Source organism: Candidatus Rhodoblastus alkanivorans (assembly GCF_022760755.1).
GTDB classification, from domain to species: Bacteria; Pseudomonadota; Alphaproteobacteria; order Rhizobiales; family Beijerinckiaceae; genus Rhodoblastus; species Rhodoblastus alkanivorans.
The window spans coordinates 1,098,218-1,210,286 of record NZ_JAIVFP010000001.1 but is presented as its reverse complement, the minus strand read 5'-3'; the positions used below and the strand labels follow the sequence as shown (position 1 = coordinate 1,210,286).

Genomic DNA, 112,069 nt, shown 5'->3' with positions numbered 1-112,069 from the left:
GCAGCGCGCCAGCGCCATGCCCGCGCTCCTGGAGGATGAAACCGGCGAAGCTCAGCGCTTCGGAAAAATCCGGATCGATCCGCAAAGCCGCGTCAACCGCCGCGATCCCTTCTTCCGCCCGCCCTGCCGCATGGGCGCGCACACCGGAATCCAATAGCGCGCGCGCGGCGGCCGAGCCGCCCCCGATCGTCTGCACTTAGAGCCCACCCAGTTTCAGGTTTTGCATGCTCATCAAAAGATTGACGCTGATGCTTGTCGAAGAACTCGACGACGCGTCGAACAAAGTCGTCACCAGCGAACTGGAGGGCGCGGCGGAGGCGTTGGGATTGTTGAAATCATATTGGGCGGTGAACCGCTCCAGGAAATTGAAGACCTTGGTCGGGTTCTGGAAATCGGAATATTTGAGCACGCGGTCGAATTGCTGCGCCTGGAGATCGATATTTTGCGCCGAGGTATAGGACGATATCCCGAGTGTAGTCTGCACGACAGTCAAAAGGTTTTTGTCGGCGAGAATCGAATAACCGTTCGTGATCTTCGAGGCGTTCTGCTGGAAATAGAGCGCGAGTTCCACGCCCGGATTCTGATTTCCCTCATTGGTTTCGAGCGTCTGCATGACATATTGATTGACGGCGTCGCTCGTCGCCGCCGTCGTCTGGGTGGTCTGGTCCCCGTAGAGCGAGAAATTGAAGGCCTGCGCCAACGCCAGGATTTTCGGATTGTTCAGCGTGTTGGCCAGCGCCGTCGACCGCGATGTCCCCTGTTCCAGCACCTGTTTGATCAGGCTCTTGGCGTAGGTCATGTCGCTGAGGCCGAAGGCCGTCATCACGTAATTGAAAATGCGCGTATTGTTGACGAAATCATCGGCCGTTTTGATATTGCCGATATTGGCCTGGAAATATTTCGTCGCCTGGGCGACCGTGGGGTCCGCCGCCGTCATCGTCTGATAGCGGCTCAGATTATTGGCGATCGTCATATAGTCGGTGAACGTGCTCATCGCCCCTCCTCGAGCATGATCCCGAAAAGTGGAAGTCGATTTTCGGAAAGGATCCTGCTCACTCAAAAAGCTCACGCCTGTTGCTATTTATCGAAACGCAACAGGCAGGAAGCGCCGCTCTCGCCGCGCTCGCATCAGCCAAGTCTGCCGGAAGCGCCTTGCGCGAAGCTGGCGCGTGCGCATCAATCCCGACGAACCAGCCGCGGCGCATTGGCGCCGCCGCGATCGCGCGCCACGCGCGCGGCGGCGGCGTGCAATTCGCGCAAGCAATCCAGCAGCGTCGCCGCGATCAGCTTCTCATGCGCCGTGGGCGACGGCGCGTCGAGCGCCGCACGGCAAAGCGATTCCAGGCGGATGATTTCGCGCTCCATGGAGACGCCCGTTCGATTTCGTCACGCCTCGAACCATCTCCTGCCCGCGTTAATTTGCGCTCAACCTGCTCCTAGCCGCCTGCCGCGCGAGCCAGCGGGGCGTAAGCGGCCCCGGCGCGCGCGCCATGGCGCTGGTCCATTTTGGCGGCGAGCGTTTCCGCGAAGGCGGAGGCGATCGCATTCGGGCGCGCAACCTGCGCCGCTTGTGGCGCTTCAATGACCTGCTCCGGCGCCGGGGCCACCTCGGCCGCAACTTCGGGAAGCGCCGGCGGAATGTCCCGCATGATCAGGCCGATTTCTTCGATCGAGCGATCCAGCGCGAGCAGAGCGCGATATTCCGGCGCCTGCATCAGGCGCTGCCGCATGTCTTCGCGCAGGGCGCCCATAGCTTTCAAAATTTCGTGCGACATCGAATCGCCTCCTTGAACAATGCCCGATCCTCGCCACAGGAACTGTCGCGAAGCTTGTGACGAAACAGCAAGTTTCGCAAAAGGCCGACGCGCTTGAATCAAGGGGTCACAGTCGGTTCGGTCGCCACGCGGCCTTTGTCGAAAGCGCCCCTGCCATGCTCTCGCACCCATCTTCCCTTGTGAATCTTGCTCCCAAAAACGTCGTCGGAAGCCCGGCGATTCTCCGGTTGCGGCTGCTTGAAGCCAAATTCGCGGCGACGCGACCCATGGCCGAGGACGTGCGCCGGTCGTCGGTCGCCCTGATTGAATCTCTCCGGCGCGCGATCGCGGAACGGCCCAGCCTGTCCTTCGCCGATGTCGTCGCCAAGCTCAAAACCTGCGACGAGCTTTCCGACGACGGTCCAGGCGTCAAAATCGGCGACTTGCAAAAAGCGTTGCTGAAAAGCGCCCTCGCCGATCTGACCCGCATCCAGCCGGACGCCTGACGCGCCCCGCACGGAGGTACAGAGGATTGATAAAAAAAGATTTATTAGCGCGGAAACGCCCGCCTGGGGCCGGCTTCTCCTGGCTCGGGCGACTGTGGCGCGAGCGAGACGAGGGGGCTGTCACCTATAACGCGGCGTCCTCGCCTGAACATCAAGACCACGACAAAAGACGCGAAAGCCGCCGCCGCACGCGCCTTCGTTCAGGAAAGATTCTCGATCGCGCCAATCGCTTTCTCGCCGACGCAACCATCATCGATCGCTCCTGCGGCGGGTTGAGGCTTCGCCTCGCGCGCGAAGTCGCGGTGCCGGAGCTCTTCCATTTTTTCGACGAGGAAAACGAGTCGATTTATGTCGCGCGACTCGTGTGGCGCCGGCGCCTTTTGCTCGGCGCCCACCGCGGACGCCTCGTCGTCGCGACGCCGCGGCGGATCGCCGCCTTGCGCGGAAAATTCTACGCCATCGAAGATTAAGCGGCGCCGCGTCCGGCAGGAAGTGCGACAAAGCAGGTTGTCCGAAAATGCATCGCCGTCTGCCGACGAAACCCCGCTCGATCGAAAAATTCAAGCGGGAATTCGGCGCGCCGAGGAACCCCCGCTCAGGGCCTCAGTTCACGGTCAGGCAATAGCCGAGATAGCGTTTGGAATCGATCGGATCGTAGCCAAGGCGATGACGCAGCTTCTTGCGCAACTTGCTGATGTGGCTTTCGACGACGTCCTCCTCGACCTCGTCGTCAAAGAGCCCGTAGATCGCGTTGAAAATCTGGCTCTTGGTCACCCGCTTCGCCTGGTTCATCACCAGATATTCCAGAATGCGGCGCTCGCGGCGCGGCAGCGGCAACGGCGCCCCTTTTACCTCGGGATCGCGCCCGTCCAAATGAACCCGCATCTCGCCGACGTCCTTGTAGTCCGCCCGCGCCTCCTTGCGACGGCGAATGGCGCCGACCCGCGCCATGATTTCGCGCACATGCACCGGCTTACGCACCACATCGTCCACGCCCGCCGCGAAGAGATCGAGCGTCAACTCCAGTGACGGCGAATCATTGAGCGCGATCACGGGGACGTGGCAGCGCTCGCGAATCATTCTGGGAAAAACTTCGCGCCTGGTGCAATCGCCAATAAGAATGGCCTCGACGGCCTGAAGATCGCGTTTTCCGGCGCCGACCACCCATTCCTCGAATTCGTCCGGGCGAAGGCCCGTCGAGGCCACGCCCTCGCGGCTGAAGCTCGAAGCATAGCCTGTCTTCACGATTTCACGGTCATCGACAATGACGAACATCATGTCCCCCAATCCGAAATTCTGCCCTGTCGCCGGCCTCAGCGTTCGGGTGCGTCGCGCTCAAGGCCAATCTGCAATCCTAGGTTGTATTTATATGGTTAATTTTTGGTTAACGCTTCAGGCCCTGTCCCGAATTGAGCCAGAAGACCGCGACATAGAACCTCTTAAGTTCTATTTGTATTGACGTTTTCAGGACAGCTTTGTCGGCGGCGCCCCCCGGACGCCGCGGCGCCAAATTCGTTCATGAGTTGTATCATGGCTGACAACCCGAGTTTCTCCGCGCCGAGCAGCGCGTTCGAAAGCCTGCTCGATCGAATGGAGGCGCGCGATGGCGCCGCTGCGCGAATCGCGCCGCCGATGGAGCAGGAAAGGTTCCAGCCCTGCCTCACGATCACGATGCGGCAGACGTTTCGTGTCTTCGCTGCGATCGCCGCCTATGGCGGGCAGGCGGATGACGGCGCCCCGCCGTCGAGACCAGACCGCGTTCCTCTCGAAACCCATTTCGCCCGCATCCGAAAGGAATTGGGCGCCGCCCGGAGCGTCGAGGACCTGCGGCGGCTGCGGCGAACCTGCGCCCTGCTCGTCCATCCCGACCGGCTGCCCACGGCCGAGCGCCCGGCGGCGGAAAAATTCATGGCCGAGATCAATGCGGCGATCGACCGCGCGATCATGAACAAATCCGCCGCGCGCCGTTCGCGTTAACGCCGGTCATGCAACTTCCAGGAGAACGCGTCCCAATCCGCGGAAAGGATCGGACGGAAACTCTTTTGGCCGAGGTGGATTTCCGTGCGAACGGAATGAGTTTCCGAAGGCCTCATGCGCAAACCATATCACGCGCCACCGGGCGCGCAGAATTTGCGGGCGTTTTCGGTCCAGGCGCCAAGGCCACTGCGCACCATATTGCCGATCACCGCGCAGACATATTTCCTCTGGCCGGCGTCATTGTTCGGCCCCGCGTTGTAGCGCGCGACGGCGAGTGTCCAGCTCGCTTCGCGCTGGCGCAGGATTTTGAGAAAATGCGCGGCGTAGGCGACATTGCGATGAGGGTCGAACATCGATTCGAGCGACGGAAAATCCGCCGCGTGCCAGCGATGGTTGATCTGCATGCAGCCGATGTCGATCAATTTGGCGCCGCGCCGCTGCGCCGCGCCGAAAATCCGCAGCGCCTCGGGCAGGCTGTTCGCGACCACCGCGACCCCGTCTATGTTCATGGCGTAGGGCTGCAGCCGTCCGCGCTGCCCGGTCTCCGTCAAACCGACCGAATAGAGCACGCTCAGGGGAATGTTCTCCGCGCTCGCCGCCCGCGCCATTTCGCGCTCGCATGGCCCCAGGGCCGCCGGCGCCCCCCCACGGGCGGCGGAAAGGCTAAAGATAAAGGCCGCGGTCGCCGCGAGGAGCGCGGGAATCATTCGCCCTGTCGCTGCTGTCATCCCTCATGCCCTCCTTGCCTCGGCCGGTGAATTGCGGACGCGGCGACGAGGCGCCCGGCTCGTGGCGTCCGCCCTGTTGCGACGTCCCGAAAGACGCCCCGCCGCCCGCGGCAGCGGACGGAAGAGTCACGTTCGGCTTCTCGGCGACATGTATGTCGACGCCGCCAAGGCCGAGGCCCGCGTCGCGCAGCTGACTTTGCAGATTGGCGCTCTTGTCGTCGATAAGCCGGGCCGTTTCTCCCTTTTCGGCGACGAAGGCGATCTCCAGACGATCGCCACGGCTCCTCATCCGGACGGAGAGGCCGCCGAGCTCTTTCGGCTCCAACGTCACCTCGATGTCACGGCGGGGTCCCGCGCGATAGGCGGCAGGACTGGCCGTCGGCGACGCCGCGCCTGCGCCTGAGGCCTGTTGAAACGGCGCGGCGCCCGGTGGAGCGCTGGCGACGGCCGAATTAAGCGACGGCGCCGCCGTCGGAACCGTAGCAAACGCCGTCGTCGCCGACGCAGTCGAAAAAGCAACGGGCGTCGATGTCGCCGGCGCCTTTGCCTCGGGCGGCTTTGCTTCGGACGGCGAGTTTTCGTGCGCTGCGGCAGCGCTTGTCGCGGGCTGGCGGACAAGCCCGGGGGCGCTCGATGTGTCTGGCGCCGTGGGCGCATGCCAGCTTTTCAGATCGACAACGTGAACGGGCGTCGACGCCGCATCCGCGGCGGAATCAGCCGCCAGATGAATCGTCGCCGCATCGCCAGCCGCCTGGGCGGCGGACGTCGAGTCAGCGCGGCTCGAACCCGTCGCTGTCGCGCTCCGAGCGGATCTGTCTGCGTCCTTCGTCGCGCCATGCGCGCCGCTAGCGACCTTTTCACCATTCGGCAGCAGCGGATCGACCGAGGACGCCACCGTCGCCGCAAGATTCAAATCCGGAACGGGCGTCGCGGCGGCCGGCGAGAGCGCCGGCGCGCGCGCCACATCGGGCGGCGCCGCCGCGTCATCGTCCGATTTCGTGTCCTTGCGATCATCGTGCGACGACGCCGCCGTTCCGTCCTTGGCCGCTGTCGCAGAGGGAAGCGCCACCGCCGTCGCCAAATCGCGCGCGACGAAATCTTTCGGCAGGGACTGCGCTGTCTCCCGGCGCGCATCCTTGGCGTGAATCGCGCTCGACGCCCTTTTCGCCATCGCGCTACTGGCGGCAGCTTCGTCGGGCAGCCGCGTTGGGATGGCCTGCGCGTCGCGCCCCGCAGCCTCCGCCAGGGCCTGCGCCATAGCGGCGCCGGTCGCGACAGCGCCCCGCACGAGGGCCGTCGTCGCGTCCGCAGCGCCGTCGTGGCCGAAAGCTGGACAGACCTTGTCGTCGGTCGCGACGGCGGCGCCCCGCACGAGGGCCGTCGTCATGTCCGTTGCTCCGTCCTGGCCCAAAGCTGGAGAGACCTTGCCGCCGGTCGCGACGGCGCCCCGCGTGACAGGCGTCGTTCCCGCCGCGACCGCCGTAATGACCTTCGTCGCGGACGAGATATTCAACAGATCGCGGAGGAGATCGTCTCCGCTAGCGCCCGACGCCACGCCATTCTTGTCCTCCGACGTCGTCGGCGATCTGGCGGGCGTTTCCGTCGCGGCTTCGATCTGCACGAGACGCGTTTTCTCAGTCTCGGGCGCCGCCGCGTCGCGGGCGCTTTCCGCGAGCGTGGCGTCGAACGCCTCGGCCGCGTCCCTGTCCTGGTCGCGATCGCGCCCCGATTTGGCGCCGGACAGCGCCCCCCCGATGGGCAGGTTGAGAATGGTCAGGCCGAAGGCGCTCATCGGCTCTTGCGCTCCATGCTTCTGCGGGCCGCCTCGACCGCCGCATTGGCCTCGCGCAGGCTGCTTTCGGCGCGCGCCAATTCGCCGCCGGGCAAATCCCCGGCGCCGGGCGGCGGCGTGACGAAACTCATCTCCGGCGCACGGAAAATGCGCGCCGACGTCATCGCGACTGCGTCATAGAGCGGGCGATCTCCCGCCATTAGCTTCCCCCGGTCGACGCCGCGCAGCAGATTGGCGTTCGCGGTCGCGTCAGGGCTCAAGACCTCGGCGGCGGCGCGATAGAGCAGAGCCCTTTCGCGCTCGACGCTGTCCGGCGCGGCCAGGGCAAGCGCCCGGCTCGCGGCGAGGTCGGCAAAAGCGGAATTGCCGGCGACAGCCGCCGTTCGCGCCATGACGAGATAAAAGCCGCGCCGCTTTTCGACGCCAAGGCTTTCCATGAACTCATCGAGCGGCGCCCATTGCTGGACCGTGATGCGGACACTGACGCGCTCGACCGCGACGCGGAACTGGCGCAGGAAATTGGCGGCATAGGGCGAACGGCGGAACCGCGACCGATATTGCCGCGCGAGTTCGGCGAATTTGTCGAAATTCTCTGTCTCGCTGAGCAGGCCCGCTTCCCGGCGCAAGGCGGCCTCCTCGACCAGTCCGCCGGGCGCCAGGAGCCGCGCGAGATCGAGTTTCCCGATCGCTTTGTCGCGATCGTAATTCGAAAGCAGAATCGACTGCACGAAGGCGACCTGCGCGCCGAGCGCCACGTCGAGTTGGCGTGGATCGACGTCGAGCAATGCGTCGCGCTCGGCGCAATCAATTCCCTCCAGATAGGCGACGGCGCCTTTCGCGAGGGGTTCCTCGGAGGGGGCCAGCGTGCGCTCATTCAAAATGCGCCGCCCGAGCGCGGAATTGCCGCCGCTCAGCAGATAAAGAACGAGGGCGCGGGCGTTGCGCTTCTCGGCCCAGGTCTGCGGCGGCAGCGCGATATAGCGCCTGGCGATGGCGCGAACGAGCTTCGGCGTTTCCTGGTAGGAAGCGGCGTCGCCGGCGGCCACGCGATTCTCGACGTCCTGCAACTGACGGACGAGCCGCTCCGCCTCGCTCGGCGGCGCTGGAGGCGCAGAAAGCGCCGCGATCGCCTGCGCCTTGCTCTCCTGCTCGTGCGGCGGGGCGGCGCTCGCCTGGGCCGCCGGCGATGCGGCAATCTTGGGTTCGGGCTTGGTTTCCTGCTTGGCTTCCGTCCTGGCTTCCGGCTCAGCCTCTGTCTTGGCCGGCGCTGCCGGGCCGGCTGCGTCCTTCGGCGGCGCCGCGACGGAAGCCTGCGGCCGCAGTCTTGGCCAGACCACGAACCAGCCGACCCCGCCAAGCGCAAGAACGCCGAGAGCGCCACCGGCGATCAAGAGATTGGTCCGTTTCGACTTTCCCGCTGGCAGCGCGAATTTCAGCCGTGGCGGCGATAATCCTCGCCATGCCGGCAGGCGCAGGCTCGGCGCCTTGAGTGTCATCCGCGGCAGTTTCGGCAAAGCGAATTTCATGACGGCGCCTTGCGCAATAGAATTTCGATGCGGCGGTTTTCGGCGGCTTCGGGCTTTTTCGGATTTTTCAACCGGCGGTCGGCGTAGCCCTCGACGCGCTCGATGCGCGATTCCGGCAGGCCGCCGCGCACGAGCATGTAGAGCGCCATTTGCGCGCGCGACGCCGACAGCCGCCAATTGTCGTAAGCGCCGTTGCGATAGCGCCGCGCATCGGTATAGCCGCGCAGCACGACGGCGCCCGGCTGGGCTTTTAGGGTCTTCGCAATCCGCTCCATCAGATGGACGAGCTTCGGGTTCGGCGCCGAGGAGCCGATTTGGAACATGCCGAAATTCTCGCTGTCGGTGAGGCTGATCAACAGGCCTTGGTCGGTGGCGCGCACCTCGACGCGGGGGCCGTTGGCGCCCGCGGCGGCCTTTTCCTCCCTGACGATTTCCTTTTGCAGGGCGGAGGCGCGGACAGCCTGCGCCGCCTCGGCGGCCTTGGTCGCGGTAAGTTCGACGTCGGGGGATTTCGCCCCGCCCCTTTTGGCGGCGGCGCTCGACGGCCGGGCAGGCGCCTCCGCCTGCTGAACCCCGGCTTTCGCTTGCGGCGGCGGCGCGCTCGGCGGCGCGGCGGATTGATCGGCGACGCCTGTCGCGCCGTCGGCGTCGTCGGTCTCCGCCGAAACGCCCGGCGCGCGGAACGGATCGTGAAAGGCGTCGAGTGAGCCCTGTTCACTGGAGGACGAGCCGGTCATTCCGTCGCGGGGCTGGGGCGCCCTGCCGGCGATCTGATCGAGCGCCGCGTAAGGATTCTGGAACAGGGTCTCTTCGTTCATCAGCGCCCGGGCCGCGACGTCCTTGTCCGGATCCTTGCCGCGTAGCTCCATCTTGCCCTCCTGCGGCCCCGCCGGCGGCGCCTTGTCGGGCAGGCCCTCGTTCGCGCCCGGCTTGACCTCCTTGTCCTGCTGGTCGCGTATGCCCTTCTTGTTCTTGGCGAAATCCTCCATCTTCACCGGATTGAAATAGCGCGCGATGATCGTCTGGGAGTCCTTGTTGGTCGAATTGAGAATCCACAGCACGAGGAAGAAGGCCATCATCGCGGTGACGAAATCGGCATAAGCGATTTTCCACGCACCGCCGTGATGGCCGTCCTCGCCTTCGACGCGGCGGCGGACGATGATGATTTCCGGCGACTGCTCTTCACTCATCGGCGCCGCTCCGCGGCAGGGCGCCGAGCGCCTGCAGCCAGGGCCCGAGCTGGGTCTCGATGATCGTGTCTTCGACCCGAACGCGGACGTCGATCGACTCGTCCGGAGTGAACGCGATCGTCGCCTTGTGCGCGGCGAATTTTTTCTCCAACGCCGCGAGCAGGTCGGCGGGACCGGAAATCTCGAACATCGACTGCACGCGCGCCGCAAAAAGCGCTTCCATATTTTCGACCAGGGCGTCAGTCACCCGAACGATGCTTTGCTGCACGAGAAACGGCCGAAGGATATTCGCGACCGCCTGAGCGCAGCGCTGCTCGAGGGCGTCGAAAGCCGCGCGATGCGCCTGCGCGAGGTGCGCGGCCTCTTCTTCCGCCCATTGCGCCCGCGCCTTGGCGATTTCGGCGTCCATCTCCTCGCGCAGCCGGCGCCGCTCCTGGTCCAGTTCCTTGCGGGCGGCCTCGCGCCCCTCGTCGAGCGCCTCGGAACGCCCCTGCTCCAACCGACGCGCGAATTCCGAATCCCGCTCCGCTCCCGGCTTTTCAACCTCGCGCAGCAAAGGCGACTTGCGCGGCGGCTCGGCCGGCGCGTCGGCCGCTTTCGCGCGCGGCGGCCAGCGCCGCGGCTCCGACGGCTCCGGCCCGGCCGCCTGCTGCTGGCGCGCGAGATATTGGGCAAATGGAACGGGCTTCATACGCGCTCCCCATGTCGAATCCATTGTTTCAGAATCGCGGCGGCCTGCGCCTCATCGAAATCGATCAATTGCTCCAGCCGCTTTTGCGGCGCGCGATTGCGATGCGGCGTCCAGTCCTCCAGCAGCGGCTGGTCCCCGCGCGGCGTTTCGCCGATCATCGGCGGATCGCCGGACGCCAGGTCACCGGCCAATTGGGCGGGCGCGGCGCCGGCGCCCCCGAGAGCGAGCGCGCCCTCGGCCCCCAGCGGCTCGCGCATGTCGATGAGGGCCCGCGTCGCCGGCCGCAGACCGACCCAGACCACCAGGAACGCCACGGCGAGCATGGCCAGCGCGCTGACGATACTGCCGAACTGGCGCATCAAAGCCTCGGTCAGCGAGATCGGCGGGACCGGCTCCATCTCCTTGCCGCTGTCGATGAAATCGACCGCGGCGACCTTGATGACGTCGCCGCGATCCTTGCGCAGGCCCGCGGCCGAGGAGACCAACTGCTCGATCTCGCCGACCTGTTTGTCGATCTGCGCCGGCGTCGCCTTGTCGCCGAGCGTCGCCGCAAGCCCCGGCCGGTTGATGAGAACCGCGACCGACAAATGCTCGATGGCGAAGCCGTTCGAAACCGTGGACATGGTCTTGGAGGAGATTTCGTAATTGGTCAGTTCCTCCTTCTTGTTGCTTTCCTCATTGGCCTGTTTGCCGTTGCCCTGCGAGGCGTTGGGCTGCGGCACGTTCTGGCCGACCGAGGTCGGCTGCTGGGTCGTGGAGTTCTGGGACGTCGACGTCTCCTTGTCAGTGCGCACGGAGCGCTCGACCTTGGAGTCCGGATCATAGGTCGTCTCGGTCGTTTCCTTCTTGTCGGTATTGAGCCGCACCGCGACGCTGATCTGGAAATTGCGCAGCGAGAGATAAGGCGCGAGCGTCCGGCGAACATTGCTCCGGATTTCGTCGCTCACGCTCTTCTCCAGCGTCAGCATCTTGCCCGGCCCGGAATCGCCGCCGTCCTCGCCCGAGGCCAGCAATTGGCCGTCCACATTGAGCACCGTCACCTGATCCACCTTCATGCCCGGCATGGCGGCGGCCACTAGGTGACGCACGGCCTGGGCGATGCGGGCGTCGTCCGCCCCCTCGGTGCGCAGCACGACCGAGGCCGAGGGCGGCGTCCGGGCGCGGCGGAACGAGCCTTCGTCGGGCATGACGAGATGGACGCGCGCGGCCTTCACGCTGCGCATGGTCTGGATGGTGCGCGCCAGCTCGCCTTCCAGCGCGCGCACGCGGGTGATCTGCTGCATGAAGGAGGTGAGACCGAGCGAGCCGACCTTGTCGAACAATTCATAGCCCGTGCCGCTGGCGCGCGGCAGGCCCTGCTCGGCCAGCAGCATGCGGGCGTGCGCGGTGTCGCCAAAAGCGACATAGACGGTAGCGCCGTCGGCGGAAACGTCGAAATTGACGCTCGCCTCGCGCAGCGCGGCGCCGATGCGCGAGACATCCTCCTTGTCGAGGCCGGAATAAAGAATTTCATTGGTCGGACGGCTGAGGAAATAGCCTGCCGCGCCAACCAAGGCGAAGACCGCGAGGCCGATCGCCGCGAGCAGCGCAAGCCGGCGCGGCCCGAGAGCGAGGAGATTGGAGACGAATCGTTCGAATTGTTCGCGGAAGGCCATTCCGAATTCCGGCGGGGGCGGTTGAATTCAGCTGGCATTTTCCGCTGGCAAACTTGCGCGGGGGTTTTCGTGTAAGATTTTGGAAAGGATTTTCCAACGCACGATTGGCGCAAGCTTGACGCGCTTGGATGAGCGAAGCGCGAAATGTCTCGCGCTGGATGGGCGCCGAGATGCGACGCCGCCACGAAGGCGGCGCGAAAACCGGCGCGAGGAACGCCATGCCGCCAGTCACCGTCGTCAGCGCCACGCGCTATAATGAAAGAGACTTTCTCGAGCGCTCCGCCCTGGGGCGGAGTCTGCGAACCTATGCCGCCTTCGGCGTCAAGGCGCGAATCTTTTTCGAGGACAAGAGAGGGCTTGGCGCATGTTACAATCAGGCGATCGACGAAATCGCCCATGAGGAGGAAATCCTCGTCTTCGTCCATGACGACGTTACGATTGCGGATTTCTTCTGGGTCGACAAGCTTATGCTCGGCTTGAGCAAATTTGACGTCGTCGGCCTCGCCGGCAACAAGCGCCGCGTCGCGCGCCAGCCAGCCTGGGCTTTCGTCGACGACAAATTCACCTGGGACGACCGCGCCAATTTAAGCGGCATCGTCGGTCATGGCGACGGCTTTCCCTGCGCGATCGACGTTTTCGGCGACGTCATGCAGCCGCTCAAACTGATGGACGGTGTGCTGCTCGCGATGCGCAAAGGCGCCCTGACGCGCAATGGAATACGCTTCGACGAGCAGTTCAAATTCCATTTCTACGATATGGACATCTGCCGCCAGTTCGAAGCGAAAAACGTCTCCATGGGCGCGGCGCCGCTGGGCGTCATTCACGCCAGCGGCGGTGCTTTCGGCTGCCCGGAATGGCGCGCCGGATACGAGACCTATCTGCAGAAATGGCGCGATTGACGCGCCGCAACTCACGAGAAGGCAGGCATGCAGCAGACCCCCGCGCATGATTTTTTCAACGGCGATCTTCTCAGCTTTATGCCCCCCGATTGCAACCGCGTCGTCGAAGTCGGCTGCAGCACCGGCGCGCTCGCCCGCGCCTATCTGAAAGTCAACTCGAATTGCCATTATGCCGGCGTGGAGATCGATCCCAATTACGCGGAGGCGGCGCGAAAAATCTGCGCGGAGGCCGTCGTCGGCGACGTCGAAACCATGCCCGGCGAAACCTTCGAACGGCTCTTCGCCTGCGATTGCGCCGTGTTCGGAGACACGCTCGAACATTTGCGCGATCCCTGGGACGTGTTGCGGCGCATCCGGCCGCTGCTGCGCCCGGGCGGCCGCGTCGTCGCCTGCATTCCCAACGCCCAGCACTGGAGCGTCCAGCTTCGCCTTGCCTGCGGCCTGTTCCGCTATGAGGACGCAGGCCTCCTCGACCGCACCCATCTGCGCTGGTTCACCCGGATCACCGCGCTGGAAATGTTCCAGTCCTGCGGCTATCGCGTGATCGACGGCAAGCCGCGTATTTTTCCCGAGGCCGAGCGCGAACGCTTCCTGCCCGCCATCCGCGCCATGGCGACGGCGGCCGGATTCGACCCCGACCAGGCGGTCGCCGACGCTTCACCGCTGCAATATGTGCTGGTGGCAGTTCCCGAGACGCAGGTCTGAACGGCGCCAACCACGCCACCCCAAAGGCGGAGCTTCTGTTCGCGCAGGATGCGTCGCGACGCATCCTGCCGCTTTTTTCGATCCTGCTCTATCCAAGCGCCGCGATGTCGAACGCGGCCGGCCGCTCGCCCGCGACATGGCGGCGCCACATCTGGCGGTAGGCGGCTTCGAGGGAGGCGGTGAATTTGGGGCCGTCGCAAAAGGGAGCCGATTCCATCGCCGAGCGCAATCCGGCGCGTAATTCCTTGAGCCGGACCGGGTCTTTCGCGAGCGCGACGGCGCGCGCTACATAATCCCGCGGCGAATCCGCCGCCAGCTCCTCATGTCCCATGTGATGCAGGAAGCCGAGCGTCTGGCGCGACGCCAGGCGATCGCCGGGCAGAGTGATGACCGGAACGCCCATCCACAATGCCTCGCAACTCGTCGTGGCGCCGCCGAAGGGGAAGGGATCGAGCGCGATGTCGATGTCGTTATATTCCCGCAGCATAAGCGCATAAGACGATTGGCCGCGAAATCCGATGCGATCGCGCGCGACGCCATGGCCCGCAAAGGAATCGAGGAGCCTTTCCCGCACGCTGGCCTCGCTGAGGCTCTTCCATTTGAGCAGGAGCCGCGAATCCGGCGCCGCGCGCAAAATCTCGGCCCAGAGCCGAATTGCGCCCGCGCTCAATTTCGCGACATTGTTGAAACAGCCGAACGTCACGACGCCCTTGCGCAAGCAGGGCGGCTCGGCGAGCGCAATGTCGAAGGCGGGCGGCTTGTAACAGAAGCGGCCATAAGGCAGGCGCACGACCGATTCCGTGTACCAGCGATCCGAACCCGGCGGGGCCGAGATCTGATCGAGAATGAGGTAATCCATCGCCGGCAGGCCGGTCGTACCGAAATAGCCGATCCAGCTCGCTTGAATGGGCGCCGGTTTCAGGCCGAAAAGCAACAGCCGCGTCTTGTTGGTATGGCCCGAAAGATCGACCAGAATGTCGATCTTGTCTTCACTTATCCGCTCGAAGGCTTCGCCGTCGGACTGCTTGTGAATGTCGCGCCAATGGCCGGCGAGGCCGCGCAATTCGGCGGTCATCTCGTCTTCGGCCGCCCAGTTGGAATAGCAGAAGGTTTCGAAACCGGCGCGATCATGCGCGGCGAGCGCCCGCGCGAAGAAGAATCCGACCGGGTGGTTGTTGAAATCGCCCGACACATAACCGATGCGCAGGCGCCGATCGGGCGCGAGATCGCAGTCGGGGAACGGCCGCGGGTCGGGCCGGTTGAACATCCGCCCGAATTGCCGCGCGGTTTCCAGAAGTTCGTCATTGCCGAAGCTTTCGACGTAATGCATCGCCATCAGCTTGTTGCAATAGGCGCCGGCATATTGCGGATCGACCTCGATTCCTCTGCCATAGGATTCGATGGCCTCATCGGGCAAGCCCTTGTTCTGCAAGGCGACGCCGAGATTGTTGTGGGCCGCGGCGTGTTCGGGGTCCTGCTCCACCGCCTTGCCGAGACAATAGATGGCGCGGTCGAGATTATTGCCGTCGATCAGCGTGGTGCCCAGATTGTAGTGGCCTTCGGCGCGGCTACCCTCTTCGGAGAGGGCGATCGCCTTTTCGAAAGCGGCGATGGCGTCGTCGGCGCGATCGAGCTGGAGCAACGTCGTGCCGAGATTATTATAGGCTTCGAGGCAATTGGGATCGAGCGCGACGGCGCGCTCGAAGTTCTGAACCGCCTCGTCGAATCTCCCCTGCGCGAACAAGGCCGAGCCATAGGTCGCCCAGGCCACGGAAAGTTTATCGTTGGTGGCGAGCGCGCAACGCGCGGCGACGACGGCGTCGTCGACCTTCCCCAGCATCAGCAAAGCGACGCCCCTGTTGTTGAAGGCTTCGGCGTAATGGGGCCGCGCCGCCAGGGCCAGATCAAAACAGGAAATCGCTTCGTCATATTCGCCGCGGGCGCGTAAGACATTGCCAAGAATGTTCCAGGCTTCGGCGCTCGCCGGCGCGAGCGCCGAAGCCTTGCGGGCCGACTCTTCGGCAGCCGCGAATTCACCCATCTCCAGCAGGACCTTGCCGAGATTGGCGTGGGCGTCGGCATAATCGGGCCGCAGCGCCACAGCCTTTCCGTAAGACGCCGCCGCCTCGTCGCGCCGGCCGAGCTTCTGCTGCACATTGCCCAGGGCGTTGAAAGCTTCCGGATAGACGCCGCGCAGCTCCAGCGCCCGATAGACCGCCGCCAGCGCCTCGTGAGGCCGGTCGAGCGCGAGCAGCACCAGGCCGAGATTGTTGTGGAAGGTGGGCTCGGCGCGTTGGTTCAGCGCCGCGCGCAGGAATTGCTCGGCGAGGTCGCTGCGCACGGCCTGATGCGCCAGGACGCCCATACCGTGCAGGGCGTCAGCGTGAAGCGGATCGACCGCCAGAATGGCGCGATAGAGCTGCTCCGCCTGCCTCAATTGTCCGGCCTGGTGCGACCGCGCGGCGAGCGCGATACTTTGCCGGATGATTTCCTGCGGCGGCAGCGGGATCTGCCCCTGCTTCTCCTGCTCAGCGATCGCCTTGGCCGTCATCGTCGTCCCCATCCGCTCCTTGCCGGGTCCTGAAGCCGGATTGCAACATGGCAAACTGGCGCGAGGCTGTCGCAAGGACCCGGAGCGCGAAACGACGAAGGCCGCGCCCAAAGGGCGCGGCCCGGATGAAGTCCCTGGATTTGTCTGTTACTGGAACAGCTTCAGGATCATCTGCGAGGACTGGTTGGCGATTGACAGCGACTGGACGCCCAGCTGCTGCTGCGTCTGGAGGGCCTGCAGGCGGGTCGAGACCTGGTTCATGTCGGCGTCCACCAGGGAGGCGACGCCATTGGTCAGATTGGTCTGCATCGCGGAGATGAAGGTCTGCTGGGTGGTGAGCTGCTCCTGCGCGGAGCCGATCGTCGCGGCGGCGGTCTCGAGCTGGGTGATGGTGTTATTGACCGAAGCGACCATGTTGGTCAGGTTGGAGACATTCGCGCCGGTCGCGCCGGTGACATTGATCGCCTGGCCGCCGAGGATCGCCGAGGAATAGCCGGCGCTGGTCGCGCCGAGGATGCCGCCGGAGGCGCTCGCAACCGAAGTCGCGGCGGAACCGTTGGTATAGAGGCTCGCGGCGCTCGCGGTGACGGAGATATACGAGACGCCGCCGCTGTTGGTATAGGCGCCGACCAGATTGACCGAGGACTGGAAACCGGCGGTAGAGCCGTTGACCGTGCCGTTCAGCCAGTTCTGGCCATTGAAGGCGGAGCCGCCGGCGATCTGTAGCAGCGAGTTCTGCTGGGCGGCGATGTCACTCTGGATCTGGGTCAGGTTGGCGCCCGGATTCTGCGCGGCGACCAGGTCGTTCTTGATGTTGTTGACCACCGAGATCGTCTGTTCAATCGCCGAGGTGAAGGTGGCGAGCATCGACGAGCTCTGTTTGAGCGCTGACGACACCGCGCCGAGCGCGCCATTGTCCGACGACATGGTCTGGGAGATCGACCAATAGGAAGTGTTGTCGGAAGCGTGCTGGATGGAGAGGCCGGTCGAGAGCTGGCTCTGCGTGTTCGCCAGCGATTGCTGGGTCATGGTCAAACTCTGGAGCGCGGTCAGGGCGGAAGCGTTGGTCAGCAGATAGGTCATGGTGAGGCGTTCCTCTGGGATGCATGAGAGATACGAGAAACATCCCGGGCGTTCCGGAACAACGGGAGCGGCCTCATGCCTTCGAGTCTCGACGACTCAACCCATCGTGCTTGATTACAACTTATGCGAGAAACCTTGCTCAATCTTTAACAGCCGCGCTTTTGCTGTCGCGCGCCTCAATTCACCGAGCGCACCAGGCTGCCGATCAGCAGGTTCCAGCCGTCGATCAGCACGAAGAACAGAAGTTTCATCGGCAGGGAAATCAGCGACGGCGGCAGCATCATCATGCCCATCGACATGGTGAGCGTCGCCACGATCATGTCGATGATGAGGAAGGGCAGGACGATCAGGAATCCCATTTCGAAGCCGCGCCGCAATTCCGAAATCATGAAGGCCGGAATGAGCACGCGCAGATCGACCGTCGACCGGTCCTTGATGTCGAAGGCGCCGCGCGAAAGATCCTCGAAGGTCTTCAGGTCCTTTTCCCGCGTCTGGGCGAGCATGAACCGGCGGAATGGTTCGACGATCTTGGGAAAAGCCTGCTCCTCGCTGAGCTGGTTGTCGATCATCGGCTTGATCCCGTCCTTCCATGATTTGTCGAAGGTCGGCGCCATGACGAAGAAGGTCATGAACAGCGCGAGGCTGATCAGCACCAGATTGGCCGGCGTGCTCTGCAGGCCGAGACCGGAGCGCAGGAAGGACAAAGCGATGACGAAGCGGGTAAAGCTCGTCACCATCATCAGCAGGCCCGGCGCGAGCGACAGGACCGTGAGCAGCGCCACCAGCTGCACGATGCGGCCGCTGGTCGAGGCGCCGGCGATATTGTTGAGCGCGGCGGCAAGATCGCCGCCTTGCGCATGCGCCGCGCCCGCGAACAGGATCGGCGCCAGGGGAGCAAGAAAAAACGCGCGCTTCATTGCACCACCAGCGATCGGATGATCAATGCGCGCACTTTGCCCTCCGACCGGATGGACGCACGGTCGTTGAGATCCTGGCGTAGATGCTCCAGACCGGCGACGCCCTGAATCTGGGCCAGGGTCTCGGTGCGCAAATAGGCGAGGATATCGCCGGCGATCTCGCCCGCCAGCGCCTCGCCATGCGGCAGCGTCTTGCCCTCGAACAACATGGTCGCCTCAAGACGAACCCAGACGTCGGCGGGCGACGCGAGATTGGTGACGACCGGAGCGAGATCCATCGAGCCCATTTCGACCATCGGCGGAACCTTGGCGCCGTCGCCCGTCTTTGCGACGCCGCCGCCTTGCGCCTTCACCACAGATGCGCCCGGATGCGCGGTCTGAAAGCCTGATGCGCCGCCGACGCCTGCCGCAATGAGGGCTGCGACGGCGAAAGCGATCGCGTTCTGCGCCAGACTCATCCCCCGCGAGGCCTTGGGCGGCGTTTCCGCCCTGCCCTCCATCTTTCCTGCCATCGCCCGTCTCCCGGATCAGAACGGCTTCAGAGCGTCGAAAACCTGCTGCCCCCACGCGGGCTGCTGCACCTCGCTGATGCGCCCTTGGCCTCCGTAAGAGATGCGCGCCTCGGCGATCTTGTCATAGCCGATCGTATTGTTGCTGTTGATGTCGCGCGGCCGCACGATGCCTGCGACATGGAGAACGCGCTTTTCGAAATTCACCCGCACTTCCTGCGTGCCGCTGATGACGAGATTGCCATTGGCCAGGACGCGGGTGACGACGGCGGCGATCGAAAGCTGCACCTTCTCGGAGCGGTCGATCGAACCCTGCCCGTTCGACGAGCTGGAGGAATTGAGATCGCCGAGCGCATTGACCTTGTTCTGATACATGTTCTGGTTGAAGATCCAGTCGAAGCCCATGCTTTCCTGGGCGGTCTGCGAGCGGCCGGTGGTGTTGCCGAAGCTCGCCTTGTCGTTGATCATGATGACGACGGTAATGACGTCGCCGACTTTCATGGCGCGCGAATCGGTGAAGAGATTGGCGGCGCCGTCCACGAACAGCGACGCGCCCGACGGATGGCGCCGGGGCGCCAATTCGTAAAGCGCGGGATCGGTATTGGCGACGAAGCCGCTGCCGACCGGCGACATCGCGGGCGCGACGAACAGCCGCGACCTTTCGTTGCATCCCGAAAGCGGCGCCGCGAGGAGGAGAGCCAGAATCTGGGCGGCGACGAGGCGAGAGCGGACGATCACGATTTCTTCCCCTCGGATTTGGCTGTCGCGCCGGTCAGAAGATCGCTCAGGCGCGCCGCGCGCGCGGCGTCCATTTCCCCCATCACCGCGCTCGCGACCGCCGGCTTCATTTTCAGGAGCAGCGCCGCGGCGGTGTCGTCGTCCATGTCCTGCAGCTGGGCCGACGCGGCGTCCGGCGTCATCTTGCTGTAGATCGCAATGAGATTCGCGCTGGCCTTGGCGAGCAGTTCCTCGCGCTTGGCGACCCATTGGCGGACCTCGCCGGTCTTGGCGTCGAGCTCGGCGATCTTGACCGTCAACTCCGCCTGCAAGGTCTTGATCCGCTGCTCCTGCCAGGCGAGCCGGGCGCTCGCGGCGGAATTCGCGATCGCCCCGCAATAATTGGCCACGCCCTTCATGCCCGTGACGGCAAGGGGCTTGATCGGCGACAATGCCGGCCTGCGAATCGGCACTTGGCGAATGGGCGGCATGTTCGGCGGATCGGCCTGAATGCTTTGTTTTCCGCCGCCCCCCTCATTTGCGAGAGCGGGCCCGAGCGCGGCAAGACAGATCAGCGGCGTGAGGATGGTGTGGAGACGGCGGATCATCGGCATGCTTCCTTTGCCGCACTTTCCGCCGGCAAGCTTGCGTTGGGCTGACGCTCAGGCGCCTGCCGGCCTCGCGCCTATTGCACCACGATATCGGCCTGGAGCGCGCCCGCCGCCTTGATCGCCTGCAGGATCGCGATGATCGTCGGCGGCTTGGCGCCGATACGATTCAGGCCATGCACCAATCCCCTCAGACTTCGGCCGCCGATCACCGCGACCCAACCGCCGCCTTCGTCCGCCTGAATCTGAGTCTGGGGCGTAACCACGGTGCGGCCGTGCGAGAAAGGCGCCGGCTGCGAGACCTGCGGCGTCTCGGTCACCCGCACGGTGAGCGTGCCCTGCGTCACGGCAACCGGAGAAATTTGAACGTCCAGCCCGATCACGACAGTTCCCGTGCGCGAATCGATCACCACCCGCGCCGGTGCGTCAGGCTCGACCATAAGCTCGCCGATTTCGGCGATGAAATGGGTCGCGCCGACGCCGGGCGGACGATGGAGCGCTACGGAATTGGGACTTTGTTCGAGGGCCGTGCGCCGGTGATAACCCGCCCAGGAATATCTGTTGATCGCATCGGCGATTCGCACGGCGGTGGCGAAATCGGGATTGTTCAATTCCAGATTCAGCGCGCCGTCCGATGGCATGCGGCTGGCGATCTCCCGCTCCACCGTCGCGCCGTTGGAAATATGGCCCGCCGTCGGCACGCCCTGAGTCAGCGTTTCAGCCTGGCCCTGAGTCGCAAAGCCAGTGACCGACACCGCGCCTTGCGCGACCGCGTAAACTTGACCGTTCGCGCCGCTCATCGTCGTCAGCAACAAAGTCCCGCCCATCAGCGAGCTCGCGTCGCCCATCGATGAGACGGTAACGTCGATGTGCGTCCCCCGCGCGGCGAAAGGCGGCAGATCCGCGGTGACCATCACCGCGGCGACATTTCTCGTCCGCAGATTGACGTTGCGCACATTCACGCCCATGCGGTCCAGCATCGCTTGGAGGGACTGCCCGGTGAATGGCGCGTTCTGCAGGGAATCGCCGGTGCCCTGAAGGCCGACGACGAGACCATAGCCGACGAGCTGGTTGTCGCGGACGCCCTTGACGGAGGTGATGTCCTTAATCCGTACCGCCGCCTCGGCATGAGCAAAGGCGAACACGGCCATAACCGCGAGCGCGCAGGCTCGGAAAAAGCGCATTTCAACCGCCCCGGACACGGATCGAACCATCCGCCTGAACGACGCCGGAGATCACCACGCCGCTGTCGAGATTGCGCGCCTGCACGACCTGGCCGACATAGCCGTTCTGCAGGGCCTGGGCGGTCGTGGCGATGTCGATGCCGTCCTGCTGGTAGTAGACGGAGACCAGGGCCCCCATGGACACGGCGCGCGGCGCCCCCACCGCAATCGCCGCGATCGGCCGGCCCGGCAGCAGGGTGCGCCGCGCGACCTTGCCGACGAGATCGGCGCGGTCCCAGACCACATCCCCCGGCTCGGCGGAAAAATCCCTGGAATCGACCAGCATAGCGCCGGTGATCCGGTCCCCGGGATAGATCACCCGCGCCGGAACCGGCAGCGCGCGCTGACCGGCCTGCGCCGCGCCGGCGACGAGGACGGCGGCGACGGCGAAAAGGAGCCGGCGGCCCGCGGTCATGACACCCTCAGGTTCGAGATCGTGCCGGCCATGGAGCTTGCCGCCTCGACCACTTTCGAATTCATCTCATAGGCGCGCTGCGCCGCGATCATGTTGGAGATTTCCGACACCGGATCGACATTGGAGGCTTCGAGATAGCCCTGGTTGATCGAGCCGAAACCAGGGTCGCCCGGCACGCCGACCACCGCCTGCCCCGAGGCCGCCGTCGGCTCGAACAGATTGCCGCCCATCGCCATCAGCCCGGCCTCGTTGACGAAATTGGCGATGGTCAGCTGGCCGATCTGCTGCGGAATGGTCTGGCCGCCGATGGTCGCGTCGACGACGCCGGTCTGGCTGATCGTGATCGCCGTCGTATTGTTGGGAACGACGATCGCAGGCTGAATCTGATAGCCGTCGCTGGTGACGATCTGGCCGTTGGCGTTGGTGCTGAAGGAGCCGGCGCGGGTATAGAGAATTTCGCCGGTGCTCGTCGTCACCTGGAACCAGCCGCGGCCGTTGATGGCGAGATCGAGCTGATTGCCGGTATTGGTCAGAGAGCCCTGAATATTCAGCGGGCGGATGGCGGCGGTGCGCACGCCGAGGCCGATCTGCGCACCCTCGGGAACCACCGCATTCTGCCCGCGCGTCGAGACGCCCTGCAGACGCTCGGCCTGATAGATCAGATCGGTGAATTCCGCGCGCGAACGCTTGAACGCCGTTGTGTTGATATTGGCAATGTTATTGGCGATCACTTCGAGATTCTTGGTCTGGGCGTTCATGCCCGTCGCGGCGATGGCGAGCGCTCTCATCGACTCACTCCTTTACTCAAATCTGCATCTGGCTGATCTGTTGAAACGCGGCGACCGTCTTGTCGCGGATCGCCAGCGTCGTCTGCAGCGTCCTCTCCGCGGACATCATCGAGTCCACGACCTGCTGCACGCTCGCCTTGCCCTCGATGCCCTTGATCGAGGTCGTCTCGGCGGTCTTGAGCGTGTGCAGCGCATTGTCGGCGGCCTGCGCCAGCGCGGCGCCGAAGTCCGATCCGGCGCTCGCGACGGAGGCGACGGCCGCCGGAGCGACGGAGGCCGCCGTCTGAACGGCGCCGGCGGCGAGGGGAAGAATGGCGGCGATCATGTCAGCTCCTCATCAGGTCGATCGTGTCGGAAATCATCTGGCGCGTCTGTTTCACCACCTGGAGATTGGCCTCATAGGAGCGGTTGGCCTCGCGCATGTCGGCCATTTCGAACAGGAGATCGACATTGGGCATTTTCACGTCGCCCTCGGCGTCGGCGGCTGGATTGCCCGGCATGTGCTCGATGCGGAAGGGCGTCTTGTCCACGCCGATGGTTTTCACTGCGACGAGCGTATCGCCGCCGGCGCGGTCGAGTTCGTCCTCGAAAGTGATCGTCTTGCGCGCGTAAGGATCGGCGCCGGCGAAAGATCCGGTCGATCGGGCATTGGCGATATTTTCCGCCACGACGCGCAGGCGCGCCGATTGCGTTTCAAGGCCGGAGCCGGCAATGTGAAGCGAGGAGGCAAGCGGATCGATCGACATGATTCAGACCTTCACGGCGTTCATCAGCATCTGCTGGAAGGAGCGGATGATGTTGACATTGAGCGAATGGGCGCGGCTGACCTCGCCGGCCTTCATCATTTCCTGTTCGAGATTGACCGAATTGCCGGAATAGACCACGTCCCAGGCGTCGTCGCGCTTGACCTTCACGCGCTGGCCGGCGTCGGCGACAGGTTGAATATGACCCGGCTCCGTCGCGGCCATGGACAATTGCATATGGGAGAGCACGGCGGCGAAAGGCGCGAGATCGCGCGCCTCATAATCCGGCGTGTTGGCATTGGCGACATTCGAGGCGATCGTCGCCTGCCGGGCGTCGAGCCAGTTCGCCTGCTGCGTCGCGAGCGAGAACAGCGCCAGCGTCTGCATGGAGAATCTCCGCCAAGTTTCCTTCACGCCGCTGGGCGCGAAAGGTCTTCAGCGCGAGATTAGGAAGTCAATCTTGCCCCAGGCTGGCCCCCTCAGAAGGCCAATCCCTTTTTCGCCTGCGCCTCGCCAAGCATACGCCGGGTGAGGATCACGCGATTCTCGCCATGGGGCTTGAATTCGCTCGAATAGCCGATCACGCTTTCCGCCGCGCCAAGCACGAGATAGCCGTCGGGCGCGAGCGCGCGCGCCATGCGCGCCAGCACGTCGCGTTTCTGTTCCGGCGCGAAATAGATCAGCACGTTGCGGCAGAGGATCACGTCGAACACGCCGAGAGGCGAGAAGTCGCTCATCAGATTCTGCTGGCGGAAATCGATCCGCGCCTTGATGCTCTGGTTGATAGCCCATTGATCCTTGCGCTTGGTGAAATAACGCACGAGATGCGACATTGGCACGCCGCGCTGGGCCTCGAAATGGCTGTAGACGCCCTCCCGCGCGCGCTTCAGCACGGAGTCGGCTATATCGGTCGCGACGATATCGACGCTCCAGCCTCCGAGCTTGCGCGCTTCCTCGTCGAGGATCATGGCCAGCGAATAGGGCTCCTGCCCGGTCGAGCAGGCCGCCGACCACAGCCGGATGCGGCGCGTCCGCGCCCGCGCCTTCAGCAATTCCGGCAGAATGGCGTTGCGAAACCCCTCGAAAGGCGCGCGATCGCGGAAGAAGAAGGTTTCGTTGACGGTCATCGCCTCCGTCACCTTCTTCGCGAGCGCGCGGTCCTTCTCAATGCGCGCGACGAGTTCCGCCAGACCGTTCAGCCCCGCCTGATCGATCACCGGATTGAGCCGCGCCTCGACGAGATATTGCTTCTCGCGGTCGAGCGCCAGTCCGGACGATTTCAGCAAAAAGCTCTGCAAGGCCAGGAAAGCCTGAGACATGACGCGACACCCGAATTACGCAAAGCGATATAGACAAATCCGCGCCCGTCAGCAGAGGCCGACTTCCTCGAATTTCGATTTCACGATCTGCTTGTTGAAGGGCTTCATGATATATTCGTCGGCGCCGGCCTGCATGGCGCGGGTGATGTGCTTCACGTCGCTTTCCGTCGTGCAGAACAACACTTTCGGCGTCGCGCCATTGGGCATCTGGCGCAGATTGACGAGGAACTCCAGCCCGTCCATCACCGGCATGTTCCAGTCGAGCAGAATAGCGTCCGGCATGGAGGCGGAAACGGCGACGAGCGCTTTCTGGCCATCCTCGGCCTCCGCGGTCTTGAAGTTCAGCTCTTCGAGAATCTTTTTCGCGATTCGCCGGATCATGGGCGAGTCGTCGACAACCAGCACGTTCTTCATTGTCAGTCTCCATTCGTGATTTCTTTGCGCCCGATGCGTGATGGATCAGCTGTCCTCGCTGAAGTCGAAGACCGCGTCGATATTGAGCAAAGGCATGATCCGGCCTGCGATCCGATGATAGGCGGCGGCGAATTTCGCCCGGCCGCGCGCTATATGCGGCGGCGGCGCGATCGCCGTGTCGGGGGCGAGGCTCAACACGTCGCCGATCTCGTCGACGAGCAGGGCGAAGGCCTCGCCACCATGCTCGATGCCGATCGCCAGGCTGCCCGCGCCGCCATCCTCCGGCCTGAGGCCGAGACGGCGGCGCAGGCTCACCGCCGTCACGATCTTGCCGCGCAGATTGACGAGGCCGACAATGTCGCGCGGGCCCCCGGGCGCCCGGGTGACCGAGCCGATCCGGAAGATCGTCTGAACGCGCGTCACCGACAGGCCGAAAACGTCGTCGGCGACCTTGATCGAGAAATAGCCGTCGAGCGCATTGGCCGCGGCCTGCGGCGTTTCGCTCAACGTTCGGGAAGGTTCGAAGCTCATGCGGCGACTCCTGCGGCGAAAGCGGCGCTCTCCCCGACGCCGTCGTCGGCGACGCAGGCGCGGATGATGTCGAGAAGCTGGTTGCGCTGGAATTTTCCGACGGCCGCCATCATGCCGGCCGCTTCCGCGGCGCGCATTATCTCGCGGCTGGCGAAAGGCGCGAGCGCGATCATCGGCGCGCGCGCCCCGGCGTCGCGGAGGCGCCTTCCGAGTTCGAAGCCAGCGCCGTCGGGCAGATCAACGTCGATGAGAATAGCGTCGAAGCGCGCATTCTGCGCGATGCGCGAAACGGCTTGCGCGCCGGTCTCCGCCTTGACCACCTCAAAGCCCGAAGCCTGCAGCGTGGCCGAAAGCATGTCGCGGAAAAACGCGGCGTCGTCCACCAGCAGCAAGCGGGTCTTGCCCTTGACCTCGCCTTCGCCCGGCGTCCGCAGCATGTCGATGAAATAAGCGATGTCGAGCAGTTCGACGACCTTGCCGCCGAAATTGGCGGCGCCGACGATCCCCGGCGCCTCTCCGGCGATTTCGACATCGAGTTTCTCGTCCACGATATCGAGAATGCCGTCGACCAAAAGCCCGAAGGGCTCGCCGTCCGGCGAAATGACGAAGACCGTATTGTCACCCTCCTTGACCATCACGTCGGGGGCGGCGGCGACGATCTGCATCAGGCGGCCCTGGTGATGCGTGAGCATCATCCCGTTCGAAAGCTCGATGTTTTCCGACGAGACGGTCTCGATCCGCGCCACGTTGGAAAGAGGCAGAACCTTGTCAACGCCCGCGCCCGCCCGAAAATAGATGAGGCGCATCTTGTCGGCGCTGGCCGCGCGGACGTTTTCCGCGTCGATCGTGGCCGCCTCGCGCGACTGCTCCAGCCCCAAAGCCTCGCGCAGGCCGTTGGGGTCGAGAATGAGCACGACCGAACCGTCGCCGAGAATGGTGTGGCCGGAAAAGGCGGCGAGATGCTGCAGCGAGCCGCCCATCGGCTTCACCACGATTTCCTGGACGTCGGTGACCGCATCAACCGTAATCCCGAAGGACTGGGCGCCGACGCGCATGATGACGGCAAGCTGCTCCGGATCAGCCCCGGGCTCGTCCAGCGGGGCGAGATCGAGCAGTTCCGCAAGGCTGCCGATGGGAAGGACCGCCTCGCGCAATTGCAGGATTTTCGAACCCTGGACGAATTCGATGCGATGCTCGCCGCCGTTGACGCCGACGGCCTCGACCACCGAATGCTGCGGCAAGGCGAATCTTTGACCGCTGGCCTCGACGATAAGGGCCGGGGCGATGGCGAGCGTCAGCGGAATTTTGAGCGCGAAACAGGAGCCCCGCCCCGGCGTCGAGGACAGAGCCACCGAGCCGCCGATCGCCTGAATGTTCTCGCGGACGACGTCCATGCCGACGCCGCGGCCGGAAACATTGGTCACGCGCTCGGCGGTGGAGAAGCCCGGCGAGAAGATGAAGCGATGGATCTCGTCGTCGCCCATCCGTTCGAGCTGCTGGGTCGTCGCCAGACCCCGCGCGAGCGCCTTCTCCTTGATCCGCTCCTTGTTGAGCCCGCGCCCGTCGTCGCTGATCTCGATCGTAATCTGGCCGGCCTCGTGCGAAGCCGCGACACGCACCGTTCCCGCCGCCGGCTTGCCGAGGCGGACGCGCTCTTCCGGCGGTTCGATGCCGTGGTCGGCGCAATTGCGCACGAGATGGGTGAGCGGATCGCGGATCAGCTCGATGAGCTGGCGGTCGAGTTCGGTGTCGCCGCCGTCGGTGACCAGATTGATCTTCTTGTCCAGATCGGTCGCGAGATCGCGGATCATGCGCGGCAGATTGGTGAAAACACGCTCGACCGGCTGCATGCGGGCGCGCATCACGGCGTCCTGCAGGTCGGACGTCATGGCCGAGAGACGCTGCAACGGCGACTTGAGCGTCTCGTCCGCATGGTGGCGCGTGATCTCGAGGAGCTGGTTCCGGGTCAGAACCAGTTCCGAGACGAGCTGCATGATGCGCTCGAGCGTGTTCAGATTGATGCGGATCGTCTCGGCGCGCTTGCCGGGCGCCGTCTCGGCGGCCGGGGCGCCGGCGTGAGCGTTTTTGACGGATCCGATCGCCGCGGGCGTTTGCCGCGTTTCAGCCTCCGGCGCGACCGGCGCCGCTGCTACGACGCGCTCGGGTTCGGGCTCCGGTTCGGAAATGGGCGCCGCCGCCGGGGCTTCCTCCTCGACAGCGGCGCCGCGGCACTCGACCACCCGCTCCTCGAGCAGAGCGATCATGTCGGAATCGTCACCCTCGCCTTCGCAGCCCTTTTCCTCCAGCTCGGCGAGCAGCGCCTTGACGCGATCGACCGCCGCGAGAACAGCTGAAACGACCTCGGGAGTCGCGTCGGCGCCCTCGCGCAAAGCCCCGATCAGGTTTTCCGCCGCGTGGGTGAGCCGCTGGAGCCGGTTCAGGCCAAGGAAGCCGCAGGTGCCCTTGATGGTATGGACGAGGCGGAAAATGCTGGCGATCAGGCCCGCATCCTCGGGATGACGCTCGAAGGCCACGATCTGCGCCGACGCCGCCTCGATCTGCTCGGCGGATTCGGCGAGGAATTCCTTCAACATTTCATCCATGGCTCTGCTTCCGCTCATTGGTCGATTTCGTCGTCTTTTTCTCCCGACACTCGTCGGACGGTCCTTCATTGATCAGACGCGCCACATAGGCGAGGCCGGCGCGCATCGCTGCCGCCGTGGTCTCGCAGGGCTCCGCGATCGATTCGGGAAAATTCGGGCCGTTCATTTCCACCGCAACTGTGCGTTGTGCTTCGAGAGCGATCTCATTGAGGCGTTTCAGGATCGATTCGAAGCTCTCGCGCAAGGCCGGGTCGAGTCTCTCGTAGCGACGCACCGCCTCGCGCGCGCCGGGAAGCGGCGACTGCAGGAAATATTCCCGATAGCTGCGCGGCTGCCAGGCGAGGGCCTCGTCCGTCATTTCGGGCATGGTCGGAAGGAATTCCAGCAGAAGAAGGATCTCGTTGAATACATTCAGATAGTCGTTGGCGAGGCCGGTTGACTGGTTCACGAACCCCAACGAGGCCTCGCGTCCATGATGGTCGCAAACACCAACCCCCTCCTGATGCGCCGCCCCGTGTTTCGACATCGTTCGAACTACCCGTTTTAGTTGTGTTTTATGGTTATTGCGCGCAACACGATAAAAAATGGTTACAACCCAGCCCGACACGCCGCCTTATCCGGACGTCGCTGAAATTTTTCGTTCTTTCGGAGATATACAATTCTAAGTTGTGCTTTTTTAACGAACAGGCGGCATCCTTTGCCGGCGATCGAGCGCCGGCTTTGCAGCCCGCAGCCCGGCACGACCTTGACCGGCCCGCACCGACGCGGGCGCACTTTCGAACAGGAGCGGGTTTCCAAAATGCTGACCCGAAAGCCCGCGATTTCGCCGATTCGCGTTCTCGTCGTCGACGATTCCAGCTTCATGCGCAGCGCGATCACGCGCCATATCCAGCGCGAGGCCCGATTCCAGGTCATCGGCGCGGCGACGAACGGCCGCGAGGGCGTCGCCAAGGCGCTGGAGCTCCGGCCCGACGTCATCACCATGGACGTCGAAATGCCCGAAATGAATGGAATCGAGGCGCTACGCCAGATCCTCGCGCAAACCTCGATTCCCGTCATCATGGTCAGCGCCCAGACCGAGGCCGGCGCCAAGACGACGATCCAGGCGCTGCAATATGGCGCGATGGACTTCATCCCCAAGAAGGGCGGCTTCGAGAATCTGCACGAAAAATTATTCGCAGTCGTCGGGGCGGCGCGGGCGCGTCTGGCGCCGACGGTGGCGGTCGCGGCGCCGCGGGCGCCGCTCGCCGCGCGCAAACCGCGCGTCGGCCAGTTGCGGCCGCGCATCGTCGTCATCGGCAGCAGCACCGGCGGCCCGCGGGCCTTGCTGCAGGTGCTCGAACGTCTGCCCGCGCATTTTCCGGCGCCGATCGTCGTCGCCCAGCACATGCCGCCGCAATTCACATCCGCCATGTCGAAATGGCTCGCCGAACATTGCGCGCTGAAAATCGTCGAGGCCTCGGACGAGATGGCGCTCGCGCCGGGCGGCGTTTATGTCGGCCCTGGCGGCATGCAGTTCCGCGTCGCCAGCGGCCGCACGAAAATTTCCGCCGACCAGGGCGAAAGCCTTTACAAGCCGAGCGTCGACGTACTCGCGGACAGCGTCGCCGCGGGTTATGGCGGCAATGTGCTGGCGATCATGCTCACCGGCATGGGCAATGACGGCGCCAGGGGATTCTTGAAGCTCAAGGAGGCCGGCGCCCACGTGATCGCGCAGGACCAGGCTTCCTCCGCCGTCTGGGGCATGCCTCGGGCCGTCGCCGAATGCGGCGGCGCCGACGAAATTCTCGCCGTAGGCGACATTGGCAGGCGGATCAACGCCCTGGTCGGACTTTCGGCTTGAGGGGCGTCACGGCCTCTCCACCTCTCCGCCCGCGCTGTCCGGCCCGATCTCGGGCGCAACCTGGGCCAGGGAGCGCTGGCTCGCCACCACCACCCAATAGTCGCCCATGCTGCGTATGGCGATGATCCGGCCGATTTCCGGACTTTCGTCGCCGACCCGAACCCGGCGAAACCCGCTGTCGCTTTCAAGCAAAGCATTGTCGTCGTTGAGCTCGACGATGCGGACCTTGTGACGCTCGGGCGGATCCTTCGCCTCGGAGCGCGCTGGCACGGCGCCGACCGGCGTCATGTCGATCGTGATCGATCTGTGGGCCTTGCGCGTCCGGTCCTCGGCCGCCGCGGCCCGCACCGCGGCCTCGACCGCCTTGACGCGGTTGGGCTGGGCGAAGATCGCGAAATCCTTCATGGCGTAGATTCGCGGCCCGCCTTCCTGATGGTTGAACATGAAGACCGCGAACCAGACCGATCCCGCCGCGCAGGCGAGACCGACCGACTTCAGCGCGAGGTCGTTCATTCCTTCCTCCCCGGTTCGGCGCCTTTGTCGCCCTGCAGGGTGTCGGCAAGCTCGCGAAAGGCGTCCGCGCTCGGCTGGTCATCGAGCGACTGCCCCATGGCCTCGTAGATTTTGGGAACGAAAATCACGGCCTGATCCATCAGTGGATCGGCGCCGGCGTGATAGCCGCCCATGAGGCGCAGGTCGCGCGAGGATTCATAACGCGCGATCATCGCGCGCAATTTCATCACCAGCGTCCGCTGCTCCTTGGTCCAGACATGATGCGCCAGCCGCGACACCGAGGACAGCACATTGACCGCCGGATAGCGCCCCTGGTCGGCGATGGCGCGATCGAGCACGATATGGCCGTCGAGCGCGCCGCGAATATTGTCGGCGACCGGATCATTGTGGTCGTCGCCATCGACGAGCACCGAAAACACGCCGGTGATCGAGCCGCCCCCAGCCTCCCCGGGCCCTGCGCGCTCCAAAAGCTTCGGCAGTTCGGAAAAAACGCTCGGCGCATAGCCGCGCGCCACCGCCGGCTCGCCGGCGGCGAGCGCCACGTCGCGCGCGGCATGGGCGAAGCGTGTGATCGAATCGACGATGAGCAGAACCGACTCGCCCTGGTCGCGCAGATATTCGGCGATGCTCATCGCGGTTTTCGGCGCAAGCCGGCGCATCATCGCGCTCTCGTCGCCAGTGGCGACCACGGTGATCGCCAGCTTGCGATTCTCGCCGAGAGCGTCGTCGAGAAATTCGCGCACCTCGCGTCCGCGCTCCCCGACGAGCGCGATCACCACGCTGTCGAAGCCGGGCGAGCCCGCCAGCATGGCGAGAACGGTCGATTTGCCGACGCCCGATCCCGCGAAAATGCCGATGCGCTGACCGGCGCAAATCGGGGTGAAGAAATCCACGACACGAATGCCGCTCTTGACCGGGCGGCGCACCCTTTCGCGCCGCATCGCGGCGGGCGGCTCGGCGTCGATCGGCACGGAGCGCGGGCCTTCGAGCAACGGCCCAAGCCCGTCGACCGGCCGGCCGAGCGCATTGAGCACCCGCCCCTTCCAGGAGCGATGCGGCTTGAGCCGCATCGGCCGCGAGCGGAAGGCGAGATGGCCGACGCCGGCCTGAACCCGGGAGTCGAAACTCTTCACCGTCACGGCCTGCGCGTCGATGCGCACAACCTCGCCGGGCGCGCCCCGCGCGTCGCCGTCGATGCAGACGACGTCGCCGAGTTTCAAGAGCCGCGACAGGCCCGCGACGCGATAGGCCGAGGGCCCGACCTCGGTGATGGTTCCGCCGACGCGCACCGGATCGAGCCGTAATTCGGCCTCCTGGACCTCGCGCAGCAATTGCTCCAGCGCCTGCATTTCAGGCTTCCGCCGTCACGAGGTCGCCCCAAGCGTTTTGATGGCGTCGAGGAACGAATTTTCGGTCGATTGGGTCGCATTGGCCGAACTGTCGAAGGCCCGAGAAACGTCGATCATCCGGGTCATTTCCAGCACCGGATTGACATTCGAGCCTTCGGTCATGCCCTGGGCCACGCCATTGTTGGTGAAATCCAGCACCGGCGTCGCGGGAATGTCAGGCCTGACGGAAGAATTCTCGTAGCGACTCAGCCGCGCCGCGGGATCGATGGAGAACAGGCCCACGGCGCCAATCTGGGCGCCGTTCTGGCTGATCATCCCGTCCTGGGAAATTGTCGGCGCCCCGCCCGATGGATCGAGCATGATGGAGGCGCCGCCGGCGTCGAGAATCGGATAATTGTCGACGCTGCGCAACGTCCCGCCTTCGTCCATGTGCAGGCGGCCGTCGCGGGTATAGACGACGCCGTCCGGCGTCCGCAGCGCGAACCATCCCTCGCCCTGCACCGCGATGTCGAGCGGATTGCCTGTCGAAATCAGCTCCCCGCCCTGGCGCGAAATATAGCTCTCGCCGCTCGTCGCGAAAGCGGTGGGCTCCGCCCCCGCGCGCGAGAGCACGGTGGAAAAGGTCACCTCCTCGGCGCGATAGCCGGCCGTATTCATGTTGGCGATGTTGTTGGCGATCGTGTCGAGCCGCTTCTGCAAGGCGACCTGACCCGAGAGCGCGACATAGATACTCGATTGCATCGGGGCGTCCGTGACCTGCGCGCCAGCCGCGCAGCCGGCCACATCACACCCAAGGGCGCTTGCTCCAGGCTGACCTGCCAGGGACGTCGCCGGCCCGCCGATGAAGTCCCGCTGGGTTTCTCTTGTTTTGGCTGGATTTTCGTCTGAAGGCCGGCGAGCGTTTTTCGCAGATCCTGCTTCCGCGGTTTAAGCCTCGCGCAAGCCCGAATGAGCCTAATGGGCGCGGTCCAACCAAGCGGAGCGCGGCCTTGAATTTCGTCGTCGGCCTTGTCATTTCCTTCGGCTGCATGCTGGGCGGCTATGCGGCGCTCGGCGGCCATCTCCACACCCTGCTCCAGCCCTTCGAGTTCCTCATTCTCGGCGGCGCCGCGCTCGGCATTTTCGTCGTCGCCAATCCCGTGCCGGTGATCAAGGATTCCGGCTCCGCGATCGTAGAGGCCATCGCCGGCAAGGGCCCGAAACAGAAGGATTTTCTCGATCTTCTGTCGCTTCTTCACGCGCTGATGCGCGAAATGCGCGGCAAGTCGCGCGGCGAGGTCGAAGGCCATATCGACAATCCCGGCGAATCCGAAATTTTCCGCGCCCATCCCAAGGTGCTCGCCAACAAGCTGCTCCTCGGATTCGTCTGCGACTATTGCCGGCTGATCATCATCGGCTCCGCACGCTCCTATGAGATCGAGGCGCTGATGGACGAGGAAATCCAGACCATCACCTATGACAAGCTGAAGCCGTACAACGCTCTGACCACGGTGGCCGACGGCTTTCCGGCGCTGGGCATCGTGGCCGCGGTGCTCGGCATCATCCACGCCATGGGCGCGCTCGACCAGGGGCCTGAAGTGCTCGGCGGGCTCATCGGCGCGGCGCTGGTTGGCACCTTTTCCGGCATTTTCGCCTCCTATGGCATTGTCGCGCCGGTGGCGCTGCTCATCAAGGCCACGCGCAACAAGCAGCTGCGCCTGTTCATTCTCGTGAAACAGACGCTGCTCGCCTATATGAACGGCGCGATGCCGCAGATCGCCGTCGAATTCGGCCGCAAGACCATTCCCGCCAAAGAGCGCCCGACCATCGACGAAGTGGAGAACGAAACCACTTCCGGCGGCGCCGATAGGCAGGCGGCCTAGCCCATGGACGCCAAGACCGAATCCGCGGCGCCCGCCGCCGAAAGACTGCTCGACAATCCGGGCCTGAGCGTCGAGCGCCTGCCGATGCTCACGCTGATCTTCGATCGGCTTGCGACCGCCTGCGCGGAGGGCTTGCGCCCCTATTCGCCGGCGATCCTGACCTGCTTCGTGAATTCGATCGCGACCGACCATGTGTGGGACGCGCTCGACGCCTATGACGGCAGCGTGGCCGCGATTCTCTATTCGCCGGAGCTCGACGCCCGCATTCTCGTCGGCCTCGACCGGCGCTGCATCTTCTCGCTGATGGAGGTCCTGCTCGGCGGCGACAGCAAGGAGCCGCCCTACGACGACGACCGCAATTTCTCGACGCTCGAAACCCGCGTCGCGCAGACGGTCTTCGAAATTGCCGCCGAAGCGCTTCATTCCGCTTTCGGGCCGATCATCGCCACCAAATTCCGGCTCGAACGGGTCGAGACGCGGATGGACTTCACCGTCATGGGACGCCGCAACGTGCTCGGGGTGATCGCCAAGATCCTGATCCAGGCCATGGATATCGGCGGCCAGATGTTCGTGGTCATTCCCCAGCCCGCGCTCACGCCCATCCGCCAGCAATTGTCGCGCGACTTGTCGAGCGACGGTTCGGCGAGCGACCCGCGCTGGCAGAAGATGATGCGGGCGGGAATCGAAAAGGCGGAAGTCTCGGCTTTCGCGATTCTCGACGAAAATGAACTCACGCTTGGCGAAATTTCCGGCTGGCGCGTCGGCCACATTCTCCCGCTCAAAGCCTCCGTCGACACCAAGATCCGCCTCGACTGCAAGGGCCAGCCCCTGTTCTGGTGCGAACTCGGCCAAGGCAAAGGCCATTACACACTGAAAGTGGCGGAGCGCGTGGACAATGAGGAAATGCCGCTCGCGCGATTCCTGGAACTCGCCGGCGCCGCCGAACAAAATTGAATCCTGCACGAGAGGACGACATGGCTGAAGCCGAAGAACTGTTGCACACGGCGGCCGCCGCGCCGGAAGGCGGCGACGACGCCGCCGACGCCGGGTTGCGCAAGCACGACGCCATCTTGCGGATTCCGGTCACCGTGCAAGTGGTGCTCGGCTCGGCGCGCATGCCGGTCGCGCATCTGATGAAACTTGGGCGCGGCGCCGTGGTCGCGCTCGACCAGCGCGTCGGCGAACCGGTGAATGTCGTCGTCAACGGCCGCGTCGTGGCCCGCGGCGAGGTCGTGGTGGTGGACGAGGACAATTCGCGCTTCGGCGTCTCCCTCACAGAGATCGTGGGATCCGCCGATGCCGACGCCTTCGTCTGAGGATTCGAGCCATCTCGGCGGCCAGCACGCCGCGCGCTCCCATGCCGTGGCGCGGCCGCTGTTCGGAGCCGAAAAGGTCGCCGCCCTCCTGCTCGCCCTCGACAAGCCGATCGCCGGACGCCTGCTGAAACGCCTCGATTCGCTCGAACTGCGCCAAGTCACGCGGGCGGCTTCCGAACTCGGCTCTGTCAATCCGGTGACGATCGAAAGGCTGATCGCGGATTTCGAGGAGCAATTCTCCTCGGGCGCCGAATTGCTGGGCTCGGCGGGCGAAGCGGAAAATCTTCTCGCCGGCGCCCTGCCGCCGGAAGAGGCGGCGGAAATCCTTTCCGACGTGCTCGGCAATTCCAACAAGGCGATGTGGGACCGGCTCTCGGCCGCGCCCGAGGGGGCGCTGGCGTCCTATCTCGTCAAGGAACACCCCCAGACCTTCGCCTTCGTACTTTCCAAACTCTCGTCGGGCGCGGCGGCGAAAATCCTCGCCCAGACGCCGCGCGAGATCCGCAACAGCCTGATGCGCCGGATGCTGTCGCCGCGCCCGGTGATGGATCCGATGATGCGCCTGCTCGAACGCACATTGCACGAAGATCTCCTGCTGAATGTCGCCCGCAACACCGGCGCCGACACCCATTCCAAGATCGCCGAAATCATCAACAAAATGGAGCGCGAGCAGATCGAGGACGTGTTGCAGTCGCTCGCCGAGGATCGCCCCAAGGACGCGGAAACCCTGCGCGGCCTGCTCTTCACCTTCGAGGACATCGCCAAGCTTTCCCTCAAGGCGCGCACCACCGTGTTCGACCGCGTGCCGGCCGACCGCGTCGTCCTCGCCCTCAGGGGCACCGACCCGACGTTCCGCGAACTCATCCTGTCGTCGATGGCCGCCCGCGCACGCCGCATGGTCGAAAACGAACTCAACACCGGCGGCCCCGCGCAGCAGCGCGAGGTGATGAAAGCACGCCGCGCGATCGCCGACACGGTGCTCGAAATGGCGGAGCGCAACGAAATCGAAATCCATGGATCGGGCGAGTCGGACGCCTTGTTCGAATGACGCGCCGGAGCATTGCGGTTTCGGCAGGATTGCTTCGCAATCCAAGGAAACGCCATGGCGCGAAGCCCCTTTTCGTCATCGGCGAAATTTCGCGCCAGCGGAGTTCCTATGAGGCCCGCCGGGCATGAGCGACGCGCCCGACAAGGAAAGTCAGACCGAGGAAGCGACCGAGAAAAAACTTCACGATTCGATCGAAAAGGGCGACACGCCATTTTCGCGCGAGGCCGCTTTGTTCGCGAGCCTGCTCGCTTCCCTGCTCTTCCTTTCCTTTTTCCTGCGCGACGGCGCCGTGCGTCTCATCGCCGCCTTGCAGAACCTCCTCGACCAGAGCGGCCAATACCAGCTCGGCCAGGGCCGCAACGCGACGCTGCTCCTCGGCGCCGTCGTCGAGGATTCGGGCGCCTTTGTCGCCCCCGCATTGATCCTGCTGATCGTCGCCGGCGTGGTCGCCGCTGTGGCCCAGAATCCGCCGCGCCTGATCGGCGAACGCATTGCGCCCAAGTGGGATCGCGTCTCACCCCGCTCGGGCTGGGGCCGCATTTTCAGCCTGCGCGGCGCAACCGAATTCGGCAAGAGCCTGTTGAAACTCTTTGCCGTCGGCCTCGTCGTCACCATCATCGTGAAAGGCGAGATCGGAGGCGCCTTCAAATCGATCTTCTCCGATCCCGCCGAACTAGCCGACCATCTGCTCGACGTCGTCCGCGGCCTGTTCGCGAGCGTCGCCGCCGCCGCCGGCGCGCTCGCTGCCGCCGATCTCGTGTGGTCGCGGATTCACTGGCGCCGCGATTTGCGCATGACCCGCCAGGAAGTGAAGGAAGAGCAGAAGCAAATGCTCGGCGACCCGATGGTCAAGGCCCGCCTGCGATCCGTCGCGCTCGAGCGATCGCGCAAGCGCATGATGAGCGCGGTGCCGAGCGCGACGCTCGTCGTCGCCAATCCGACCCATTACGCCATCGCCTTGCGCTATGTCCGCGACGAAGGCGGCGCGCCGAAGGTCGTCGCCAAGGGCCAGGACCTCATCGCGCTCAAGATTCGCGAAATCGCCGAAGCGAACGCCATACCGGTCATCGAGGACAAGGCCCTGGCAAGGTCGATGTATGATCGTGTCGAGGTGGACATGATGATTCCAGCGGAATTCTATCGCGCGATCGCGGAAATCATTCATTTCCTGAACACGCGCGGCTCCGGCCGCCGCAACCCGTGAGGGCGACCGTCATGTCCAACGCCGAAGCCGCCTTCGCCTGCGAGCGCATCCTCGCCGAGAATCTCGCGGACGTCGCGAGCGAACTTCGGCTGATCAATGTCGCCGACTTGATCGGCTACATTCGCGGCGAACGCGTCGCGACGCTCGAAGATTTGGTTAATTCAGCGTCGGAGCTCTACTTCAAGCAAGGCGCGCTGCGCTACGCCTGGTCGGCGGATCTCGACCTTTTGTGGGAGACGCCGCCGGCGATCTCTCTCAACATGGAGTTTTCCTGGCGCGGCGTGACCGCCTTTTTTGCCTTGCGCCTCGATTCCGCCTACGCCGGCGTCGATCTCCAGCAGATGGTCTTCGACGAACCGGACGGCGACGAGCGTCCCTGCGAGCGCCTCGCCAGCGCCGTCGCCGACGCCAGAATCGCGCCGCCACGCGGCGGCGCTCCGCGCTGAGACATCAAAAACGCAGCCCGGCCGCGCGCTCAGTCTCCTGGCGTCGCCGCCCCGCAAGGGGGAGGGAGAAGCCTCTGCGCTTTTGATGATCCTTCCCCCTAATTGGGGAGAGCGCCCGCGCCGCGGCCGAGTGTGGCTCATGACCGCAGCGAAGCGAAACTTGGCCGTCGCTTTGAGACGTTTTTCCTTTCCGCGACCTCCGCGCGGCTCAGGCGATCTTCGCGCCCATCCGCAACCCGCCCCAATGCTTGCGATTGACATAGATCGGCGCGGAAATGTCCTTGATCAGAGCGACGCGGCCGCCGCCGAGATCACGCGGATAGGTCTGGCTCAGCACGGGACTGGTGTTGCGCGCCGCCGTCATTCCGGTCATGTCGTCGAATATCCGGCGGTTGCGCGAATTGGCGTTGTTCCACACTGGGTCCGGGCCCTGTGGCGCGGAATATTTCCTGTTGTGCACCGGCAGGTAGCCGTTGCGATCGACGGCGGCCGAAAACACCACTGCCGGATCGAGTTCGAGGATCGGCTCCTGAATTTCCGGCAAATGGCGTTCGAGAAACTCCAGCGTCTGATTGCGGTATTGCCGTGGATTGGTGTCCGGGATCGGAACGTAATTTGCGTCGAACAAGGCCGCTTCCGTGATCTCGCCATTGGCGACGGCGCGCTCGAACAGCTCCGCGACCATTTTCGACCGCGCGACCACGATTTCGCGCAACTTTTCCTCCTTCGCCAAGAGCCGCTCCATCAACGCCTTCAGCGCTGCCGAGGTCTGGTCCGGGATTTCCACGAACTGGAGCCTCTGGCCGTGGTCCGACGGCGGCGCGACACGCGCGCGCAACGGGCCGACGGCCTTCAGTTCGGCCTCTACGATCAGCCCGGGCTCCAAGAGATCGGGAAGGCCCGAGACAGTCGCCCCGCCCACGGATATTTCCACGATTTCTCCGGCCATGCGCCGCCCGTTCCGGACAAGCTCCACGGGTACGAGCGCGGGTGAGCGCGGATATTTGCGGCCATCCACATCGGCGAAGCTTTTCACCACGACGACCAGACGGGTCGAAAGGCGCTCGAACAGGGTGCCGACCTGGCGCGACTGATCGGAAACCTTCGCCGCCGCAATATCGACCTCGCCCACGGCGCCGGTGAACATTTCGACGCTGCCGCCAAGTTGCGCCGCGCCTGCCGCCGCCGCATGAGCGCTATGTCCGATCTGCCCGACCGCCTCGACCTGCTGGCCCGAACTATGGGCTACGGCGGAGGCGATCAGGCTGATCTGGCTGATCAGTTCCCGCATGTCCTTCATCGCGCCGACCGCCGATTTCATCGCGGCTTCGATTTCTGCGATCTGGCCGGAAATTTCCCGCGTCGCGGCGTTGGTGCGCTGGGACAGGAGCTTCACCTCATTGGCGACCACGGCGAATCCGCGGCCGTTCTCCCCGGCGCGCGCCGCCTCGATCGTCGCATTGAGCGCGAGCAGGCTGGTCTGGTTGGAGACGCCGGCGATCAACCCCACGATCTCGGCCACCCGCGCGGCGGAAGCCGACAAAGCCGCGAAGCGCCGCTCCGCTTCATCCGCACGTCCGACGGCGTCGTTCACCAGAGTATCCGTCTCATTGGCCTGGCGCCCGACCTCCTGGCTCGACGCCTGCAATTCCTCGACCGCCGCCGCGACCGCCCCCATGGATTGGGAGGTGGTTTCGACGCCGTCCTTGACCAGCGAAACGCCGCCGCGCAATTCGGTCAGCAATTTTTCGAGATCGTTCACGATCGCCCGCAAGGACTCGGACTGGCGGGCGGCGACCTCGTTCGAGGACTCCATTTCCGCCTCGATCGCGTTTTTCAGATCGAGCGCTTCGAGTTCGCGCGCCGCCCTTTCCGTGCCTGCGAAAAAGGCGTTCAGATTGGCGCCCATGTCCGTGAACACCGATTCGGTCAGGGCCTCGACAATCTCGGCCTCGCGGCCGCGCCGGGCGAGAATCACGCGCAGGAAGCGCTTGAAGAAATAGCCATAGGCGCCGAGATAGATTTCCGGAGAAAGCTTCAACCGCACATGGGTTTCGCCGATCCGCCGCGCCCTTTTCTTCAGCTCCGCGCCGGGCGGATTGGCCAGCAGATATTTCCAGTGTTCGAGATTGGCGTCCCGCGCCCGCCGCGCCGTCTGGGGATCGCGCAGCAGCGCGGACTTGTCCGGATCAGCCGCGAATTCGGCGTAGAAGGCGTCGAAGATTTCCTCGATCCGCGGCGCGATCGCCGCGCTCAGCGCCTCATAAACGCCCGCGCCGTCCGTAACGTTCGCGCGCGCCTTCCTCAAGGGATTCAGTCCCATCTTTTCCGCACCATCGGCTGAAGGCGCCGACCCGAAGTCGGACGAGCGCCGGTTGACAGATTCGACATTGTGGCGGGCGCGGCTTGTCCCGACCTTGCCCTTCGATTTCGCTATTGCGGCATCTGATCCTTCGGCATGTAGGCGAAGTCCTGCACGAGAACCTCCTTGATAAGGCCCTTGCCGAGCTTTTCATTCACCACCGTCCGGATCTGGCTGGTGAGGGCGTTGATGTCATATTTGTCGAGATGGCGGAAATCGAGGCTCGGATCGCCATAGATGGTGCGGAAGGCGTAGTCGAGGACGAAGGCCTCGGGATTGACATTGAGCCTTTCCGCCTGCCTGGCGTCGATCGCGTAAAGAAACTGGACGATGACATAGCCCAGCAGCGCGCCATCCGCGATCACCGGCACGTTGATCACCCGCGATTTGCGATATTCGTAATTGTGCTCGGTCGCTTCGTCATGCGCGGCGGTCGCGCGCGCGACGCGCCATTGGCCCGCCTCGTAGCTGGAAAAGGCCGTAATCGCGCTCACCCAAAGCGCCAGGATCAACAATTTGACCATCGCTTCTTCGCCCCGATCTAAGGAGCGCCCCCGCGGCCGTAGGTGCCGTCCGACTCCGCGTCCTGCATCGCGCGCGTCAGCAGCGCGGCGATCGAATCGACCGCCTTCAGATGATGCGCGAGCATCCTTTGATTCTCTTCGAGCTTGCCGACCAGGCGGAGGACGCGCGTCCGGTCGACGCCCGCAAGATCGGCGGCGTCGAAATTGCGCAGGATGCGATTGATTTCGAGAAGGCCCTGACGCTTGCGATGATTGAAATCCGTCAATTCCGTGGCCCCATTTTCACGCAAGATCGCGGTCTCCTGCTCGATCGCCGCCTCCATGCGGTCGAGCGCGTCATAGAGCGCCGGAGCGGCGTTCGCCGCAAAACGCAAATTTCGATGAATGGTCATGGGCCTCGCCTCGGGCGCTCTATGCGCCGGTCACCGTATTTTTCTTCGATTTCAAAAGGTTCTGATGGGTGGCGAAGAGCCGCTCTCCTATTTTCAGCTCGCCCGATTTCGCAATCTGCTCGGCGATCTTTTCGGAAAGAAACGATTTCCAGACGTCGCCGGCGACGCCCGTTCCGAAAACATCGCCGGCATCCTTGGGCAGCATCTGGTCGATCATGTTTTTCAGCAGCAGGCTGGCAAGACCGACCTCCGCCTTGTGCGCGGGCGTCTGTTTCGCCATCAGCGACGCAACGGGGTTCTGATAGGACAGGTCGCGCAAAGGAGCCGCCGGGCGCGCGGGAAGCTGATCGAGCGCAGCGGAAAAGCCGGTCGAAACATCGCCCGTGGCCGCAGCGAGCATCCGGGTCGTCGCCATGGCTTTCTGGGGATCGGCGGCGCGCGCCACGTCGATAATGAGGTCGGATGGTGGAGAAATGGCCATATGCGGCTCCCATAGCCTGGGAAAGCTACTCGACCTGGCTTACGGCAGGCTTGTCGGCGGCGCCTTGGCGAGGCGCTCGCCGAGCTCGAGCAGCCTGCGCTTTTCCTCCTCGCGTTCCAGGGCGTCGCCGGCTTCTCTCAGCAATTTCTCGACGCCGCGTCTTTGCGCTGTCCGGCGCAGAACGATTTCCCGTTGCGCATCGGCCTGCGCTTCGAGCGCCGCCGCGCCGCGCTCGGCGGCGGCGACCCGCCGGCAGGCGAGCCCAAGCAGAAGCGCATCCTTGGCCTCCGCGCGATCGAGAAAGCCCAGCATCGCGCGCCGGTCTTCCTGCGCCTGCCGTTTCATTCGTTCGATTTCGGCGAGGCGGGCCTCCTCCAATTCGCGCATCTTGGTTTTCACCGCGAGCAGCCGCTCGAGAGCCTTCTTTCTGTCACGCATCAATTGCCTCGCACCGCCCAGTCCCCGAATGCCGACATGAAGGCCGCAACCATCGCGCCGGAGATGAAATAGAACAGGATCAATCCGCCCGCGACGACGAAGGGGCCGGAGACGAAATAAACGGGAATCTGCGGCGTCAACCGGTTTACGAGGCCAATGGCCAGATTGACCATCACCGCATAGACGATGAACGGACTCGACACCCGCAAGGCCACGACGAAAGCGGTGGAGAGATCGTTCACCACCATATGCATCGCCGCCTCAGGCCGTAGCAGAAATCCCACCGGCATCACCGCGTAAGAGCCGGCAATGCCCCGGATCAGCTCCCAGTGAAGGCCGGAGACGAAGATCAGCGCCGTCGCGGTCGTCGTGATCAGCGTCGCGATCGGCGGCAGGGCCACGGTTTCGTCGATCGGCGCTCCAAGCGGATTGCTCATGCCGATCTGCATCGACGCGGCCATCATCAAGGTCTCAAGCGCCAGAAAGAAAAGCCGCCCAAGCAGGCCGATCATGGCGCCCAGAAACAGCTCTGAAAAAATATCGCCCGCGAGCGCGCCTAGATTGGGAAAGACGATGGAGCCTTTCGCAGTCAAGGCTGGCGTCAAAGACAAGGTCAAAGTCAAGGCGACGAACAATCTGGCCCGCATCGGCACGCGCGCGCTCGAAAATCCGGGCGCCAGCATGAGGCATCCGCCGATCCGGCAGAACAGGACGAGCGCCGTCGCGACCAGATCGGCCGAGAAAAAGGTCACGAAATCGTCCCCAGGGATTGGATCTCGACGCCGCGCGCCAGTTCGAGATGCGACAGAACCGGCAGGGTTGCAAACAGGCGCTCGACCATCATGCGGACATAGGGCCGCGTCTCGGGGGTGGCGATGACGACGAAATGCTCGCCCGCGTCCATATGTTTGCGAATGACCGGCGACGCCTCCTCGCCGAATTCCTCGACGAGCCGCGGATCGATATCGAATTCGACGACGTCGCCTTTGGCGTCGCGCTTGAGCGCCTGATGGAACACGAGATCCCAGCGGTTTCCGAGCCGCAGGATTTTCAGCTCCCCGCCCTGCGCAAGGTCGCCGCAGATCTGTTGCGCCATGCGCAGGCGCACATGTTCGGCGATCTGCTCCGCGCGCCGCGCATGCGGCGCGATCTCGGCGATCGCTTCCAGAATGAGATGCAGATTGCGGATCGAAATCCGCTCGGCGAGCAGCAGTTTAAGCACCGCCTGCAGCCCGGAAAAGGAAATCAGCGACGGACTGATTTCGTCGAGCAGCCTTTTATATTCCGGGCCGAGCCGGTCGAACAAAACCCGCATGTCCTTATAGGACAGAAGTTGCGCGAGATTATTGCGCAGGGTTTCGGAGAGATGCGTCAAGAGCACCGACATATTGTCGATCGGATTGAAGCCGGCGCGTTTCGCCTCCGCGACATAGGCTTCGGAAATGCTGTAGGCCTTCATCCCGAACGCCGGCTCGCGCGTGTCCTCGCCGGGGATGTCGGGCCGCCTGCCGTCGCCGTTGATAATGAGCAATTCCCCGATCCGCACTTCCTGCCGGGCGACAATGGCGCCGTGAATCTTGATCTGATAGGATTTGGGCGGCGCCGACAGACTGTCCGACACTTTGATCTCGGGCACGACGAAGCCATATTGGGTGGCGAATTTCCGCCGCATCCGCGCGACGCGGGTCGAGAGCTCGTTCTGCGACGCCAGCAGCCGCGCCGCGAGCTGCTTGCCCAGCACCAGCTCGATCTCGTGCGTACGCAAGGACTCTTTCACCGAATTCTTCGTTTCGGCGCGCGCCTGCTCTTCGCGGACGCGCTCGCTCGCCTCCTGCGCCGCCCGTTCTTCCGCGAGTCGTCGGGGAATCGTATAGCCGAGGAAGGCCAAAACGCCGCTCAAGGTCGCGAATGGGAAAAACGGCAGCATCGGCATGAGGCCGAGGAAAAACAGCAACGCGCTGGCGACGAACAGGGCGCGCGGATGGCCGCCGAGCTGACCGAACACCGCCTTCTCTGCCGAGCCGCGGGTGCCGCCCTTTGACACCAGAAGGCCCGCCGCGAGCGAAACGATCAGCGCCGGGACCTGCGACACCAGACCGTCGCCAACCGACAATTTGGTATAGACGTCCGCCGCCGCGCCAAGATCGAGTCCATGGCGGGTGACGCCGATCACGATGCCGCCAAAGACATTGACCGCGAGGATGATCAGACCGGCGATCGCATCGCCGCGGACGAATTTCGAGGCCCCGTCCATCGAGCCGAAAAACGAGCTTTCCTCCTCCAGCTCGCGGCGGCGCTGTTGTGCTTCCTTCTCGTTGATCAGGCCCGCCGAAAGATCGGCGTCGATCGCCATCTGCTTGCCGGGAATGGCGTCGAGGGTGAAGCGCGCGCCGACTTCCGCGATGCGGGTCGCGCCCTTGGTGATGACGAGGAAATTGACGGTGATGAGAATGATGAAGACGACGAGGCCGATGACGAAATCGCCCCCCATCACCAGCCTTGCGAAGCCGCCGATGATATAGCCGGCGGCGGTCACGCCCTGGGCGCCATGGGACAGGATCAGGCGCGTCGTCGCGATATTGAGCGACAACCGCAGCATGGTGACAACAAGCAGGATGGTGGGAAAAGCGGAGAATTCGAGCGGCTTTTCGATCCACAAGGCCACCATCAGGATCAGAACGGAAAAGGCGATCGAAATGGCCAATCCGAAATCGATCAGAAAGGCGGGAACCGGCAGGAAAAATATGCAGAGAATTCCGATGACGCCAAAGGCGAAATAGAAATCCCGCCTGCTCTTTTCGCCGGAATTCTCTTGCGTGAGAGTCGCATTGGTCATGATGGGCGCCGCCGTTTCGTCTCGATGGAGATTGGCGGCGCAAGCTTGCGTCAGACTGCCCCTCGGCGTTCAGAAGCCTTTTTCCACCCGCCCGTAAACCTGCTCGGCGAAAGTGTGAATTTGCGCGCCCATGAAGGCGCCCGTCAAGGCCAGGGTGAGGAGGACGGCGATGATCTTGGGAACGAAGGTCAGGGTCGCTTCCTGGATCTGGGTCAGGGCCTGAAACAAGGCGATGGCTATGCCGACGACCATGGCCGCGGCCACCGCCGGACCCGCGGCGACAAGGATCGTCCAGATCGAGGCGTGAAGCAGATCGAGCGCGTCAGCCTCGTTCATGGCGGGATTGCTTTCAGGACGAGGAGTGCGGCGTCAGGAGATCGTTACGCCCGTGCCGAGCGACAAAGTATTGCCGTCCGTCAGCGTCGCTGTCGCACCGGAGGAACTGATCGAGACGGAGGAAATCGTCCCGCTGACCGAGCCGTCCGCCGATGTCGCCGTTTTTCCGATCGCGGCTTCAGCCTGTGAAATATAGGAATTGTTCAACAGTGAAGTCAGCGTCGAATTGGTCTGCACCTGCTGCTCGACCGACGAGAAGGACGCAAGCTGCGAGACCTGCTGCGTCGGGTCCATCGGATTGGTCGGATCCTGGTTCTGCAATTCGGTGACGAGCAGCTGGAGGAATTCGTTGTAATTGATAGTCGCCGCCTGCGCGGCAGTGCTGTTGGCGCTGATGGTGGCGGTCGGGGTCGTCGCGGTGACGGAAGACACGGTCATGGTTTGATCCTTTTCAGGCGGCGGCGTTTGTTTGCGGCGCTCCTGTGAGCAATTCGGCCTCGCGCGGATAAAGCGCCCGAATGGCCTTGAGGGCTTCGAATATGCGGCCCGATTCGGCCAAAGCCTGCGCCTCGCGCAAACCCTCCGCCACGGCGCCGGGGCCAAAAGCCGCGCTGGTGTCCGCCAGCATGGTTTTGAACATCTTTCGCGCAATTGGCGCCGCGTCGCGATCCATCAGCTCCGTTTGCAGCGTGAAATAAAGCTGGCGCAATGGCGTGCTCGCCTCATCCGGCTGGATGACATGCGCCTCGAGCAGAAAGGTCGCGTCGTTGAGCAATTCGATCGTCGCCTTCCGCTCGACCCTGATGACGGCGCCGTTGATGTAAAGCTTCTCGCCGGCCCGCAGTTTCAACAGCATGACCGCCTCACGCCAGTCCGTCGCGAATGATCGCGTTGATCTCGATGAGATCGCCGAAGCTCTGCTTCGCGCCGCTGCGCAGCCGCTCGATCTCTTTCAGAGTCCAGATACCGATGGAAATGAGCTGGACGCGGAGGTCCCTCGGCAGATCATTGCCCTCGCTGCTCAGATCCTCGATGAAGATCGACCACAGGCGGCGCAGAAAAGTAAGTGCGTCGCGCGCTTCGGCGGATTGCGGCCCGGCTTTCTCCGCGGCCTCCAGCATGTCGATGCAGCGCGCCAGAGCGTCGCGCTCGCGCTCGCGCATGTCTTGAGGCGAATCGTCGACAACTTCTGCATAGGTGAACTGGTACATTCGGCAGTCTCGCAGGTTTCAGGCTAAAGAAAATTGACGAGGCTCAGCTTGTGGATCTGCGACGTGAGCGAATAGGCCGTCTGCAATTGGGTCGAGAGATTGCTCACCTGGGTCGCCACATCATAGGCGTTGACCGTCTCGGCCGCGTTGATCTGCGTGGTCAGCACGTTTTGCTGCAGGTTGATCGCGCTGTTCGCCTCGGTCACCTGGTTCTCCATCGTCCCGACCGCCGTGCTAGCCGAGATCAGGCCGTTGTTTGCGCTGTTCATCACCGATTGCGCCGTGCTCATGAGGGTCGAATAAGCGTCGGAGGAAAGGTTGAGCCCGCCGAAGGCGCTGACCATGGTCAGGGCTTCCGCCATGTTCTGGAACGCCGGATCATTGCCGCTGACGGAGGTCGTCACGGTCTGGTTGGCGCCGATGCGGTTGGTCGCGGCCGTGTCGCTGGCGGACGACCAGTCCGACGTCCAATTCGACCCGCTGAACAGAGCGGCGAATTGATTGGTGAGAAAAGTCTGCATCTGCGTCCCGGTGATCGAATTCACATTCGATGACGAGATTGCGAAGCCGAAATAATTCTGAAACGCGGTCTCCACCGCATTTTGCGCCATGCTCGGGGGAGTCTGGGAATAGGCGGCGATCGGCGCGACGCCGCTGTTGATTCCACCAAAGACATAAACCCCGCCGACGTCCGAATTCATCAGCGACGCGAAGGTCTGCAAAGCGCCTGACGCCTGCTGCTGCAAGCCGGCGGCGCCAATGCTGTTCGCCGTTCCCGACGCGCCGTCGACGAAGGCGGACAGCATGGTCGAAGCCGTGCTTTGCAGGCTGGTCAAAGCGTTCGCGGCGCCCCCAAGCTGGGCCGTGACCACGGCGTTGGAATTCGAAATCGCCGTCAAATCGGCCATCTGCTGATGCAGGGCGATATCCTGGCCGGAATCGGCGCCGAGCGTCAGTCCGATGTCGGCAAGTTTGCCGGTCGAATTTTCGATCTCGCTGGTCGTCAACTGCGACTGGATGCGCGAAACCGTATTCTGGAGGATCGAGGAAAGGGTCGCCGAGGACACCGCATTCAGACTCATGTCACGCCACCGCCTGCAAGAGGGCGCCGAACATCGTATTGATGGTCGAAATCAATTTGGCCGACGCCTGATAGGAGTTTTCGAGATCGAGCATTTTCGACATTTGCGTGTCGATATTGACGCCAATGGCGTTGGAGAGTGCTTGCGACGCCTGGGTCTGCAAGGTCGACTGATAGGTCGCCTGGCTGCTTGCGGTTTGATATTCGCCGTCGAGCCAGCTCGCCGAATTGGCGGCGTAATCGCTCAGGCTGGTCGAGGTCGAGAGCCCGCCGGCGGAAGGAAAAGCGGTCGTCGCGCTCAGCGCCGCAATGTCTCCCTGAATCACCGCGCTGTAGCCCGAGGCGCCGGTCGAGTTCTGGACATAGCCCAAACCGTTGATCCCACCGTCGCGGATCAGACCGAGCGAGCCGCCCTGCGATGGATCGACCGCGCTCGAAACCTCGATTTCGCCGGCGAGGCCGGAAACCCGCGACGAGCCGGGAACGCCGGTCGCGCCCGCATAAGTGAACAGACCCGGAGCCTGCGCGCCGGTGGAGCTATTGGTCTCGGCGAAGGCGTTGACGAGGCCGCCGGCGATGGAATCGAGCTGCGCCTGATATTGGGGTGCGACATTGTCGCGCAGGTTTGCATAGCCGGCGAGCGCGCCCGACTGGATCGGCATGACAGCGTTTGCGCCCGTCACCGGAACGCCGTCCACATAGACGGCCGCCCCGGTCGTCGAAGCGGTATAAGTCGTCGTCGGCGTCATGGTCACGCTGCGCGGGGACACGTCGAACAATGTCGCGCCGCTGTCGGTATAGATCGACATCGAGCCGTTCGAGCCGGTTGTCGTCGTGATGCCAATCTGTTGCGAGAGGCTCTGCAAAATCGTGTTGCGCTGGTCGAGCGCGTTGGAAATGTCGGAGCCGGTCGCGGTCCCTTTCACGATCCTATTGTTGACGTCCTGGAACTGGGCGAGCAGCGAATTGACCGTCGAGACGGAATTGACCATGTCCTGGTCCGCCGTCTCGCGCACGCTCGCGACCGTCGCGCTCGCCGAATTGAGGCCGCTAGCGAGACTCTGCGCCGCCGTCAGCACGGCGCTCGCGGCCGAGGCGCTGCCGGGCGAGGACGAATAAGTTTGCAGCGCCGTGGACAGGGACTGCAGCAGCGTGGACGGCGATTGCGCGGCGGTGCTTGAGTCGCTCGTCGTGGTCGCGTCGCTCACCGTCTGCTGCAACTGGGTCACGCCGGTGGAGAGCGCCTGGGCCGAGGCGTTCGCCGATGTGCTCGAAAGCATGGAGTTGAACAAGGTCGCGTTGGCGAGATCGCTGATCGAAGCGATCGTCGCCGCGCCATTCGACCCGGTGACGAGATTGGCGACCTTGGTCGAGACATAGCCGGCCGTGTTCTGCGCATTGGAAATGTTGCGCGAGACGATCGAGGTCAGGCCCGCATTGGTCGCGAGCGAGGTCGTGGCGACATCCCAGGCGTTCGAGAGGCCCATCTTGGCGATCCTCTTTTGCGGCGATCTCTTGTTACGTCAGGTTCATCTGGATCAGTGTGTTCATCAGGTCGGCGCCTGTCTTGAACATTTGCGCATTGGCCTGATAGCCGCGCTGGGCGACGATCATGTTGGTCAGTTCCGTCGCAATATCGACCGTGGATTCCTCGAGCTCGTTCGACTGGATCGTTCCCAGCCCTCCCGTGCCCGCCGTGCCCACCGAAGCCTGACCGGAAAGGATATTCGGCGAATAGACGTTGCCGGATAACGCCTCCAGATTGTCCGGGCTCGCCACCGACGCTAGCGGGATCTTGTAAGCCGAGACGATCGAGCCGTTCGTGAGGTCGTACGACAAGGCGCCGTCCGTGCCGATGGTGACCGAGCTTATCGAGGCGGCTGCGTTGCCGTTGACCGTCGCGGTGGAGACCGCGAACGAGCCGGCGAGCTGGGTCATGCCGGAAAGGTCGAGCGTCATGTTCGCGCCGCTCGGCACAGGAATGGAAAGACTGTTGGCGCTGCCCGACGTCAGATGGCCGTTGCTCGAGTCGAAGCTCAGCGTCGTGGTCGCCAGCGCCGCGGAACTATATGGGAAACCTCCGGTTGAGCTTGCCGCCGAATGGTCGTAGGCCGAGGCTTCCCAGGTTCCCGACGCGGTCTGGGCGAAATAGACGTCGATGGTGTGCGAGGCGCCGAGGTTGTCGTACATGACCATCGATGTCTTCTCGTCATAGGTCGAGGACGAGCTGTTGGCCGAGGGCAGGTCGGCGGCCGCGATGGTCGAATCCGCGGAGGGCAGATTGGCGGTCAGGGTTCCGCTCGTCGTCGGGGTCGCCGACAAAGTGGCGGAATTGACATTGACGATCTGCATGCCGGACAGCGAATTGGCCGCCATGGTCGGCGTTCCGTTGGCGAGGCTGTAGCCATTGAGATAATAGCCCGCCGCATTGACGAGATTGCCGTCCTTGTCGGCGACAAAGGAGCCGGCGCGGGTCAGGAACTGCTGGCCCGCGGCGTTGGAGACCACGAAAAAGCCACTGCCGCTGACGGCGAGATCGGTCGCTGAAGTGGCGCCGGTCAGCGTGCCCTGCTGGGCGATATCGAGGCGCGTGCTGGCGATCACGCCGCCGGCCGCGGTTTGGCCGACGCCGGCCTGGTCGACCATGGTGGAAAATTCCGTGTCTGCCTGCTTGTAGCCCACCGTGCTGGAATTCGAAATGTTCTGGCCGATATTGGTCAGATGGTTCGACTGGGCAGACATGCCCGTCACGCTGGCGTTCATGGCGTCGTAAAGACCCATCGTGCTTCTCCGGGATCGCGTTCAGCGAAAAATGCGCGTGCTGCCTTGCGCGAAGCTGTCGCCGGGCGAAGACGGTCCGGTTAACCTAGAGCTCACGCTTTCCACCTATGGTTGCAAGGGCGCCGGCGGCCGCGTGTTGGCCCTGGGGGAGACGGAAGAATGCGTGTCGTGTTGCTGGCGGCCAATCGGGAGCCGAGAGAATCGATCGCCGCCATCCTTGAAACGCGGGGCCACGACGTCCTGCGTTTCTCCGAGGGCGAGCGCGCGCTGACAAAGCTGCGGGACGACCAGACCACAAACGCCTTCCTCGTCCTCGATCTCCAGAAAGCCGAGCAGGCCGTCGAGCTTTGCTGGGAGGCGCGGCTTCTCGCGAGTTCGGAACGCCCGATCTATATCTGCCTGGTGTCGCGGCCGATGTCGCCGGAAGGCGTGGTCGAGGCCCTCGATTGCGGCGCCGACGACGTGATGCAACTGCCGCTCTGCGCCAACGAGCTGTATGCGCGGCTGCGCTCCGCGGAACGCTTCAACCAGATGCAACTGAAACTGGTGGAACTGGCCACGCGCGACGGCCTGACCGGCCTGCTGAACCGCCCTGCCTTTTTCCACCGCGCCATAAAAATCTGCAAGGAGGGCGGGGCGCCGATCGCGGCGATCATGGCGGACGTCGACCATTTCAAGTCGGTCAACGACCGATTCGGCCATGCCTGGGGCGACAAGGCCCTGAAGAGCGTCGCGGAAAATCTCGCCCGGCGGGCTGACGTCGCCGCCCGTCTCGGCGGCGAGGAATTCGTTCTCTTGCTGCCGGCAAGCAGTCCGGAACACGCCTTGGCGGTGGCGGAAGACCTCCGCCGCGCGATAGCTTCGTGCGAGATCGACGTCGATGGAACGCCATTGCGCCTGAGCTGCAGCTTCGGCGTCGCCGTCGCCCAGCCTGGCGCGGAAATCGACGACCTTCTGCGCCGCGCCGATTGCGCGCTTTACGCCGCCAAGCGCGGCGGGCGCGACCGTGTCGTGGTCCATGACGACGAAAGGCCCTGCTCAGTATCCGCCAGTCTCATCCGCCATGCCGGCGAGCGGCGCGAGAGCCGGCGGCGCGCCGCTGTCTGAGCGCGCCGCCCGAAAAGGCAACGCGTTCTTGGACCTGCTTCGCACGAGCGTTCAGCTCGGCTGGCGCGGACGCAGGCGGATCATCTTGAGCACGTCGCTGCGGATGAATTTTTGCTCGATAACTTCAAGGCCCGCCTCATCGAAATAGTTTTCCGTGGTCGGCGTATAGGTCGCCGCGAAAGCGCCGTTGAGCCATTTCGACATCAGCTTTTGACGAGCCCGCACCAGAGGGCGCGGCGAGAGGCGGTAATCGACGATCCGGATTTCGCCCTCCGCCTTGCAGACCCGGTGCAATTCCTTGAGCGCGGCGAGCTGCTCGTGATCCTCGATACAGGCGAAGACGAAAGTGGCGACGACGCCGTCAAAGCTATCGTCCGGCCAGTCGAGCCGGGTGAGATCGGAGCGGCGCAGATCGACGAGAAGCCCGAGCTTTTCGGCCCGCGTCCGCGCCCGCTCCAGCATGGCGGCGCTGGCGTCGCAGCCGGAAGCTTTCACGCCGTCGGGATAAGCGACGAAATTGCACCCCGTGCCGCAGCCGGCGTCGAGAACGGCGCCGCGCAGGCCCTCGAACATGCGGCGGCGCAAGGCGCGCTTCCAGCCGATCTCATAAGGCGCGTCGAGGAAGTCATAAATCGAGGCGATGCGCTCATAGGTCTTGCGGGCGTTCAGACTCTCGACTTGCATCGATTGAGACATCGGCGTTCCTTTCCTCACCGCCTGCGCGTAACCGCGTCTGCCTATGAAAATCAGGTGACAGGACAATGAAGGTCTGATTGTTTCCGCCCATGACCGAAAGCTTCAATCTTGCCGGCTTCTGCCTCGCCGAAAACGCCGCGCGCCGCGGGGCGAAAACCGCGCTCATCCTCACCGACGGGACGAGTGAAAGGCGCCTGACTTACGAGGCGTTCGACCTCGCCGTGCGCCGCCTCGCGGCGGGCCTGTCGTCGCTCGGCCTGCCGACCGGCGCACGGGTCATGATCCGGCGCGGCAACGATCTTGCCTATGTCCTGAGCTTTTTCGCCCTGATCGCCGCCGGTCTGGTCGCTTTGCCCTCCTCCGCCCAACTCACACAGGACGAAGCCGATTTCCTCGCCGCCGATTCGGGCGCGGCCGCCGCGATCTGTTCGGGCGGCCTTGCCGTGCAAGGGACGCGGATCATCGGCGATGAGGAACTTGCACGCCTCTCCGCCTTCCCGCCGCGCGCCTATGCCGCGACGGCGCCGGACGACCCCGCCTATCTCATCTATACCTCAGGCACGTCCGACCGCCCCAAGGGCGTGCTGCACGCCCAGCGCGTCATTCTCGGCCGCGCGCCCGTGCTCGACCATTGGCTCGGCCTGACCGAATCCGACATCGTCCTGCATGCGGGCGCGATCAACTGGACCTATACGCTCGGCGTCGGCCTGATGGACCCTTTCGCAAGGGGCGCGGCGGCGGTCCTTTACAACGGGCCCGCCGAAGCGAGCGTCTGGCCGACGCTGATCGCGCGCTTTTCCGCGAGCATTTTCGCCGCCGTGCCCGGCGTCTATCGCCAGATGCTGCGCCAGGCCTCCTGCACGCGGGACACTCTGGCGAGTCTGCGCCACGGGGTTGTCGCGGGCGAGGCGCTCAAGCCCGCCCTGCTGGAACAATGGCGCGAAAAGTCGGGCAAGCCGCTCTATGAAGCGCTCGGGATGAGCGAAATCTCGACCTATATTTCAAGCGGCCCGACCGTCCCGACCCGCCCCGGCTCGCCCGGCAAGCCGCAGCCGGGCCGGCGCGTCGCCATATTGCCGCTCGATGGCGGCGAGAGGCAGCTGCCCGCCGGCGAGCGCGGCCTGATCGCGGTCCATCGTTCCGACCCCGGCCTGATGCTCTCCTATTGGCGCCGCCCGGAGGCAGAACGGGAAGTCTTTCGCGGCGCATGGTTCGTCGGCGGCGACGTCGCCGAACTCGACGCCGACGGCTATGTCTGGCTGCATGGCCGCGCCGACGACCTCATGAACGCCCAGGGCTATCGCGTCTCGCCGGCCGAGGTCGAAGCCTCCTTGAGCCACGCGCCGGGGGTGGCCGATGTCGCGGCGGTTGAACGCAAGGTCCGCGAGGATGTCTCGGTGATCTGCGCCTTTGTCGTCCTCGCGCCCGGCGCCGCGCCGGACGAAGCAGTGCTCAGGAACCATTGCGCCGAACATCTCGCCGCCTACAAGAACCCCAAGAAATATGTCTTCGTGAGCGACCTGCCGCGCACGAAAAACGGCAAAATCGCACGGCGGCTTCTGCCCGAGATATGGGCGCCTCCCGCTCAGATCTGAATGAGCGTCTCCGGCAGCGCGCCCATGGCGCGCATTTCGGCGAGCGACAGATTGTCGAGCACGTCCGAAATGGCGTTGCGGGCCTTGACCATCACCAGCCGCACCGTGCAGACGCGCTCGTCGCCGCAATCGTCGCAGGCGCGATAGGCGGTGACGCTGGCGCAGGGAATCGGCGCGAGCGGCCCGTCGAGCACCCGGACGATCTGACCAACCGTGATCTGATTCGCCGAACGCGCCAAAGCATAGCCGCCGCCCTTGCCCTTTTTCGAAAACACCAACCCGGAATTGCGCAATTCGGAGAGAATCTGGTCGAGGAATTTTTTCGGGATCGAATTGGCGTCGGCCATTTCCTGGACCTGCGCAAGCGCGCCCGCTTCGAGCCCGGCGAGATGAACCATCGCCTTGAGCCCATATTTCCCCTTGTTGGTCAGCATTTCTCCCGTTCCCGCCGCCTGACGCCGATTCCCGGCAAAATATCATTTTATCCAGCAAAAACCCATAAAAACGATGGAATAAGACCTTTTATATCGGCGCCGCACAAGGGCCTTTCGCTTTTGTCGCGCATTCGTGCAATAGTCCGGGCCGATGCAGGCCGAATCGCAGCGCAAGTCCAAGCTCCGCCTCTTTGCCGACCGAAAGCTCGCGCTCATGCTGGCGCTGGGCTTTTCCTCCGGCCTGCCCTTCCTGCTGGTGTTCTCCACTCAATCGGCCTGGCTGCGCCAGGCCGGCGTTTCCAGGCAACATATCGGCCTGATGAGCTGGGTCGCCCTGGCCTATTCCTTCAAGTTCCTGTGGGCGCCGCTGCTCGACCGCTATGACGCGCCGCTGCTCGGCCGCTGGCTGGGCCGGCGGCGCGGCTGGATGGCCCTGACCCAGTTTGGCGTCGCCTTTTGCCTCGTGGGCGTCGCTTTTGGCGATCCCGCCCATAATCTGGCGTGGACGATCGCATTTGCCTTCTGTCTCGGCTTTTCCTCCGCGACCCAGGACATCATGATCGACGGCTGGCGCATCGCGATCGCGCCGCCGGAAGAACAGGGCGAAATGTCGGCGGCGAGCCAGATCGGCTATAAATTCGCCATTCTCTGCGCCGGGGCCGGCGCGCTTTACATCGCCAAGTTCGAGAGTTGGCGCGCCGCTTATCTCGCCATGGCCTGCCTGATGGCGGTGGGTCTCGGCGCAAGCCTGCTGGCCCCGGAGCCCGCCGCCCATATTGTCGCGGGGCCCGAGCGCCATATCAACGTGATCGCCGCCTACCGCGATCCGCTCAAGGATTTCTTCCAGCGCAACGGCCGTTTCGCGCTGCTTTTCCTGGCGCTGCTCTCGATCTACCGCCTGCCTGATTTCGTCTCCGGCGTCATGGCCAATCCGCTCTATATCGACCTCGGTTTTTCCCTGGCCGACATCGCCAATGTGACCAAATTATTCGGCTTCTGGGTCGGGCTTGGCGGCATTTTCGCCGGCGGCGTGGCGGTGACGCGTTTCGGCCTGATGCCCTCGCTGCTGATCGGCGGGATCGCCGCCAGCGCCTCCCATCTCGCCCTCGCCGCGCTCGCCGCGCGCGGGGCGGACATAAGAATGCTGACGCTTTCGGTCTGCGTCGAGAATTTCGCCGGCGGTTTTGCCGGCACCGCGCTGATCGCCTTCATGTCGTCGCTGACCTCGCCGCTCTATGCCGCCGCGCAATATGCTCTCCTCTCCTCTCTTTACGCTTTGCCGGGCAAATTGCTCGGCGGCTTTTCCGGTTTCGCGGTCGCCGCCTTCGGCTATCCCGCCTTTTTCATCGCCACCTCCTGTATCGGGATCCCGGTCGCCGCAATCTGCGTCATAGTCTGGCGCATTCAGGCGCGGCAGGAGGCCGCGGCGAGCCAGCCCGAAGCCGCCTGAAGATCAAAAAAGGGAAACGCGCCCCGATGACGATTCTGCTTTCCGAAATCCGGACCGTCGCGACCAAACCTTATCCCGACCAGCGCCCCGGCACCTCCGGCCTCCGCAAGAAGACCAAAATCTTCCAGCAGCCGCATTATCTGGCCAATTTCGTCCAGTCGATCTTTGCCGCGCTGGAAGGTTTCAAGGGCAAGACCCTGGTGGTCGGCGGCGACGGCCGCTTCTTCAACCGCGAGGCGATCCAGATCGTGATCCGCATGGCGGCGGCCAATGGTTTCGGGGAAATCCTGGTCGGGCGCGGCGGCATCCTTTCCACCCCCGCCGCCTCGGCTGTCATCCGCGCGGAACAGGCTTTCGGCGGGATCGTGCTGTCCGCCAGCCACAATCCCGGCGGGCCGGAGGCCGATTTCGGCATCAAATATAATATTTCCAACGGCGGCCCGGCGCCGGAAAAGATCACCGAGGCGATTTTCGCCCATAGCGGGACCATCCAGAGCTATAAAATCATCGAAGCGCCGGACGTGGACCTCGACAGACTCGGCGAAACCCGCGTCGGCGGGGCGATTGTGCGGATCATCGACCCGGTCGCGGTCTATCTCGCGCTGATGGAAAGCCTGTTCGACTTCCCCGCCATCGCGCAAATATTCAAAGACGGATTTACACTGAAATTCGACGCCATGAGCGCGGTCACCGGACCCTATGCCAAGGCGATTTTCGAAGACGCGCTCGGCGCGGCAAAGGGCAGCGTGATCAATGGCGAGCCCCTGCCCGATTTCGGCGGCCACCACCCCGACCCCAATCTGGTCCACGCCAGACATCTTCTCGACCTTGCCATGTCGGACGCCGCGCCCGATCTCTGTGCGGCTTCGGACGGCGACGGCGACCGCAACCTGATCATCGGGCGCGGCCAGTTCGTCACCCCCTCGGATTCGCTCGCCATCATCGCCGCCAACGCCCATCTCGCTCCCGGCTACAGGTCCGGCATCGCCGGCGTCGCGCGCTCCATGCCGACCAGCCGCGCCGCCGACCGGGTCGCGGAAAAGCTCAAGATCGGCATGTATGAGACGCCCACGGGCTGGAAATTCTTCGGCAATCTGCTCGACGCCGGAAGGGTGACGATCTGCGGCGAGGAAAGCGCGGGCGCCGGCTCCAATCATGTCCGCGAGAAGGACGGGTTGTGGGCGGTGCTGATGTGGCTGAACATCCTCGCCGCGCGAAAGACAGGCGTAAAGGAGATCGTGCGCGCCCATTGGGCCGAATTCGGCCGGCATTATTATTCCCGCCACGATTATGAGGAAGTGGCGAGCGAAGGCGCCGAGGCCCTGATCGCCAATTTGCGCGCGAAACTTCCCGGCTTGCCCGGCCAGGGCTTTGGGGCGCTGAAGGTCGAGGCGGCGGACGATTTCGCCTATACGGACCCGGTGGACGCCTCAGTCTCGGAAAAGCAGGGAATCCGCGTGCTCTTCACTGAGGGCTCGCGCATCGTCTATCGCCTGTCTGGCACCGGCACCGCCGGCGCGACCTTGCGCGTCTATATCGAGCGTTACGAGCCCGACCCGGCCAAGCATGAACTGGAAACGCAGGAAGCTTTGGCCGATCTGATCGCCTGCGCCGAGAAGATCGCCGAAATCAGCCGCTACACTGGCCGCGACAAGCCGAGCGTGATCACCTGACCCTCGCGTAAACCGTCGCGACAGGATCGCGATAGACCAGACGCCAATCGGGCGAGGCGGCAAGCGTCCGGTTGGCGGGCATGACGCTCGGCAAAAGAGTCCAGCCGATCTTCGGGTCGGCCAGCAAAGCCGCGAGCTTGTCCGGCATGCGGCCGCCAATCGCCATCGACAGGTCGTAATGCATCATGCCGTACATTTCGGCGCGGCCATCGACGTAGGTCGGCACATACCGGCTGATGAGATAGCCGCCGAAATGATCGTCGTTCAGCACATTGCCCTTGACGCCGGCCGCGCGAGCGGCGGCGAGCGCCGCGCGCGGCGCGGTTGCCTCGGGCAGCGTCAGTGGAAAATTCTTCAGCGCCATGCCGCCCGTGACGATCGCCGTCGCCACCACCGTGAAAGCCGCCAGCGAACGTTTTTCGCGCGGCAGGCGAACGACGCCCCTGAGCGCCGCGACCGGCGCGCCGAGCAGAAGCGCGATGATCATCAGGCCGAGCGTCTCCTGCCGGACATGGGCGAGCATCGAATGGAGCAGGGCGAGCAGCAAGGCGAGGCGAGGCGCCGGCAGGCGCAGGCCGGTCAGGAGCGCGGCGCCCAGGCCAAGCAGCAGGATTAATTCGAAATGGCCGAAACCCGCGAAATTCTGCGGCCGCCATTCCGCAATGAGCGACATGGCCGGACCGAGGGTCAGAACCTCGCGCGCCGCGATGAGCACGCCCCAGCCATAGGGATGGATCAGCGCGGCGCCGACACAAAGGGCGGCGAAGACCAGCCAGCGCAGGGCGAGAGGCCCGCGCGGCGCCGTGGTCCTCGCGAGCGATTCCCAGGCGAAGAAGGGCAGGATAATGAAGCCGAGCAGGAAGGAGCCGTGCAGATTGGCCCAGAGCGTGATCAGAAGCGCCGAGCGCAATCGCGGCGCCCGGCCCTCCTCGGCCGCATCCAGCAATTGCGACGCGAACAGGACCATAACCGGCCAGGCGAGCACATGGGGCCGGACCAGCAAATGGAAATTGCCGGCCATGGCGATGACCAGAACCGAGGCAAGGGCGAAAGCCGCACCCGCCCGGCGCTCGACGGCGGCGAACACCATTGCGTAAGCCGCGCTCGCGGCCGCAAGCGCGAGAAGAGCCGCCCCGGTCCAGCCCGCGAGATTGAAAGCGAGGGCGTAAAGGACCTGCGACAACCATTCCTTGGCGATCCACGGATGGCCGGTCATCGACCAGGAATAGGCGTCGACAGTCGGAAAATGGCCGGTCGCGAGGATCTCCTGCCCGGTGCGGATATGCCAGAACATGTCGCCGTCGGCGAGAAGGCTCGGCGCCGTAGGCAAAAGCAGGGCGAAACAGCCAAGGGCCGCCAGCGCCGCGAGCGGCCAGTCCGCCGCCGGCGCCTTGGCCAAAGGCGGCAGGATCAGACGGCGCGGCAGCGCGGAGTCGCGCGATCGCGCTTGAGAGTGATTTACGAGCGCCGAATCCGTCATTTCGCCATTTCCGAAAACGCCGAACCAGCCTGGATCGAAAAGGTTGACCGAGTTTTCGGCGCCGCTAACCAACAGCAAAATTGTTAACGAATCGGCCTTGCCTTTATACTCATTATGAGTATATGTAGGAAGTGTGAAAGGGAACCGTCTTGGGGAAAAACCCCGCCGCCCTTCGTTCCGGTCAAGTTATGCTCATATTGAGCATAATAATGGTGAGCGTCATGCAGGTTGTCACTTCTTCTCAAGTTCTCGGGGCGGCCCCGGTTCAGCCGAGCCCCGCCGCCCTGCGCCATGGCGTCGTCCCCATGCCCAATCTGGCGTGGACGCCGGAAGTCGCCCGCGAGACCGCCCCGCTTTACGAAAAGGTCAAGTCGATCATCCCGCCGATCGAATGGCCGTTCCACGCGCCCTATGTCAAGGCGATCAACGACCTCAAGAAGCAGCGCAACGCCGTCATCCTGGCGCATAATTACCAGACGCCGGAAATCTATAATTGCGTCGCCGACGTCGTCGGGGATTCGCTCCAGCTCGCGCGGATCGCCGGCCAGTCCGACGCCGATGTCATCGTGCAGGGCGGCGTCCATTTCATGGCGGAAACATCCAAGATTCTCAGCCCCGACAAGACCGTGCTGATCCCGGATTCCCGCGCCGGCTGCTCGCTCGCCTCCTCGATCACGGGAGCGGACGTGCGGGCGCTGCGCCGCAAATATCCCGGCGTTCCGATTGTCGCCTATGTCAACACCTCGGCCGAGGTCAAGGCGGAGGTGGACATCTGCTGCACCTCGTCCAATGCGTTGAAAGTGGTCGAAAGCCTTGGCGCGGATACGGTGATCATGGTTCCCGATCGCTTCCTGGCCGCCAATATCGCGCGCCAGACCAAAGTGAAAATCATCGCCTGGCACGGCGCCTGCGAGGTGCACGAGCGCTTCACGGCCGAGGAATTGCTGCGCTATCGCGAGGACGACCCGTCGATCAAGCTGGTCGCCCATCCCGAATGCCCGCCGGAAGTGGTGGACGTCTGCGATTTCTCCGGCTCAACCGCCGCCATGATCGACTATGTCAAGACGCGCCAGCCCAAGCGCGTGCTGCTCGTCACCGAATGTTCCATGGCCGATAATGTAGCGGCGGAAAATCCGGGCGTCGATTTCGTGCGCCCGTGCAATCTCTGCCCGCATATGAAGCGGATCACGCTGCCGAAAATCCTCGACAGCCTGGTCTATATGCGCGAGGAGGTCGTCGTCGACCCGATCCTCGCCGCGCGCGCCCGCCGCTCTGTCGAGCGGATGATCGAACTGAAGTGACCGGACCTATTCCCTCTGCGCGCATAGCGCGTCGAAAGACGCCGCCTTATGCCGGGAGAGGGGGGGAGCGCCCGAAATGCGAGAACCTGACATCCTCATCGTCGGCGGCGGATTGGCCGGCCTGTTCTGCGCGCTGAAGCTCGCGCCCCTGCCGGTCGCCGTGCTCACCGCCGCTCCGATCGGCGAAGGCGCGTCTTCGGTCTGGGCCCAGGGCGGCGTCGCGGCGGCTGTGAGCGAGGGCGACAGCCCCGAACTCCACGCCAGGGACACGGCCAATGCCGGCGCCGGCATTGTCGATAACGAGGTCGCGCTTTCGGTCGCGCGCGAGGCCCGGGCGCGAGTCGAGGATTTGCTGCGTTTCGGCGCGCCTTTCGACCGCGACGCCGCCGGGCGCCTCGCGCCCTCGCAGGAGGCCGCCCATTCGGCTCGCCGCATCGTGCGGGTCAAGGGCGACGGCGCCGGCGCCGCCATCATGCAGGCCCTGATCGCCGCCGTACGGCGGACTCCGTCGATCACGGTGCATGAAAATTTCGTCGCCGAGGACCTGATCGTCCAGAACGGCCGGATCGCCGGCGCATTCGCGCGCGACGCGGCAGGCGTTCTGCGCGCCTTTCCCGCGCGTGCGACCGTGCTCGCCAGCGGCGGCGTCGGCGGGCTTTACGCCGTCACCACCAATCCCGCCCAGGCGTCCGGCGCGGCGCTCGCTTTCGCGGCGCGGGCGGGCGCGCGCATCGCCGACGCCGAATTCGTCCAATTTCATCCGACCGCCATCGACATCGGCCGCGACCCCGCACCCCTGGCGACCGAGGCCCTGCGCGGCGAAGGCGCCGTTCTGGTCGATCGGACGGGGCGGCGCTTCATGCCCGCCCTGCATCGGGACGCCGAACTCGCCCCCCGCGACATTGTCGCGCGCGGCGTCTTCGCCGAGATCGCCGCCGGCCGCGGGGCTTTTCTCGACGCAACCGAAGCGGTCGGAACGAATTTCGCGGAAAAATTCCCCAATGTCGCGGCGTCCTGCCTGGCGGCCGGAATCGACCCTTCCTTACAACCGATCCCCGTCGCCCCGGCCGCGCATTACCACATGGGCGGACTGTGGACCGATGGGCGCGGCCGGACTTCGCTCCCCGGCCTGTGGGCGGCGGGCGAGGCCGCCTCGACCGGCCTCCACGGCGCCAATCGTCTCGCCTCCAATTCGCTGCTCGAGGCCGTCGTCTTCGGCGATCGCGTCGCCCGCGACATCGCCGCCGCCTTGCCCGCCCTGCCCGCGCTCAAATCCGCGCACGCGCCCGGCCAGCCCGAGCGGCGCGACCCCGAAGGCGCGGCGGAAATTCGCCGGATCATGTCGCGCCATGTGGGGGTGCTGCGCGACGAGGCCGGCCTGCGCGAGGCCCTGCGCGCTCTGTGCCGCCTGCGCGGCCGGGCGCTCGCCGAGGGCTCCATGGACCTGCGCAACCGCGCCGAGGCCGCGCTGCTGATCGCCGCCAGCGCTTTTCTGCGGCGAGAAAGCCGCGGCGGCCATTTCCGCACGGATTATCCCGCGTCCGATCCGGCGCAGGCCCGCCGCTCCTTCATCACACTGGACGAGGCCCTGCGCGCCGCGCATGGCGTCGTCGCTTCCGAGGCCGCATGAATCTTCCCATACTCAGCCCCCATCTGGTCGAGGCGGCCGTGCGCGACGCCTTGGCCGAAGATCTCGGCCGCGCCGGCGACATCACCTCGCAGGCCGTCATTCCCGCCGCGGCCCAGGCCCGGGCCGTGATCGCCGCGCGCAAAAGGCCGGGCGTCCTCGCCGGACTCGATCTCGCGCGCAAGGCCTTCGAGCTGGTCGATCCCGCCATAAGCTTCGAGCCGGCCGCGCGCGACGGCGAGTCCTTCGCGCCCGGCGCGATCCTTGCCCGGATCGAGGGCCCGGCGCGCGGCGTTCTCGCCGGCGAGCGCGTCGCGCTCAACTTTCTCGGCCGGCTGTGCGGCGTCGCCACCTTGACGTCGCAATACGCCGCCGCGATCGCCCACACCAAGACGAAGGTCTGCTGCACCCGCAAGACGACGCCTGGCCTGCGCGCTTTCGAGAAATATGCGGTGCGCTGCGGTGGCGGCGTCAATCACCGCTTCGGCCTCGACGACGCCGTGCTGATCAAGGACAATCATATCGCCGTCGCCGGCGGCGTCGTCCCGGCGTTGCGCGCGGCGAAAGCCTTTGTCGGCCATCTGGTCAAGATCGAGATCGAGGTCGATTCGCTCGACCAGTTGCGCGAGGTTCTGGCCGAGGGCGCCGACGCGGTGCTGCTCGACAATATGGCCCCGGCGCAATTGCGCGAGGCGGTGGCGATGATCGGCGGCCGGATGACCTCCGAAGCCTCGGGCGGAATCCATCTCGACGGCCTGAAGGAAATCGCCGAAACCGGCGTCGACCTGATTTCCTCCGGCGCGCTCACCCATTCCGCGCCCGTGCTCGACCTTGGCCTCGATATTGAAATCAATTGACCTGTTCTTGCCCTGCGAGCGTAAAAAGGCCATCTTCTTCACGACGATCATCGCAAAGCGCGCGACTCGCTGCGCGTCATGGAAAGTTCGGTTTCGTGCACCTCACATTCGTCAGCGCGCGCAAAAGCGCCCTTTTTTACGGCCTGGCTCTCACCCTCGCCCTGCTGCCCTGCGCGGGCCAGGCGCATCAGACCGCTGCTATTTCGGAGCCCTTCGAGGTCGGCGAAAGTCCGGCCGGCAATTATCTTTCCGCGCGGGTCGCGGAGGCCGAGCACGACACATTCGCGGCCTCGACCTTCTTCCGCGAAGCCTTGCGCGCCGATCCCCGCAATCCCGAGCTGATTCAGAGCGCCTTCGTCGCGACGCTCGCGAACGGCGACATGGACGCCGCGAACGCCCTGGCGCAGAAGCTGCTCCAGCGCGATCGGCACAATGCCTCCGCCCGCCTCACTCTGGTGGTGCGCGACTTCCGGGACAAGAATTTCGGGGCGGCGCGCGCCCTGCTCAAGGGCGGCGACGGCAAGGGCGATCTCACCACCATTTTGCTGACGGCGTGGAGCTATGTCGGCTCCGGCGACGTGAAAAAGGCGATCGCTCTGGTCGATACGATGAGCGATCCGAGCTTCGCCGTATTTCGCGACTTCCACGCCGGCTTGATGCTCGACGTCGCCGGACGGACCGCAGAAGCCGGGGCCCGGCTCAAAGCCGCCTATGGCGGCGACCATTCCACGCTGCGCCTGATCGACGCCTATGCCCGCAATCTGGCGCGGCAGGGCAAGATTGACGAGGCCAAGGCGGTCTATGCCGCCTTCGACAAGCTCCAACCGCACAATCCCGTGGTCGAGGCCGCGCTCGCCGATCTCGCGGCGGGACGGAAGCTCGAACCTATGGTCCAGAACGTCAAGGCCGGCGCGGCGGAAGTGCTTTACGGCCTCGGCGCCTATGGCCTGGGCGCGGCCTCGAGCCGGGCCGGCGACCAGATCGCGGCGATCGTCTTTCTGCGCCTTTCGCTCGAACTCGCGCCCGAACATGCCCTGGCGCTCGACACCCTCGGCGAAGCCTATGGCAAGCTCAAGCAATATGGCGCGGCGATCGAAATCTACGATCAGGTGCCCGATTCAAGTCCGCTGCGGGTCACGACCGACATCCGCATCGCTCTGCTGCTCGACGCCATGGGCAAGTCGGACGAATCGGTCAAGCAGTTGCGCGCGATCGTCAAGGCCCATCCCGAGAATGTGGACGCGATCTCGGCGCTCGCCGACGTCCTGCGCTCGCACAAGCAGTTCAAGGAATCGGCCGAGGCCTATACGAAGGTGCTGGCGCTGACGGCGCCCGACGACAAGAGCCGCTGGGCGATCTACTATTTCCGCGGCGTCGATTACGAACGCGCCAAGGACTGGCCCAAGGCCGAGCCCGATCTGAAAGAGGCCCTCGACCTCTATCCGGAACAGCCGCTCGTGCTGAATTATCTCGGCTATTCCTGGGTCGACCAGGGCCTGCATCTCGACGAAGCCTTCAAAATGCTGCGGCGCGCCGTCGAACTGCAGCCGGACGACGGCTATATCGTCGATTCGCTCGGCTGGGCGCATTACAAGCTCGGGCATTACGACGAGGCGGTGAAATATCTGGAGCAGGCCATTGACCTGAAGCCTGGCGATCCGACCATCAACGACCATCTTGGCGACGCTTATTGGCGTGTCGGCCGCAAGCTCGACGCCAAGTTCCAGTGGAACCACGCCCGCGACCTCCATCCCGATCCCGAGGATCTGCCCAAGATCCTGAGCAAAATCGAAAACGGCCTGCCCGACGATCCGCAGCATACCGAAGGTCACGCGCCGGCGACGGTGGCGGGCAAGGGCGACTGACTGCGTTCATTCGCCCTGCCGCAGCGCGGCGACCAAGGCTGTGTCGAAATAGCGCGTCCAATCGACGACCTTGAAATCCTCCCAGCGCAGGCGGTCCACGCCCTCAAGCTCGACCATCGCGCCGGTGCCGCGATTTTTCAGCGTCATGTGCCAGGACATATAGGACATGCGGGGAAAATCGACGACCAGATCGTCGATCTCGAAGGTGACGATCTCGAAATCGACGTCGAAGGCGCGCCAGGCCTCGCGGATTTCGTTCTTGCCGACCCGCACGCCGGCCGCCGGGATCAGGTCGCGCGACCCGATCAGGCGATAGGTCGCGTTGTCAGCGAAAAACTGCAATCCCGGCTCGTTGTCGCCTTTGGCGCGCCGGCCGTAAATATCGCGGGCGAGAGCCAGATATTGTTCGCGGCTGAGGCTTGCCAAAAATATTTTCGTATCGCTCATCTTCGCAATTTCTTTGTTGACACAAATTCGACGAAGAATTACCGGCGGATCTCGCCGCTAAATCCCGCACCCCGAACCGCGCCATACAGCGCGATTTTGGCGCGGCCGGCGCCTTGAAAAAGCGCGCCGCCCGACCGCCCTGCCCGAAAATGCCGCAGGACGTCCTAAGCACTCTATTTATAAGCAAAAATCAGAGAATTTGAAGAAAAATCGAGCAATGTCGTCATTAAATTGTTAAATGAACGCGCCGATCGAACGCCATTCATTCCGCAAGTTGAAAGGCGGCTCGCCCTCGCCTAAACAGGCGACCAAACGAGGCCTTTCATGAACGTTCTCCTCATCGGCTCCGGCGGCCGCGAACATGCGCTTAGCCTGGCACTTGCCAAAAGCCCGCTGCTCGATCGCCTTTTCGTCGCCCCCGGCAATCCCGGCACGGCCCGCGTCGCGCAGAACGTCGCGCTCGACGCGACGGATTTCGACGCGGTCATCGCCTTCTGCCGGGTCCAGAACATCGCCTTCGTGGCGATCGGCCCCGAGCAGCCATTGGTAGATGGCCTGGTGGACGCCTTGGAAGCTGCGGGAATCAAGGCCTTCGGGCCGAGCAAGGCGGCGGCCCGGCTCGAGGGGTCCAAGGGTTTCACCAAGGATATCTGCGCCAAATATCATATTCCGACCGCCGCCTACGGCCGCTTCGCCGACCGCGACAGCGCGCTCGCTTTCGTGCGCGAAAAGGGCGCGCCGATCGTGGTCAAGGCCGACGGCCTCGCCGCCGGCAAGGGCGTGGTCGTGGCGATGACGATCGACGAGGCGGAACGGGCGGTCGATGCGCTGTTCGCCGGCGCCTTCGGCGCGGCGGGCGCCGAAGCGGTGATCGAGGAATATCTCGAAGGCGAGGAGGCCTCCTTTTTCGCGCTTTGCGACGGCGAAAAGGCGCTCGCTTTCGCCTCGGCGCAGGACCACAAAAGGGCCGGCGACGGCGACGTCGGGCCGAATACCGGCGGCATGGGAGCCTATTCGCCCGCCCCGGTGATGACGCCCGAAATGAGCGCGCGGGTGATGAAGGACATCATCGCGCCGACGGTCGCCGCCATGAAGGCCGAAGGCTGCCCCTTCAAGGGTGTGCTCTTCGCCGGGCTGATGATCGGCAAGGACGGCCCGAAACTGATTGAATACAACACCAGGTTCGGCGATCCGGAATGCCAGGTGATGATGGCCCGGCTGGAGGACGATCTGCTCGGACTGCTGCTCGCCTGCGCGGACGGCCGGTTGCCGGAGGCCGTGCGTCTCTCGCCCAAGACCGCTTTGACGGTGGTGCTGGCGGCGCGCGGCTATCCCGGGACGCCGCACAAAGGCGGGCGGATCGGAGGCGTCGAGGAGGCCGAAAAAATTCCCGGCGTGAGCGTCGCCCATGCCGGGACGAAAATGGAAAACGGCCAACTCGTCGCCAATGGCGGCCGCGTCCTCAATGTCATCGCGCTCGCCGACAGCGTCGCGGACGCTCAGGCGCTCGCCTATCGCGGCGTCGCGGCAATAGACTTCCCCGACGGCTTCTACCGGCGCGACATCGGCTGGCGCGCCATCAAGCGTTGACCGCCGCCCATCAAACCAGCCCCTCGCGCAAGGTATAGCCCGCGCCGCGAACGGTCTGCAGCAACTGCTTCTCCTGCCCCTTGTCGATCTTGCCGCGCAGCCTTGAAATATGCACGTCGATCACATTGGTTTGCGGGTCGAAGTGGTAGTCCCAGACATTTTCGAGCAGCATGGTGCGGGTCACCACCTGGCCAGCGTGGCGCATCAGATATTCGAGCAGGCGGAATTCGCGCGGCTGCAGCACGATCTCCTTGCCAGCACGAAAGACCTTGTGCTTGAGCCGGTCGAGCTCCAGATCGGCGACGCGATAGACCGTCTCCTCGGCCGCAGCCCCGCCGCGCCGCCGCGCCAGAATTTCCACCCGGGCGAGCAGTTCGGCGAAGGCGTAGGGCTTGGCGAGATAATCGTCGCCGCCCGCGCGCAAGCCTTTCACGCGGTCGTCGACCTGGCCGAGCGCGGAAAGAATAAGCACCGGCGTGTCGATTTTTTGCGCGCGCAGGCCTCCGATCAGCGAGAGGCCGTCGAGCTTGGGCAGCATGCGGTCGACGATCAAAACGTCATAAGCGCCGCCCTCGGCGCGGGCATAGCCGGCGAGGCCGTCGGTGGCGGTATCGGCGACATGGCCGGCTTCGCGAAATGCCTTGACGAGATAGGCGGAAGCCTGCGGATCGTCTTCGATGATCAATATGCGCATGTCCGAGAGCATAATTCATTCCTCGAAAAAAGTCGGCAGGCTGGGACCGCGTCCCGACCTGCCGCCGAGAGCGCGCGCCGCGAACCGGTCGCCGGTTCGGGAGTATGAGCGCCCTTTCGAGGATTCGTTTCCGATGCCTTCCGGCGAAAGGGCGCTGGTTGAGAGCGCCCTTTCGTTCGAGCCTTACGAGGCGTCCGTGGAAAGGGCGAGGAAGTGGGTGTTGTCCCCGGTCTTCACCCGAAGTAGGACGGCGCGACGTCCATCCTTCTTGGCGTCGCTCAGGGCCTTGACCACATCCGCGGGCCCCACGACCGGCTTGCCGGCGATGTCGAGGATCACGTCGCCCTGGCGAAGCCCCTTTTGCGCCGCCGGGCCGTCCGGATCGATGTCGGTGACCACCGCGCCGACCTTGCCGGCGCCCGCGACATCCGACGATGGCTCCAGGCTGAAGCCGAATTTCGCGAGGGCGGTTTTCGCCGCCTTTTCGGGCACGACGGTTCCCGCCTTGGCCTGAACCTCGTCCGGCAGCTTGCCCAGCTTGAGCTTGATGTTCTTGTCGGCGCCGTTGCGGATGATCGTCAGATCGACTTCCGCATTGGGGCCGAGCGCCGCGATCTTGCGCGACAGCTCGTGCGGATTCTCGACCTTCACGCCGTTGACGGCGGAAATGACGTCGCCCGACTCAACGCCCGCCGCGACAGCCGGCGTGTTCGGCTGGACCTGGGCGACGAGCGCGCCCTCGGTGGACTTCAGCCCGAGGCTTTCGGCGATTTCGGTGGTCACCGACTGGATCTGCACGCCGATATAGCCGCGGCTGACCGAGCCCTTTTCCTTAAGCTCGGTGATGACCTCCTTGGCGACTTCCGAGGGAATGGCGAAGCCGATGCCGACGCTGCCGCCCGATGGCGAATAGATCGCGGTGTTGATGCCGACGACCTCGCCCTTCTCGTTGAAGGTCGGACCGCCGGAATTGCCGCGGTTCACCGGGGCGTCGATCTGCAGGTAATCGTCATAGGGTCCCGAGCCGATATCCCGGCCCCGCGCGGAAACGATGCCCGCCGTGACCGTGCCGCCGAGGCCGAAGGGATTGCCGACCGCGATCACCCAGTCGCCGACGCGCGGCATGGTGTTCGAGAACTGGACGTAAGGATAGGTTCCCGGCGCGGTGATCTTGAGCAGGGCGAGATCGGTCTTCTTGTCCACGCCGACGATCTTGGCCGGCACGACCTTGCCGCCTTGGAGCGTGATCTTCACGTCGGTCGCGTCGTTGACGACATGATTGTTGGTCACGACATAGCCGTCGCTCGAAATGATGAAGCCCGAGCCGAGCGCTTCGCCCTTGTGCGGGTGACGCGGCATCGGGCTGCCGAAGCGCTTGAAGAAATGATAGAGCGGGTCGTCGGGCGAGACCGGCGGCATCCCCGGAGGCAGGCCTCCGCCGAAATCCGCGCCATTGGCGTCGCTCTTCTCCACAACGTCGACCTTGACCGAAACCACCGCGCCCTTGACGCGATCGACCAGGTCGGCGAAGGACGTCGGCCCGACCGGGTTCAAGCCCTGGTTGGCGGGGGCCTCGGCATGAGCCGGCACCATCGTCACGCCGGCGGCGGAGCCGATGAGCGCTGTCGCGCCCACGGCGCTCAGCATCACCCTGCGCAGCGGGCGGCGCCGGGCGCGCGAGGGCGACGGTTCACGACGGGAAGATTGCGCGGACCAGTTCAACATTCGAGGCTCCATAGACCATGCAAAACCTAAGCGGCGAATCGCGCCGCCCTACGCTTGGGAATATGGACGCCTTCAGCTTACGCCGCAGTTTCAGCGTGATGAAATTTTGGTAAGGCGGCAGCCTACGCGACTTACGATCCGCGCCGGGCTCACGCTCCGCCCGCCTCAAGACGCCTGACCGGCGATCGCCAGCGACGCGCCGGCGATGGTCCAAGCCATGACGCCATAACCCACGGTCGTTGCGATGCAACTGATTGTCAGCATCAACTTGAACCAGACAGGTGGCGCCTCAAGGTATCCCGGTTTTGCTGCTCGGACAAAAAATGCGAAAGGATTGAAGAAAGACCCGAAGCACAGCGCGGCGATGATCCAGAGCGAAGGCGAAAACGGCATGACGCGACACAAGCCATAAAAAACGAAAAGAAACAGCGCCATCATCAGGTAATCGATATGAGAGCGCACCAAATCGCGCCCGCCGGGAATGAGCCGCGCGACCGGTCCGTCGGAACTCGCAAAATGCGCGACGATCAGCCATGCCTCGATGATCGCGACCGAAAGGCAAACCGCGCCGCCAACAGCCAGAAAAGCCGGACCCATCCTTTGCTCCAATCGTCGAAATCCCCCGCTCCGGGCGACTCGGCGATCCTAGCAACGCCGCAGGGCGCGTTTTGTCCACCGACGCGTAAAAACTTGACCCCAGACGCGATTCGTCCATGAATCGCGCGGCGTCGCACAGGTCGCCCGACATGGCTCCAACGGATATTATGCTTGACTGCGCCTCCATTCCCGTGGGCCTGAGGCTGCGGCGCTGGCGGGAACTGGTCGGCGATCATCTGGCAGGCGTCGAGATGCGGCGTCCCTGCCATGTTCCGATGGAACAGGGGTTCAACGGGACGATGGCTCTGCGCGCCCACAATGTGGCGACGTTCGCTCATGTGCGCAGCGCCAATCAGCTTCTTTCACGGACGCCGGGAAACATCCGCGAAGCGGTCCAGGAGACGGCGCTGATTACTTTCGTCGTCTCGGGCGAATGCCACATCGCCCAGGAGGGCCGCGCCGCCGTTCTGAAGGCCGGAGACCTGTGCCTCTATGAAAGCATGCGTCCATACGAGATTGCGACGCCGGGCGCGTTCGAGGCCCTCGTCATCATGGCTGACCGCCAGCTTGCGGAGCAGACGCTTGGCGAATTGCGGGCGCTGACCGCGATCCCCATTACGAGAGCTTCGCCGCTCGGCGCGTTTGCCGCCAGTTATTGGCGGGAATTTTATTCGCGGGCGGCCGAACTGAACGACGCCGCCATCAGTAAGCTGCTCTTCAACGGCTTTGACATTCTAGGCGCCGCCCTGGTGGCCGATCCGACCGTCACGCGCGCCAACGTCTGCCTGCAACGGGCCAAGATTTTCCTGGCGCAGAACTTCCATCAACCGGATTTGTCGATCGCCGAGGCCGCCGCGGCAGCCGGACTCTCGGTCAGGCGACTGCAGGAGCTCTTTCAGGCGGAAGGAATCACATTCAGCGGCCATCTTCGCGCCCTGCGCCTGAACGCCGCCGCGCGCAACCTTACCGCCCCGTCCGCGAAAGGGTGGAGCCTCGCCGCGGTCATGCACGACGCGGGTTTCGTCGATCAGCCGCAATTTAGCCGCGCCTTCCGGAAGGCGTTCGGTATGAGTCCGCGCGCCTACCGAAACAGCCGCCGCGAAGGTCAAGCTTTTTGGTCGCCGGGCGAGTCGACGAGAAGAGCCCGAAGCTTCGCGTCTTCTTGCTCTGACAGCGGCGTGGCGGGCTTGTCCTCGCCCTTGCGGCGACTGACGAGCGCCGCGCCCGCGCCGAGTGCGAGGACCACGAAGGGTGAGACCCACAACAAGAGCGTATCCCATTCGAACGGCGGCTTGAGCAGGATGAAATTGCCGTAGCGGGAAACAAGATAGTCCTTGACCTGCTTGTCGGTGTCGCCGGCTTTAAGGCGTTCGCGCACCAGAACGCGCAGGTCGTGGGCGAGCGAGGCGCCCGAATCGTCGATCGACTCGTTCTGACAGACGAGGCAGCGCAACCCTTCCGAAATTTTTCGCGCCCTCGCCTCCAGCTTGGGGTCTTTGAGCATTTCGCTGGGCTCGACCGCGAAGGCCGGGCCGGCGAGCAGAAACAAAAGGGTCGTCATGGCGAGGAGCTGTAGGCGGCGAAACCACCCGCCTTGCCGCCGAACCGCAGCATGGATAGTTCCGCCACCGTCGCAATGACGGTTTCCAACCGAGTCGGGGATCCCTGTCATCATTCTGCCGCCGCCTGAGCCACATCGGATATTCGGGCCGCGCGGCGGGCGACGCCGACCCGCAGCCGCCGATCGCTGAGGCTCAAGGCGCCTCCGAACGCCATGAGCAGAGCGCCGATCCAGATCAGCGAGACCAGCGGCTTCCAGAAAAGCCTGGCGTCGATCAGACCGTTCGGTTGCGGCTCGGCGATGCTGACATAGACCTGACCGAGATTGAGCGTGACGATGCCCGCCTGGGCCGTCGCCATCCGGCGGGTCGTAAAGAAGCGTTTCGACGGCGCGATCAAAGCGACGACATGGCCGTCGCGCTTCACGGTCATATGGGCGATGGTTTCGTTGTAATTCGGCCCCTTGTCATTGGTGAGGGCGAGGATTTCGAGCTTGTAGGGACCGACGTCATAAATGTCGCCCTGTTTCATAGCCACAATCTTTTCCGCGCCCCAACCGGTGGCGGCCAAGCCGAGCAGGGTCACCCCGAGGCCAGCATGGGCGAAGGTTGTGCCCCAGGCCGAGAGCCGCAGCCCCTTGGCGCGGAAAAGCGCGTTTTTCGTCGCGCCAAGGCCGGACGGGAACACGCGCCCGAAGATATCGGTGAAGGCGCCGATGATGAGATAGACCGCAACGCCCGAACCGATGACCGCCATGACCGGCGCGCCATTGACGGCGGCAAAGACCGCCATCGCCGCGAGACCGCAAGCCGCGGCGAAGAACAGACGCTGCGCCGCCGCCAGCAGGTCGCCGCGCTTCCACGCCAGCAATTGGCCGAGCGGCGCCAGCAACAGGATCGGTGCGAACAGCGGCCCGAAAGTCAGGTTGAAGAAGGGCGCGCCGACCGAAATCTTGTCGCCGTTGATCGATTCGAGCGCCAAGGGATAGAGCGTGCCGATGATGACCGCAGCGCAGGCCGCGGTGAGCAGGAGATTGTTCACCACCAGCGCGCCCTCGCGCGAGATCGGCGAGAACAACCCGCCCTGCTTGAGCGAGGAAGCGCGCAGCATGAACAGGAACAAGGCGCCGCCGATGAACAGGACGAGGATGGCGAGGATGAACAGGCCGCGACGCGGGTCGCTGGCGAAGGCGTGAACCGAGGTCAGCACGCCCGAGCGCACCAGGAAGGTGCCGAGCAGCGACAGCGAGAAGGTGACAATGGCGAGGAAAACCGTCCAGACTTTCAGCGCCTCGCGCTTTTCCATCACCGCCGCGGAATGGAGCAGCGCCGTGCCCGCGAGCCAGGGCATGAGGGACGCGTTCTCGACCGGGTCCCAGAACCAGAATCCGCCCCAGCCGAGCGTGTAATAGGCCCAATAGGAGCCCATGGCGATGCCGAGCGTCAGAAAACACCAGGCCGCGAGCGTCCATGGCCGAATGAATCGGGCGAAGGCGGCGTCGAGTCGCCCGCCGATCAGCGCTGCCGCGGCGAGCGAAAAGACGATCGAGAAACCGACATAGCCGAGATAGAGCAGCGGCGGATGAATGGCGAGGCCAGGGTCCTGCAGGATCGGGTTGAGGTCGTTGCCCTCGATCGGCGCGGGAATCATCCGCGCGAAGGGATTGGAGGTCAGCAGGATGAACAGCAGGAAGGCCATGCCGAGCACGCCCTGAACCGAGAGCGCGTCGGCCAACAGGCGCGGCGGGATGGCGCGGGAAAAGGCGGCCATGGCGGCGCCGCTCAGCGTCAGGATGAGGACCCACAGCATCATGGAGCCCTCATGGTTCCCCCAGACGCCGGAAATCTTGTAGATCAGCGGCTTGGTCGAAGCCGAATTCTGGACGACGTTGACCAGCGAGAAATCGGAGACGACATGGGCGTAGGTCAGCGCCGCATAGGACATCGCGACAAAGGCGAACTGGGTGAGGGCGATCGGCCGCGCCAGTCCCATCAGCCGCGCGTCATGTGTCCGCGCGCCCCAGAACGGCAGAATGCTCTGCATCAGCGACAGCGCCAAGGCTAGAACCAGCGCATATTGTCCAGTTTCGACGATCATTATTGCGCCCTCGCCTGATCGGCCAACTGATCGTTCGGACCGACCCATTTGCCCTGTTTCTTCAACGCCTCGACCACTTCGCGCGGCATATAGCGCTCGTCATGCTTGGCGAGGATGGAATCCGCCCGGAACACGCCTTGCTTGTCGAGCGCGCCCTCGGCGACCACGCCCTGGCCCTCGCGGAAGAGATCCGGCAGCAGGCCGGTATAGGCCACAGGCACGGCATCCTTGCCGTCGGTGACCTTGAACGTGACGCTCTTGCCGGCGCGTTCAACGAGGCTGCCCTTCTCCACCAGCCCGCCGATGCGCAGGCGCACGCCGGGACCGATATGTTTCTGAACCATATCCGTCGGGCCGTAGAAGAAAACGATGTTCCCGCTCAACTGGTGCAGGATCAGTCCGATGGCGACGCCGAATACGCCCAGGGCGGAGCCTATGAGGGCCAGTCTTTTCTGCTTGCGCGTCATTGCGGGTTCAATCCCAATTGCCGAGCCAGGGCTGCAAGTTTCTCCCGCGCCGCCGTGTCGCCGGACAGTGCCTTCAGCGCCTCGTTATAGGAATTTTGCGCCTTATCCGTTTCATTCAACACTTTATAGGCGCGAATGAGGCGAAGCCATTCGTCGGGGCTGCCGCCCTGCGCGGCAAGGCGCTGGGCCAGGCGCTCGACCATGGTGCGAATCATCTTCTGCTGCTCCGCCGGAGCCGCCGAAGCGATGGCCGCGGCTTCGCCGGACGGTGCGCCAGTTGCTTCCGCGGGCGCGTCGAGCAGCGCGAGCTTTTCCGCCACTTCCTTATGGGCCAGGGACTTTTCAGGCAGGTCGGGCAGCAACGCCGTCCAGATCTTGCGAGCCTTGCCGTTGTCGCCCTGCTGCGCCGCCGCGAGGCCGAGATAGAAGCGCGCGCCGATATTCTTCGGGTCGAGCTTGAGCGCCTGCTGGAGCTGCGCGATGGCTTCGGGCGTGATCGTCCCGTTATTGGCGAAGGCCAGGGCTTCGGCATATTTCAGCAGGCGGTCCGGCGTCGCGCCGAGCAGGGCGATGACTTTCTTGCGCGCCTGCACGGCCTCGTCGAAACGGCCCATGCGCACATAGACCGGCGCCATCAGTTCCAGCGCTCGGGCGTCGTCGGGATGGGCCTTGATATGGTCCTCCATCCGCTCGACGACGGCGGCGAAATCCTGCTGCGACGGCGGCGCGGAGAGGCGCGCCTGCAAAGGCATGTCCGGCAGGCTGGGATGGCCGATCCGCGAATAGAGCCCGAGCGCCACGGCGGGGATGACGATCAAGGCCAGAACCGCCGCGATCCTGCGCCCCCTCGGCGAAGATTCAGTCCCCGCCTCTTCGGGCGCGACCGCGAGCAGCCGGCGCGCGGCCAGGGCCTTGGCCGCCTCGGCCTGGTCCTTGTCAACGCCGCCGCGCGCGAATTCGGCGTCGATCTCGGCGATCTGGGCGCGATAGAAGGCGACGTCGGCCGCGTCCTCGCGCGCCCTCGGCGCCGGGCGCGACAGCGGCCAGAGGATGGAAAGGACAGCGGCGCCGGTCAGCAGCGCGAAAACAAGCCAGATCATCGCGCTGCTTTAACTTTTTCCCGCGCGCAATGGAAGGGCGCCATTGTCGCAGATCAAAGGAAGGCTAACCTCTCGCAAATTTCCAACGGAGCGAATCGCCCCATGGCCGACGATCCAAGCAACGTCCCCGGAAAAATCCTCGTCGGCAAGGCCGAGGATTATATTTATCTTCTGTTGCGCTACGGCAACCGCCACGGGCTCATCGCCGGGGCCACCGGCACGGGCAAGACCGTGACCTTGCAAAAGCTCGCCGAGGGCTTTTGCGGCGCCGGCGCCTGCGTCTTTGCCGCCGACGTCAAGGGCGACCTGTCCGGAATCGCCATGCCCGGCGACGGCGCCAGGCCTTTTGTCGCGCGCGCCCAGGAAATCGGGCTCGCCTATGAGCCCGACCAGTTCCGCTGCGTCTTTTGGGACATTTTTGGCGAAAAGGGCCATCCGGTCCGCGCCACCATCGCCGAAATGGGCCCGCTGCTGCTGGCGCGCATCCTTCAGCTCAACGAGATTCAGGAGGGCGTGCTCAATATCGCCTTCCGCGTCGCCGACGAGCAGGGGCTCGCTTTGCTCGACCTCAAGGACCTGCGCGCCATGCTGGCCTTCGTGTCGGAGAACGCCTCCGACCTCCAGCAGCGCTACGGCAACGTCTCCGCGGCCTCGGTCGGCGCGATCCAGCGGCAATTGCTGGTGCTCGAAAACCAGGGTGCCGACAAATTCTTCGGCGAGCCGGCGCTGGACATCATGGACCTGCTCAAGCCCGACATCGACGGGCGCGGCTTCATCCATATTCTCAAAGCGGAAAAACTGATCCGCAGCCCCAATCTATACGCGACCTTCCTGTTCTGGCTCTTGTCCGAACTGTTCGTCCGGTTGCCCGAGGTCGGCGATCCCGACAAGCCGAAACTCGTATTCTTCTTCGACGAGGCCCATTTCCTGTTCGACGACGCGCCGAAAGCGCTGCTGCGCGCGATCGAACAAGTGGTGCGGCTGATTCGAAGCAAGGGCGTCGGAGTCTTTTTCGTAACGCAAAGCCCGCTCGACGTGCCCGAGGTCGTGCTCGGCCAGCTCGGCAACCGCGCCCAGCACGCCTTGCGCGCCTTCACCCCGCGCGACCAGAAGGCGGTGAAGACCGCCGCAGAAACCTTTCGGCAGAACCCGGCGCTCGACACGGCCGACGTCATCACCAAGCTGAATGTCGGCGAAGCTCTGGTTTCGATGCTGGAGGGCTCGGGAACGCCAGCCATGGTCACACGCGTAAAAATTGCCCCGCCCGTGTCGCGCGTCGGTCCGATCACCGACGCCGAATTGCAGGAAGTCCAGGAGTCCAGCCCCTTCAAGGGCAAATATGACGTTGCGGTGGATCGCGAATCGGCCTTCGAAATGCTTCAGGCGCGGGCGCAGTCGCGCACGTCGGGCGCCCCTGTCGGGACCAATAATGAGGGGGAAGGCGGCCTGCTGTCGCAAATCGGCGCCGGTCTCCAGGACCTGTTCCGATCGCATGGCAAGAGACCGTCGGTGGCTCAATCGGCGGTCCGCTCGGCGGCGACCTCGGCCGCCCGCACCGTCGGGTCAGCCATCGCCCGCGAGATTCTGCGCGGGATCACCGGGGGGATGAAGTGAGAACGGATTATCGCGCCAATTCGAGCAGCGCTTCGAGGTCGATGCGCTGCTCAAGATGATCGGCGAGAGCATCGAGCACGCGATCGATTTCCACTTCATAGGCGAGGCTCGACGGCTCGGCGCCGATCCAGCGCAAGAGCGCGGCGCGCTGCGCCTCGTGGGCGAAGAGGCCATGGACATAGCAGGCGCGGATCGCGCCGCTCGCTGAAACGGCGCCATCGGCGCGGCCATCCGCAAAGCGCAGCATCGGTCGCGCGCAATCCGGCCCGGTGGTCGCGCCGACATGCATTTCATAGCCTGAAAAAGCCGCCTTCTCCGCAAGGGAAACGCCTTCGCAGGCGCGCAAAATCTTTTCGCCGGTCAGTTCGGTCGCAACGTCGAGCAGGCCCAGCCCCTCGACTTCGCCCGGCGGCCCCTCGACGCCGAGCGGGTCGGCGATCGTTTTGCCCAGCATCTGATAGCCGCCGCAGATTCCCAAAATTTTCCCGCCGCGCCGCGCATGGGCGAGGAGATCGACGTCCCAGCCCCGTGCGCGAAAAAAGGCGAGGTCGGCTATTGTCGCCTTGGTTCCCGGCAGAATGACGAGATCGCTAAGCGGCAAAGGCTCTTGAGGCGGGACGAGGCGCAGATCGACGCCCGGCTCCAGTTTCAGCGGGTCGAAATCGTCGAAATTGCTGATATGGGCGAGCAGCGGAACGGCGACGATTTTTCCCGCGCCGTTCGGCCGCTCCCGTTGCGCGAGTGCGACGGCGTCTTCCGCCGGCAGGCGCCGGGCGTCGGCGAAAAAGGGCACGAGGCCGAGCGCCGACCAGCCGGTCTTTTGCGCGATCAGCGCCATGCCCTCGGCAAACAGGCTGGCGTCGCCGCGAAATTTATTGACGACGAAACCACGCACCAAAGCGGCGTCGTCGGGGTCGAGCACGGCTTTCGTGCCGACGATCTGGGCGATGACCCCGCCGCGGTCGATATCGCCGATCAGCACGACCGGAACGTCATGGGCCCTGGCGAAACCCATATTGGCGATATCGCCCCTGCGGAGATTGACCTCGGCCGGACTGCCTGCGCCCTCGACCAGGACGAGATCGGCCTCGCCGCGCATCCGGGCGAAGGAATCCGCGACAAAGCCCGCGAGCTGCGGTTTCAACGCCTGATAATCGCGCGCCTTGGCGGTTGCAAAAATCTTGCCCTGAACCACGACCTGCGCGCCGATTTCGCTCTGCGGCTTGAGCAGCACCGGATTCATATGGATGCTCGGCGCGACGCGGCAGGAGCGCGCCTGCAGCGCCTGGGCGCGCCCGATCTCGCCGCCATCCGCCGTCACCGCGGCATTATTCGACATGTTCTGCGGCTTGAAAGGCCGCACCTTCAGGCCGCGCCGGGCGAAAGCGCGGCAAAGCCCGGCAACCAGCAGCGACTTGCCGACATCCGAACCCGTGCCCTGAAACATCAGCGCGCGAGTCACGGCCGGACACCTGCGACATTGGCGGCCGTTCTCAAAATTCGATTCCCTGCTGCGCTTTCACGCCAGCGGCGAAATGGTGCTTGGTCGCCTGCATTTCGGTGACGAGATCGGCGGAGGCGATCATCTCCGGCTTGGCGTTGCGGCCGGTGACGATGATGTGCAGGTCCGGCCGGCGGCGACTGAGCGCCGCGACCACCTCCTCCAACGGCAGATGTTCGTAGCGCAAGGCGATATTCAGCTCGTCCAGAACCAGAAGCTTGATGTCCGGATCGGCCATCAGCTCCCTCGCCTTGTCCCAGGCGCGGGCGGCGGCGGCGATATCACGGGCGCGGTCCTGCGTCTCCCAGGTAAAACCTTCGCCGAGCGTGTGCCAGCTGACCAGATCGGAAAAGCGCTCCAGCGCCTTGCGCTCGCCGGTCTCCCAGGCGCCCTTGCCGAACTGGACGACGCCGACCTTCCAGCCATGGCCGAGCGCGCGCAGGACGAGGCCGAAGGCGGCGGTGGATTTGCCCTTGCCCGGCCCGGTGTGGACGATCAGCAGGCCCTTGGACTCGATCGTCTTGCCGGCGACCTCGCCGTCCTGAACCTGCTTTCGCTTCGCCATTTTCTCGCGATGGCGCTGCGCCTCGGCGTCGTCCGTCAATAGCCGTCCTCCGTGCCGGTGATTTCGATGCCAAAGCCCGAAAGGCCGACATATTTGCGCGGCGCCTTGGTGCGCAGGCGGATCGAGGAAACCCCGAGATCGCGCAGGATCTGGGCGCCGACGCCGATGTCGAGCCAATTGCGGGCGCGCTCGGTCTGGGATCCCGTCTCCTGCTGGCCGACGAGATTGGCCGGCACGCCGGCGGCGCCGTCGCGAAGATAGACCAGCACGCCGCGTCCGTGCCCGGCGAAGGATTCGAGCGCGGAATTGATCGCAAGGCCGCCACCGAACACGTCGCCGAGAATGTCGGCGCGATGGAGGCGGGCCGGAATGTCGCGGCCCTCGCCGATCTCGCCGGCGACGAGGGCGAAATGCTGGACCGAATCGAAAGGCGTGACATAGGCGTAGCCGGCGAATTCGCCGAAGCGCGTCTGCACAGGGAAGGCGGCGACCCTTTCCACAAGTTTTTCGCGCGCCTGGCGATAGGCGATGAGGTCCGCCACCGAAATCTGCCTGAGATTGTGTTTCTCGGCGAAGCCGGCGATCTGAGGCCCGACCATCACCGTACCGTCGTCATTGGCGAGTTCGCAGATCACGCCGATCGGCGGCAGGCCGGCGAGCGTGCAGAGATCGACCGCGGCTTCGGTATGGCCGGAGCGCATCAGCACCCCACCCTCGCGCGCGACCAGCGGAAAGACATGGCCGGGACGGACGAAATCATTGGCGCCGAGATTGTTGTTGGCGAGCCCCCGCACGGTATTGGCGCGCTGTTCGGCGGAGATGCCGGTGGTCAGACCGTGCTTGACGTCCACGGAAACGGTGAAGGCGGTGCCGAGCGGCGCGTCGTTTTCGGCCACCATCGGCGTCAGATGCAGGCGCCGCGCCTCGACCCCGCTCAAGGGCGCGCAGACGATGCCGCAGCAATTTCGGATGATGAAGGCCATTTTCTCCGGCGTGCACAGGCTCGCCGCCATCACCAGATCGCCTTCGTTCTCGCGGTCGTCGTCGTCGGTCACGACGACGATTTCGCCGCGCTTGATCGCCTCTATGGCTTGGGTCACCGAATGCGTCGCTTGATGGCTCACCTGGCCCCCTCCCTTGTCCTCGTCGCCGACCTCAGGCAGAAAGTCGTTCGGCGTCACCGCGCCGCGAGTCTCGCGCGCGATGGCCTGGGCCGTCTCGCGCGACATCCAGACGCTTTGCTGATTGCAGAGCTGGGTCACGGCGCCGGGCGTCAGGCCAAGCCGCCGCGAGAACTCGACCCGGCTCACGCCGGATTTGCGCAACCAATCCGCCAGCTTCATGGAAGAGAAGCTAAAGGAAATTGGGTTTTTAGCAATGCTAAAATTCTGTCGGGAGAAAGATGCGGAACATTTTTAGTTTTGGCGCTGGTGTCGGCCTGGCCTTGCTGCTGGCCCCTTCCGCTGGGGCGTTTCCTTTCCCTTTCGCTCCGCCGGCGATCGCCGCGCCCTGCGCCGATCTCAGGGCGGAGGACCGGTCCTATACGATCTGCCGCTTCGATCCGAAGACAGACGACCTGCGCCTGTTCTGGCGGGGGCCGAATGGCCAGCCCTTGGGGAGTTTCGCGGCCGCCGCGGCCACGCTGGCGCCGGGGGAAAAACTGGTCTTCGCGATGAACGCCGGCATGTATAATGACAAACAGGCGCCCATCGGCCTCTATATAGAGAAGGGCGTCGAGATGAAGCGCGCGAACACCCGCTCCGGGTCCGGCAATTTCCATCTCAAGCCCAATGGCGTGTTTTATTTCGGCCCAGGCTATGCGGGGGTGATGGAGACCTCGCAGTTCCTGAGCCAGCGGCCCCATGCGGCATACGCCTCCCAGTCCGGCCCGATGCTGGTGGTCAACGGCCACATTCACCCGCGCATCAACGCCGACGGCGTGTCCGAAAAGATCAGGAACGGCGTCGGCATCGGCCGCGCGGGCGAAGTGCTTTTCGCCATTTCGAACCAGCCTGTGACTTTCCATCAATTCGCCGGGCTGTTCCGCGACGTGCTCCGATGCAACAACGCCCTCTTCCTCGACGGCTCGGTTTCCGCGCTTTACGCGCCCAATCTCGGCCGCAACGATTTCGCCGTGCCGCTCGGGCCGATGGTTGGTGTGGTGAAAACGACGCCGTGATCCGTTTCACCGCGTAAAAGGCCAGGCATGTCCCCCGCCCTGCTGGCCGCGATGCCGCAGGAAATGGTCGGCCAGCACGCAGGCGACCATGGCTTCCGCAATCGGAGCGGCGCGCACGCCGACGCAGGGGTCGTGGCGGCCTTTTGTGCGCAGCTCCACCTCGGCGCCATAGCGGTCCACCGAGCGGCGGGGAGTGAGGATCGAGGAGGTCGGCTTGACCGCGAAACGCGCGACGATCGGCTGGCCGGTGGAAACGCCGCCGAGAATGCCCCCGGCGTGATTGGCCAGAAAAGCCGGCCCGTCGTTGCCGGCGCGCATTTCATCGGCGTTTTCCTCGCCGGTCAGTTCGGCGGAGGCGAAACCGTCGCCGATCTCCACGCCCTTGACGGCGTTGATCGACATCAGCGCCGCCGCGAGATCGGCGTCGAGCTTGCCATAGATCGGCGCGCCCCAGCCGGGCGGGACGCCCTCGGCCACGACCTCCAGCACCGCGCCGATCGAGGAGCCGGCTTTGCGAATGTCGTCGAGATAATCCGCCCATTCGACCGCCGCGACGGGGTCGGGGCAGAACAGCTGGTTGCGCGAAACCTCGTCCCAGTCCCAGCGCGAACGATCGATCTTTTTCGCCCCGACCTGCACAAGAGCGGCGCGGATTTTCACGCCGGGAATGATTTTTCGCGCCACGGCTCCCGCCGCCACCCGCGCCGCGGTTTCGCGCGCCGAAGACCGCCCGCCGCCACGATAATCGCGGAATCCATATTTGACGTCATAGACATAATCGGCGTGGCCAGGGCGATAGGAATCCTTGATCTCCCCGTAATCCTTCGAGCGCTGGTCGGTATTCTCGATCATCAGCGCGATCGGCGTCCCGGTGGTCATCTGCGCGCCATCGTCGCCGGTCATCACGCCGGAGAGGATTTTCACCGCGTCCGGCTCCTGGCGCTGGGTGGTGAAGCGCGATTGACCCGGGCGCCGCAGGTCGAGGTATTTCTGGATTTCCGCCGCTTCGAGCGGGATGCGCGAGGGGCAGCCGTCCACGACGCAGCCAAGCGCAGGACCGTGGCTCTCGCCGAAAGTGGTGACGCGGAAGAGATGCCCGAATGTATTGTGCGACATGGTGGCCGGTTCGTCGGAAGGAAAGCCGATTTCTAACCCCAAAGCGCGTGAAAGGCCAAATCGGCGGCTCTTGCGTCCCGGCCCGGGCCGCGATACCACGGAAACAGCGCGATTTGGGCGATTGGCGGGACATGGGTGGAATGGACAGCGCCTTGCGGCGCCTGAATGTCGAGGAGCCGGAGTCGCGCCTGGCGATCCTCTCGACCAAACTCGCCAAATCGTCCTTGGCTTTAGCCGTCCTCGCTTTGGTCGCCGCCCATGCGCGCGGGGCGCTGGCGCGCTTTTTCGCAGTTCTGACCTTCCGCCCCAATTCGGTCCCCGATCCAGGCGTCGGGCTGTTCTTCTTTCTGGCGGCGGTCTCGTTCGCGGCGTTGGCGATCGTTGTCGCCCTCGCCGCGTCGGCCTCGATCTGGGTCCGGGGACGGCGCGGCGTGTCGCGCATTGTCACGACCCTGGCGCTGGTGAGCCTGCTCCTGCCCTATCCGGCCTGGCTGATCTATTCCGCCGGCTCTCCTCCCTGGCTCGCCGATATTTCCACCGATGTCGACGATCCGCCGGCCTTCCTGACCACGCCCGAGGTCGTCGCGGCGCGCGGCGGCTGGACTCCTGCGCCGTTCAATTCCGCGCGTGGGCAGGGGCAACTCGCCGCCTATCCCGATGTTGCTTCGATCACGCTCGACATGGAAATGGATGAGGCCTTCCGCGCCACCCACGAGGCAGTGCAGGGCTTGCATTGGAAAATTCTCGACGAAATCCAGCCGGGCGGCGCCAAAAGGCCGGAAGGCCATATCGAGGCGCTCGCCTTTTCTCCCGCCCTTCATCTGCCGGTGGCGATCGCCATTCGCCTGGGTCCGGGCGATGACGAGACCGTCGTCGACATGCGGGCTGCGACCCGCTATCTGCCCAACGATCTGGGCGCCGGGGCCAGTCTGATCGGCAAGCTGAGCGACGCGCTTTCGGACCAAGACAGTTCCGACTGATCAGGCGAGGCGGAAGCGCCCGCCAAGCTGCGGCGGCGCTTCCGTCTGAACGAGCCCGCGGGCGAAAAGATCTTCGAGATGGGCGAAGGTCGAGAGCGCCGCCGCGCCAATGAGGCGCGGATCGAGTTTTTCATAGACTTTTTCCACAATCTCCGGCACGGCGAGCGCGCCGCCGCCGAGCGCGGCGAGAATGGATTTTTCGCGCGCGCGACGATGATGGAGCAAGGCGCGCACAAAACGCTGCGGCTGGGTCACAGGCCCGCCATGTCCCGGCCAATAGACGTCATGGTCGTAAGCGCGCAGCTTTTCGAGCGAGTCCATGTAAAGCCGCATGGCGCCGTCGGGCGGAGCGACGATCGAGGTGGACCAGCCCATGATATGGTCGCCGGTGAAAAGAGCCTTTTCCTCGACCAGTTCCAAACAGACGTGATTCATGGTGTGGCCGGGGGTCGCCACGGCGCGCAAGGCAAAACCGGCTCCCTGCCAGACGTCGCCGTCGGCAAGCGCCCGGTCGGGCTTGTGGTCGAGGTCGTTGGCGGCGTCGAGTTTGTTGATTTCGCCCAAAACCAGGTCGCGGGCGGAATGATGCGGCGCGCAGCCGATGATTTCGGCGCCGGTCGCCTGTTGCAGATGGCGGGCGGCGGGCGAATGGTCGCGATGGGTGTGGGTGACGGCGATCGCCGCGACCTTTTCGCCCTTGAGGGCGTCCAGCAGCGCCTCGACATGGGCCGGCAGATCCGGGCCCGGATCGACCACGGCGACTTCGCCCTCGCCGATGACGTAGGTGCAGGTTCCGGTGAAGGTGAAAGGCCCCGGATTGGGCGCGACGATGCGCCGGACCAGAGGCGAGACGCGCAGAAGCCGCCCGGCAGACGCGTCGAAGGCGAGATCGAAGCGCGGCGCCTCGTCCAAACTTTCGCGGGTCTTTTCAGGGGGCTGGCCGGACTCGTTCATTTGTTCAACATAACGCCCGGCGCCGCGCCCGCAAGCGTCAGTCGATCTTGTGCGCCGTCCAGCGGCCGCCGCAGAAATCGGTGTTGGACGACCAGGGGCCGGAGGCCCTATCGCCCTTGACGGCGCCGTCGGCGCGCAGGACATGGTCGCCCTGGGTGAGGCGGACGACGACGGTGTTCGTGTCGTCGATATAGCCCCAGGCCTGGACGCCTTGCGCACCGACGCCAACGACGCGGTTATCCTTGACCGTCACCACCGATTGGGCCGTGCGCTGGCAATTGCCGACGGTGGTCTCGGCGTCGACGCTCCAGCGCCCGTCATGACTCGACTGGGCGGCGGCGGAAAAGGACGATAGCAGAAGCAAACCAGCGGCAAGGAATTTCGCGCGCACGGACCGAACTCCCGGGGCAGCAGCCATAAACGGAACGGGGGTTCGGTCGCATGCTTCGCGCCAAATGCAAAGCATCATATGCTTCACCCGGCGCGAAATTTTCCCGGGCGCCGCAAAAAAGTCACGCCGCCTGCAAAGCCTCGCGCAATTGCGTCAGCACATCGGCGCCGACGAAGATAAAATTGCGGACGCCGGCCGCGCGCCATTGCGTCTCCATCTCGCCGGGACGCCCGGCGAGATAAAGATGCGCCCCGGCCTCGGCGAGGGCTTTTGCCGCCTCCAGTCCTCTCTCGGCATAGACCGTGTCGGAGGAGCACAGCACCGCGAGCTTGGCGCCGCTGGCCTTGAAACCCTCGGCGAGCGCGGCCCCGTCGGCGAAGCCGTCATTGCCGAGCGCCTCAATGCCGCCCGCCTCGAAGAAATTCTTGGCGAAAGTGGCGCGGGCAGTAAAGGCCGCGACCGGACCGAGATTGGCGAGGAAAATTTTCGGCCGCGAAGAATGCGACTCAGCCAGGTCGCGCAAGGCCTCGAAAGGCTCCGCGACGCGATGCGGCGCCAGCGCCTTTTCGCCCGCCGCAGGCGCAGCCGGCGCGGGCAAAAGCACAGCGACCTGTTTCTCGTGGATGTCGGGAAATTCGCTGACGCCGGTCAGCGCCTCCTTGCGGCGCGCGACATTGGTCGTCCTGCTTTCCGCCGTCCTCGCCACCTCCGCCTGAAAGGCGCCGCTTTCGAGCGCCCTGGGCAGGCCCCCGGTTTTCTCGACATCCTGGAACAGGGCATAGGAGCGCTCGACCAAAGCATCGGTCAAAGCCTCGAGCCCCCCGGCGCCCGCGGCGGGGTCGGCGACCTTGCCGAGATTGGACTCTTCCAGAAGCACCAGCTGGGTGTTGCGGGCGAGGCGGCGGGCGAAGGCGTCTGGCAGGCCGAGCGCCTGGGTGAAGGGCAGGACCGAGACCGAATCGGCGCCACCGAGCCCGGCCGAGAACACCGCGACAGTGGCGCGCAGCAGGTTCACCCAGGGATCGCGCCGCGTCATCATCCGCCACGCGGTTTCGGCATGGATGCGGATGGGCTTCGCTTCGAGGCCGCAGGCGCGCTCGATCCCCGCCCACTGCCGGCGCAAAGCGCGGAACTTGGCGATGGTCAAAAATTCGTCGGCGTCGGCGGCGAGGCGGAATTCGATCATTTTTCTCGCGTCGTCGAGATCGACGTCGGCCGCTTCCAGCGCCCGGAGCGCGGCGAGGGCGGAGGCCAGCGCAAAGGCCAGTTCCTGGGCGGGCGAGCCGCCGGCGGCATGGACCACGCGGCCGTCGGCGCAGATCAGGTTTTTGGCAAAGCCTTTTGCGGCGAGATTTTTCGCCTGTTCCGCGAGTTTCGGCCCCTCCCGGCTCCAGTCGAGCGCGGAGCCGCGCGCTCCCGCCGCGCCGATCGGATCGAGCCCGACGGAAATGTCGAGTTTTGCGGGATCATAGCCGCGCGCGGCGACGAGATCGAGCAGAGCCGCGACCGGCGCCTGCCCTTCGGCCGGGAGGTCGAGCACGACGCGCAGGCCGGCGTCGAGATGAACGCCATCGAGCGCCGCGCCTAAAGCCGCGCTGTCCTTGAGGCCGAAGCCGCAGGCGCCGAGCGAGCCGGCAAAGACGATCTGCAGCCCGTCGGCGCCGTTTTCGAGATCGGTCAGGGCGAGGTCATTGGCGGCGGCGGCCTCGGGATGGTCGAGGCGGGCGACAACCGACCAGTCGCCCGCGGCGCGGAAGGCGCGGGGCTTCCCGGCTGCGCGAGGATAGAGCGGCTGGACGTCCGAACCATCATAGGTCCTGCCAACGAGCTTCTGCAGCGGCGCCCCTTTGAGGGTGGCTTCAACCTTCTGGCGCCATTGCTCCTTGGATGCGGCGGGGAAGGCGTCGGTGAAGGGCGCGGCTTGCTCGGTCGCTGCCATGCTTGGTCTCCTGAAGCGTTTGAGCCCTTTTGCCATTTTGCGCGCTGCGGCGCCAGATGTCCTTTGTCGAAGGCGCGGGCCGCCGGAGAAGGCGATGGCGGTCCCCGCCGCGCCTGTGGCATGTTGCGCGAAATTACGGAAGAGGCTTCCCATGAGCGAATTGCAATCCATAGCGGACCGCAGGCCTTGGCGCTTTCACGTCCCGCACGGCCATCTCAACTCGGTTTTCGGCGACGACTGGTTCGCGCTCAGGGCCGAGGCCTTCGCCCGCTTCTTCGGCACGCCCACCTTTCTGATCGCGCAGACCGTGATTGTCATGGCCTGGATAGGAATCAATCTCGCGGGCTGGACCAAATTCGACGTCTATCCCTTCATCCTGCTCAACCTCGCCTTTTCGCTCCAGGCCGCCTATGCGGCGCCGCTGATCCTGCTGGCGCAGACAAGGCAGGCGGATCGCGACAAGGCTCATAGCGAGGCCGACGCCCTGCATCGCGAGGAACTTCACAAGGTCAGCGACGAACGCCAGCAGGAAATGCACCGGCAGTCCTGTCTCCTGGTCGATATGATGGCCCAGAACAACAAATTGACCGAACAGATCAATAATCTGGCGCAGCAGAACATCGCCTTGACCGGCGCCGTCCATGAGCTGGCGGAGCGCATCGAGGCCCTGACCGTCGATCTCCGCGACCGTCTGTCGGCGGCGAAGGCCTGAAGGGCGTCGCAGCCGAGCCCCGGTGTCGCAAAACAACGCCCGGCCGTGGCGGGCCGGCTGAATTTGGATCAGGAGGAGTTCGCCGTGAGCGATTCGCAGAAATTGTCCGGAGGGCATTACTGGCGCTTTCACGTCCCCCACGCCCATCTCAACTCCGTCTTCGGCGACGACTGGTTCGCACTCAAAGCCGAGGGCTTCGCCCGCTTCTTCGGCACGCCGACCTTTCTGATCGGGCAGTCCGTCATCGTCGTGGCCTGGATGGGAATAAATCTCGCCGGCTGGACCCATTTCGACATCTATCCCTTCATCCTGCTCAATCTCGCCTTTTCTCTCCAGGCCGCTTATGCGGCGCCGCTGATCCTGCTGGCGCAGACAAGGCAGGCCGACCGCGACAAGGCGCATAGCGAGGCCGACGCCCTGCATCGCGAGGAACTCCACAAGATCAGCGAGGACCGCCAGGAGGAGATGCGCAAGCAGACCTGCCTCCTAGTCGAAATGCTGGAGCTGAACAACAAATTGACCGAGCGGATCAACGAACTGGCGCAGCACAACATCGCTTTGACCCACAACGTCTATCAATTGGGGGAGCGCATCGAAGCGCTGACCGTCGAGGCGCGCGACCGCGTGGCGGCAAAGAGCTAGAGCATATTCCCAAAAAGTTGCAGACTTTTTGGATAAGAATATGCGTTAAAACAATGAGCCAGAGCATTTTCCGTTCGTTCCGAATCGGAAGAATGCTCTTCTGTAACGGGCCTCGGTTAGTCAATCCCGTTTTGCGCTATCCTCTCGCCGGGTCACTCTTCTGTCCGTGGTCGGCGCATGGCCGCCACCTGATGGGATTAGATGAGGATGAGGCCGGCCAATCTAGTTGCGCGTGGTCGTTGCCGCCACGGAGCATTCCACGGTCTGACCTCGTCCATCGTCCCGGCGAAGGGACTTCGCTTCGGGAAGGCTGGTGTTGCGACCCGCCCGAAAACTGTTTCTCGTATCCTCCTATGCGGACGCAGGCCTGAGCGCGCCGGCCGGCTCGCCTGCGAACGGGGTTCCATCGACCCACATCCGGTGCAGGATGACGCCGAGCTTGCGCGCCAGCGCCACCTTCGCCTTTTTCATTCCCGCCCGCCTGGCCAATTTCATCGCCCAGCTTTTCAGCGTGCTCGCTCCCTTGATCGGCCGCGTCAGAATAATATGAGCGGCCTCGTAAAGAGCCGTGCGCACCGAGGCGTCGCCGATCTTGCTGATCCGGCCGCTGATGTCCTTTTCGCCGGACTGATATTTCTTTGGCGTCAGTCCAAAATGCGGCCCCACCTGTTTGGAGGACTTGAACCGGCCGGGATCGTCGATCGCCGCGACATAGGTCAGCCCCACGACGACGCCGACGCCTGGCGCCGACATCAATAGCCGCCACCCGCTTGTCATCGCGCGCCATCGTCCGCACGCGCTTCTCAAACCCCTTCAACTCACGCAGCAAAACCTCATGCGCCGCCAGCAGCGCCCTGGCGACGGTCTCCAATGTCGCATGGCCCGCGACCAGTTCCTCAATCCGGCCGCCGAACCGGTTTGGCTTCGTCGCCCCGACCTTAAGGCCAAAACCGCGCAATATTCCGCGCAGGCTCATCTCCATGTCGATCAGCTTCGACTGGACCAGTTTGCGCGCGGTCAGCAAAGCGCGAACCTCCTGCGCCGACATCGACTTGCAGTGAACCGAACGGAACCAGCCAAGCCGCATCAATTGCGCAATCCCGCGCCCGTCCTTGCGGTCGGTTTTGACCGGCATCGCCTTGAAGGCGTCGCGCACATGGCGCGTCTCCAAAAGCTCCACCGCCAAGCCTGCCTTTTTCATCGCCGCGTAAAGCCATTGCGACAACGGACCCGCCTCCAGTCCGATCCGGGAAAGCCCAACACCAAGCCCGCCAAACCATGCGATCAACATTTCAGGCTCGCTCAGTGAAATAGCCCCGTAAGTCGCCGGACAGGCACTCCCACTTCGCTAAGAGGTAGGAGTAATGTGGTGTTTATGACTGGTGACAATCCGAAGAGTGAGGTCCTGCCGGGCCGAGAACGACGGCGTCGGCGCACGTCGGCGGAGAAATTGGCGATCATTGCCGAGACGATGGAGCCGGGCATGACGGTTAGCCTTGTCGCGCGCCGTCACGGCATCGCCCCCAATCAGCTGTTCACCTGGCGGCGGCTGGCGAACCAAGGCGCCCTGACCGCGACGCAGGCCGAGGAGGACGTCGTTCCGGCGTCCGCCTACAGGGCTTTGGTCGACCAGGTGCGCGAACTGCAGCGCCTGCTCGGCAAGAAGTCGATGGAGGCCGAAATCCTCAAAGAGGCGCTTGAAGTCGCCGTAGGCTCAAAAAAACGGATGTTGCGGTCGTTGTCGCTGCCGACGCTCAATCCACGGGACGGTTCGCGATGAAGGCCGTCTGCGAAACCCTCGGCGTCGCCCGCTCGAATGTCGCCGCGCGCATTGCCGGCGGCGCGGCCAAACGCATGGGCCGACCGCCCCTGCCGGAAGACGATCTGCTCTGCGAGATCAAGGGGATCATCGCCGAACAGCCGTCCTGGGGCTACGCCCGCGTGTGGGCCGACCTGCGCCGCAAAAGACGCGCCGAGGGCGCGGCGCCGGTCAACCGCAAGCGGGTTTATCGGGTGATGAGGGCGCACGGCCTGTTGCTTCAACGTCATGCCGGCGGCGGCGAAAACCGCCGGCATGACGGCAAGATCGCCGTTCTGCGCTCCAACCTGCGTTGGTGTTCCGACGGCTTCGAGATCGCTTGCGACAATGCCGAAAAAGTCCGCGTCGCCTTCGCGCTTGATTGCTGCGACCGGGAAGCCCTCGGCCATGTCGCCACGACGGCGGGCGTCAAGGGCGAGGACATCCGCGACCTGATGGTCAGCGCCGTCGAATATCGCTTTGGCCCGGTCAATCGCCTGCCCAGCCCGATCGAATGGCTGACCGACAACGGGTCTTGCTACATCGCTGGCGACACGAAACATTTTGCCCGCGAAATCGGCCTTGAGCCGCTGACCACGCCGGTCGAAAGCCCCCAATCGAATGGAATGGCCGAAGCCTTCGTCCGCACGATCAAACGCGATTACGCGCGCGTGTCGCCACTGCCGGACGCCGAAACCGTGATCCGCTTGCTGCCGTCGTGGTTCGAGCATTACAACACACGCCATCCGCATCGCGCGCTTGGCTATCGTTCACCCCGCGAGTTCATCGCGGATCGCTTGGCCGCCGAAGCCGGAGAGTGTCTGTCCGAAACTTAAGGGGCTACAACACTCAGCACTTTCGCCTCGCGCACGATCCGGCCGTCAGAATCGACCACGCAAACGCTCGACGCTTCCAATGAGACATCAATTCCAGCATAATAATCCATGGTCGTCCCTCAATGATGTTTGGAGCAGGTCAAAGCCCGACTCCGTTGTTCACACCATCATTTTGAAGGACGACCACCTCTTCCCGCCAGACCGCATTGGCGGCGGCCCGTTACCCCATCTAGGTCGTCTCTTGATCAGATGGAGCCGGCGCTTCGCATCCGCTCGAAGGCCGCCCTAAATCCCCGATCGCCGTGCGTTTTCCAAAGGTCCCATTCTCGCCGCCTTTCTGGGCGATCACCCATGTTTGAAAAAGGCGCGTGCGATTTACCTTTGATTAATCTCGTGGGCGCTTGCTGCGTTGCAGCACCCCGGTTGCGGCGAGGGAATGAAAAGTGCGGCGGAAGTTCAAACTCTTGCGGGCGGCGGCGGCCGTTCTGGTTCTGGTCACGGCGCCGGGAAGCGCGGCGTTCGCCGGCGACGGATTCAATTTCAGTTTCGGCGGCGTCGGCGCCCTGTTCGGTGGCGGGCAGGAGCAAAGGGCCTATAATGTCGCAATTTTCGTCGCCTCGACCCGCCGGGGCGGCGATCGTTCGAACGAACTCACGCCCGGCGCCAAGGCGCGCTATGCGCTCGATTTCATTTCCGTTCCGCCCGACCACAAGCCGGGCGCCATCGAACGGCCGGCCTTCGGCGGCGCCAATCCCGAACATCATTTCGTGGTGAGCCGGCAGAGCGACCTCGACGCCTCCGCCTTCCGCGAGCAGCTCGCGGCGCAGCTTTCGGGACGGATCGGCGTCAATCGCGACGTGCTGGTCTATGTCCATGGCTTCAACACCTCGCTCGACGACGCCCGCTTCCGGCTGGCGCAGATCGTGGTGGACACCAGATTCGGCGGCGTCCCGGTTCTGTTCACCTGGCCCTCCAAGGCGCAGCTTCTGGCCTATGGCGCGGACAAGGAAAGCGCCATGGCCTCGCGCGACGCCTGCCGCAAACTGCTGGAAACGATCGCGGCGACGCCTGGCGTCGGGCGCGTCCAGATCATCGCCCATTCCATGGGAACCTGGCTGACGATGGAGGCTCTGAACGAAGCGGCTCTTTCCGGTTCGCCCGACCTGCACGGCAAGCTCGGCAATGTCATGCTGGCGGCGCCGGACATCGATCTCTCGGTGTTTCGCCAGCAACTCGAACCGCTCGATCCTTCCCATTTTTCGGTCTATGTCTCCAAGAACGACCGCGCATTGCAGCTTTCGGCGAGCCTTCAGGGCGACCGCCGCCTCGGCTCGCTCGATCCCGGTTCGGACCACGACCGCGAGCTGATCCAGAACCTCGGCGTCGGCGTTTACGACATATCAAGCCTCTCCACCAATTTCATCGGCCATGACGTTTACGCCGACGCGCCGCAGGTCGTGCGCCAGATCGGAGCGCGGATCGAAAAGCCGCGCCCGGCCGACGCCAACGTGCAGAGCGTGATCGACGCCGGCGCCGACCGCACACCGCGCCCGCCGCCCGGCCAGATCACCACCGAAGCCCTGCCGCCGCCCGCCGCTTCGTCGGCGCCGGCCGCCGGATCGGTCCAGACCGCCGCGCCGGTCGAGGCCGCCGCGCAGAAATAGGGAAAAGATCAGCGCGCCAGCGCCGCCAAAGGCAGCAGGAGCGCGAGCATCTGCGCCGCGCAGGCGCGGCGGTAAAGGGTGAGCGCCCGGCGGATGTCGGCGGCATCGAGCGCGGCGCGGCCGTCGCCCATGTAAACGTCGTCCACCGCCATGCCGCCATAGACACGCGGGCCAGCGAGTTTGAAGCCGAGCGCGCCGGCCATCGCCGCCTCCGGCCAGCCGGCGTTGGGCGAGCGATGTTTTGGCGCGTCGCGCCGGACCGCGGTCCAGGCGTCGCGCCACTCCGCGCCGCGGGTAAAGGCGGCGGCGAGGATGAGCCACAGAACCGCCAGCCGCGAGGCGGGCAGATTGATGAGATCGTCGAAACGCGCCGCCGCCCAGCCGAATTCGAGATAACGCGCATTTTTGTGGCCGATCATCGAATCTGCGGTATTGACCGCCTTGTAGAGCGCGCCGCCCTTCAGGCCGAAGGCTGCGATCCACAGGGCCGGGGCGACCACGCCGTCGGAAAAATTCTCCGCCAGACTTTCCACCGCCGCGCGCGCGACGCCGGCGGCGTCGAGCGCGGCGACGTCACGGCCGACGATCTTCGCCACCTTGGCGCGCCCGCCTTCGAGCCCTTCACGCTCCAGGGCCTCGGCCACGGCCGCGACATGGTCGTGCAGGCTGCGCTGGGCGACGAGCGACGACGCGACGACAGCGAGCAAAAGGAAGCCGAACCCGTTTTTCGGCGTCCAGTCGGTCACAATGCCGGCGGCCAGCACGCTCGCCGCGAGCGTGACGAGAAGCGCCAGCACGCCCGCCGCCTTGCGCGCATCGTCGGGCAAATCCGCCCGGTTGAGCATTTGCTCCAGCCGCGCGATAAGGGCGCCGATCCAGTTCACCGGATGGCGGATGGCCTCGTAAACCGGCGCAGGATAGCCGAAAAGGGCTTCGACGAGCAGCGCGGCGAAGGCCAGCTCAAGGGAATAGGCGGAGAACATGAGCGATGGGGCGATTCGTTCTGACGTGGGCGCGCTAGCCTATCACGGCGGCGGGCTCACCGCCGCGCGCCGCCTGTTCCCCCATGCGCCGGAACCCTGGCTCGATCTCTCCACCGGGATCAATCCGACGCCCTATCCCTTCACGCCGCCGGACATGAAGGCTTACGCCCGCCTGCCCGAAGCCGAACGCATCGCGGCGCTGGAAGAGGCGGCGGCGCAAAGCTTTGGAGCCGATCCGGCGGCGGGAATCGTGGCCGCCCCGGGGACGCAGGCGCTGATCCAGCTCCTTCCGCGCGTCGTCGGCGCGAAGAAAATCGCCGTATTGGGCTTCACTTATTCGGAACACGCCCGCGTCTGGGCCGCGAGCGGCGCCGAGGTCACAACCTGCCGAAAGCTCGACGAACTGGCAGGCGCCGACGCCGCTATCGTCGTCAATCCGAACAATCCGGACGGCCGCCTGTGCGACGCGGGCGCGCTGAACGCCCTCGCCCATGACATGGGGATGCGCGGCAGAAGCCTGATCGTGGACGAGGCTTTCATGGACTTCCTGCCGCGCGAAAACAGTGTCGCGCCGCTGCCCCCGGCGCCGGGCCTGATCGTCTTGCGGTCCTTCGGCAAGACTTTTGGCCTTGCCGGCCTGCGGCTGGGCTTCGCCCTCGGCGACCGCGCCCCGGTCGAGCGCATGCGCGCCGCGCTCGGCCCCTGGGCGGTGAGCGGGGTCGCGGTCGAAATCGGGATCGAGACCTATCAGGATGACGCCTGGTTGACCGAAAGCGCCGCGCGCCTCGCGGAAGATTGCGCCCGGCTCGACGCGCTCCTGCGCGGCGCCGGGTTCGAAATCCTCGGCGGAACGCCGCTGTTCCGCCTGGCGCGCCATGACACGGCGCGCGAGATTTTCCTGCGCCTGTGCGATGCGGGCGTGCTGACCCGACCCTTCGCGGAAAGGCCGGACTGGCTGCGCTTCGGCGCGCCTGACGGCGACGCCGATTTCGGAAGGCTCGCCGATGTCCTGGCGTCCATCCACAAAGCAAATCCATAGCACGGCGCCGTCATCGCGAGAGCAGCAGAGCAATCCAACTCAGAGCGAGCCTGCGCAACAGCAGGGGCGTTCGCCTAAACTTCGGCTTCGAGTCTGTCAAAACCCTTGAGCCGGTAGATGGCGATCGAAATCAGCCAGCTTGCGATGAAGAGACCGATGATGCCATAGCCGAGCAGGCCGAAGTTATCGTTGAGCACGCCGACGGCGTCCCAGAAGGCCCCGTGCAGCTCCAATTTGTTGCCGATCAAACCCAAAGTCTCGATCCCACCCACAGCGAGGGCGACGAGAACCGAAACCGCCGTGATGGTGAGGTTGTAATAGATTTTGCGCACCGGCTTCATATAGGCCCAACCATAGGCGCCGAGCATAAGGGCGCCGTCGGCGCTGTCGACGAGCGACATGCCGGCGGTGAACAGGACCGGAAAGACCAGCAGATTCGCGAAAGACGCGCCATTGGCGGCCTGGGTCGCGGAAATGCCGAACAAAGCCACTTCGGTCGCCGTGTCGAAGCCGAGGCCGAACAGCAAGCCGACGAAATAGAGATGCCAGCTTTTGCGCACCATGGCGAAGACCGGGCGGAACAGGCGGGACAGAAAGCCGCGCTGGTTGAGCAGGAGGTCGAAATCCTCGTCCGAGACTCTTTCGCCGCGCCGCAAGGCCTGAAAACTCTTCCAGACCGACAGGAAGACCAGAAGGTTGAACAAAGCCAGCAGAAGCAGGAACAAAGCCGAGGCGCTGGTTCCGATGACGGAGCCGATGGATTTGAACTGCGCGAAATGCGCGCTGATCGTCGCCGTCGCGAAGCCGACGGCGATCGACAGCAGAGCAACGACGGTCGAATGGCCGAGCGAGAAGAACAGGCCGACCGCGACCGGCCTCTGGCCTTCCTGCATCAATTTGCGGGTGGAATTATCGATCGCCGCAATATGGTCGGCGTCCACCGCATGGCGCAGGCCGAGCGAAAAAGCCAGCACCGCCGAGCCCAGCAGCACGGGGCGATCGTGAAAAACCGCCAGAGCCCAGGCCCATGCGGCGACATTGGCGAACACGAGCCCGCCGAACAAAAGATAAAGTTTTTGGCGCAGCGGCCCGCGCCCTGCGAAGAATTGGGAAAGACCCTGCATAACACCCTCGTATGCGCCGGTATGTTCGCCGGCCCCTATGGGACGACGGCGACGGCAGGTCTCCTGGCTCGCGGGTCTAACGCTTCAACCGACCTTCCCAGATCGCTCCAGTGGTCAAAATGGCAAAAGCTCGCCGCTGACAGTTGCGGGGGCAGCCGGGGATTTTCACCCCGTTCCCTATTCTTCCCGAAGGAACCGTCGCGCGAATGTTGTAACGGAGCCGAAGCTCTTGCGCAAATCCGCGAACAGGCGATTGCCCATTTGTCTTGCCAGACGCGAAGGACTAAGCTTGGCCCAATGTTCCGACGGGGAGGACGCCATGCGTCCGCTCGCCCGCCCTCCTCGCCGCCGCGCTCTGCCTCGGCGCGGGGGCTGCACGGGCCGATTGTTACGATGTGTTCGGCTGCACCGACCGCAATTTTTTTCGCGCCCAAGACCTGTATGACGGACCAAATTGCGAATTCCTCTATGTGATGCGCAATTCGATCTACAAGGAGCACGGCTATTGCTTCACGACGCCGCGCGCCATCCGGACCTTCGGCAACGCCGGCTGCCGCTATGACGACGTGCGCGACGTCCCGCTCAATCGTTTCGAGCGCGCCAATGTCCCGACCATTCAAGCGGTCGAGCGCGGCAAGGGCTGCTCGCGCTGAGGCCAGGCTCACGCCTGCTTTCGCGCCTCGTTCGCGGTGATCGCCTGGAGCATCTGTTCCGAGAAAGACTGCACCGCGCCCGGCGCATGGGAGATGAACAAGGTGTTGGTCTTGTCCTGTTCGCCGATCGCTTTGAGCGTGTCGAAATATTGGGTCACCAGCACGAGCTGCATGACCTCCTTGGCGCTGGCGTCGCCGACCGATTTCTGGAACTCCTCGATCGAACCGCGCAGGCCGTCGATGATCGCCTTGCGCTGATTGGCGATGCCCTGGCCTTGCAGCGCCTTGCTCTCGGCTTCGGCCTCGGCCTTTTTCACGACCAGAATCTTGTCGGCCTCGCCGCGCGCCGCCGCCGCGACCTGCTCGCGCTGGGCGGCGTTGATGTCGTTCATCGCCGATTTGACCTTGGCGTCGGGAATAATGTCGGTGACCAGGACATTGACGATTTCATAGCCGAACCCGGCCATATCGACGTCGAGCTCATGCTTGACCGCCGCGGCTATGCTCGATTGGCTGGCGAAAACCTCGTCGAGCATCATACCGGGCACATGGCCGAGCACGACCTGTTCGACATAGGACTGAATCTGCGCCTGGGGATCGGCCAAGGCGTAATAAGCCTCATAGGCCTTTTCCGGCCGCACCCGGGTCTGGACGGAGATCGGAATGGTGACGAAGACATTGTCTTTCGTCTTGGTCTCCATGGTCAGCGACAATTGTTCGACGCGCAGGCTCAACCTTCCGTCGACCTTGTCGATGAAGGGAACCTTCCAGTTCAATCCGGCCTGGGCGACCCGCAAATAGCGGTTGAAGCGGGTGATGACCGCGACCTGCGCGGTCTGGACGGTGAAAAAGCTCCCCAAAGCCGCCATCAACGCCAAAAAGGCGACGACGGAGACCAGAAAGGAAAACACATATTCCATAAGCGCGTCCCCCGACCCGTTTGCGAGAGGGCAAACCGGCAGGACACTACATGCTGAATCTTACACAGCCTTTACCTGAACAGCCGACAGCCGGCTTTTCTCACGGCGCGCCAAATAAAATATGCTCGGAACGCGTCAGCGCCTCACGACCATGACTTCGAAACCGCTCGGTCCGACCGACCAGGAGACGACCCAGCTTACGATGGTGACCACCAGCGAAGCCAGGATCGCCGCGCCAAAACCACTGACGACGAAACCGTCAAGCAGATGCGCGACAAGCTCGATCATCAGACCGTTAACGACCAGAAGGAACAGCCCGAGGGTCAGAATCGTGATCGGGAGGGTGAGGACGATCAGGACCGGCCGGACGATGGCGTTGGCGATTCCGAGCAAAATCGCCGCCAAAACCAGGGTTTCGGTCGAATTGAAACCAATCCCCGGGACAATGCGCGAAGCCACCCAGAGACCGAGCGCAACGATGGCGGCGCGAAGCAGAAATCCGATCATGACAGCCTCCGGACGTCCCTTAGATAGGACGCCGGAGCGAAGACGCCAGGGCCGAGTTCAAGTCCGTGGGAAAGCGCCGCCCGCGAGCGCCGCGGGCGGCGCTCCGGATTACAGGGACGCCACGGCCTCCAGCGGTCCGCGCCCGCGCTTGGCGAAAATCTTGTTCAGCGCCGAGACATAGGCGCGCGCCGAGGCGACCAGAGTGTCCGGATCGGCGCCCCGGCCGGAGACGACATTGCCGTCTTCCGACAGGCGCACGGTGACTTCAGCCTGCGCGTCCGTGCCTTCGGTGACCGCATGGACCTGATAGAGCTCCAGCCTGGCGTCATGCGGCGTCAAGGCGTGAATGGCGTTGAAGATCGCGTCCACCGGGCCGTTTCCCGTCGCCTGATGGGTCTTCAACTCGCCGTCGACGTCCAGCGTCAGGGCCGCCTTCTGCGGTCCCTTGGTGCCGGCGACAACGGTCAATTCGACCACCTTGATCCGTTCATGAGCGTTGGCGATCTCGTCATCGACCAGAGCGACGATGTCCTCGTCATAGACAATCTTCTTGCGGTCGGCCAAATCCTTGAAGCGGGTGAAGGCGATTTCCAGCCCATTCTCGCCCAGGTCATAGCCCAGCTCCTTCAGCTTTTCCCTGAAGGCGTGACGGCCGGAATGCTTGCCCATCACCAGCGAGGTCTTCTGCACGCCGACCGATTCCGGCGTCATGATCTCGTAAGTATGGGCGTTCTTCAGCATGCCGTCCTGGTGAATGCCGCTTTCATGGGCGAAGGCGTTCCGGCCGACGATGGCCTTGTTGTATTGCACCGGGAAGGAGGTCACCGCCGACACCAGCTTTGACGCACGAGTCAGCAGCTTCGTGTCGATGTTGTTGACATAGGGCAGCGTGTCGGCGCGGGTGCGCATCGCCATGACGATTTCTTCCAGCGCCGCATTGCCCGCGCGCTCGCCGATGCCGTTGATCGTGCATTCGATCTGACGCGCGCCGCCCTTGACCCCGGCGATGGAATTGGCGACGGCCAGACCCAGATCATTGTGGCAATGGACCGAAAAGATCGCCTTGTCGGCATTGGGCACGCGCGAACGCACCATTTCGAACAGAGCGCGATATTCGTCCGGCGTGGTATAGCCGACGGTGTCGGGAATGTTGATGGTGGTCGCGCCGGCGTCGATCGCGGTCTCGACCGCGCGACACAGGAAATCGTGCTCGGTGCGGGTGCCGTCCTCCGCCGACCATTCGACGAATTCGACGTGATTACGCGCCCGCGTCACCGAAGAGGCGATCAGTTCCAGAACCTTTTCCGGCTCCATCTGCAGCTTGTATTTCATATGGACCGGCGAGGTCGAAATGAAGGTGTGGATGCGCGGAACGCGCGCATGGCGCACCGCCTCGGCGCAACGGTCGACGTCTTTGACGGAAGCGCGCGACAGGCCGCAGACGGAAGCGTTCTTCACCCGGCGGGCGATTTCGGCGACGGAGTCGAAATCGCCCTGCGAGGCGATCGGAAAGCCCGCCTCCATGATATCGACGCCCAAAGCGTCGAGAACATCGGCGACTTCCAGCTTTTCCTCGAAGGTCATCGAGGCGCCGGGGCATTGCTCGCCATCGCGCAAAGTGGTGTCGAAAATGAAGACGCGGTCCTGGTTGGACGGCGGTTGAGTAGAATTCTGCTCGGTCATCGGCTTTTCCTGACGATTGACGCCCCTTGGCTCTTCCGCATCGTCCGTTCTGTTGCGCTTGACGGCGTGCGGCGCCGGGGCCGGTAAAGGCTTGCGGCGAAATCACCCCTGAGCGCCCAGGCGACGCCCGGCCGGCCCTCAGGGGTTGCTAAGGAGAAGAAGAAGCGTCGAGCGCAAATTTCCGGCGAGCGCGCGCGCCGACGCCGCCGGGCGAAAAGCGCCGGCTTTCATCGTCAGCATCTGGTCAGCGTCAAAGGACACGGGCGGCTCTAAACTTGGACGAACAATTCTAATAACGGGATTTCGCGCCTTTTGGCAAGACCTTCGGCGTTTTTCCCGCGCGAGCGGCGCCTTGCGCCTGCGCGCTGTGTAACGCATGTTTCAGCGCGGAAGGGAGGCCGCGTCATGCGCGTTCTGATCGTCGATGACCATCCGGTCGTCGTTTCCGGCTGCAAGGCCCTGCTTTCGGCCGAGCCGGACATGGAAGTCTTCGACGCCTGTGACGCCGAATCGGGCCTTGCCGCCTATGGCGCGCAAGCGCCGGACGTTGCGGTGATCGACATCAACCTGCCCGGCGTGTCGGGCTTCGAACTCGCGACCCGCGTCCTCGCCCAGGACCCGGCGGCGCGCATCGTCATGTTCAGCATGAACGACGACCCGGCCTTCGCCGCCCGCGCCATCAAGGTCGGCGCCAAGGGCTATGTCGCCAAGAACGACGATCCTTCCCTTTTCGTCGCCGCCCTGCGAAAAGTCTGGGCCGGCGGGACCTATCTGCCCGGCGATCTGGCGCAGAAAATGGCCTTCGCCCAATTCGACAAGAAGCTGGCGCAGCTTTCGCAGCGTGAGCTCGAAATCGTGCGCCTGCTCGCCGCCGGCGAAACCATGGGCGCCATCGCCGACAAGCTCGGCGTCTCCTACAAGACGATCGCGAATAATTGCACCGCGCTGAAAACCAAGCTCGGCGCGCGCACCTCGATGGATCTGATGCGGGCGGCGCTCGAAGCGCAGAAGTCCTGACGAAAAGAGCGATTTTCCGCCGCGTGGACGGAAAATCGCTCGTCAGCCGGGCATGTTTCGGAACAAACCTTCGTGTCCCTGGGAGGACCCGCCTTTCTTAACATTGGCCGTCCATCCCGCACAGTTCAAACAATCCCGGGATTTTCGGGAAATTTTCCCCTACTTCCGCGAAAGGCGGCCTCGCCCATTAAGCGGGTTTCGCAAATGCCGCCGATGGTTTATTCGCCCCCGACGGGCGCCGGAACAGCCCGTCGAGGACCGGATTTTGGACGAGATAGAAGTCATCATTCCCAATCTGAGCTTCCGCTATTCGGGCGGCACCGCGGTCAACCGCACGATCGCGCCGCTGATCGCTCGGAAGCGCGACGCCGTCTGGTTCGGCCCCGACGCGCCGGAGGGCATTGCCCGCCTCTCCATTCTCGACCTGCTGCGTCTGCGCTTCCAACCGCCAAAGCGCCACCGCGCCCGCATCTGGCACGCGCGCCGCAATGACGAAATGGTTGTCGGCCTGCTGCTCAAATGGCTCGGCTGGCGCTTCGCGCTCATTTTCAATTCGGCCGGCCAGCGCCGCCATACCGCCTTCACCCGGTTCCTGATCGCGCGGATGGACGAGATCATCGCCACCAGCGAGATTTCGGCGTCTTTCCTCGAACGCCCGGCGACCGTCATCCATCACGGCATCGATCTCGACGCCTACAAGCCGCCGCAGGATCGCGCCGCCGCCTTCGCCGCGACGGGCCTGCCGGGCAAATATGGGATCGGCGTCTTCGGCCGGGTGCGCAAGCAGAAGGGCATCGACCTTTTCGTCGCCGCCATGCTGCGGCTGCTGCCGAAATATCCCGATTTCACCGCCGTCATCGTCGGCCTGATCACGGTGGACAACGCGCCTTTCGTGGACAGGCTGAAAGCGGATATCGCCGCCGCCGGCCTTTCGCACCGCATCCGCTTTCTCGGCGAATTGCCGATTCAAGAGGTGCCGGCGTGGTACCAGCGCATTTCGATCTATGTTTTCGCCTCGCGGGTCGAGGGTTTCGGCCTGACCATGCTGGAGGCGATGGCGGCGGGCAATGCGGTGGTGGCGACCCGCGCCGGCGCGGCGGAACTGGTGATCGAGGACGGCGTGACCGGGGTGCTGGCCCCGACCGGCGACGTGGACGCCCTGTCCGCCTCGATCGAGCCGCTGATGCGCGAGCCTGAAAGGATCGAAGGGATCGGCGAACGGGCGCGGGCGCGGGTGATGGACGCCTTCAACCGCGACCGCGAGGTCGCGGAAATCATCGGCGTCTATCGGAAAATCTGGGCGGATGAATAAAGCCGCCGGGAGGCGGCGGAGCCGAAAGGCGGAAATTGGAAAAAGTGGAAATTGGAAAAAGTGGAAATTGCGCCGGTTGATTTTTCTGCCCAACGGATGTTCTCGTTTTGTTTCATGTGAAACAATTTTTTCGCGCAGCGGTCGGGCGCTCTCGGCTAATGCTTTGAAAAGGCCGTGGAAATTACGGCGTGCGGCATGGCGGATTTGGTCGCCACAACCTTTGATTGCGTGATTCGACCGGTGTGGAAAAAAGCCGGAAACGGCTCATATTCTCATCGGAATCGCGCGATTTCGGTGTGAAAACCGTTGCTTTTTCACTTTTTTCCGCACACTCCACAACCACGGCGTGCAGGCCCCAGCGCTTTCGGGCGCCGATGGCCTGGGGGTCAGGCGTAGGGCTGTTCCGGCGTCTTGCCGAACAGGCGCTTGAACTTGGCCGAGAGATGATGGCGCAGCATGGCGATGCGGCGGTCGCCTTCGGACGTCACCCAGTTGAACTGGATGACCCGGCGCTCGCCCTCGAACGGCTTGTGGCCGTGCCAGGAATTGTCCGACCTCTTGAAGGCGAGCAGAGTGCCGGCGGCGGGCGGGACCTCCATGATCGGATCGTCCAGACCGGCGTTGGATTTGAGCAGCCTCAACCGTCCGCCGGCATGTTCCCATTCCGGATTCATATAGATCAGCAGGGTGAGGATCTTGCTCTTGGTGTCGGTATGGATGCGGCCGTCCCTGGCGCTGCAGCGGCCGCGCACAGTGATGGTGTGGGGCCGCCCGGTCAGATCGACGTCGAATTTCTCGGCGAAGGCGGCGCGGAATTCGTCGCTCGCCATCTCATCGAGGAAATTCTGGAAGGCCGGGCCGAAGGAAAGCTGGGCGACCGGAAAACTGCCGCTCTCGCCGATCTTCGGATAGTCGCGATTGATCTCGGCGCAGGCTTCCGGGTTGAGGAAATTGGGGACGGCGAGGAACTCGAACGGCTCGCGGGTCAGGGGCGTCGCCCGGAAAGCGTCCAGATTCATGCTGCGCAACGTCATCGCATCGGCTCCGGCTGGCTGTAATCTTTGGGCCCTGGCGGAGCCACGGCTTATAGGCTTGCGTCGAAAACCTGTCAAAACGTCCGCACCGCCGCGCTCATGGCGGGCGAACGCGATCAGAAGGACGCTGCTTCGCTTTCTTCCAGTTCCTCCTCGGCCGTTTTCGGCTCGAAGCGTCCGTATAATTGCGCCAGGGCGGGCAGGACGAGCAGATTGAGGGCCATCGAGGTGATCAGGCCGCCGAGAATCACCATGGCCATCGGGCCTTCGATTTCGCGGCCGGGCGCGTTCATGCCGACGGCGAGCGGCAGCAGCCCGAGCCCGGTAACGAAGGAGGTGATCAGGATCGGCGACAGCCGGTCGGAAGCGCCGGCGATGGCGGTTTCCGGCCCCCATCGCCGTCCCTCGACTTCGACCAGATGGGCGAAATGGGAGATCATGATCATGGAATTGCGCAAGGTGATGCCGCACAAAGTCACGAAGCCGACGAGCGAGCCGAGCGACAGGACCCCGCCGGACAGGAAAGCCGCGAAAAGTCCGCCCACCAGCGCGAAGGGAAGATTGACCAGGACCAGCAGAAGGTTGCGCCAGTTCCGGGTGACGATCGACAGCAGAATGACGATGCCGAGCGCGGCGAACAGAGCTTTGACGGCGAGGTCGCGCCGCGCCTGCGCCTGCCCCTCGGCCGCGCCCGAAAATTCGATATAGACGCCTTTCGGCGGCTTGACCGCGGCGTCGAGCCGCGCCTTGGCTTCGTCCACGAAGGCCGACAAGGCGCGGCCTTCGACATCCGCCGTCACCGTTTGCAGGCGCCGCCCGCCTTGGTGCTGGATGCGGTAATAGCCGGAAGTCGGCTCGATGTCGGCCACCAGCCGCAAGGGAATATAGGCGCCGTCGCGCGCCCGCACCGGCAGGCCGCCGAGCGCCGCGACGCCGTCCTGCCTGGACGGCGCCAGTTTGACGATGAGGTTGTAGACGCGGTCGCCTTCATAGGTCTGTCCGGCCACCACGCCTTGAGAGGCCGCGCTCACGGTATCGAGGACCGTCATCGGATCGACGCCCCAGCGGGTGAGGCTTGCGCGGCGCAGCTTGATCGCGAGTTGCGGCAGGCCCGGCGGCGACTGGATCTCGACCGAGGCCGCGCCCGGAACCTGCCGCAGAATGTCGAAGACTTTTCGCGCCGTCGCGTCGATGGCGTCGAGATCCTCGCCGAAGACATTGACGGCGAAAGGCGCCGCATAGCCGGAAAAAGTCTCGTCGATGCGCTCGGTCAGGAAGGTGTTGACCGAGATCGCCACCCCGGGAAAATCCGAAAGGGCCTTGAGGATTTCGGGCTTGGCCGTCTCGGCTCCGGCGCCCGTCGTCTTTCTCAGGACGACCTCGAACTCGCTTTGATGCACGCCATGGGTGTCGGCGGTCAGTTCGGCCCGGCCGGCGCGCTGCGAGATGACGCCGACGATCGGGAGCTTTTCCAGCGCCGCCGTCACCCGCGCGCCCATGCGCATGGATTCGCCCAGCGACGTGCCGGGCGTCGCCGTCATATGGACGACGAAATGGCCTTCGTGAAGTTCCGGCAGGAAAGTCGCGCCGAACAGGGGCAGGAGCGAAAGTCCCGCGAGAGTCGCCGCCACCGAGACCCCGACCGCCAGAAGCGGCGCGCGGGCGACGCGGCGCAGGATCGATTCATAGACGCGCCGGCTCCAGACCATCGCCGGCGGCTCGCGCTCCTGGGTGTGATGCCGCAGGAGGACGAGGGCGAGCGCCGGGGTCACGCTGATGGCGACGATGAGCGAGGCGAGGACGGCGGCGATATAGGTCGTCGCCAGCGGCCCGAACATGCGGCCGCCGACGCCGGAAATGGTCGCGACCGGCAGGAACACCAGTATGACCGCGAAGGTCGCGTAAATGACGGCGCTGCGGACTTCCAGCGTCGCCTCCAGCACGACGCGCGCGGCGGGAAGGGGATCGGCGCGCCGGCCGTTGTCGCGCAGCCGCCGCGTGACGTTCTCGACGACGACGACGGCATCGTCGACGACTTCGCCGAGCGCGATCGCGAGGCCGCCGAGGGTGATGGTGTTGAGGGTGATCCCGGCCCGTTGCAGGACGGCGACGGCGGCGAGCAGCGACAGGGGAATCGCGGTGCAGCAGATCGCCGCCGTGCGCAGATCGTACAGGAACAGGAACAGGACGATCACCACCAGCACGGCGCCGATGAGCAGCGCCGAACGCAGATTGGCGGTGGCGGTGGCGATGAAGTCGGCGGGGCGAAACAGCCGGTCGTGCAGCGTGACGCCTTCGCGCGCGAGCGCCGGGCGCAAGGCGGCGAAGGCCTTGTCGAGGTTCCGGGTCACTTCGAGCGTGTTCGCGCCATATTGCTCGGTGACGTTCATGACCACGGCTGGCTCGCCCATGACCGCGCCGCCGCCGATGCTCGGCTCCGGGGCGGCGACCACGTCGGCGACGTCGCCGATGGTCACGCTGACGCCGGCGTGGCGGGCGAGAACGACGTTGGCAAGCTCGTCCGGGGTGATGGACTGGCCCTCCGGCTGGATGAGGATGCGCTGGTTGGGCGTGCCGAGGAAGCCCGCGCCGCGCACGCCCGCCGCCTGCCGCGCGGCGGCCAGGACGTCGTCCATCCCGAGGCCGAAACGGATCAATTTGTCGGGATGAACGAGAATTTGCGTCGATCTGGTCTGGCCGCCGAAAATTTCGACGTCGGCGACGCCGGGAACCGCCGTGAGCGCCGGCGTGATCGTCCATTTGGCGATCGACGTCAGCCGCATCAAAGTCTGACGCGACGAGGTCAGGCCGGCGACGACCGCGAATTCGGTCGAGGTGGTGAGGGGCGTCATGACCGGCGCCTTGACGCCATTCGGCAATTGCCCCGCGACCTGGGTCAGACGCTCCGCCACCAATTGCCGGTCGAGATGAATGTCGGTCTCGGGATCGAAAAAGACCGTGATGACCGACAGGCCCTGAATCGAATTCGACACCAGTCTTTTCTGTCCCGCCGCGCCCTCGACGGCGGCTTCGATGGGGCGGGTGACCAGGCTTTCGACCTGTTGCGGCGACAGGCCCGGCGCCTCGGTCTGGATGCTGACTTCCGGCGGCGCGAATTCGGGAAAGACGTCATAGGTCGCGTGGCCCAGGGCGTAAAAGCCATAGGCGACGAACAAGGCGGCGAGGCCGATGACGACGCCGCGAAAGCGCAGGGCGAAGCGGATGACGGCCGCCTGCGGGCCCGTGACGCGCGCCATGGCTAATCCTCGTCGCCGGCCGTCGCCTCGGCGCGAAACTCCTCCGACAGCAGCATTTGCGCGCCGATGACGACGATTTGGGCGCCCGGCTTCAGGCCGGCGACGAGATAGCCGCCGTGGGGCGCCGCGCGGAGCGGCGCGATCTCGCGCCGGATGAAGGCGTCGGGCTTGACGCGGAGATAGAGCCAGGCCTTGCCGTGCAGCCAAACCACGGCGGATTCGGGCGCGACCGCGCCCTGGACGCCGCCCGCCCGGGGCAGCGACACGATCAGGTTCAGCCCCGGCAGCGCGCCGTCGCCCGCCGGCGTCCGGTAGAAAAAGGCTTCGCCCTGGAGGCGCGGGTCGGCCGCCGTCGCCGCCGAGACGAAATCGAGCCTGATTTTCTTCCCGCCGGGGAGTTCGGCGCTCGCCGCCACCGGCGGATGGGCCAGGCTCGCGCCGGGCGGCAGGGTCGCTTTCACCAGAAAGACGCGCCGCTGGATCAGATCCTGGATCAGCGGCCCGCCATCGATGAGGGCCTCTCCGAGAACCGGCCCCCAGGATTGCGCGACCGTCGCCGTGACGGCCGCAAGCCGAGCGCGGGCCGCGGCGAGCTCGGCGCCCGCCGCCTCGAAATCGCCCTCGGCGGTTTGCATTTGCGCGGCAGAAACATTCTGCCGGTCCTTGTAGAGCGTTTTGGCCCGCTCATAAGCCGTGCGCGTCACCGCCAGTTTCGCCTGCGCCATTTTCAGCTGCGCCCCGGCCTCGAGATAGCGGCCGTTGAGTTCGATGAGCGGCGCGGCGTCGAGAACCGCGCCATAGGCGGACAGGGATTCTTCCGCCAGCGGCGGCGGCGCGGCGGCGGTTGCAATGCCGCTCTTGCGCTGCGCCGCCTCGTCGAGGACGAGGGTCACGATCCCTTTGCGCACGAAAACGCGCGACGGCGCCTTGACGACGGCCTCGGCCTCGTCGGCGTGGGCGGCGACGAAATTCCGATAATGCGGGGCGAGGACCGCGCCTGCCGCGACGCCGACGACGACGACGGCCAAAGCGCGGCGCCAAGGGAGCGGGCGCGCGGCGCTCACGAACGGCCCTCCACGGGCCGGCGGGGATCGGCCCGAACGACCGGAAGCGGCGCGGAGGCGGCGAGAAAGCGATGCTGCAGCGCGTCTTCGAGGCCGCCCAAAGCTTGCAGGCGCTGGACCTCGGCGTCGAGCAGCGACTGTTTGGCGGTCGCGCCTTCGATTTCGCCGGTCAGCAAGCTCGGGCGGTCGATCTCCCCGGCGCGAAAGGCATGTTCGACGCTGCTTTGGCGGGCCGCGGCCCGATCCGCCAGGGCCTTTGCGGCGTCGAAAGCGCGCGCCGCCGCGAAATAGCGCGCCGCCGCGCCGTCGACCTGATTGAGAATGCGCGTTTGCAGCGCCGTGAAACGCGCCGCCGCCGCCGCCCGCCGCGCCTTGGCTTCGGCGATCGGCCCCTGGTTCTGGTTGAAGATCGGCAGTTCGGTCTCGGGCAGCAGCATGAATTTGCTCTGCCCCTGATCGTAGATATAGCCGGGACCAAGCTTCAGATTGGGATATTGGCTGGCGACCTGCAGGGCGAGGGCGGATTCGGCCGCGGCATAATCGGCGAGCAGGGACTGGACGTCGCTGCGGCCGACGAGCGCCTCGCGCCGCAGCGAGCCGAGCGCCGCCGCCTTGGGCGGCGCGGGATGTTCCAGCGCCGTGAAAGAAAGATCGACGCCATCCAGGGCGGCGGCCGGGACGCCGATTGCGGCGGCGAGGGCGTTTCGCGCCTCCGCGAGCCGGCCTTCGGCGTCGCGCGCCTCCAGCTCGGCCCTGTCGCGGGCGATACGCTCGCGGGCAAGATCGAGCGACGAGACCGCGCCGGCTGAAAGCCGATGCTCCAGCAGGGTCACGAGCTCATTTTGCAGCGCCAGCCTTTGCTGCAGCAGGGTCGATCGCCGCTTCGCCGCCGACAGGTCGATGAGGGCGTTGCGGACCCTGCCTCTCACCTGCCACGAGGCCGTGGCGACATCCTCGCGCGCCGCTTCCACCAGATGCGACGCCCGCGCGGTGCGAAATTCCCTTTTGCCGTAAGTCTCGATGAGGAAATTGACGATCGGCGCCGCCACCCAGGGCGAAGGCGTCGCGAGGCTGGCGTTGTAGCTCAGCTCCTCGAAGCTCAGGGTGGGATTGGGAATCGTCGCGGCGGTCACGACGCCGGCGCGCGCTTCGGCCAGTTTCGAGCGCGCGATGTCGAGATCGGGATGATAATAGAGCGCCGCCAGAGTCAGCTTGTCCAGGCCCCAGGCCCCCGCGCCGCCGTTCGCGGGAGAGGCGGATTCCGCCGCCGCGATGAATGTTTGCAGCCGGGGATCGCCGAGCGACCTTGCGTCGAGGGCCGCGGCGCTGCGCGCGGCCGAGATCGGCGCCGGCCGGTAGCTTTCGCAGCCGCCGAGCGGCGCAGCCACAGCAAAGAGGATCAGGACGTGGCGGGCGGCGCGCATACCGGGCTCGGCGATCAGGCGGGGCGCGGTCAAGCGCAATCGCGGCGAATCGGACCGCGACGACCCAGGAATCATGAAAAAGCAATCTAAAACGGCGCGCGGAAAAAGGGAAAGCCGGTTTTGACGGGAACGCCGCCGTTTCAGATCGCCTGTGATTGGCTCGTCAATGCTCTTAAAGCGATTTGTCGCCTTGTTGAACAGGCGGGCGGAGCGATCCACCGTTCTTTCCCGGCCGCGGCTTCGCCCCCGATCCCGCCGCTGACGAGGCCGCGCAAGGAAGCCATGACCGATCGCGGCCCTTACCTCCGCATCAGGTCGGCGACGAGCTTGTCGAGCTTTGGCGCGATTTCGGCGGCGTGGCCGTGGACGACATGGTCGAAATCGTCGTCGCGCGGGCTTACGGCGGATTCGAGATTGGACAGGATGGTGGTCGCCGGGCAGCGGCGGGCGATCTGGCCGATCGGCAGAACCAGGCCGGAAGTGCCGATGGCGATCAGCACGTCGTCCTCGGTCAGGCTCTCCAGGCTGCGCCACATTTCGGCATAGCGCGGCGCCGGCTCGTTGAAGAAGACGACATTGGGCTTCACGCTCTCCAGCCGCCCGCATCTGGGGCAGCGGTCGGCTTCCGGGGCGAAGCGCCGGTAGCCGAACAGCCATTGCGCGCCGCAGGACGTGCAGCGCATGGCGGTGAGGAAGCCATGGACATGCATGACGTAGCGCGCGCCGGCGCGCTCGAACAGATCGTCCACATTCTGGGTGATCAGTTCGGCATTATAGCGTTTCTCCCATTCGACCGCGAGAAAATGCGCTCTATTCGGCGCGGCCTTGCCGAGTTCCTCGCGCCGGCGCGAATAGAATTCGTGGACGAGAGAAAAGTTCTCTTCCCAGCATTCGAAATTGCAGACCACTTCCGGGTCATATTGCGCCCACAGGCTTTCTCCGCCGGAAGTGCGGAAGGTGTCGAGGCCGGAATCGGCGGAAATGCCGCTGCCGGAAAAGACGACGAGGCGGCGTTCAGGCTTTCCGGTCATGGCGGCCCGTCTGGTTCAACGCTTGAGCGCAGTAAATCACGCGCGGGGACAGGCGGCAAATGGGATCGACCGCGATTGTCCGGCGCCCCGGCGTCGTCTATCCTCGATCCATTGGTTGATTCCCGTTGTTTCGCATCCTCGGCTTTTCGGCGGAGTCGCCCTTGCCCGAACTTTTTTCCGGTCTCCTCGCATTTCTGGCCTATTTCGTCGGCGCGGTCGGCTATTGCGCCCTGTTCGGGCTGATCTACACACGGCTGACGCCCCATGACGAATTCGACCTGATCGTGCGCCAGCACAACGCCTCGGCCGGCCTCGCCTTCGGGGGCGCGCTGATCGGCTTCGCCCTCGCGCTCGCCGGGGCGATCCACAATACCAGGAGCGCGGCCGAATTCATGGTCTGGGGCCTCGTCGCCATGGCCAGCCAGTTCGTGGCCTATGGAGTGGCGCGGCTTTTCCATCCGGGCCTGTCGCAGGCCATCGCGCAAAATGCGCTCGCCGCGGCTTATTGGGTCGCTGCGGTCTCGATCGCCTCGGGCTTGCTGTTCGCCGCCTGCATGAGCCCCTGACATGGTTCAAAAGCCAAAACATTTCGGCCGGCGCAACCTGCCGCAAAGAATCGAGCCGCCGCCGGTCGTCACCCACGCGCCGGAAGGTCTCGAAGGCGCGACCCCGCCTGATGGAAGGCGCCTGCGCTCTATCGCGGTGGCTCTCGGCGCCTGCGGCGTGGCGACCATAGGCGGCCTCGCCCTGCTCCAGGCTCTGCGCAACGACTGCCGGAATCGCGACCCCAACGATCCCAACGCCCCCGCCTGTCATTCGAGCGGCGGTAGCCATGGCGGAACCGGCTATTGGCGCAGGTCCAGCAACTCCGGCTGGCATGGCGTTTCTTTCGGCGGCTTCGGCGCGATCGGCGAGAGCGGCGCGCACGGCGGCTCCTTCGGCGGCTTTCACGGCTGGGGCGGCTGATGCGGCGGGAGCCTTCGCCCGTCCGCCCGGATTTCGCGGAACAGGCGGAAAAAATCGGTTTCGCCTTTGCTTATGACGACGGCGAAAAATATTGGGACGAATCCGTCCGCTATGTCTTTTCGCGCCGCGAGATCGAGGACGATCTCGAAAAGGCGGCGGCCGAACTCGCCGGCCTATGCCATGAACTCATGCGCCGGATCATGGTCACCGAGCGCATGATGGCAAGGCTTGGCGTTCCCGACCACGCCCGCGACGTGATCGCCGAAAGCTGGCGCCGGCGCGACCCCACGCTCTATGGCCGGTTCGATCTGGCCTATGACGGCAGGTCGGCGCCAAAACTTCTCGAATTCAACGCCGACACCCCGACCAGCCTGTTCGAGTCTTCGGTTGTGCAATGGTTCTGGCTGGAGCAGTTGATCGCCTCGGGCGATCTGCCGAAGGACGCCGACCAGTTCAATTCGCTGCATGAAAAGCTGATCGCGCGTTTGATGCGCGTCGGCGGCGGACATTTTCTGCATCTCGCCTGCATGAGAGACAGCGTCGAGGATTCCGGAACCACCGCCTATCTCGAGGAATGCGCGCGCCAGGCAGGCCTGCAAACCCGGCTGATCGACATGCGCGACATCGGGCTGAAGCGCGGGCGCGGTTTTGTCGATCGTTTGGGCCGCGACATCGGCTTGATGTTCAAGCTTTATCCGTGGGAATGGATGTTCGACGAGACTTTTGGCCGCGCCCCGGAAATGGGCGACGCGCGTTTCATCGAGCCGGCGTGGAAGATGCTGCTTTCCAACAAGGGCATGCTGGCGCTCGCCTGGGAGATGGCGCCGGGACATCCCAATCTGCTGCCCTGCTTTTTCGAGGACGACAAGCGCGCCGCCGAACTGGGAGCGTGTTATGCGCGAAAACCCTTGTTTTCGCGTGAGGGCGGCAATGTCGAACTGCATGACGGCGCGCAGGTCGTCACCGGGCCGGACCTCGCCTATGGCGGCCGTTTCGTGCGCCAGGCGCTCAACCCCCTGCCCGCTTTCGACGGCCATTACCCGGTCTGCGGCTGCTGGCTGGTCGGCGACGAGCCGGCAGGGCTCGGGATTCGCGAGGACGTCTCGCCCGTCACGTCGAACCGCTCGCGCTTCATCCCCCATAGGATCGAGGATTGAGCAACTACGGCTTCGGGCTTCGATCCCGCCGGCGCCGCGCTCGCCTCTTGCAGGTAGCGTCCATTGAGCTAGGGGTCGAAATCTGACGCTTGGTTTCCGGCTATGAATGACCCAGAACGGCGGGAAGTGGAAGTTCGTCGACTGTGGCGCAAGGGCAACGACGGGCGGAGAGCGGGCATAGGCGGAAGGGAAGAAACACGCCGAGAAGCGGACGGCGGCACCTAGCGACGCAGTGCGTGATGCCGACAATAATTTGGGGGTTTCGTCTTGCGTCGCCGGAATGCCCCAATCCCCCATTCTAACGCCATGGCGCGTCTTGGCTCTAGACCGGGAGCGGCAAGCCAGCGCGTCTCGAAGCGGCCAATCTGGCTTTCCGACGCGCCGCGCATCCCGACGCCGCCTTGCTACGCTGACAGCCCACGAAACGATCAATCAAGCGCACTGTCACCGCAACCCCAGGGCGTGAAAATTAAGCCGGGCTTCGTCAACGGGGCAGTTTCCGAACGGCCAGATGCGCTTGGCCCACGGGAATGAGCCCGAGCGACACCTTCAGCCGGTAATCGGCCGTCCCGGACTGCATGAACACGAAGGTTTCCTTAAAATCCAGGTCGTGGATTTTGCCATCCTTCGTCGGGACGCGGGCGCGATAGGCGATGTCGATCCTATTGCCATGCGTTTCGACCGTCGCGTGGCCGATCAGGTCGGAGCGCTGGCCAACGTACAGCCCATCGCCGACCTTCGAAAACCTCCAGACCCTGTGCTGCTTCTCGCCGTCGGAATAGACCGAGTCCTCGACAAGTCTGAATGCGGCTCCATAGGGCGCCCCGTGGAGGTTGACCCGCACGCCGCGCGTCGAGCCGTCGAGATAATTGTGGAATTGTCCTGTGGCCGTCAGATGACCGCTGAGGAAAGTCTTCAGGGCGCTCGATTTTTCCCGCGCGAACGCGGGAGAAGCGACAAGCGATACAAGTAAGAGGACCGCAAAGCGCGATGGATGAGCGAAATGCGACATGGCGCGGCCACAATTTTGAATCGGCTTTCGGGACGCCTCGATCGCCGCTCATGTTCATGCGCGGCTTGGCCGGGATTTTAGCATGATCCTGGTTCGGTAGGCGACCCGCGGAAATAATCCATCGCGACGACGTGCCGTTGGGTTGCGGCGACGTGATACGAATTCCCCAAACTAGTCGCCGCCGCGCCCGTTTCTCTCCGCCGTCATTGCGAGCGCAGCGAAGCCATCCACCCGTCGAGCGAGCCGCAGCGTGGATTGCTTCGTCGCTTCGCTCCTCGCAATGACCCCGGCCTTGGCTGACAGCGCTATGGCGCAGGCTTGAAAGCGAGCGGGGAAGGCAACGGCAAGTTCAGGGGCAATTCCAGCAGTTCGCACGACGATGCCGACCGACCGCTCGGGGTCGACTTGAGACCGTCGCTGAACATCCTGCGGATGACGGCTAAGAGCCGAACGCGGTCATCGCCGTGGGGCGCCAAGCGTCTGATTTTCACCACTAGCCATGCGCCGACGGTTCTTCCGCGCGTTCGACGCGGCGCCATTTCTGGCCGCGCGTGTTCCTGCAGCCGAGAATCTTGAGCATGGCTCCATTCGGCAGGCGGGCGATCGACGCCCCGGTCGGCGAAGGCGGGGCGCGGAGGTTGAGCGCGTCGCCGCCCCCGCGACGCATTCACCCGGCGCTATCGACAAATCACTTCCAGAACGGACGGATTTTCTTGAAGCGCTTCCATTCCCTGGCGAGGTTTTCGTCGGCGATGATGGCGCCGCG

111 protein-coding genes, 2 pseudogenes and 1 riboswitch (2 of these 114 cut by a window edge) are annotated in these 112,069 nt (G+C 64.6%); of the genes and pseudogenes, 36 read left to right on the top strand and 77 right to left on the bottom strand.

All coding sequences use genetic code 11. The annotated features are described in order from the left end of the window. The 4 genes from K2U94_RS05545 to K2U94_RS05530 all read right to left on the bottom strand — a co-directional run. Positions 1-196, bottom strand: partial view of a tetratricopeptide repeat protein gene (locus K2U94_RS05545; protein ID WP_243066263.1) — the start only. It extends 1,412 nt beyond the left edge of the window; 196 of the gene's 1,608 nt are visible here — the first part of the coding sequence; its start codon is at positions 194-196; its stop codon lies off the left edge, out of view. Beyond that, positions 197-994: a DUF1217 domain-containing protein gene (locus tag K2U94_RS05540; protein ID WP_243066262.1), complete on the bottom strand. Its 798-nt coding sequence runs from the start codon at positions 992-994 to the stop codon at positions 197-199. 182 nt (positions 995-1,176) lie between these two features. Beyond that, the gene (locus K2U94_RS05535; RefSeq protein WP_243066261.1) at positions 1,177-1,365 is read right to left on the bottom strand and encodes a hypothetical protein; all 189 of its coding nucleotides are present in this window, start codon (positions 1,363-1,365) and stop codon (positions 1,177-1,179) included. Positions 1,366-1,436: 71 nt separating this feature from the next. Next, the gene (locus tag K2U94_RS05530; RefSeq protein ID WP_243066260.1) at positions 1,437-1,775 is read right to left on the bottom strand and encodes a hypothetical protein; all 339 of its coding nucleotides are present in this window, start codon (positions 1,773-1,775) and stop codon (positions 1,437-1,439) included. A gap of 266 nt (positions 1,776-2,041) precedes the next feature. Between K2U94_RS05530 and K2U94_RS05525 the strand changes: the two genes are divergently transcribed. Together K2U94_RS05525 and K2U94_RS05520 are read left to right on the top strand one after the other, a co-directional pair. Continuing rightward, positions 2,042-2,260 (top strand): hypothetical protein, encoded by a 219-nt coding sequence (locus K2U94_RS05525; RefSeq protein ID WP_243066259.1) that lies wholly within the window; start codon positions 2,042-2,044, stop codon positions 2,258-2,260. Between the two features lie 26 nt (positions 2,261-2,286). Further along, on the top strand, positions 2,287-2,730 hold the full coding sequence (locus K2U94_RS05520; RefSeq protein ID WP_243066258.1) for a hypothetical protein: 444 nt from the start codon (positions 2,287-2,289) through the stop codon (positions 2,728-2,730). 133 nt (positions 2,731-2,863) lie between these two features. Here the strand turns inward: K2U94_RS05520 and K2U94_RS05515 are convergent, their stop codons facing one another. Further along, a complete protein-coding gene (locus K2U94_RS05515; protein WP_243068808.1) occupies positions 2,864-3,535 on the bottom strand; it encodes a response regulator transcription factor in 672 nt (223 codons plus the stop codon). A 255-nt stretch (positions 3,536-3,790) separates the two neighbouring features. On the opposite strand from K2U94_RS05515, the gene K2U94_RS05510 reads away from it, so the two are divergent. Further along, the gene (locus K2U94_RS05510) at positions 3,791-4,237 is read left to right on the top strand and encodes a J domain-containing protein (protein ID WP_243066257.1); all 447 of its coding nucleotides are present in this window, start codon (positions 3,791-3,793) and stop codon (positions 4,235-4,237) included. A 128-nt stretch (positions 4,238-4,365) separates the two neighbouring features. Here the strand turns inward: K2U94_RS05510 and K2U94_RS05505 are convergent, their stop codons facing one another. The 6 genes from K2U94_RS05505 to fliF are packed head-to-tail and all read right to left on the bottom strand — an operon-like array spanning position 4,366 to position 11,819. After that, a complete protein-coding gene (locus tag K2U94_RS05505) occupies positions 4,366-4,944 on the bottom strand; it encodes a transglycosylase SLT domain-containing protein (RefSeq protein WP_243066256.1) in 579 nt (192 codons plus the stop codon). Further along, a complete protein-coding gene (locus K2U94_RS05500; RefSeq protein WP_243066255.1) occupies positions 4,901-6,757 on the bottom strand; it encodes a flagellar hook-length control protein FliK in 1,857 nt (618 codons plus the stop codon). Before K2U94_RS05500 ends, K2U94_RS05505 begins: the two co-directional genes overlap by 44 nt. Continuing rightward, positions 6,754-8,283, bottom strand: coding sequence for a hypothetical protein (locus K2U94_RS05495; RefSeq protein ID WP_243066254.1), 1,530 nt, complete (start codon positions 8,281-8,283; stop codon positions 6,754-6,756). The genes K2U94_RS05500 and K2U94_RS05495 overlap by 4 nt, the downstream gene beginning before the upstream one ends. Further along, complete coding sequence (locus K2U94_RS05490) at positions 8,280-9,473, bottom strand: MotB family protein (protein ID WP_243066253.1); 1,194 nt, start codon at positions 9,471-9,473, stop codon at positions 8,280-8,282. The genes K2U94_RS05495 and K2U94_RS05490 overlap by 4 nt, the downstream gene beginning before the upstream one ends. Continuing rightward, the gene (locus K2U94_RS05485; protein ID WP_243066252.1) at positions 9,466-10,164 is read right to left on the bottom strand and encodes a hypothetical protein; all 699 of its coding nucleotides are present in this window, start codon (positions 10,162-10,164) and stop codon (positions 9,466-9,468) included. Before K2U94_RS05485 ends, K2U94_RS05490 begins: the two co-directional genes overlap by 8 nt. Further along, entirely contained in the window at positions 10,161-11,819 is a 1,659-nt protein-coding gene (gene fliF / locus K2U94_RS05480; RefSeq protein WP_243066251.1) for a flagellar basal-body MS-ring/collar protein FliF, read from the bottom strand. The genes K2U94_RS05485 and fliF overlap by 4 nt, the downstream gene beginning before the upstream one ends. Positions 11,820-11,947: 128 nt before the next feature. Between fliF and K2U94_RS05475 the strand changes: the two genes are divergently transcribed. Both K2U94_RS05475 and K2U94_RS05470 read left to right on the top strand, forming a co-directional pair. Next, entirely contained in the window at positions 11,948-12,718 is a 771-nt protein-coding gene (locus tag K2U94_RS05475; protein ID WP_243066250.1) for a glycosyltransferase, read from the top strand. A gap of 27 nt (positions 12,719-12,745) precedes the next feature. Beyond that, the gene (locus K2U94_RS05470) at positions 12,746-13,423 is read left to right on the top strand and encodes a class I SAM-dependent methyltransferase (protein WP_243066249.1); all 678 of its coding nucleotides are present in this window, start codon (positions 12,746-12,748) and stop codon (positions 13,421-13,423) included. Positions 13,424-13,511: 88 nt separating this feature from the next. Here the strand turns inward: K2U94_RS05470 and K2U94_RS05465 are convergent, their stop codons facing one another. From K2U94_RS05465 to K2U94_RS05385, 17 genes are all read right to left on the bottom strand, one after another. Next, complete coding sequence (locus K2U94_RS05465) at positions 13,512-15,986, bottom strand: tetratricopeptide repeat protein (RefSeq protein ID WP_243066248.1); 2,475 nt, start codon at positions 15,984-15,986, stop codon at positions 13,512-13,514. Positions 15,987-16,121: 135 nt separating this feature from the next. After that, the gene (locus tag K2U94_RS05460; RefSeq protein ID WP_243066247.1) at positions 16,122-17,057 is read right to left on the bottom strand and encodes a flagellin N-terminal helical domain-containing protein; all 936 of its coding nucleotides are present in this window, start codon (positions 17,055-17,057) and stop codon (positions 16,122-16,124) included. Positions 17,058-17,233: 176 nt separating this feature from the next. Next, the gene (gene fliP, locus K2U94_RS05455; RefSeq protein WP_243066246.1) at positions 17,234-17,974 is read right to left on the bottom strand and encodes a flagellar type III secretion system pore protein FliP; all 741 of its coding nucleotides are present in this window, start codon (positions 17,972-17,974) and stop codon (positions 17,234-17,236) included. Further along, positions 17,971-18,486, bottom strand: a complete 516-nt coding sequence (locus tag K2U94_RS05450) for a flagellar basal body-associated FliL family protein (RefSeq protein ID WP_243066245.1) — start codon at positions 18,484-18,486, stop codon at positions 17,971-17,973. Before K2U94_RS05450 ends, fliP begins: the two co-directional genes overlap by 4 nt. A 15-nt stretch (positions 18,487-18,501) precedes the next feature. After that, positions 18,502-19,221, bottom strand: coding sequence for a flagellar basal body L-ring protein FlgH (gene flgH, locus K2U94_RS05445; RefSeq protein ID WP_243066244.1), 720 nt, complete (start codon positions 19,219-19,221; stop codon positions 18,502-18,504). Next, complete coding sequence (locus K2U94_RS05440; RefSeq protein ID WP_243066243.1) at positions 19,218-19,808, bottom strand: MotE family protein; 591 nt, start codon at positions 19,806-19,808, stop codon at positions 19,218-19,220. The genes flgH and K2U94_RS05440 overlap by 4 nt, the downstream gene beginning before the upstream one ends. Positions 19,809-19,885: 77 nt before the next feature. Beyond that, positions 19,886-20,992 carry a flagellar basal body P-ring protein FlgI gene (flgI, locus tag K2U94_RS05435; RefSeq protein WP_243066242.1) on the bottom strand — a complete coding sequence of 369 codons (1,107 nt, stop codon included), beginning with the start codon at positions 20,990-20,992 and terminating at the stop codon, positions 19,886-19,888. A 1-nt stretch (position 20,993) separates the two neighbouring features. Continuing rightward, a complete protein-coding gene (gene flgA, locus K2U94_RS05430; RefSeq protein ID WP_243066241.1) occupies positions 20,994-21,446 on the bottom strand; it encodes a flagellar basal body P-ring formation chaperone FlgA in 453 nt (150 codons plus the stop codon). After that, on the bottom strand, positions 21,443-22,234 hold the full coding sequence (gene flgG / locus K2U94_RS05425) for a flagellar basal-body rod protein FlgG (protein ID WP_243066240.1): 792 nt from the start codon (positions 22,232-22,234) through the stop codon (positions 21,443-21,445). Before flgG ends, flgA begins: the two co-directional genes overlap by 4 nt. Positions 22,235-22,250: 16 nt before the next feature. After that, positions 22,251-22,559 carry a flagellar hook-basal body complex protein FliE gene (fliE, locus tag K2U94_RS05420; protein WP_243066239.1) on the bottom strand — a complete coding sequence of 103 codons (309 nt, stop codon included), beginning with the start codon at positions 22,557-22,559 and terminating at the stop codon, positions 22,251-22,253. A 1-nt stretch (position 22,560) separates the two neighbouring features. Further along, positions 22,561-22,980, bottom strand: coding sequence for a flagellar basal body rod protein FlgC (gene flgC, locus K2U94_RS05415; protein ID WP_243066238.1), 420 nt, complete (start codon positions 22,978-22,980; stop codon positions 22,561-22,563). A gap of 3 nt (positions 22,981-22,983) precedes the next feature. Next, the gene (flgB, locus tag K2U94_RS05410) at positions 22,984-23,364 is read right to left on the bottom strand and encodes a flagellar basal body rod protein FlgB (protein WP_243066237.1); all 381 of its coding nucleotides are present in this window, start codon (positions 23,362-23,364) and stop codon (positions 22,984-22,986) included. 92 nt (positions 23,365-23,456) lie between these two features. After that, a complete protein-coding gene (locus tag K2U94_RS05405; protein WP_243066236.1) occupies positions 23,457-24,296 on the bottom strand; it encodes a CheR family methyltransferase in 840 nt (279 codons plus the stop codon). A gap of 48 nt (positions 24,297-24,344) precedes the next feature. Further along, complete coding sequence (locus K2U94_RS05400) at positions 24,345-24,710, bottom strand: response regulator (protein ID WP_243066235.1); 366 nt, start codon at positions 24,708-24,710, stop codon at positions 24,345-24,347. Between the two features lie 45 nt (positions 24,711-24,755). Next, positions 24,756-25,241: a chemotaxis protein CheW gene (locus tag K2U94_RS05395; protein WP_243066234.1), complete on the bottom strand. Its 486-nt coding sequence runs from the start codon at positions 25,239-25,241 to the stop codon at positions 24,756-24,758. Beyond that, positions 25,238-27,862, bottom strand: coding sequence for a hybrid sensor histidine kinase/response regulator (locus tag K2U94_RS05390; protein ID WP_243066233.1), 2,625 nt, complete (start codon positions 27,860-27,862; stop codon positions 25,238-25,240). The genes K2U94_RS05395 and K2U94_RS05390 overlap by 4 nt, the downstream gene beginning before the upstream one ends. Continuing rightward, positions 27,837-28,292: a hypothetical protein gene (locus K2U94_RS05385; protein ID WP_243066232.1), complete on the bottom strand. Its 456-nt coding sequence runs from the start codon at positions 28,290-28,292 to the stop codon at positions 27,837-27,839. Before K2U94_RS05385 ends, K2U94_RS05390 begins: the two co-directional genes overlap by 26 nt. A 249-nt stretch (positions 28,293-28,541) precedes the next feature. Between K2U94_RS05385 and K2U94_RS05380 the strand changes: the two genes are divergently transcribed. Further along, on the top strand, positions 28,542-29,687 hold the full coding sequence (locus K2U94_RS05380) for a protein-glutamate methylesterase/protein-glutamine glutaminase (RefSeq protein WP_243066231.1): 1,146 nt from the start codon (positions 28,542-28,544) through the stop codon (positions 29,685-29,687). A gap of 6 nt (positions 29,688-29,693) precedes the next feature. Here the strand turns inward: K2U94_RS05380 and K2U94_RS05375 are convergent, their stop codons facing one another. The 3 genes from K2U94_RS05375 to flgF are packed head-to-tail and all read right to left on the bottom strand — an operon-like array spanning position 29,694 to position 32,290. Next, positions 29,694-30,200 carry a hypothetical protein gene (locus K2U94_RS05375; RefSeq protein ID WP_243066230.1) on the bottom strand — a complete coding sequence of 169 codons (507 nt, stop codon included), beginning with the start codon at positions 30,198-30,200 and terminating at the stop codon, positions 29,694-29,696. Then, entirely contained in the window at positions 30,197-31,549 is a 1,353-nt protein-coding gene (fliI, locus tag K2U94_RS05370) for a flagellar protein export ATPase FliI (RefSeq protein ID WP_243066229.1), read from the bottom strand. The genes K2U94_RS05375 and fliI overlap by 4 nt, the downstream gene beginning before the upstream one ends. 15 nt (positions 31,550-31,564) lie before the next feature. Beyond that, entirely contained in the window at positions 31,565-32,290 is a 726-nt protein-coding gene (gene flgF, locus K2U94_RS05365) for a flagellar basal-body rod protein FlgF (RefSeq protein ID WP_243066228.1), read from the bottom strand. 248 nt (positions 32,291-32,538) lie between these two features. On the opposite strand from flgF, the gene motA reads away from it, so the two are divergent. The 6 genes from motA to K2U94_RS05335 all read left to right on the top strand — a co-directional run bounded on the left by motA (position 32,539) and on the right by K2U94_RS05335 (position 37,425). Further along, positions 32,539-33,411: a flagellar motor stator protein MotA gene (gene motA / locus K2U94_RS05360; RefSeq protein WP_243066227.1), complete on the top strand. Its 873-nt coding sequence runs from the start codon at positions 32,539-32,541 to the stop codon at positions 33,409-33,411. Between the two features lie 3 nt (positions 33,412-33,414). After that, positions 33,415-34,365 (top strand): flagellar motor switch protein FliM, encoded by a 951-nt coding sequence (locus K2U94_RS05355; RefSeq protein ID WP_243066226.1) that lies wholly within the window; start codon positions 33,415-33,417, stop codon positions 34,363-34,365. Between the two features lie 20 nt (positions 34,366-34,385). Beyond that, on the top strand, positions 34,386-34,727 hold the full coding sequence (gene fliN, locus K2U94_RS05350; RefSeq protein WP_243066225.1) for a flagellar motor switch protein FliN: 342 nt from the start codon (positions 34,386-34,388) through the stop codon (positions 34,725-34,727). Further along, positions 34,708-35,775, top strand: coding sequence for a flagellar motor switch protein FliG (locus K2U94_RS05345; RefSeq protein WP_243066224.1), 1,068 nt, complete (start codon positions 34,708-34,710; stop codon positions 35,773-35,775). The genes fliN and K2U94_RS05345 overlap by 20 nt, the downstream gene beginning before the upstream one ends. A gap of 124 nt (positions 35,776-35,899) precedes the next feature. Further along, on the top strand, positions 35,900-36,979 hold the full coding sequence (locus K2U94_RS05340) for an EscU/YscU/HrcU family type III secretion system export apparatus switch protein (RefSeq protein ID WP_243066223.1): 1,080 nt from the start codon (positions 35,900-35,902) through the stop codon (positions 36,977-36,979). A gap of 11 nt (positions 36,980-36,990) precedes the next feature. Then, positions 36,991-37,425, top strand: a complete 435-nt coding sequence (locus K2U94_RS05335; RefSeq protein WP_243066222.1) for a hypothetical protein — start codon at positions 36,991-36,993, stop codon at positions 37,423-37,425. A 208-nt stretch (positions 37,426-37,633) separates the two neighbouring features. Here K2U94_RS05335 and K2U94_RS05330 read toward each other — a convergent pair whose 3' ends face one another. The 14 genes from K2U94_RS05330 to K2U94_RS05265 all read right to left on the bottom strand — a co-directional run bounded on the left by K2U94_RS05330 (position 37,634) and on the right by K2U94_RS05265 (position 49,867). Then, positions 37,634-39,748: a methyl-accepting chemotaxis protein gene (locus K2U94_RS05330; RefSeq protein WP_243066221.1), complete on the bottom strand. Its 2,115-nt coding sequence runs from the start codon at positions 39,746-39,748 to the stop codon at positions 37,634-37,636. A 110-nt stretch (positions 39,749-39,858) separates the two neighbouring features. Beyond that, complete coding sequence (locus tag K2U94_RS05325; protein ID WP_243066220.1) at positions 39,859-40,311, bottom strand: hypothetical protein; 453 nt, start codon at positions 40,309-40,311, stop codon at positions 39,859-39,861. Between the two features lie 17 nt (positions 40,312-40,328). Next, positions 40,329-40,703: a flagellar protein FlgN gene (locus K2U94_RS05320; protein ID WP_243066219.1), complete on the bottom strand. Its 375-nt coding sequence runs from the start codon at positions 40,701-40,703 to the stop codon at positions 40,329-40,331. A 19-nt stretch (positions 40,704-40,722) separates the two neighbouring features. After that, positions 40,723-41,184: a hypothetical protein gene (locus K2U94_RS05315; protein ID WP_243066218.1), complete on the bottom strand. Its 462-nt coding sequence runs from the start codon at positions 41,182-41,184 to the stop codon at positions 40,723-40,725. A gap of 39 nt (positions 41,185-41,223) precedes the next feature. Continuing rightward, positions 41,224-41,622, bottom strand: a complete 399-nt coding sequence (locus tag K2U94_RS05310; protein ID WP_243066217.1) for a hypothetical protein — start codon at positions 41,620-41,622, stop codon at positions 41,224-41,226. Beyond that, complete coding sequence (locus tag K2U94_RS05305; protein ID WP_243066216.1) at positions 41,622-42,374, bottom strand: flagellar biosynthetic protein FliR; 753 nt, start codon at positions 42,372-42,374, stop codon at positions 41,622-41,624. Before K2U94_RS05305 ends, K2U94_RS05310 begins: the two co-directional genes overlap by 1 nt. After that, a complete protein-coding gene (gene flhA, locus K2U94_RS05300) occupies positions 42,371-44,458 on the bottom strand; it encodes a flagellar biosynthesis protein FlhA (RefSeq protein WP_243066215.1) in 2,088 nt (695 codons plus the stop codon). Before flhA ends, K2U94_RS05305 begins: the two co-directional genes overlap by 4 nt. 69 nt (positions 44,459-44,527) lie before the next feature. After that, complete coding sequence (gene fliQ, locus K2U94_RS05295; protein WP_243066214.1) at positions 44,528-44,794, bottom strand: flagellar biosynthesis protein FliQ; 267 nt, start codon at positions 44,792-44,794, stop codon at positions 44,528-44,530. A 33-nt stretch (positions 44,795-44,827) separates the two neighbouring features. Continuing rightward, the gene (gene flgD, locus K2U94_RS05290) at positions 44,828-45,232 is read right to left on the bottom strand and encodes a flagellar hook assembly protein FlgD (protein ID WP_243066213.1); all 405 of its coding nucleotides are present in this window, start codon (positions 45,230-45,232) and stop codon (positions 44,828-44,830) included. Between the two features lie 13 nt (positions 45,233-45,245). Then, the gene (gene flbT, locus K2U94_RS05285) at positions 45,246-45,650 is read right to left on the bottom strand and encodes a flagellar biosynthesis repressor FlbT (protein WP_243066212.1); all 405 of its coding nucleotides are present in this window, start codon (positions 45,648-45,650) and stop codon (positions 45,246-45,248) included. A gap of 7 nt (positions 45,651-45,657) precedes the next feature. Next, positions 45,658-46,005, bottom strand: coding sequence for a flagellar biosynthesis regulator FlaF (gene flaF, locus K2U94_RS05280; protein ID WP_243066211.1), 348 nt, complete (start codon positions 46,003-46,005; stop codon positions 45,658-45,660). 23 nt (positions 46,006-46,028) lie between these two features. After that, entirely contained in the window at positions 46,029-47,087 is a 1,059-nt protein-coding gene (locus K2U94_RS05275) for a flagellar hook-associated family protein (protein ID WP_243066210.1), read from the bottom strand. Between the two features lies 1 nt (position 47,088). Then, positions 47,089-48,573, bottom strand: coding sequence for a flagellar hook-associated protein FlgK (gene flgK, locus K2U94_RS05270; protein ID WP_243066209.1), 1,485 nt, complete (start codon positions 48,571-48,573; stop codon positions 47,089-47,091). A 31-nt stretch (positions 48,574-48,604) separates the two neighbouring features. Further along, positions 48,605-49,867 (bottom strand): flagellar hook protein FlgE, encoded by a 1,263-nt coding sequence (locus K2U94_RS05265; RefSeq protein WP_243066208.1) that lies wholly within the window; start codon positions 49,865-49,867, stop codon positions 48,605-48,607. Between the two features lie 159 nt (positions 49,868-50,026). On the opposite strand from K2U94_RS05265, the gene K2U94_RS05260 reads away from it, so the two are divergent. Further along, entirely contained in the window at positions 50,027-50,974 is a 948-nt protein-coding gene (locus tag K2U94_RS05260) for a GGDEF domain-containing response regulator (RefSeq protein ID WP_243066207.1), read from the top strand. Positions 50,975-51,025: 51 nt separating this feature from the next. Here the strand turns inward: K2U94_RS05260 and K2U94_RS05255 are convergent, their stop codons facing one another. Then, the gene (locus K2U94_RS05255; protein ID WP_243066206.1) at positions 51,026-51,670 is read right to left on the bottom strand and encodes a class I SAM-dependent methyltransferase; all 645 of its coding nucleotides are present in this window, start codon (positions 51,668-51,670) and stop codon (positions 51,026-51,028) included. 89 nt (positions 51,671-51,759) lie between these two features. Between K2U94_RS05255 and K2U94_RS05250 the strand changes: the two genes are divergently transcribed. Then, complete coding sequence (locus K2U94_RS05250) at positions 51,760-53,265, top strand: class I adenylate-forming enzyme family protein (RefSeq protein ID WP_243066205.1); 1,506 nt, start codon at positions 51,760-51,762, stop codon at positions 53,263-53,265. Here the strand turns inward: K2U94_RS05250 and K2U94_RS05245 are convergent. Next, positions 53,256-53,699 carry an RrF2 family transcriptional regulator gene (locus tag K2U94_RS05245; protein ID WP_243066204.1) on the bottom strand — a complete coding sequence of 148 codons (444 nt, stop codon included), beginning with the start codon at positions 53,697-53,699 and terminating at the stop codon, positions 53,256-53,258. The two genes, K2U94_RS05250 and K2U94_RS05245, sit on opposite strands and share 10 nt — an antisense overlap. A gap of 151 nt (positions 53,700-53,850) precedes the next feature. Here K2U94_RS05245 and K2U94_RS05240 point away from each other — a divergent pair, with 151 nt between their 5' ends. Both K2U94_RS05240 and K2U94_RS05235 read left to right on the top strand, forming a co-directional pair. Then, entirely contained in the window at positions 53,851-55,149 is a 1,299-nt protein-coding gene (locus K2U94_RS05240; protein ID WP_243066203.1) for an AmpG family muropeptide MFS transporter, read from the top strand. A gap of 26 nt (positions 55,150-55,175) precedes the next feature. Next, a complete protein-coding gene (locus K2U94_RS05235; protein WP_243066202.1) occupies positions 55,176-56,822 on the top strand; it encodes an alpha-D-glucose phosphate-specific phosphoglucomutase in 1,647 nt (548 codons plus the stop codon). Here K2U94_RS05235 and K2U94_RS05230 read toward each other — a convergent pair. Continuing rightward, positions 56,815-58,302 carry a hypothetical protein gene (locus K2U94_RS05230; RefSeq protein ID WP_243066201.1) on the bottom strand — a complete coding sequence of 496 codons (1,488 nt, stop codon included), beginning with the start codon at positions 58,300-58,302 and terminating at the stop codon, positions 56,815-56,817. The two genes, K2U94_RS05235 and K2U94_RS05230, sit on opposite strands and share 8 nt — an antisense overlap. A 221-nt stretch (positions 58,303-58,523) precedes the next feature. Here K2U94_RS05230 and nadA point away from each other — a divergent pair, with 221 nt between their 5' ends. The 4 genes from nadA (at position 58,524) to K2U94_RS05210 (ending at position 63,952) form a co-directional block, all read left to right on the top strand. After that, positions 58,524-59,603: a quinolinate synthase NadA gene (gene nadA, locus K2U94_RS05225; RefSeq protein ID WP_243066200.1), complete on the top strand. Its 1,080-nt coding sequence runs from the start codon at positions 58,524-58,526 to the stop codon at positions 59,601-59,603. A gap of 76 nt (positions 59,604-59,679) precedes the next feature. Beyond that, positions 59,680-61,233 carry an L-aspartate oxidase gene (locus K2U94_RS05220; protein ID WP_243066199.1) on the top strand — a complete coding sequence of 518 codons (1,554 nt, stop codon included), beginning with the start codon at positions 59,680-59,682 and terminating at the stop codon, positions 61,231-61,233. Continuing rightward, positions 61,230-62,087 (top strand): carboxylating nicotinate-nucleotide diphosphorylase, encoded by an 858-nt coding sequence (nadC, locus tag K2U94_RS05215; protein WP_243066198.1) that lies wholly within the window; start codon positions 61,230-61,232, stop codon positions 62,085-62,087. Before K2U94_RS05220 ends, nadC begins: the two co-directional genes overlap by 4 nt. A 95-nt stretch (positions 62,088-62,182) precedes the next feature. Then, positions 62,183-63,952 carry a tetratricopeptide repeat protein gene (locus K2U94_RS05210; protein ID WP_243066197.1) on the top strand — a complete coding sequence of 590 codons (1,770 nt, stop codon included), beginning with the start codon at positions 62,183-62,185 and terminating at the stop codon, positions 63,950-63,952. Positions 63,953-63,958: 6 nt separating this feature from the next. On the opposite strand, the gene K2U94_RS05205 is transcribed toward K2U94_RS05210, so the two are convergent. After that, positions 63,959-64,399, bottom strand: a complete 441-nt coding sequence (locus K2U94_RS05205) for a nuclear transport factor 2 family protein (protein ID WP_243066196.1) — start codon at positions 64,397-64,399, stop codon at positions 63,959-63,961. Between the two features lie 324 nt (positions 64,400-64,723). Between K2U94_RS05205 and purD the strand changes: the two genes are divergently transcribed. Continuing rightward, complete coding sequence (gene purD, locus K2U94_RS05200; RefSeq protein ID WP_243066195.1) at positions 64,724-65,989, top strand: phosphoribosylamine--glycine ligase; 1,266 nt, start codon at positions 64,724-64,726, stop codon at positions 65,987-65,989. 10 nt (positions 65,990-65,999) lie between these two features. Here purD and K2U94_RS05195 read toward each other — a convergent pair whose 3' ends face one another. The 3 genes from K2U94_RS05195 to K2U94_RS05185 all read right to left on the bottom strand — a co-directional run bounded on the left by K2U94_RS05195 (position 66,000) and on the right by K2U94_RS05185 (position 69,005). Beyond that, positions 66,000-66,683 carry a response regulator transcription factor gene (locus tag K2U94_RS05195; protein WP_243068807.1) on the bottom strand — a complete coding sequence of 228 codons (684 nt, stop codon included), beginning with the start codon at positions 66,681-66,683 and terminating at the stop codon, positions 66,000-66,002. 183 nt (positions 66,684-66,866) lie between these two features. Further along, positions 66,867-68,408, bottom strand: a complete 1,542-nt coding sequence (locus tag K2U94_RS05190; RefSeq protein ID WP_243066194.1) for a Do family serine endopeptidase — start codon at positions 68,406-68,408, stop codon at positions 66,867-66,869. Positions 68,409-68,573: 165 nt separating this feature from the next. Continuing rightward, a complete protein-coding gene (locus K2U94_RS05185) occupies positions 68,574-69,005 on the bottom strand; it encodes a hypothetical protein (RefSeq protein ID WP_243066193.1) in 432 nt (143 codons plus the stop codon). A 116-nt stretch (positions 69,006-69,121) separates the two neighbouring features. Here K2U94_RS05185 and K2U94_RS05180 point away from each other — a divergent pair. After that, positions 69,122-70,084, top strand: a pseudogene (locus tag K2U94_RS05180) (helix-turn-helix domain-containing protein); the annotation flags it as partial. A gap of 26 nt (positions 70,085-70,110) precedes the next feature. On the opposite strand, the gene K2U94_RS05175 reads toward K2U94_RS05180, so the two are convergent. From K2U94_RS05175 to ccmI, 4 genes are all read right to left on the bottom strand, one after another. Beyond that, positions 70,111-70,566, bottom strand: a complete 456-nt coding sequence (locus K2U94_RS05175) for a cytochrome c-type biogenesis protein (protein ID WP_243066192.1) — start codon at positions 70,564-70,566, stop codon at positions 70,111-70,113. 110 nt (positions 70,567-70,676) lie between these two features. Further along, a complete protein-coding gene (locus K2U94_RS05170; protein WP_243066191.1) occupies positions 70,677-72,662 on the bottom strand; it encodes a heme lyase CcmF/NrfE family subunit in 1,986 nt (661 codons plus the stop codon). Next, positions 72,662-73,129: a cytochrome c maturation protein CcmE gene (gene ccmE / locus K2U94_RS05165; RefSeq protein ID WP_243066190.1), complete on the bottom strand. Its 468-nt coding sequence runs from the start codon at positions 73,127-73,129 to the stop codon at positions 72,662-72,664. The genes K2U94_RS05170 and ccmE overlap by 1 nt, the downstream gene beginning before the upstream one ends. After that, positions 73,126-74,229, bottom strand: a complete 1,104-nt coding sequence (ccmI, locus tag K2U94_RS05160; RefSeq protein WP_243066189.1) for a c-type cytochrome biogenesis protein CcmI — start codon at positions 74,227-74,229, stop codon at positions 73,126-73,128. Before ccmI ends, ccmE begins: the two co-directional genes overlap by 4 nt. A 102-nt stretch (positions 74,230-74,331) precedes the next feature. On the opposite strand from ccmI, the gene K2U94_RS05155 reads away from it, so the two are divergent. Then, entirely contained in the window at positions 74,332-75,843 is a 1,512-nt protein-coding gene (locus tag K2U94_RS05155; RefSeq protein ID WP_243066188.1) for a helicase HerA-like domain-containing protein, read from the top strand. A 7-nt stretch (positions 75,844-75,850) separates the two neighbouring features. Here the strand turns inward: K2U94_RS05155 and K2U94_RS05150 are convergent, their stop codons facing one another. The 3 genes from K2U94_RS05150 to ribB are packed head-to-tail and all read right to left on the bottom strand — an operon-like array spanning position 75,851 to position 79,252. Next, positions 75,851-77,290 carry a cobyric acid synthase gene (locus K2U94_RS05150; protein WP_243068806.1) on the bottom strand — a complete coding sequence of 480 codons (1,440 nt, stop codon included), beginning with the start codon at positions 77,288-77,290 and terminating at the stop codon, positions 75,851-75,853. Positions 77,291-77,336: 46 nt separating this feature from the next. Continuing rightward, the gene (gene cobO, locus K2U94_RS05145) at positions 77,337-77,948 is read right to left on the bottom strand and encodes a cob(I)yrinic acid a,c-diamide adenosyltransferase (protein WP_243066187.1); all 612 of its coding nucleotides are present in this window, start codon (positions 77,946-77,948) and stop codon (positions 77,337-77,339) included. Further along, positions 77,945-79,252 (bottom strand): 3,4-dihydroxy-2-butanone-4-phosphate synthase, encoded by a 1,308-nt coding sequence (gene ribB / locus K2U94_RS05140; protein ID WP_243066186.1) that lies wholly within the window; start codon positions 79,250-79,252, stop codon positions 77,945-77,947. The genes cobO and ribB overlap by 4 nt, the downstream gene beginning before the upstream one ends. A 59-nt stretch (positions 79,253-79,311) precedes the next feature. Between ribB and K2U94_RS05135 the strand changes: the two genes are divergently transcribed. Further along, entirely contained in the window at positions 79,312-80,088 is a 777-nt protein-coding gene (locus K2U94_RS05135; protein WP_243066185.1) for a phosphodiester glycosidase family protein, read from the top strand. Between the two features lie 6 nt (positions 80,089-80,094). Here the strand turns inward: K2U94_RS05135 and aroC are convergent, their stop codons facing one another. Beyond that, a complete protein-coding gene (aroC, locus tag K2U94_RS05130) occupies positions 80,095-81,204 on the bottom strand; it encodes a chorismate synthase (protein ID WP_243066184.1) in 1,110 nt (369 codons plus the stop codon). A 140-nt stretch (positions 81,205-81,344) separates the two neighbouring features. On the opposite strand from aroC, the gene K2U94_RS05125 reads away from it, so the two are divergent. Then, positions 81,345-82,184: a DUF1499 domain-containing protein gene (locus K2U94_RS05125; protein ID WP_243066183.1), complete on the top strand. Its 840-nt coding sequence runs from the start codon at positions 81,345-81,347 to the stop codon at positions 82,182-82,184. On the opposite strand, the gene K2U94_RS05120 is transcribed toward K2U94_RS05125, so the two are convergent. From K2U94_RS05120 to K2U94_RS05110, 3 genes are all read right to left on the bottom strand, one after another. Next, on the bottom strand, positions 82,185-83,138 hold the full coding sequence (locus tag K2U94_RS05120; protein WP_243066182.1) for an MBL fold metallo-hydrolase: 954 nt from the start codon (positions 83,136-83,138) through the stop codon (positions 82,185-82,187). A 37-nt stretch (positions 83,139-83,175) separates the two neighbouring features. Next, on the bottom strand, positions 83,176-83,529 hold the full coding sequence (locus K2U94_RS05115; RefSeq protein ID WP_243066181.1) for a hypothetical protein: 354 nt from the start codon (positions 83,527-83,529) through the stop codon (positions 83,176-83,178). Positions 83,530-83,650: 121 nt separating this feature from the next. After that, a complete protein-coding gene (locus tag K2U94_RS05110; RefSeq protein ID WP_243066180.1) occupies positions 83,651-85,468 on the bottom strand; it encodes a methylmalonyl-CoA mutase family protein in 1,818 nt (605 codons plus the stop codon). A gap of 151 nt (positions 85,469-85,619) precedes the next feature. Between K2U94_RS05110 and K2U94_RS05105 the strand changes: the two genes are divergently transcribed. After that, positions 85,620-86,180, top strand: a complete 561-nt coding sequence (locus K2U94_RS05105; RefSeq protein WP_243066179.1) for a DUF1003 domain-containing protein — start codon at positions 85,620-85,622, stop codon at positions 86,178-86,180. A gap of 84 nt (positions 86,181-86,264) precedes the next feature. Then, complete coding sequence (locus K2U94_RS05100) at positions 86,265-86,822, top strand: DUF1003 domain-containing protein (RefSeq protein WP_243066178.1); 558 nt, start codon at positions 86,265-86,267, stop codon at positions 86,820-86,822. A 351-nt stretch (positions 86,823-87,173) separates the two neighbouring features. Here K2U94_RS05100 and K2U94_RS05095 read toward each other — a convergent pair. Then, positions 87,174-88,125: pseudogene (locus K2U94_RS05095) on the bottom strand (IS110 family RNA-guided transposase); the annotation flags it as partial. Positions 88,126-88,197: 72 nt separating this feature from the next. Here K2U94_RS05095 and K2U94_RS05090 point away from each other — a divergent pair. Both K2U94_RS05090 and K2U94_RS05080 read left to right on the top strand, forming a co-directional pair. Beyond that, a protein-coding gene (locus K2U94_RS05090) for an IS3 family transposase (protein WP_243065398.1) occupies positions 88,198-89,456 on the top strand; the annotation gives its coding sequence in 2 pieces (ribosomal slippage) (positions 88,198-88,537 and positions 88,537-89,456; 1,260 coding nt in all). 443 nt (positions 89,457-89,899) lie between these two features. Further along, positions 89,900-91,120, top strand: coding sequence for an alpha/beta hydrolase (locus K2U94_RS05080; RefSeq protein ID WP_243066177.1), 1,221 nt, complete (start codon positions 89,900-89,902; stop codon positions 91,118-91,120). 8 nt (positions 91,121-91,128) lie between these two features. Here the strand turns inward: K2U94_RS05080 and cbiB are convergent, their stop codons facing one another. Then, entirely contained in the window at positions 91,129-92,103 is a 975-nt protein-coding gene (gene cbiB, locus K2U94_RS05075) for an adenosylcobinamide-phosphate synthase CbiB (protein WP_243066176.1), read from the bottom strand. Between cbiB and cobD the strand changes: the two genes are divergently transcribed. Further along, on the top strand, positions 92,102-93,142 hold the full coding sequence (gene cobD / locus K2U94_RS05070; protein ID WP_243066175.1) for a threonine-phosphate decarboxylase CobD: 1,041 nt from the start codon (positions 92,102-92,104) through the stop codon (positions 93,140-93,142). The two genes, cbiB and cobD, sit on opposite strands and share 2 nt — an antisense overlap. 74 nt (positions 93,143-93,216) lie before the next feature. On the opposite strand, the gene K2U94_RS05065 is transcribed toward cobD, so the two are convergent. Then, a complete protein-coding gene (locus K2U94_RS05065; protein ID WP_243066174.1) occupies positions 93,217-94,266 on the bottom strand; it encodes a HoxN/HupN/NixA family nickel/cobalt transporter in 1,050 nt (349 codons plus the stop codon). A gap of 36 nt (positions 94,267-94,302) precedes the next feature. Next, a riboswitch (cobalamin riboswitch) is annotated at positions 94,303-94,481 on the bottom strand. A 180-nt stretch (positions 94,482-94,661) separates the two neighbouring features. Here K2U94_RS05065 and K2U94_RS05060 point away from each other — a divergent pair. Continuing rightward, positions 94,662-94,919, top strand: coding sequence for a YARHG domain-containing protein (locus tag K2U94_RS05060; protein ID WP_243066173.1), 258 nt, complete (start codon positions 94,662-94,664; stop codon positions 94,917-94,919). Positions 94,920-94,927: 8 nt separating this feature from the next. Here the strand turns inward: K2U94_RS05060 and K2U94_RS05055 are convergent, their stop codons facing one another. The 3 genes from K2U94_RS05055 to K2U94_RS05045 all read right to left on the bottom strand — a co-directional run bounded on the left by K2U94_RS05055 (position 94,928) and on the right by K2U94_RS05045 (position 98,029). Continuing rightward, on the bottom strand, positions 94,928-95,839 hold the full coding sequence (locus K2U94_RS05055; protein WP_243066172.1) for an SPFH domain-containing protein: 912 nt from the start codon (positions 95,837-95,839) through the stop codon (positions 94,928-94,930). A 135-nt stretch (positions 95,840-95,974) separates the two neighbouring features. Next, positions 95,975-96,346, bottom strand: a complete 372-nt coding sequence (locus tag K2U94_RS05050) for a phage holin family protein (RefSeq protein ID WP_243066171.1) — start codon at positions 96,344-96,346, stop codon at positions 95,975-95,977. A gap of 108 nt (positions 96,347-96,454) precedes the next feature. Then, positions 96,455-98,029 carry a 2-isopropylmalate synthase gene (locus K2U94_RS05045; protein ID WP_243066170.1) on the bottom strand — a complete coding sequence of 525 codons (1,575 nt, stop codon included), beginning with the start codon at positions 98,027-98,029 and terminating at the stop codon, positions 96,455-96,457. A 405-nt stretch (positions 98,030-98,434) separates the two neighbouring features. On the opposite strand from K2U94_RS05045, the gene K2U94_RS05040 reads away from it, so the two are divergent. Further along, on the top strand, positions 98,435-99,046 hold the full coding sequence (locus tag K2U94_RS05040) for a response regulator transcription factor (RefSeq protein WP_243066169.1): 612 nt from the start codon (positions 98,435-98,437) through the stop codon (positions 99,044-99,046). A gap of 265 nt (positions 99,047-99,311) precedes the next feature. Next, entirely contained in the window at positions 99,312-100,358 is a 1,047-nt protein-coding gene (locus K2U94_RS05035; protein ID WP_243066168.1) for a glycosyltransferase family 4 protein, read from the top strand. 386 nt (positions 100,359-100,744) lie between these two features. Here the strand turns inward: K2U94_RS05035 and K2U94_RS05030 are convergent, their stop codons facing one another. The 5 genes from K2U94_RS05030 to K2U94_RS05010 all read right to left on the bottom strand — a co-directional run bounded on the left by K2U94_RS05030 (position 100,745) and on the right by K2U94_RS05010 (position 108,168). Beyond that, entirely contained in the window at positions 100,745-101,392 is a 648-nt protein-coding gene (locus K2U94_RS05030) for a 2OG-Fe(II) oxygenase family protein (protein WP_243066167.1), read from the bottom strand. 116 nt (positions 101,393-101,508) lie between these two features. Continuing rightward, positions 101,509-104,649: an efflux RND transporter permease subunit gene (locus tag K2U94_RS05025; protein ID WP_243066166.1), complete on the bottom strand. Its 3,141-nt coding sequence runs from the start codon at positions 104,647-104,649 to the stop codon at positions 101,509-101,511. Between the two features lie 2 nt (positions 104,650-104,651). After that, the gene (locus K2U94_RS05020) at positions 104,652-105,713 is read right to left on the bottom strand and encodes an efflux RND transporter periplasmic adaptor subunit (RefSeq protein WP_243066165.1); all 1,062 of its coding nucleotides are present in this window, start codon (positions 105,711-105,713) and stop codon (positions 104,652-104,654) included. After that, positions 105,710-107,170: a TolC family protein gene (locus K2U94_RS05015; RefSeq protein WP_243066164.1), complete on the bottom strand. Its 1,461-nt coding sequence runs from the start codon at positions 107,168-107,170 to the stop codon at positions 105,710-105,712. Before K2U94_RS05015 ends, K2U94_RS05020 begins: the two co-directional genes overlap by 4 nt. A 266-nt stretch (positions 107,171-107,436) precedes the next feature. Continuing rightward, a complete protein-coding gene (locus K2U94_RS05010; protein ID WP_243066163.1) occupies positions 107,437-108,168 on the bottom strand; it encodes an SIR2 family NAD-dependent protein deacylase in 732 nt (243 codons plus the stop codon). Positions 108,169-108,329: 161 nt separating this feature from the next. On the opposite strand from K2U94_RS05010, the gene K2U94_RS05005 reads away from it, so the two are divergent. Genes K2U94_RS05005 through K2U94_RS04995 form a run of 3 tightly spaced genes read left to right on the top strand, consistent with a single transcriptional unit; the run spans position 108,330 to position 110,291 of the window. Beyond that, a complete protein-coding gene (locus tag K2U94_RS05005) occupies positions 108,330-108,734 on the top strand; it encodes a DUF350 domain-containing protein (RefSeq protein ID WP_243066162.1) in 405 nt (134 codons plus the stop codon). Position 108,735: 1 nt separating this feature from the next. Further along, positions 108,736-109,134 carry a hypothetical protein gene (locus K2U94_RS05000; RefSeq protein ID WP_243066161.1) on the top strand — a complete coding sequence of 133 codons (399 nt, stop codon included), beginning with the start codon at positions 108,736-108,738 and terminating at the stop codon, positions 109,132-109,134. Continuing rightward, positions 109,134-110,291: a glutathionylspermidine synthase family protein gene (locus tag K2U94_RS04995; RefSeq protein WP_243066160.1), complete on the top strand. Its 1,158-nt coding sequence runs from the start codon at positions 109,134-109,136 to the stop codon at positions 110,289-110,291. The genes K2U94_RS05000 and K2U94_RS04995 overlap by 1 nt, the downstream gene beginning before the upstream one ends. 484 nt (positions 110,292-110,775) lie before the next feature. Here the strand turns inward: K2U94_RS04995 and K2U94_RS04990 are convergent, their stop codons facing one another. The 3 genes from K2U94_RS04990 to K2U94_RS04980 all read right to left on the bottom strand — a co-directional run. Then, positions 110,776-111,303: a DUF3833 family protein gene (locus K2U94_RS04990; RefSeq protein WP_243066159.1), complete on the bottom strand. Its 528-nt coding sequence runs from the start codon at positions 111,301-111,303 to the stop codon at positions 110,776-110,778. Positions 111,304-111,796: 493 nt separating this feature from the next. Continuing rightward, positions 111,797-111,970, bottom strand: coding sequence for an SH3 domain-containing protein (locus tag K2U94_RS04985; protein WP_243066158.1), 174 nt, complete (start codon positions 111,968-111,970; stop codon positions 111,797-111,799). Positions 111,971-111,991: 21 nt separating this feature from the next. Continuing rightward, positions 111,992-112,069 carry the 3' portion of a CYTH and CHAD domain-containing protein gene (locus K2U94_RS04980; RefSeq protein ID WP_243066157.1) on the bottom strand. 1,563 nt of this gene lie beyond the right edge of the window, so only the last 78 of its 1,641 coding nucleotides appear in the window; the start codon falls outside the window, past its right edge — the gene reads right to left on this strand; the stop codon is at positions 111,992-111,994.

Coding starts and splice junctions, on each gene's coding strand:
- K2U94_RS05540 (WP_243066262.1), bottom strand. CDS start 994: ATGAGCACGTTCACCGACTATATGACGATCGCCAATAATCTGAGCCGC.
- K2U94_RS05535 (WP_243066261.1), bottom strand. CDS start 1,365: ATGGAGCGCGAAATCATCCGCCTGGAATCGCTTTGCCGTGCGGCGCTC.
- K2U94_RS05530 (WP_243066260.1), bottom strand. CDS start 1,775: ATGTCGCACGAAATTTTGAAAGCTATGGGCGCCCTGCGCGAAGACATG.
- K2U94_RS05525 (WP_243066259.1), top strand. CDS start 2,042: ATGGCCGAGGACGTGCGCCGGTCGTCGGTCGCCCTGATTGAATCTCTC.
- K2U94_RS05515 (WP_243068808.1), bottom strand. CDS start 3,535: ATGTTCGTCATTGTCGATGACCGTGAAATCGTGAAGACAGGCTATGCT.
- K2U94_RS05510 (WP_243066257.1), top strand. CDS start 3,791: ATGGCTGACAACCCGAGTTTCTCCGCGCCGAGCAGCGCGTTCGAAAGC.
- K2U94_RS05505 (WP_243066256.1), bottom strand. CDS start 4,944: ATGATTCCCGCGCTCCTCGCGGCGACCGCGGCCTTTATCTTTAGCCTT.
- K2U94_RS05500 (WP_243066255.1), bottom strand. CDS start 6,757: ATGAGCGCCTTCGGCCTGACCATTCTCAACCTGCCCATCGGGGGGGCG.
- K2U94_RS05495 (WP_243066254.1), bottom strand. CDS start 8,283: ATGAAATTCGCTTTGCCGAAACTGCCGCGGATGACACTCAAGGCGCCG.
- K2U94_RS05490 (WP_243066253.1), bottom strand. CDS start 9,473: ATGAGTGAAGAGCAGTCGCCGGAAATCATCATCGTCCGCCGCCGCGTC.
- K2U94_RS05485 (WP_243066252.1), bottom strand. CDS start 10,164: ATGAAGCCCGTTCCATTTGCCCAATATCTCGCGCGCCAGCAGCAGGCG.
- fliF (WP_243066251.1), bottom strand. CDS start 11,819: ATGGCCTTCCGCGAACAATTCGAACGATTCGTCTCCAATCTCCTCGCT.
- K2U94_RS05475 (WP_243066250.1), top strand. CDS start 11,948: ATGAGCGAAGCGCGAAATGTCTCGCGCTGGATGGGCGCCGAGATGCGA.
- K2U94_RS05470 (WP_243066249.1), top strand. CDS start 12,746: ATGCAGCAGACCCCCGCGCATGATTTTTTCAACGGCGATCTTCTCAGC.
- K2U94_RS05465 (WP_243066248.1), bottom strand. CDS start 15,986: ATGGGGACGACGATGACGGCCAAGGCGATCGCTGAGCAGGAGAAGCAG.
- K2U94_RS05460 (WP_243066247.1), bottom strand. CDS start 17,057: ATGACCTATCTGCTGACCAACGCTTCCGCCCTGACCGCGCTCCAGAGT.
- fliP (WP_243066246.1), bottom strand. CDS start 17,974: ATGAAGCGCGCGTTTTTTCTTGCTCCCCTGGCGCCGATCCTGTTCGCG.
- K2U94_RS05450 (WP_243066245.1), bottom strand. CDS start 18,486: ATGGCAGGAAAGATGGAGGGCAGGGCGGAAACGCCGCCCAAGGCCTCG.
- K2U94_RS05440 (WP_243066243.1), bottom strand. CDS start 19,808: ATGATCCGCCGTCTCCACACCATCCTCACGCCGCTGATCTGTCTTGCC.
- flgI (WP_243066242.1), bottom strand. CDS start 20,992: ATGCGCTTTTTCCGAGCCTGCGCGCTCGCGGTTATGGCCGTGTTCGCC.
- flgA (WP_243066241.1), bottom strand. CDS start 21,446: ATGACCGCGGGCCGCCGGCTCCTTTTCGCCGTCGCCGCCGTCCTCGTC.
- flgG (WP_243066240.1), bottom strand. CDS start 22,234: ATGAGAGCGCTCGCCATCGCCGCGACGGGCATGAACGCCCAGACCAAG.
- fliE (WP_243066239.1), bottom strand. CDS start 22,559: ATGATCGCCGCCATTCTTCCCCTCGCCGCCGGCGCCGTTCAGACGGCG.
- flgC (WP_243066238.1), bottom strand. CDS start 22,980: ATGTCGATCGATCCGCTTGCCTCCTCGCTTCACATTGCCGGCTCCGGC.
- flgB (WP_243066237.1), bottom strand. CDS start 23,364: ATGCAGACGCTGGCGCTGTTCTCGCTCGCGACGCAGCAGGCGAACTGG.
- K2U94_RS05405 (WP_243066236.1), bottom strand. CDS start 24,296: ATGTCTCAGGCTTTCCTGGCCTTGCAGAGCTTTTTGCTGAAATCGTCC.
- K2U94_RS05400 (WP_243066235.1), bottom strand. CDS start 24,710: ATGAAGAACGTGCTGGTTGTCGACGACTCGCCCATGATCCGGCGAATC.
- K2U94_RS05395 (WP_243066234.1), bottom strand. CDS start 25,241: ATGAGCTTCGAACCTTCCCGAACGTTGAGCGAAACGCCGCAGGCCGCG.
- K2U94_RS05390 (WP_243066233.1), bottom strand. CDS start 27,862: ATGAGCGGAAGCAGAGCCATGGATGAAATGTTGAAGGAATTCCTCGCC.
- K2U94_RS05375 (WP_243066230.1), bottom strand. CDS start 30,200: ATGAACGACCTCGCGCTGAAGTCGGTCGGTCTCGCCTGCGCGGCGGGA.
- fliI (WP_243066229.1), bottom strand. CDS start 31,549: ATGCAGGCGCTGGAGCAATTGCTGCGCGAGGTCCAGGAGGCCGAATTA.
- flgF (WP_243066228.1), bottom strand. CDS start 32,290: ATGCAATCGAGTATCTATGTCGCGCTCTCGGGTCAGGTCGCCTTGCAG.
- K2U94_RS05355 (WP_243066226.1), top strand. CDS start 33,415: ATGGACGCCAAGACCGAATCCGCGGCGCCCGCCGCCGAAAGACTGCTC.
- fliN (WP_243066225.1), top strand. CDS start 34,386: ATGGCTGAAGCCGAAGAACTGTTGCACACGGCGGCCGCCGCGCCGGAA.
- K2U94_RS05345 (WP_243066224.1), top strand. CDS start 34,708: ATGCCGACGCCTTCGTCTGAGGATTCGAGCCATCTCGGCGGCCAGCAC.
- K2U94_RS05340 (WP_243066223.1), top strand. CDS start 35,900: ATGAGCGACGCGCCCGACAAGGAAAGTCAGACCGAGGAAGCGACCGAG.
- K2U94_RS05335 (WP_243066222.1), top strand. CDS start 36,991: ATGTCCAACGCCGAAGCCGCCTTCGCCTGCGAGCGCATCCTCGCCGAG.
- K2U94_RS05330 (WP_243066221.1), bottom strand. CDS start 39,748: ATGGGACTGAATCCCTTGAGGAAGGCGCGCGCGAACGTTACGGACGGC.
- K2U94_RS05325 (WP_243066220.1), bottom strand. CDS start 40,311: ATGGTCAAATTGTTGATCCTGGCGCTTTGGGTGAGCGCGATTACGGCC.
- K2U94_RS05320 (WP_243066219.1), bottom strand. CDS start 40,703: ATGACCATTCATCGAAATTTGCGTTTTGCGGCGAACGCCGCTCCGGCG.
- K2U94_RS05315 (WP_243066218.1), bottom strand. CDS start 41,184: ATGGCCATTTCTCCACCATCCGACCTCATTATCGACGTGGCGCGCGCC.
- K2U94_RS05310 (WP_243066217.1), bottom strand. CDS start 41,622: ATGCGTGACAGAAAGAAGGCTCTCGAGCGGCTGCTCGCGGTGAAAACC.
- flhA (WP_243066215.1), bottom strand. CDS start 44,458: ATGACCAATGCGACTCTCACGCAAGAGAATTCCGGCGAAAAGAGCAGG.
- fliQ (WP_243066214.1), bottom strand. CDS start 44,794: ATGAACGAGGCTGACGCGCTCGATCTGCTTCACGCCTCGATCTGGACG.
- flgD (WP_243066213.1), bottom strand. CDS start 45,232: ATGACCGTGTCTTCCGTCACCGCGACGACCCCGACCGCCACCATCAGC.
- flbT (WP_243066212.1), bottom strand. CDS start 45,650: ATGCTGTTGAAACTGCGGGCCGGCGAGAAGCTTTACATCAACGGCGCC.
- flaF (WP_243066211.1), bottom strand. CDS start 46,005: ATGTACCAGTTCACCTATGCAGAAGTTGTCGACGATTCGCCTCAAGAC.
- K2U94_RS05275 (WP_243066210.1), bottom strand. CDS start 47,087: ATGAGTCTGAATGCGGTGTCCTCGGCGACCCTTTCCTCGATCCTCCAG.
- flgK (WP_243066209.1), bottom strand. CDS start 48,573: ATGGGCCTCTCGAACGCCTGGGATGTCGCCACGACCTCGCTCGCGACC.
- K2U94_RS05265 (WP_243066208.1), bottom strand. CDS start 49,867: ATGGGTCTTTACGACGCCATGAACGCCAGCGTGACGGGCATGTCTGCC.
- K2U94_RS05260 (WP_243066207.1), top strand. CDS start 50,027: ATGCGTGTCGTGTTGCTGGCGGCCAATCGGGAGCCGAGAGAATCGATC.
- K2U94_RS05255 (WP_243066206.1), bottom strand. CDS start 51,670: ATGTCTCAATCGATGCAAGTCGAGAGTCTGAACGCCCGCAAGACCTAT.
- K2U94_RS05250 (WP_243066205.1), top strand. CDS start 51,760: ATGACCGAAAGCTTCAATCTTGCCGGCTTCTGCCTCGCCGAAAACGCC.
- K2U94_RS05245 (WP_243066204.1), bottom strand. CDS start 53,699: ATGCTGACCAACAAGGGGAAATATGGGCTCAAGGCGATGGTTCATCTC.
- K2U94_RS05240 (WP_243066203.1), top strand. CDS start 53,851: ATGCAGGCCGAATCGCAGCGCAAGTCCAAGCTCCGCCTCTTTGCCGAC.
- K2U94_RS05235 (WP_243066202.1), top strand. CDS start 55,176: ATGACGATTCTGCTTTCCGAAATCCGGACCGTCGCGACCAAACCTTAT.
- K2U94_RS05230 (WP_243066201.1), bottom strand. CDS start 58,302: ATGACGGATTCGGCGCTCGTAAATCACTCTCAAGCGCGATCGCGCGAC.
- nadA (WP_243066200.1), top strand. CDS start 58,524: ATGCAGGTTGTCACTTCTTCTCAAGTTCTCGGGGCGGCCCCGGTTCAG.
- K2U94_RS05220 (WP_243066199.1), top strand. CDS start 59,680: ATGCGAGAACCTGACATCCTCATCGTCGGCGGCGGATTGGCCGGCCTG.
- nadC (WP_243066198.1), top strand. CDS start 61,230: ATGAATCTTCCCATACTCAGCCCCCATCTGGTCGAGGCGGCCGTGCGC.
- K2U94_RS05205 (WP_243066196.1), bottom strand. CDS start 64,399: ATGAGCGATACGAAAATATTTTTGGCAAGCCTCAGCCGCGAACAATAT.
- purD (WP_243066195.1), top strand. CDS start 64,724: ATGAACGTTCTCCTCATCGGCTCCGGCGGCCGCGAACATGCGCTTAGC.
- K2U94_RS05195 (WP_243068807.1), bottom strand. CDS start 66,683: ATGCGCATATTGATCATCGAAGACGATCCGCAGGCTTCCGCCTATCTC.
- K2U94_RS05190 (WP_243066194.1), bottom strand. CDS start 68,408: ATGTTGAACTGGTCCGCGCAATCTTCCCGTCGTGAACCGTCGCCCTCG.
- K2U94_RS05185 (WP_243066193.1), bottom strand. CDS start 69,005: ATGGGTCCGGCTTTTCTGGCTGTTGGCGGCGCGGTTTGCCTTTCGGTC.
- K2U94_RS05175 (WP_243066192.1), bottom strand. CDS start 70,566: ATGACGACCCTTTTGTTTCTGCTCGCCGGCCCGGCCTTCGCGGTCGAG.
- K2U94_RS05170 (WP_243066191.1), bottom strand. CDS start 72,662: ATGATCGTCGAAACTGGACAATATGCGCTGGTTCTAGCCTTGGCGCTG.
- ccmE (WP_243066190.1), bottom strand. CDS start 73,129: ATGACGCGCAAGCAGAAAAGACTGGCCCTCATAGGCTCCGCCCTGGGC.
- ccmI (WP_243066189.1), bottom strand. CDS start 74,229: ATGATCTGGCTTGTTTTCGCGCTGCTGACCGGCGCCGCTGTCCTTTCC.
- K2U94_RS05155 (WP_243066188.1), top strand. CDS start 74,332: ATGGCCGACGATCCAAGCAACGTCCCCGGAAAAATCCTCGTCGGCAAG.
- K2U94_RS05150 (WP_243068806.1), bottom strand. CDS start 77,290: ATGTTTCAGGGCACGGGTTCGGATGTCGGCAAGTCGCTGCTGGTTGCC.
- ribB (WP_243066186.1), bottom strand. CDS start 79,252: ATGAAGCTGGCGGATTGGTTGCGCAAATCCGGCGTGAGCCGGGTCGAG.
- K2U94_RS05135 (WP_243066185.1), top strand. CDS start 79,312: ATGCGGAACATTTTTAGTTTTGGCGCTGGTGTCGGCCTGGCCTTGCTG.
- aroC (WP_243066184.1), bottom strand. CDS start 81,204: ATGTCGCACAATACATTCGGGCATCTCTTCCGCGTCACCACTTTCGGC.
- K2U94_RS05125 (WP_243066183.1), top strand. CDS start 81,345: ATGGACAGCGCCTTGCGGCGCCTGAATGTCGAGGAGCCGGAGTCGCGC.
- K2U94_RS05120 (WP_243066182.1), bottom strand. CDS start 83,138: ATGAACGAGTCCGGCCAGCCCCCTGAAAAGACCCGCGAAAGTTTGGAC.
- K2U94_RS05110 (WP_243066180.1), bottom strand. CDS start 85,468: ATGGCAGCGACCGAGCAAGCCGCGCCCTTCACCGACGCCTTCCCCGCC.
- K2U94_RS05105 (WP_243066179.1), top strand. CDS start 85,620: ATGAGCGAATTGCAATCCATAGCGGACCGCAGGCCTTGGCGCTTTCAC.
- cobD (WP_243066175.1), top strand. CDS start 92,102: ATGAGCGATGGGGCGATTCGTTCTGACGTGGGCGCGCTAGCCTATCAC.
- cbiB (WP_243066176.1), bottom strand. CDS start 92,103: ATGTTCTCCGCCTATTCCCTTGAGCTGGCCTTCGCCGCGCTGCTCGTC.
- K2U94_RS05065 (WP_243066174.1), bottom strand. CDS start 94,266: ATGCAGGGTCTTTCCCAATTCTTCGCAGGGCGCGGGCCGCTGCGCCAA.
- K2U94_RS05055 (WP_243066172.1), bottom strand. CDS start 95,839: ATGGAATATGTGTTTTCCTTTCTGGTCTCCGTCGTCGCCTTTTTGGCG.
- K2U94_RS05050 (WP_243066171.1), bottom strand. CDS start 96,346: ATGATCGGATTTCTGCTTCGCGCCGCCATCGTTGCGCTCGGTCTCTGG.
- K2U94_RS05045 (WP_243066170.1), bottom strand. CDS start 98,029: ATGACCGAGCAGAATTCTACTCAACCGCCGTCCAACCAGGACCGCGTC.
- K2U94_RS05040 (WP_243066169.1), top strand. CDS start 98,435: ATGCGCGTTCTGATCGTCGATGACCATCCGGTCGTCGTTTCCGGCTGC.
- K2U94_RS05030 (WP_243066167.1), bottom strand. CDS start 101,392: ATGACGTTGCGCAGCATGAATCTGGACGCTTTCCGGGCGACGCCCCTG.
- K2U94_RS05025 (WP_243066166.1), bottom strand. CDS start 104,649: ATGGCGCGCGTCACGGGCCCGCAGGCGGCCGTCATCCGCTTCGCCCTG.
- K2U94_RS05010 (WP_243066163.1), bottom strand. CDS start 108,168: ATGACCGGAAAGCCTGAACGCCGCCTCGTCGTCTTTTCCGGCAGCGGC.
- K2U94_RS05000 (WP_243066161.1), top strand. CDS start 108,736: ATGGTTCAAAAGCCAAAACATTTCGGCCGGCGCAACCTGCCGCAAAGA.
- K2U94_RS04995 (WP_243066160.1), top strand. CDS start 109,134: ATGCGGCGGGAGCCTTCGCCCGTCCGCCCGGATTTCGCGGAACAGGCG.
- K2U94_RS04990 (WP_243066159.1), bottom strand. CDS start 111,303: ATGTCGCATTTCGCTCATCCATCGCGCTTTGCGGTCCTCTTACTTGTA.
- K2U94_RS04985 (WP_243066158.1), bottom strand. CDS start 111,970: ATGCGTCGCGGGGGCGGCGACGCGCTCAACCTCCGCGCCCCGCCTTCG.